Source organism: Bacillus sp. (in: firmicutes), from assembly GCF_031983925.1.
Lineage (GTDB): Bacteria > Bacillota > Bacilli > Bacillales > Bacillaceae_G > Bacillus_A > Bacillus_A pacificus.
This window is the reverse complement of the sequence record NZ_DALYZR010000012.1, coordinates 37,742-119,067: the sequence shown is the minus strand read 5'-3', so window position 1 is coordinate 119,067 and position 81,326 is coordinate 37,742. Positions and strand designations below refer to the sequence as shown.

The window sequence follows — 81,326 nt, the reverse complement described above, 5'->3', positions numbered from 1 at the left end:
TAAAACGCCAGATGGGAAAAACCAAGGTGACCAAGACGGTAAAACGCTAGATGGGGAAAACCAAGGTGACCAAGATAGTAAAAAACCAGAACAACCAAAGCAAGAAAACATTCAAGTTCCAGCAGCACAAGTAAATGACGCAATCTCTAAAACATCTGAAAAGATGTTACAAGATGGAATTGAAAGCGATTGGGTAGCTTTAGGCCTTTCTCGTTCTGGAAAGAATGTTCCAATTGAGGCGAAATTAAATTATGTTAAGGCTGTAACTGAAAAAGTAGAAAAGCGCATTAACCGTTTTTCAGCGACAGATTTAGCTAGAACGATTATTATGATGAATGCAATGAATGCAGACCCAAAAATGGTAGGCGAACATAATTTAGTTCAAAAATTGTACGAATCAGATAAAGTGAATTCTGTTACAGGTTATACATTTGCTTTACTTGCATTTGATACGAAAAAATATGAAATTCCAGTAGATTCAAAATGGAATCGAGTTGCTTTAGTAGATGCACTTTTAAACGCGCAACATACAGATGGCGGCTGGACTTATGATAGCGCAAGCAGTAAAGATAGTGCTAGTAGCGTTGATGTAACAGGTATGGTTTTATCAGCATTAGCTCCTTATCAAGACCGAGCAGATGTGAAACCAGCAGTGCAAAAGGCTGTCGCATACTTATATAATGAACAACTAGAAAATGGCGGTTTCTCTGCTGATGGACAAGAGAATTCTAATAGTGCTGCGCAAGCTATTATTGGATTATCCCTTGTGAAAGAGGTAGATCAAAACCGTCTTCATAAGGCAGTGCAAAATCTATTGTCATACCAACTTCCAAATGGTGAATTTAAATGGTTACCAGGCGACCAAACCGGTAGCGGAATGGCAACAGAGCAAGCATTATTAGCTTTACTTCAGTTTAAAGACCTTGGAAAATCGATTTATGACTGGTCAACGGAATCTGTTATTGAAATCGATAAGAAACCAAATGTAGACTCAGAAAATGTTGTAGTAGAAAAAGAAGTTACTGAACAACCAGAAGAACAAAAACAAGTACAACAAGAAACAAAAGATGACAATGTAAAAGTTGTTGTTGATAACGAACCGGTTAAACATAAAAAATCCGGAAACGGTAGCACACTACCAAAAACAGGAGCATCTTCTCATAGTGCAGCGACAGAAGTAGGTATGGGTGTATTATGTATTGCTTCTGCATATGTATTATGGAGACGTAAAGCAGCTTAACAAAAATTAGGAGCAATCATTTGCTCCTAATTTTATCCCGCATTAACGGGCAGTAAGATCCCCACCTCAAAAGTTAGCGAGTGCAAGGAAGTTAGGTGGAGATTAACTGCCCGTAAAAGCCCGATTGGTTCAACTAATAATAAGTGGGGGGTGGAAAAGCCCCCCACTTATTAAAGTTTCACTTTATTATGAAAGGTGAGAGACAACATGAGTAAGATGAAGTGGTTTATTTCTTTATTGCTTTCACTCGGACTACTTGCCGGATGTGAAGAGGCAGTTGTAAAGCCTGAGAAGAAAGTAGAACTGAAGCAAGAAGAAGTAGCAAAACAAGAAGAGAAAAAAGATGAAGCGAAACCGGAAGAAAAACCGGAGGAAAAACAAGCTGAACAAGAGCAAAATAAGCAAGACGAACAGAAAGAGAAACAAGAACAAAAAGTAGAAGAGAAGCCGAAAGAAGACAAGACGCAGGCACAGCCGGAAGTAAAGAAAGAAGAGAAACAACAAGAACAACCGAAAGAACAACCAGCTGTAAATAAACAACCAGAACAGCAAAAAGCACAAGAAGAGAAACAACAAGAGCAACAACCGAAAGCACCAGAAGTAAAAGAAGAAGCGAAGGTTGTAAATCAGCCGAAAGAAACACCGAAACAGGAGCAAAAAGTTGATCCGAATAAAGAGGAGAAAACGATACCGACTCAGACTGTTCCAAAGCCAGTACCACCAAAAGTAGATATAAAACCAGAACCACCTAAACCACAAGCAAAACAAGTCACCATCTCAGTAAAAGGTAATGAAGGATATTTATTAGGGGCAAAAAAGGTGGATGTACAAGAAGGCGATACTGTGTATAAAGTATTGCAGCGTACAGGTTTAGATGTTGATGCGATGGGCTCTAAAGACGGTATTTATGTAAAAGGGATTAATGATTTATATGAAAAAGATATTACCGCTACTAGTGGATGGAAATATCGTGTGAACGGTTCGTTTCCAAACCATAGTGCAGGTGTAGTTACAGTAAAACCAGGCGATACAATCGAGTGGGTGTTTGTATTAAAATAAGAAAGGCATTCGGTAAAGGACTATGAAAATCAGTTTTTCTTCTTTACATCCTTTTGTGAATTTTTTCTATTATATCGGGGTGATGATACTATGTATGATGTGTCTTCATCCTCTTTTTTTAATTGGAGCAATTCTATTAATCGTTATAATCAATGTGATGCAAGGGAATAGCGACAAGATAAGAAAGATGTTACCGGGCACAATTGTTTTCTTTATTATGGTCATTTTATTTAATTCGTTATTAACGCATAGAGGTCGAACTACATTATTTTGGTTAGGTGATAGCCGTATTAAGCTTGAGGCGATTATGTATGGAGTAGTAATGGGGTTATTATTAGTTGCGATTATGTTTACCTTTGCTTCGTATAATGATATTATTTCAAGTCATAAATTTTTATATTTGTTTTCTCGAATTTCACCGAAAGTAGCATTGTTAACGATGATTACAGTGAGATTTGTTCCTTTGTTTATGAGGCGATTACAGAAAATAACACTCGTCCAAAAAACGAAAGGTGTACAAGTAGATGCAGGTTCTATTGTTGAACGCATGAAAAATGGTATGCAATTATTGCAAGTATTATTAATTTGTTCATTAGAAGATGCATTACAAACGGCAGATTCTATGCAAGCTCGTGGATTTGGTGTAACGAAACGTACGACTTATATTCGGTATAGAATGGAAAGACGCGATTGGTATACGCTCAGTTATTTAAGTATTCTATTTATAGCTGCTATTATATGTAGTACATATGGCGGAGGGAAGTTAATCATTTATCCGAAAGTCGAATCGGTTCTATTTCAGCAATACGATGGGATGATGTTTGTCGTATTCACGATGTTTATTAGTTTACCAATTATAATGGAAGGACGGGAATGGATATGGTGGCGCATGCAGAAATAAACAATTTATCATTTGTATATGCTGATGAAAACGAAAAAGCGTTACAGCATATTTCTCTTTCTGTTCAAAAAGGAGAGTTTATTGCACTTGCTGGAGGATCAGGATCCGGGAAGACGACTTTATTAAAACATTTAAAAAAAGAATTACTTCCAATTGGTAAGCGTACTGGGGATACATATTATGATGGTACTTTATTAGAAAATGTACCGGACTTGTTATCTGCCCAAGAAATTGGCATGGTATTTCAAAATCCAGAAAATCAGCTCGTAATGGATACGGTCATTCAAGAATTAGCATTTTCTTTAGAAAATATCGGATTACCATCTCATATTATTCAAAAACGAATAGCCGAGCTTATTAGCTTCTTAGGATTCCAAGATTTATTGCACCAATCTGTTCATACGTTATCTGGCGGGCAGAAGCAACTTGTCAATTTAGCTGCAGTATTAGTTATGCAGCCGAAGTTACTATTATTAGATGAACCAACTGCGCAGTTAGATCCGATTGCTGCGAAAGAGTTTTTAGGGTTGTTAAAGCGTATTAATGAAGAACTTGGCATTACGATCGTTTTAAGTGAACATCGTTTAGATGAGGTAATACCACTTGCTACGCGCGTTATTTGTATGAATAACGGCCGAATCGTGTATGATGGTAGTCCGAAAAGGGTTATAGCGAACATGTGGGAAGTAGAAGGATTTCGTCCATTTATTCCACAAATTCCAAGATTGTTTTTAGAGTGGAATGCGAAAGATATACCATTTACAGTGCGAGAAGCACAAATGAAAATGAATGATTTTTCAGCGATATCATATGTAAATGAGCCAATAGTACAAAGGGAAAAGCAAGAAGTCATTTTAAGTGCAGAGCATATTTCGTTCCAATATGAAAAGAATAGTCCGCTCATTTTACGAGATTTAACAGTATCGATTGAAAAAGGAAAATGGGTAGCTCTCGTTGGAAAAAATGGTACAGGGAAGTCTACACTGCTAACGATTTTAGCGGGATTACAAAAAGCGAGAAGAGGGAAAGTAAAGTGGAATGGGAAAGTGATACATAAAATTGATTCGAAAGAACGATTTAAAAGTATCGGGTATGTATCGCAGCATCCGTATTATCATTTTACATTTGATACAGTGTGGGACGAGGTGTATGAACGAGCGCGTGAATTATACGGAGAACAAGGAAAAGAAATAGCAGAACAACAGCTTAAAAAGTTTTGGCTATATGCACTTAAAGAACGCCATCCGCATGATTGTAGCGGGGGAGAGCAACAATTACTTGCATTATGTACGACGTTATTGTCAAAGCCGACTTTATTATTACTGGATGAACCGACAAAAGGACTAGATCCGTGGAAGAAAGAAAGAGTAGGAGAGTTATTTAGGAAACTGCAAAAAGAAGGTACAACAATTGTAATGGCAACGCATGATATTGAGTTTGCAGCGAAATACGTGGATCAATGCATGATGTTATTTGATGGAGCAGTCATTATGAATGATGCACCGAAAGAATTTTTTAGTGGCAACTTCTTTTATACAACCTCTATCAATCGATTTATTCGAAAAGAATTGCCATATGCATTAACGTGGGAGGATGTGTACGAAGCGTGTCCAAACGATATGTTGCATTCATAATATGTATTTTTGCAGTGATGATAGGTACATTACTTTTTACTACACTTATCATGGACGGTTATTACATGTTAAGTAGTTTGTTTTTATTAGTTGTTATTATGTTACCTTTTTATATCCGTTTTGAAAGGAAGGCGTTTGTTTCACGTGAAATTGTTCTCGTTGCTGTGTTAGCAGCAATTGCAGCAGTGAGCCGTGTACCATTTTCTGTTTTACCAAGTGTACAACCGACTTCTTTTGTCATTATTGTTTCTGCAATTGTGTTTGGAAGTGAAACTGGTTTTATGATTGGTGCAACAGCGGCTATCGTATCTAACATTTTTTTAGGACAAGGTCCGTGGACGCCGTGGCAAATGTTTTCATGGGGTATGATTGGTTTTATAGCTGGATTATTGCGGAATACATTTTTAATGAAAAAATTATGGGGAAGACTTCTATACGGATTGTTTGTTGGATTTTTATTTGGCTGGATTATGAATTTCTGGGGGCTTCTCGGTTTTATACGAGAGGCAACGTGGGAAACAGTCATTTCGTATTATATCGCAAGTTTTTATTTCGATTTGAGCCATGCAATTTCAAATGTTGTGTTCTTACTACTATTTAGTACGTCTTGGATTACGATTCTTACAAGATTTAAAAAGAAATATGGCATATTGGATAAGCATAACATGGTATAGAAAAGCATACTCATATAAGGTAGGGTCGCGACTTACATATTCGTTTGCCTCTTTCATGCTTCTTACATATTGTAAGGAGCATTTTTCTGTATATTTTTTAATTATAACGGCAATAATTATGAAGTATGCCATTTGAAAAAACTTCCCACCTTATGATGGGAAGTTTTTTCACTCTTGTTCTAAAATGTGAACGGTGTAATCACAGCGTTGAATAGCTTGTTCGATCGCATAAAGAGATTGCTCAATACGAGCGCGATTAAAATCTTTTTCAACAGTCTGTAGTGCTTCTTCTAAACAATGTTTTGCTTCTTGTAACGATTGAAACGAATCTTGTACATATCCGCGAGCATTTTGATGCATTTCATAATCCTCCTTGCATACTCATATATGTATAGTATGAACAGTAAAGAAGAAAATATAATTCGTTATATTTGTTTGACAATTAAAATGAAATTACGTATAGTAAGAATTAAGTGAATATTTTCTTATCCAGAGAGGTGGAGGGACTGGCCCGATGAAACCCAGCAACCGCGATGCAGGTGCTAATTCCAGCAGAACATATTTGTTCTGGGAGATAAGACGAAGATATATACGTAACTTCTTCTTATCGGAGAGGTTTTTTTATTGCAAAAAAACCGATTACGAAAATTTATATTAAGAAGAAAGGGGTTGCGCATTACTGTGACACTCGAAAAATACGTCAAACTGCGTAGTACAGTTTATGAATATATGATAGAGCAAGATAAGCCAATATCATTGTTAGATATTCAAGAACATATCGTTTCGCATCATGAAGGAAAATTCACGAAAAAGATGTTACATCAATTTTATTTATCAAGATTATTAGATGAACTGAAACTGGATGGGAAAATTACATTAGCTGATGAATATCTCTATGCTGAAAAAGGGGTATTTTATAAGGCGAGAAAAGGGAGCTAAGCTCTCTTTTTTTGAAGTATGTAGAGTAAAAGACTGCTTAAGCAGCCTGATACAGGGAATGGTGTTGAGTGTGTAGTGTCAAAAATTGAATGTGCCTGAAAGAGGCAATTCATATCGGCTGCAAATGAAAAGAGACACCTTCGCCGAATAGGTGTCAGTCGTTTTTGTCACATAGACTTGCTATTTGACAGTTATTAGAATAACATGCAGTGGCTCTAGAAGTCAAAAGGGAATTAAAGGAAGAGGTGCTATGATGTACGCTTACTTATTACATGATATAACGAAGTGGATTCCTAAGTACATTATGGATAAAGGTTATGAATATTATGAAGATGGACATGTAGAAGATGTTGAAATACAAGACAAGAAAATATTTGCTTTCGTTACTGGAAATGCAGGAAACTATGAAGTGATTATTGATCTTGAAGATTTTACAGAAAGTAGCTGCGAGTGTCCGTATGAGAATCTTTGCAAGCATATGGCGGCAGTTGTTTATGATATTCAAGATGCTGGTGAGAGTAAGGTGAAAGAGAAACTGAAAGGTTTAGAAAAGGAAGAGTTACTAACGGTACTACATCGCTTGTTACAAAGTTCAAAAAACGTGCAAATTGTAGAGAAGATGTTAAAGAAGGGGAAACTTTAACTTATAGAGGGAGTTGTTTTGTAGTGAATGTACTAATTGTATACGCTCATCCTAGTCCTTCAAGCTTTAACGCGGCGATTTTAGAGCATGTGCAAAAAGGATTGCAAGAAACTAATCATTCGGTTACAGTACTTGATTTATATAAAGAACAATTTGATCCCGTCCTTGTCTTTAATGAAGAGAAGAAAAGACGTGATTTAGTAAATGAAGAAGAAACAGCTCGGTATAGAACGTTGGTGGAAGAAGCGGATACGCTACTCTTTATATATCCAATATGGTGGTGGGGGATGCCTGCTATTTTAAAAGGATTTATTGATCGCATTTTCGTAGCTGGATTTGCTTATAAATATGAAGGGACCCTGCCGAAAGGCTTATTGAAAGGTAAGAAGGCATGGGTAATTAATACGTTAGACTCACCGTTATGGTACGTCGCATTACTATATCGATCAGCAGATTGGATTATAATGAAGAGAGGTGTTTTACGTTTTTGCGGCATTCACGATATAAAACGGTCAGTATTTCAATCTGTAAAAACGAGTAAACGAGAGAAGCGGGAAAAGTGGTTATTACAAATAGAAGAAAAGGCTCGTACACTATGAATGAAATGGAACGTATTATAAAGTGTTGCGGGGATGACACCGAACTTTTGCGAACGTATATTACATGTTTACTTCAATTGAAAAAATGTAGCGAAACGTTTGAACAAATTCAAAAACAATTAAGAAATGATTATTTAATAAGAGGAATTTGTGAAAGAGAAGTTGATGAGGTAGTAATGGGAAGTAAAGAATATGAAACATATTTTCTTCCTAAAGTGTTACAGTGGAATTTTTTGAGGGAACATCCACACCTGATCGGAAAAATTTGCGAAGATTTTTTTGCATTTGAGTCATTACATCTTACGGAGGTAGAGTGGGAAACGATTATAAATTGCGTGGGAAATAAGAGATTTATTATATAAAAAAGCTAGTATAAAACTAGCTTTTCGTTTAAATAAATAAGAAACATAGACTTATGATAAATCCTGCATATAGTAAGTTCACGACGCAAAATCCCATAATATCACGAGCGCCTAAACCAGCTATTGCCAATGCGGGTAATGCCCAGAAAGGTTGAATTAAATTCGTCCAAGCATCGCCCCATGCAATGGCCATTGCTGTTTTTGCAGCAGGTACACCAAGTTCAGCACCAGCTGGAATCATAATGGGTGCTTGCACAGCCCATTGACCGCCACCAGATGGAACGAAAATATTAACGATGCCAGCACTTAAAAAAGTAAAGAGTGGGAAAGTCGTTTCGTTTGAAATGCTAATAAAGAAATTTGAAATAGCTCCTCCAAGTGAAAGTCCTTCACTATTTGCTCCAATCATCATGCCCATAATTCCTGCATAAAATGGAAACTGAAGTAAAATACCAGAAGCACTTTTTGTAGAATCTGAAAAAGCACGAATATATTGAATCGGAGTACGGTGGAAAATAAGTCCAGCAATTAATAACATAAAAATAACGATATCAAGTGTAAGGTTAAAACCTTTCGTATAAAAGTAATTGAAAATATAAATGAGACCTAACAATCCAACGCAAAGTGTAATAATGATGCTATTTTCCATTTTCTCAGCGAACGTATTGTTTCCTACTTCTTGAGCGGCAGCTTCTTCATGGAATACGCTAGGATCTACCGTTATCGTATGTTTTTCATCTGGATGCATCGCTTTATTAATGAGAGGCATCGTAACGAGAAAAATAATAACTGGCACGAGAGCGTATGGTGAGAATAACGTTTCTGTTATTGGAATCGCTTCTTTAATACTTCCAGCTGTCGTTTTCATTAACGTTTCGCCTCCAGTTGCTAACGTGAGAGGGATAGAAGCAGAAAGCCCCGCATGCCAAATGAGAAATCCAGAGTAAGAAGAGGCAATGGCTAACCTATAATCTAATCCTTCAAGTTGCCTTGCTACTTCCTTTGCATATAAAACAGATACAACAATACCAAAGCCCCAGTTTATGTACGCCCCTAGTAAACTTACGATTGAAATGGCAATAATACCTTGTCCATTCGTTTTCGGTAGTCTTGCAGCTTTCGTTAACCATTTTTTAATGAGAGGAGCGTTTGCTAAAGCAGATCCTGTCACGAGTACAAGTGCCATTTGCATAGAAAAGGCGAGAAGTCCCCAAATGCCATTCCCCCAGTGATTAATCATTTCCACAGGTGTTTGATGCGTTGCAAACATGCCGAAGAAAATAACAAATACGGTTAATAAACATGATAAAATAAACGGTTCTGGCAAGAAACGTTGCACTAAGGCGACGCAGCCATTAGTAAAAGAACGAAACAAAATAGATCAACCTCCTTATGTATATGTATTACAATTATTCGAGGTTGTTTCGTTCATAACCTTTTATATTTAGAAAATTCTGATGTTTTATGAAGATTGAAATATTGTCAAGAAGAGTAGTACCATCATCACCCTGGCAGAAAAAGTTGCTTTTCTCAAATATGAAATATTGCATATAAAAATGAATTGATGCAAATGTAAAAGCTTATTATAATGAAAGCATAAATATACAAAACATCTTAATACAGCAAAGAGGAGGAAGTAATATGGAAATCGCAATGGCCGTTTTAAAATTTTTAGGTGGAGTAATACCTTTAGTCCAAGAACTTTTAAAAGCGTTTATGTAAGTTTATTCGTTAGCTATCATGTCTTACTAAAAAAAGAATGGGGTGATTTTTCTGAATATTAAGAAAAATACCAAAAGAAGAAAGTTCCTTGCATGTTTATTCGTTAGTCTATGCACTCTTAATTATTCATCTATTTCTTTCGCAGAAACACAAGCCGGTCGTGCAACTGATATAGCTAAAAATGCTAGTAGCATTGATACTGGTATAGCAAACCTTACATATAATAATCAAGAGGTTTTAGCTGTAAATGGTGATAAAGTAGAGAGTTTTGTTCCGAAAGAAAGTATCAATTCAAATGGTAAATTTGTAGTAGTGGAACGTGAGAAAAAATCACTTACAACGTCACCAGTCGATATTTCGATTATTGATTCTGTAGCAAATCGCACGTATCCAGGAGCTGTACAACTTGCCAATAAAGCTTTTGCAGACAATCAACCGAGTTTATTAGTGGCTAAGAGAAAGCCTTTGAATATTAGTATAGATTTACCTGGTATGAGAAAAGAAAATACAATCACTGTCCAAAATCCGACATATGGTAATGTAGCTGGAGCAGTAGATGATTTAGTATCTACTTGGAATGAAAAGTATTCCGCAACACATACGTTACCTGCAAGAATGCAGTATACAGAATCTATGGTTTATAGTAAATCACAAATCGCAAGTGCTCTTAATGTTAATGCGAAATATCTTGATAACAGTCTGAACATTGATTTTAATGCAGTTGCAAATGGAGAGAAAAAAGTGATGGTGGCGGCATATAAGCAAATATTCTATACCGTAAGTGCTGAACTACCTAACAATCCATCCGATCTATTTGATAATAGTGTTACTTTTGATGAGCTAACTCGTAAAGGAGTAAGTAATTCAGCTCCACCTGTTATGGTCTCAAATGTAGCTTATGGTAGAACGGTTTATGTAAAATTAGAAACAACATCTAAGAGTAAAGATGTACAAGCTGCTTTTAAAGCTTTACTGAAGAATAACAGTGTCGAAACGAGTGGACAGTACAAAGATATTTTTGAAGAAAGTACTTTTACTGCTGTCGTATTAGGCGGAGATGCGAAAGAGCATAACAAGGTTGTTACAAAAGATTTCAATGAAATTCGAAATATTATTAAAGATAATGCTGAATTAAGTTTTAAAAATCCAGCATACCCAATTTCATATACAAGCACTTTCTTAAAAGATAATGCAACTGCTGCTGTTCATAACAATACAGATTATATCGAGACGACAACGACAGAATATTCAAGTGCAAAAATGACACTTGATCATTACGGTGCATATGTTGCTCAATTTGATGTATCTTGGGATGAATTCACATTTGATCAAAATGGAAAAGAAGTATTAACACATAAAACATGGGAAGGTAGTGGCAAAGACAAAACAGCTCATTACTCTACGGTAATCCCTCTTCCACCAAATTCAAAAAATATAAAAATCGTAGCAAGAGAATGTACAGGTCTTGCATGGGAATGGTGGAGAACCATTATTAATGAACAAAATGTTCCATTAACAAATGAAATAAAGGTTTCAATTGGAGGAACAACATTATATCCAACTGCTACTATTAGTCATTAGGTTGGAGAAAAGCGCCCGGTTTATAGGGTGCTTTTTTACTTAGGTGAAAGTAGATCGGGGTTTCTCCCCATCAAGCTAAAAAAGAACATATACCAACATAGCCTTATAGAGCTGCATTTAACTTTATTTAAAGCTTCATGTATGAGTGTTATCCAATTATTCACTGGATTGTTGAATATGCAAGAATGCTCCTCATCTCTCTAACGTTTAACTTATTTTAAGTTAAAAGTTAGAAAATTATAAAAATTAGTTGGATAGATTGTGTTAAATATTGTAAAATGAAATGGTACTAAAAAAACCAAATTGGTACCAAGGGTTCGGGAGGCGGATTATGAAGCAAAGAATAGTAACAGAAACAATTCATCAAATTCAAACGAAGGGGTTTACATTTACAATTAGTGATTTAGCAAAACAATTAGCTGTCAGTAAGAGGACAATCTATGAGCACTTTTCTTCAAAAGATGAAATAGTGGATGAAGTTATTCGTAATGTAATAGAAAGTATTCAAGAAAAGGAAAAAAATATCGCTGAAGATGATACGTTACAAACAGTTGAAAAAATAAGGCTCATTTTAATTTGTATTCCACAACAATTTACATTCATGGATGCACGTTTATTAGTAGAACTAAAAAAACATCATTATTACCAATGGTTAAAATTAGATCAGTTTTTACGTGAAGGGTGGTCTACTGTAATTAGTTTAATAGAAGAGGGAATGAGAGAAGGAAGCATAAGAAAAATTCAAATTCCGTTTTTTATTGAAGTATACTTGGGGGCACTGAATCGCATATATGATCCTATGTTTATTGAAAAGAGTGATTATACATTGGGAAGTATGCTTGAATCGATTATGGATATGTTACTATACGGAATTTCTAATCCGAAATAGAAGGTGGGAGAATAATGCAGTGGATTTATTTATGCTTCGCAATTTTATTTGAGGTAGCAGGTACAACTGCAATGAAACTATCTGATGGATTAACGAAACTTGTACCAAGCATTCTTATTTTTGTATTTTATGTAGTAAGTTTTGCATTTCTGTCATTTGCATTAAAGGGGATGGAAATGTCCGTTGCATATGCGGTATGGTCAGGTATGGGAATTGTAACGATTACAACAATTGGTTTTATTTATTTTGGAGAAAGTATCAATATAATTAAGATACTAGCAATTCTTTTTATTTTAGTTGGAGTCGTAATATTAAATTTTAATAGTACGGCACATGAAGCGAAGAAAAAAGAAATGGTGGAGGAACGTATACATTGAATCGATTAAAGTATTTTTTCCTTATTACTGATCTTGGGTTTGTTGTATATTGGCTCATAACAATTTTTCATATGATTCCGCAAGAATATTTGTTTAAAGATTACCAAGATCCTATTTTAGTAGCATGGAACTGGTCTTTTTTACCCTTGGATTTGTTAATCTCGTTAACGGGATTTCTAAGTTTGTATTTACATTCTAAACAAAAACATATTTGGAGTCACTTTGCGTTCTTATCATTAATTTTAACTTTTTGTTCAGGATTACAAGCGCTAGCATTTTGGACAATCCGTTTAGATTTTGATATGTCTTGGTGGATACCTAATTTATATTTATTAGTTTACCCATGCTTCTTTTTAAAAAGTGTGTGGAGAGAGTGTGGTTCGTATGAGACTAACATGAGAAAAGAATTCATGGAAAGACAGGATCTTTAAGCACATTCGAATTCTAGATGCTACAGCATTTCAGATTCAAAATTAGTTTTTTCGCTAACCATACAGCAGAATTCAAAATAATTTTCGATATGAAGGTTAGTACGTTACTAGAATAAAATAAAAAAGCAATAAGAAAAAGCTTCCATTACTGTGGAAGCTTCTCTAAATGATGTGCAATATCAATATACATATTGGAGTAAACGGAATGGATTTCATTACTTGGCGTAGCATTAGAAGAGAAGTGGACAATTACCATATTCGCTTTCGGATCGATGTAAAGTGTTTGTCCGTAACTACCTAACACTTCGAAAGCACCTTGTTCATTGTGCGGAATCCACCATTGATTATGATAAGAAATGGAAGCGCCAGGGCCAACTGCAAGTTCACCTTCTTGGACATTTTTTATATCTTCAGTAATAGAAGAAGGGAGAATTTGTTTTCCGTTATATTCCCCGTTGTTTAATAGTAATTGCCCAAATCTAGCCATATCTCTAGCAGTTGCATTTAAACCAGCACTAGCTTGTTCAACTTTTGTTTCATCTGTTACGTAATACGCGTTTTCTTCCATACCAATTTGAGACCAAATACGCTCACTAACATTTTCAGCTAATGATTTACCAGTGATCGTTCGAATCACCCAAGCGAGTGTTTCTGCTGATCCGTTATCGTAAGAAAAATCAGAACCAGGCGGTGCAGTTTCTTCTGCTTCTCGTAACATATCATAAATTTTCATCGGGCCGTCGTAATTTTTACCTCGAGGTAAAATATTGCTCGCTAAATATAGTTGTGCATCTTGATTTTCTAATGCTGGATGTTCATATCCGTGAGTAGGATATTCTACAGAAACTTGCATATCCAATAATTGCTGAAGCGAGGCTTTACCAAACGGTGTATTTTTTAATTCTTTTATATATGTGTCAGCTGTTTTTTCTAAGTCAATACGGTTTTCTTCAGCGAGAGATTGTATAATTGCCCCGGTAAATACTTTTGCTAATGACGCCATACCATGAGGTTCGCTCTCGTTATATCCATTGAAATATCGTTCATATACAAGTTGTCCATTATGTACAACGACGAAAGCATCCGTTTTGTTATCATCTAAAAGTTTTTTTAGAGGAGTTGTATTTCCAAATCTACGCTCCACAGCAAAATCGTCTAAGTTTTGCAATGCGGTAGAGAAGTGAAAAACGTGATCCGGGTTATTTTTCACCTCGTTAATTAAAGTGAATTCTTTCATATGTGTATACGACCAACGTAAGTACGGGTCATCTATCCAATTTTTCTTCGTCACGTTATTTTTCGATGGAGTCGTTTTATTATGTTTGAAGTATGTAAAACCGAGCCCTGTAATTACAAATATAAATGTGATTATGAGTAAGAGTAGGGGAGATTTTTTAAGTTTCATATCGGTCCCTCCTTGTTTTTTCTATTATAAGTATACGCTTCAATTGAAAGAAATACAAAATAAGGAAAGTAAACGGGGAAGTTTACTTTCCTTATTTATGTTAAGCGGAAACTTTTCCGTCTGTATGTTGTTTCTTGAACTTTTGTTTTCGTCCGTGTAATCCATAATAAAGAAGTAAAGTGAACGCAACGATAATGGCTGCGATGAAATACATATTATGGTAACTTGATTTCGCTGCGACGATACCTAAAATGAAAGAACCAAAGCCAATACCACTATCAAAGAATGAGAAGTACGTAGCTGTCGCAGAACCACGTCTATGGTTTGGAGCTGCAGAAATCGCAATCGTTTGGAAGCTAGGAATTAATGTTCCGTAACCTAAACCGATTAACATACCTGCGCCAAGGAACCAAAATGAAGTTTGTGCTTGGCTTAAAATGAACATCCCAATTGTGAAAATAATAATAGCTGGATAAACAAGTACATTTTCACCGAAGCGATCAAAAATCTTACCTGTAAATGGACGAGAAATGACAACAACAAGTGCATATAAAATAAAGAAGTAACTTGCAATGTCAGCTAAACCGAGCTCTTTTGCATAAATAGGAATAAAGGATAAAATGCCACTATAAGAAAAGGCTAAAACAAATCCTGTAAGAGCGATTGGAATAGAAGATGGTTCAAGTAAGTCTTTCCATTTCATTTTTTCTCGTTTTTGTTTGCTTACAGGTGCTTCATGCGGAATATTTACAAGTAGTCCTAATAAAAATGCAAGCAATGAAAATATGGAACAAACGATAAATAGTACAGTGAATGAAAAATGAGAAATAATTGTTAAACCTAAAAAAGGACCAATTACCATCGGCAAACTCATAAATACGCCGAAATAGGCAAGTGCTTCGCCGCGTCTATGAGCTGGCGCAACATCTGTGACAATCGTACCAGTTGCTGTTGTTGCCATACCGAACCCAATACCATGTAAGAAGCGAAGGGCAAGTAATAAAAATAAACTTTGCGCACCGAAATACATAACAGTAGCAGCTAAAAATAAAGAAAGTGAAATAAATAATATTTTCTTTCTTCCTAAATCATCGAGCCATTTTCCTGTAAATGGTCGACATAATACAGATGAAATAAGAAATACAGTTGCAACTAAACCAATTTCCTCAGGTTTTCCTTTTAGGCCGTCTATTACATAGACGGGTAAAGTAGTCATAAGCATATAAAATGTTAAGAAGAGAAATAGACTACTAAAACAAGTTCCGAGGAAATCCTTCGTCCAAAGTTTCTCACTTTGCATCGTCATCCCTCCAATTTAATCTAAGTTTTTAATAATTTGTTGTAACACTTGAAATGCTTGATGTAAATCATCTTCGTTAATACCTTCTAGCGTTTTTTCTTCGAAAGTATCAACTTCTTCTTGCCATATTGGAATCATCTTTATCGCTGTTTCTGATAAAGAAATGAGCTTCTCACGGCGATCTTTTCCTTCAGTACGAATAATCCATCCCATCGTTTCCATACGTGTTAACGTACGAGTCATCGTTGGTGATTCAACATTTAAATACTGACATAATTCTGTTTGCGTACAAGAACCAGTTTGATTAATACGGAAAATTACAGCCCATTGCGCACTAAATAACCCAGTGGGAGATACGCGTTCATTAAATTTCTTCGTAAACTTGCGAGAAGTCTGGCTGACAATGTGAAAAAAATGTTGTTTTTCATCCATGTATGTTGATCCTTTCAAATTAGTTACCTAGCTAACTATATACTTTTTTATAATAATTGTCTAGTAATAGACATGTTGATTTATGTAAAAATTTCGTATCGCTTTTTTGTTGAGAACATACATTCTGCATGTTATTCTTTAATTAAGTAAAGAATTTTCTTTCTATTAAAAAGAATGGGGGAACTTGTGATGATTAAGCCTGCAACAATGGAGTTTGTTTCACTATCGAACGGAGAAACGATTGCGTATCAGGAAGTTGGAAGGCAAAATGCAGAAATTCTTGTACTCATTCACGGAAACATGACATCGTCACAACATTGGGATTTAGTCATTGAAAAGCTGCAAGATCAATACCATATTTACGCTCTTGATTTAAGAGGATTTGGTCAATCAACATATAATAAAGCGATAGATTCCATACAAGATTTTGCAGAAGATGTAAAACTATTTATTGATCAATTAAAACTAGAGAAATTTTCATTAATGGGCTGGTCAATGGGCGGTGGTGTTGCGATGCAATTTACAGCGAATCATCCAACGTTTGTCGAAAAGTTAATTTTAGTAGAATCGGTGGGCATGAAGGGATATCCAATTTTTAAAAAAGATATAAACGGGCAGCCAATCGTATCAAGTTTAGTAAAGACGAAGGAAGAGGTTGCACAAGATCCTGTACAAATTGCTCCAGTGCTAGATGCGATAAAAAATATGAATAAATTATATTACCGAACAGTATGGAATCTATTAATATATACACATAATCAACCTGAACCAGATCGTTATGAAAAGTATTTAGACAATATGTTAACGCAACGTAATTTCGTAGATGTGAATTATGCGCTCATTACATTTAATATTTCGGATGAACATAACGGGGTTGTAGAGGGAAATAAGCAAATTCATCGTATTAAAACTCCAACGCTTGTCATACAAGGTGACAGAGATTATGTCGTACCGCAAGTAGTGGGTGAGGAGTTAGCGAAACATTTGCCGAATGCTGAATTGCAATTATTAGAAGATTGCGGTCATTCACCGTTTATTGATTGTTTAGATGTATTTATAAAGCATGTAGAGGATTGGTTAGAACAGAAATAATCCCCGAAATGAAAGGTATTGCATATGCTATAACATTGTATGTAAAAGGGGAGATTATCCATGCATCATCCGCTCTTAATTGCGCATTCACCATATAATCATCATATATATACAAAATTGATGATAGCTCCGCTGTATATGCAGATTTCACCAGCTGTAGTTCCGTTACAAATGCAATATCCGCAACAACCAATCGTTAGCGCACAGCAACACGTATATGGAACTGCATTTTATAAAAATCCGTACTTCAAGCAATTTCATAACAATGTGAAAGCACAAGTTTGGGAAGGATAGGAAGCTAAAAGATTCATTCTTTTAGCTTCTTTTTAATTGCGAATATTCGTACACGCATTTGCAGAAACAGTTTATAATGAAAAGTGGAAAGCGTGAGAAGGAGAAGGAGAGGGAAAGGGATGTCACTGCGTTTTACTTTTTGGATTATGGTTGGGATTGTAGCAATTTCAGGTTTGTCACAAGGTATGCTCTTACCGGCCATTGCAATGATTTTTGAACAAGAAGGGGTTAGTTCAAGTATTAACGGTATTCATGCGACGGCACTATATATTGGGATATTAGTAATCTCGCCGTTTCTTGAAAAACCGATGCAAAAATTTGGAATGAAGCCAATTATTGTGATTGGTGGGTTTCTCGTTATTATTTCATTATTCTTTTTTACACAAACATTTTCGTTTTGGGTATGGTTTATCCTTAGATTTCTAGTTGGAGTCGGAGATCATATGCTTCATGTCGGAACACAAACATGGATTACGACAACATCAGACCCGAGTAAAATTGGGAGACAAGTATCGATATACGGTGTATTCTTCGGAATTGGTTTTGCCGTCGGTCCGTATTTAGCAAGCACTGTACAGTACGGTCTTGCAACGCCATTTATTATATCTACTGTACTTTGTTTAATAGGTTGGCTGTTATTACTGCCAACGAAAAATGCATTCCCGGCGCAAGATGAAAGAGAAGTGAAGAGTGAATCATCCTTTTCTCGTTATAAACAAGTTGTTGGATTAGGATGGATTGCACTGCTGGGACCACTTGCATATGGCGTACTGGAAGCAATGTTAAACAGTAACTTACCAGTATATGCGCTTCGTAAAGGATGGTCTGTTTCAGAAGTATCCTTCTTATTACCAGCATTTGCAGTTGGGGGCATTATTACACAAATTCCGCTCGGTATATTAAGTGACAAATACGGAAGGGACCGTATTTTAACGTGGACGTTCAGCATAAGTACGGGCATTTTCTTGCTAGCAGCCGTATTTGATCAATATTACTGGATCGTCTTTGCCTGCATGTTGTTAGCTGGTATGGTCATTGGATCGTGCTTCTCGTTAGGACTTGGATTTATGACAGATTTATTACCGAGACACTTATTGCCAGCAGGTAATATATTAGCTGGAATCGCCTTTAGTTTAGGGAGTATACTGGGACCTGTATTAGGAGGCGTATTTATAGAAAAAATACAGTATACAAGCTTTTTTATTGCGGTTATGATTATAATAGGAATTCTCGCAATGTTATATATGATCTACATGAAGAATCAATTCGCATCAAGAAAAATAGAAAGTAGGTTAGGGCATGACAAAACAACCTAATAAAAAGAAATTTGAAGTACTCGAAAACGAAACAATTACAGACTGCTTAGCACGTATGGAACAAGAAGGCTATGCACCGTCTCGCCGCATGGAAGAGCCAATCTTTCATGAAGTGAAGAAAGACGGCAAAACAGTAGTGGAACCGTGCGGTAGAAAGATTGTCTTTGAGGGGAAATTGAAGTAATACAAATAGCAAATTCTCTTTATAGTATAGAGCCACCCAATTCATTTGAATTGGGTGGCTTGTTTTGTTACTGAGTAATGAAGGAATAGGTAGATTAGGAATTGAATAGAATGAATGGATATTTTCTAGAGAGGATGAAGTTAGTTGTTCGGGCATGGATTATAGAGCTAAAACTATAATTTTGCAGAGGGAAATAGGTAAATACGCCGAGTGCTGGTTAATCCGTACGCCATCAATTTTGTTATTTGGAAGAAAATAATAATATCATAAAGCATACTATAAATAGTTATATTTTTTGTATAGAAAATGCGTAATTGTAACGTTAAATCTTCCTGGAAGAGCAGTTACACTATCTTTGGATTTTTGTTAATTCAAAATTCAGTGTGCAAACGAGGTGGAGTTCAAAAATGGAAGCAAATCAAAATGAGCGAATTCTCTATGTAGTTTTTGAGAATGAAATGAAATTACCGATTTTGGATATTACGCACCCGTTGTTCAATGCAAGTATTGATGAACAGGCGTATCATTTGAATTGCCTTAAATCAGCACGGAGCATTGAAGCATTAAAAAAGATGCCGGGTTTTATTCAGAACATTTTTGTGAAAATGTCGAATGTTGATGATTCTTATCTTAGTGGTATGCGTACGTTACTGTACAAACTTGGACCTGATTTAAGTAAGGGGATAAAATTAGGCTTCCGGGACAAGTGGGCGGTAAAGCAAACCTCTTTTATGGGACTTCGGATTAGGCTGAGGAATCTTTGCAGACAGCAGTCGGAACTTTTGTTGCCTCAGCTTAGGGCGTTTCCTGAACGTGGCCTTTGTTTTTTTAATATTGCTGGTGGAGCTGCTGCAGACAGTATCAATACTTTGATTTTAATTCAGGAATCGGACCCAGAATTACTTAAGGGACGAAAGATTGGAATTAACATTTTAGATATTGATACGTACGGCCCTAATTTCGCAAAGCGGTGCATCGATGCTTTGAAGCAACCGGGAGAACGCTTTTATGGCCTTGATATAACACTTAACACAATACATTATAACTGGAGCCAATCGGAGTCATTATTAAAAATGAGCTTGGATCATTCAGGTTGGATTCAGCTCTGTTCATCGGAGGGGGGGCTTTTTGAGTATGGTTCGGATTCGGATATTATTGAGAATTTAGACCGTTTCTTTGAAAATTCCCCAGCGGATGCCAGGGTGACGGGTTCGTTAATTTTCGACCGAGCATATGTTAATCCAGGATATCTTGGGTTTACAGAGTTTATTGGCGTGCAAATTAGATATCTTGGATTGGAAGGATTACAGAAGCTTTTAGCTCAAACCTCATGGATTTTAGAAGAATCGCATGAAATTGAAAAAATTTATATTCTGTTTTCGTTGAAGAAAGCGTGAAATAAGACTGTTTATCACGTATGGACACCATCTCGTCGTATGGAAGAGCCAACCTTTTATGAAGTGAAGATAGACGGGGAAATCAAAGTGAAAAAGGTTACATAAAAATGAATCTGCTTTGTTCTTACAAAATAATTCACACATCTAGTCACATAAAAAAACGCTATTGATTCTAACATCAATAGCGTTTTTATTTTTAGTAAATATATAGATCAAAATGAATTTCTGCTTGAATCGAACTAGCGAAATCAAGTATATCTTTTTGTAAATACATTGCGGGTGATTCGTTATTCTCAATTTGAATGACTACCATAAATAGAAATTCTAAATCATATTTTTTCTTAAGCTGTTTTAATGGTTCTGTTTTCTCTTCAAGTGATTTTAGAATAACATGCAACTGATTATTTATATCGTATGATTCTTGATAGCCAGTGCTTAAATTCCAATCCGTCTCTTTTCTATATAGTTTTTTTGTGGATACAAGATTTGGATTATCACGTCTTGCGACAATATCACCTTTTTTATAAGTTCTTGTAGGTTCGATATTTAGGGCGTCGGTAATTGCTTCAACAGGGAATATATCACCCGTTATACTAAAATAAGCCATAACTTTGGTTTTATCCAGAATGGTTCCTCCTCTATTGTTAAGATGTCACTCTTATTACATTATAAAAATTTAAGAATGTATTTACTAGAATGTAAATGTGTTTTTGATTGAAATTTGGTGTTGGGATATAAATGATAATGTTAGATATATACCTTTGTAGTAAGGGGGAATTATACAAAAGTAGGATGATTTCAAATGTATTTATTTGTATGATAAAAACAAAATATTTTCAAAAAATTGGAATGTAGGGGAGAGGAATCATAATGATACAAAGCATATATGAAACGCATTTACATGTAAGAAATTTAGAAAAGGCGATAGATTTCTATCAAAATAAGTTAGGTTTAATATTAGCAAAAAAACTATCGAAAAGGCGGGTTGCTTTCTTATGGGTAGGAGAAAATAAAGAACAAATGCTTGGATTATGGGAAGTACATAGTAATGAAGATTTTGAGATGAAACACTTCGCTTTTCGTGTAGATGTAGCGTTTTTAAAGATTTCTAAATTATGGTTAGAGAATCGTGGAATAGAGGTAGTAGGGAGTCAGGGGAAAGGAAATGAAGAGCCAATTGTCCAAAGATGGATGCCAGCTGCAAGCGTATATTTTCTAGATTGTGATGGAAATAAATTAGAGTTTATTTCTATGTTATATGATGATCCAGATGAATTAGAATATGCAACGTATTTAAGTGAATGGGAAGCGGAGCACCAAGAAAAATAAACTTTAATCAGTGGGGGTTTTATAGCTTTGCTTGTTTTCTCACCCATTTGCGCAAGTCTCCCCAGTTTCATTTAACTTTATTAAATATACTCATTACGATGCATGCATTTACATAATATGGATGAGTCTTTGGTGATATAAATAAAAATGTAATATTCGAATAATGAATATTCAGCGTTATTTAATAATGGTACATACAGTAAAATGTTCTGTTTTCCATTCCACGATAGAAAACAGAACGTATATTTGGTATAATCGAAATATACTATATGAAACGATGTACATGAGTTTGACATGTATGTATTAAGGTACGTACTACATAACAATAACTACGCTTTATACAAATCAATCGTTAGAAAGGAAAAGAAGTAATGAATCAAATTTCATTTGAAGATTTATTTGAAGAAGAAAACGAGAAAGAAAAGGTGGAGGTAGCTGAAATACCAGTACCTTTATCACCATTGCAAAGAGATATATTGGAATTAATGGATTCTGAAGAAATAAGTGCACTTGAGCTGTGTGAACAATTAATACGAGCTGGAAAAATATCAGATGAAAGATTCACAACGAATAAGCCGAAAGCATATGGAGAAGTATGCTTACTATTAGAAGGATTTGTTAAAGAAGGAAAGCTTATTTTTGTCAAAAGTGATGAGAAAAGAGATAGGGTTTATAAATTGAATGAAGAAATGTTTAACGGATAAGGTGTGCAGGGGGAATTCATTCATTTTTCTCATTAAAAAAGGGTGTCAATCTTACTTAGATTGACACCCTTTTAATCATCTAACACCTTACATATTTACGCTTGAAACCAAGTCTTCCTCTATCAAGTTCTTTCTGAATACTCTCTGCAGCATTTAGCAAACTGCTTTTTTTATTATCACGTTTTACTTCAACTATACCAACTTCTTTTGCAATCTCGACTGCCTTTTCGTGTAGTGGCACATATGAAATTGCTACCGTGTTTAGAAAATTATTCATAGCGGATTTAGTTCGTTCTGGCGAATCATGGATTGTCTTTTTCACCATTTCAAGCATATCGGAAATTTTGCTTTCAGAAAACTCATCGTCTTTGCGATTTCCTAAAAGCCAGCAGTAGCAACTCCAGCCTGCTGACATTCGTAGCTCGTCCCCACTTGCAATCCATTTATCAGCAACATCTTGTGCGATATTTGATTCTGATAAAGTGACTGCCACCACATAATCAGACAACATATAAAAATACGCTCCGTCTATCCATCGATTAAAATCAGACTCACTCATAGCTTTCGGGTCCGCAATAATGCCTGCAAAATACATAGCATCGTAGTTGCCTGTGGCATAAAGTTCTTCTGCTAACTCTTGGTTTATTTTTATTTTTTTTGCGATTGGTTTCATAGCACCTGTAGCTACGCCGAAAACTGGCTCGTGCGCACCGTTAGATATGTATATTTTTTTCGTTCGTTCCTTGCCTAGGGCTTCAAGCTCTTGCATAACTGTTTTAAAATCCAAAGCTGTGTACTTCCTTTCTTCATGTAAAAACCATTTTAATTGCGAACAACTAGCCTATATTTTTTATCATGTTTTCCATACTTTCTAATTTTAAATCTTATGTGAGTAGGATGTCTACTTTCTATAATTTGTCGATAGTGCAGATAGTGATTTTGAAAGTCTAGATTTTTAGGATGAAAAACTACTGATTAAAGTTTCACTGTATCTTTGGCTCTTTCTCGGTATTATTATGTTATTATTTGGTAAGAGGATAAATGTAAAGTTAAACATGTGAGGTTGGTTATAAATGATAAAGAAATTTACTAGAGTAGTATTAACTGTAGTTATGCCAATTAGTATGATTGTGGGGTGTGGAAATACTGAAAAAACTGAAGCAAAAGAACCGAAAGCGATACAATCAGAGAAAAAGGACTATACGGATTACTCGTATGGAAGCAAAGGTATAGTAGTAAGCGGAAAAGCGAAAGAACGTCAACAATACGAGGTTGGATATATGGATGATAATAAGTTAATTGGGATTGATGAAAATATTGAGGACTGTATTATTTTAGATAATAAAGATGAAGCAAGTCTCGTTTGGAAACAAATAGAGCGTGGATCGATTATTGAAGTGCAATATGGTAAGGATCGCAACCATATCGTAGGCGTACAATTAGTAGGAGATCGTGAGCCATACGAAATTAGTGATAAGTTTGATCGAAATACGATAAACGAGATTGTCGAAAACGTTAAAGGGAATTTGTAATAGAAGCTAAAATGAAAAAATATTTAAATTTACTATTAATAAAGTTGATTCCTTATGGAGATAAGAAATCGACTTTATTAATTATCTTTTTTGTAAGTTGTCTTTCCACAAATTATAGCTGTTATCAATAACTTCTTTTAATTTGAAATAGTTTTTCCAAGTATCTTTTACGTGGTAGAGAGTTTCTTCGTCTATAAAAACGTCTGAGTAATCACTTATATACTTCCATTCCTCATCATTATTAAAGTAATACATCGCCAATTGGTTGCCTTCGTCATTTAACATGTCGTCTGCCAAAACGCCATCCCAGTTCATATAAATTTCTGTGCCAGTCATTCGCCTGCTGGGGATAAAATGCAGTGTTTATAAAAAGGCGGAATAACCATATTTTTATACATAGTAGATTCATAGTCTTTCACGAATGAGAAAATAAAGGGAGGTTGAGATATTTACACGAACAGTGTAGGTATCGATTGCAGCAATGAATATTAAAAAACGAGTAATCGCACTATCAACAAGTCTAGTAATTTTAGGGAGTGCACCTTTATCAATATCAGCAGAAGAGATAAATAAATCTCATACTGACCAGCTTAGTATTGCACAAGGGGAGCGTGGAACGAACGGATTACGTTATTCTAATTTCAATCTAGAAACTCCAGATCACATGCAAATTAATGAAGCAGAAGTATCAGAGAACGAGGAAATTCTTCTAGAAGAATATAAACATAAACATGATGAAACAGAAGAGTTACATAAAATGAAAGAAGCGAAAAAAGGTCAAGTAGCGGAAGATGAAGCTATTTCAAACATTGAAAAGGCATTTGAACATGTAGACGGTCGAAATGATGGCTCTACTCGTGAAATGAAGCCGGTTGAAAAACGAAGAGCTATTCAGTATAGTGCATCGATGACTACAAAGAAATATGGAACACTTGCAGGTGTCCCGTTTGTAGAGTGGATTGTTCCAGCTGGAAATCCTGATATTCGTCCTGCAAATCCGATGAAAGCACGCTACATTACAATTCATGAGACTGCAAACACAGCTCGTGGTGCAAATGCTGAAAATCATGCGAAATATTTGTATAAACAAGCAACGGAAGGTACGTTCCGAACAGCTTCTTGGCATTTTACTGTAGACGATAAACAAATTTATCAGCACTTACCAACAAATGAAAACGGTTGGCATGCAGGAGATGGCGATGGCTCAGGAAATAGAGAATCTATCGGTATCGAAATTTCAGTTAACCAAGATGGAGATTACAATAAAGCGTTAGAGAATGCAAAGAGACTTGCAGGTTATTTAATGAACAAAGAAGGTATTAGTGCGGACCACATTTATAGGCATCAACAATGGAGCGGGAAAAACTGTCCTGATATTTTAATTTCTCGTGGGAATTGGACTGGATTCGTACAAGGTATTCAATGGTATGCAAATGTTAACGCACAAATTGATTCGCCTTTACAAGAAAGAAATGAGCTATTTGATTCCAATGAATATAATCCAGCTGAACCTAATATGGAGCTTGTAGTGAATGGTGATGGTATAAACGTACGTAGTGGTTGGGGACTTGAACATCATATCGTTCGTAAAGCTTCAAACGGAGATCGTTACAAAGTGTTTGCAGTTAAAAATGGTTGGTATAAAGTAGGTAACGATGAGTGGATTTTCTATAACCCAAGTTGGATTAAAATAAACTATAATGTGCCACATAAAGAAGTACAAAAACCAAAAGATGATATTACAGGTGGATGGTTTGAAGGGAACATTCGTAAGCTGAACAGCCTAGGAATTATGAACGGTGAAGGAAATGGTGTATTTGCGCCTTATCGTAATGTTACGAGAGCTGAGTTTGCAACATTAATCTCAAATGCTCTCAAGCTACCGGAAGGAAATAAGTCATTTGTAGATATTAATAAAGCGCATCCATCCCTTCATAGCGGTATTAAACGTAGTGCAAGTGCGGGAATTATTAACGGTCGTGGCGGCGGGATTTTTGATCCTAACGCATCTATTACACGTGAAGAAGCATCGATCATGATTGACAACGCATTACAGTATAAAGGTGTTACAGGTGAATTAGTTGCATTGCCATTTAGGGATAAACATTTGATCACATATAAACAGCCTGTTCAACGATTATATAGCTTAAAAGTAGTTACTGGTGTTGGAAATAATGAGTTTAATCCGAAAGGGACAGCAACTCGTGGTGAAGCAGCTGCCTTTTTAGTGAAGATGTTAGATGCAAGTCAAAAATAGAAAGAATGATAAAGGAGCTATCCAAAATGAGAATTTGGAACAGCTCCTTTTTATATAAGCCCTTATTAAGCCCCTTCCAAGCCCCTTCCAAGCCCCTTATAAGCACCTACCAAGTAATAAATCACTAAGAAAAAACAAAACAAAAACAACTACAAGAACAAAAAAGCGCGAAAAAATAAAACCGTCGTTGTAGTAGTTAAAAAAATTTGGAATTCAACTGCAAAAACCAAGCCCTCACTCCTATATGTATATTGAAGGATTGAAATCTACCTTTTTATGAATACAAGGGGGAGGTAAACATATGGCGGTGTACCGTAATGTGCAAGTGAACTTTTGGCAAGATGAATTCATATTAGATGTAACGCCAGAGGAGCGTTATTTTTACATATATTTGTTAACTGGTACGAAAACGAAGCAATGTGGAATTTACGTATTACCGAAGCGTGTGGCAGAACTTGAAACAGGCTACAATATGGAGACTGTTGAGAAGTTATTAAATAGGTTTGTTGAATACGGAAAGATTTTATACGATGCGGAAACGAAAGAGTTATACATCATAAATTGGCTACACTATAATCCAATTTTAAATACGAATGTAGAAAAATGTGTGTTACGTGAGTTAAAGACTGTAAAAAATAAAGAATTCATACATATGTTTTTACGTACATGTCTGGAAAAAGAATGGAAGATTCCATTGTTATTGCAGTATTTTGGTATGCCAGAAGAAGAGGATACTAGTAGTTTACAAGAAGTTGTTGAAGAAATAAAAGATGTGGAAGTGGAAGAGGACACTCCACATAGTGAGGTTTATAAGTTTTACGAGCAACATATAAGTAGTCTATCCCCATATATCGTGAAGGAATTGAAAGAGTGGATACAAAAAGTTTCAGGAGAGAGAGTATTAGAGGCACTTAAAATTGCATTTGAACAGAATAAGCGAACGTTTGCTTATGTGAAGGGGATTTTGAGGAATTGGTGTAGCAAATATGGTGGAGAGAAGTGTGTAATGGGTAGTTTAGAGAGAAGGAGAAGTGTTTTGAGTAGTGTGTTTTAATTTACATTAATTTAATGTAGAATATATGTTCGTTTTGGTAGGTTTTATGCTATACTACCATTAAATAAGGATGTTTTTATAATGGATAAAAGATGCGGGGGAACAAAGTTTGACTACAAATACAGCTCAGCTGTTTCAATATATTCATATGACAGAAGAACAGGAACAATTATCACTGCTATATTTACAAACAAAAGAAGAAGAGATTTTGAAAGATATTCAATTAACGACAATTCGAGATCAAAGAAGAGGCGATTTTGCTGAGCGGTTTATAAATGATTTTAGGAAAGTGCATAAGCAAGATCCAGCTTTCTTACGATTATTCTATTATTTGTTAGGGGAGCAGTTGTTAAATGTTCTTATAATAAGGTTTAAATATGTGGATTTTTCTAATATGAAGGTTTATTTAGAAAAAAGTGCACTTCCATTGGATCAACTTGTAGTAATTGCATGTAAATATTTAACTAATATCTCTAGTTATGTGAATGAGGCGTATAGTTTTCTGAAAGAGTTAACAAAAGAGGATCCGAACTATATAGAGAGACAATTACATACTTTACTAAATAAGCAACAACTATCACTACTTCTCGTAATGTTTGAAGTAGATTATGAGAAGTTCCATACGTATAGCTCTTTATTGGAAGAGAGATTAAAAGAACATGCTGAATTTATTTTGAATTTGAATGGGGAAAAGGAAAAGATTGAAGCAACTGAAAGATATATAAAAGGTGAAAGTGATAGGGAATTATTTTTAGGTGGAAATTTACCGGACTATATTTGGCGACTGTTATTTCATGTCCATAAGTATTCAAACGTTGCGAGGCGATATGTGGAAATATTAGCAAAGAAAAACGTGTGGGGGTTTATGAATTATGCTACGCGTTATATGTGTCATGCTCTTGGCCAGCCTCAAAACTACAAAAGAACAGGTAGTGTAAATAAGAAAACGTATGAAGAAATTCAAAGTTTTTGTAAACAGTTTTGGATTGCTGAGGAAAGGTTTTTTGCGCACCGCCTGAGGCAACATAATTTGAATAGTGAAGACTTCTGTAAGACGTATGAATATGAATTCCTTTGCTTCATGTTGGAAGAAAATCCGGAATTTGTTCAACGCACTTTGCAATATGTAAGTAAAATGAATTATCTTATTATCGCGCGAACGTTAGCTGAAAAAGGACATGAGCTAAATAGAGGAAAAATGCGAGAAGAATTTTTTATTGCTGCTTTGCAAATTAAATTGTCTACAATACGTGATACATATTGTGATTATTTACTAGGGAAAGTGTCACTTGAGGATATGAAGCACATACTTAAAAATCCGAAATATAGAAGTATGTATTGGGGTATGCCGGTGTTAGAGGTTGCACTCCTTTGGGATATTGATGATGTAGCAAAAAGGGAAGCTGTACTTACACTACAATTCGGAGATGAATATAGTGTTAATTTATACGAACTTCTTTACGAATGCTCTGTCAGAGGGATAGAACCGAAACAAGTATTAGAAGAACTTCTTTCGTATGGGCTAAGTAAGGAAAAGCTGATTGCCTATGCAGTTGAACAAGCTGCATGCTACAGTGAAGAGAGAAATGAGGCGAAGGAAGCGCTTGTTCATGTCATTGTAAAAGAACAAGCGTATATAATTGAACGGTTTGATGAGTATTCTGCTGTTGCCAAAGCATATATTTTAGAAGAGTTAGCAAAGGATAACATGATTAAAATGCGTCCCATTTTAATTAAAACTTTAGGGGATTCATCTAAAAAAATGCGTGAGTCTGTAGTTAAACTTCTTTCAAGAGATGTAGAAGCTGCAGAGGATGTAGCGCTGGAACTTCATAATAAAAAGAAAATTGTCCGTGAAAATGTGATGAAACTGCTTATAGAGTATAAGATTGAAAAATATACAGAACTTGTACAGGAAGCTTTGCAAGATAAGAAGAATGCCTCTTTTGTTGAGAAGTTTGCTCCGTTACTTGAAACGGAGAGAAACTCAGAAAGTATAGAAGAACTTTGTGGACGTATCGTAACGGAACAAAAAAGAAATTCACTTATGCAATTAATTGGGGATGAACCACAAATCCGTCTTCGTCATTTTAATGAAATTGCCGATGCTACAATTCCATTAGCTTATTTGCAGCAGTACATTTCAGATTCTGTTATCGAGAAGAAAGAGGCAGCTGAAGCGATTGGGAGTACTTTAAATGAACAGGACTTGAAAGAATGTGTGCAAGAAATATATCAAACATGGATTTCTCAAGATGCAGATGTGAAGAAACGCGGTATTCTTTCGTTATATGGAATATATAGTGATGACAAAATGGTCGGCATACTGAAAAAGCAAATCGATGAATGGGTGCTCGATATGCGAGGGAAAATTGCAGCTGATGCTGTTCGGGCTTTAGGCTTGTCCTCATCTAAGCTTGCACTTATGTCTATTCATACAATGGCCTTTAAATATAAACATAAACAAGTGCGTAATGCAGCAAAAGAAGCACTAAGTCTCGCTGCAAAAACGCGTGGTATAACGGAAGAAGAGCTGGAAGATCAACTAGTACCAAATCTTGGTTTCAATATACGTGGTGAGAAGGAAATTGATTTTGGGAATAGATGTTTTACGGCCATATTAACTGCAGAGTCAAAAATTGAATTAGAGACAGAAGAAGGGAAACGTATGAAGTCGCTTCCAAAGCCGAATGCAAAAGATGATATAGAAAAAGCTGAATTAGCTAAGAAAGGGTTATCTACTTTAAAGAAAGAGCTTCGAAGTGCTCTTTCCATGCAGAAACAACGTTTGGAAGCTGCTCTATCAAGAAAGCGCTATTGGTCATATGACTCCTGGAAGTCGGTATTTCTAGAGAATCCAATTATGAAGCAATTTGTAAATTCACTTATTTGGGGTGAATATACAGAAGGGAAGTTACTGAAAATGTTCCGTTATGCGGAGGATGGTACGTTTTATTCAATGATAGGAGAGAATCATGAATTTTCGTCTGGAACCGTGATTGGTTTCATTCATCCGTTAGAATTATCCGAAACGGAAAAGGAAATGTGGAAAGAGCAACTGGAACATTCGAAAATTGTCCAGCCATTTCTACAAATTGAACGTCCTGTGTTTGTAGTAGAGGAAGACGATAAGGTTACTGTTGAGAGATTTGGTGGTATTTTATTAAATGGTCGCTCGTTATTCGGTAAGATGACGAAACTTGGATGGATTCGCGGATCAGTTCAAGATGGCGGTGTGTATTATACGTTTTATAAAGAAGATACTCGCACTGGATTAGGGGCACAACTGTCATTTAGCGGAGCACCAATTGGCTATGAAGACGAAGAAGATATATGTGTGTATGACATTGAATTTTATAAAGCAGGTACAGTGAATCGTGGTTCATATGAATACGATGAAATTGATGATGAAAGACGCATTGTGCCAAAAAAAGTAGATAAGTATTTCTTTAGTGAAATATTATATGATGTACAATTAGCGACCGATTCAAATCTTGGTCATAATGAAAGCTGGCGTAACAAACGATAAAAATTCCCCCTTCATTTGTAGGAAAATGAAGGGGTTTTTCAACTTTTCTAAAAGGTTCTTTCAAAATAGAAGCGAATAGTTTGAGGAAGGAGGGGGTTATATGGAAGTTGTTATAAAAAAGAAACGAACTCGTGGTAAGAGAATTTTTATTTGGTCTAGTAGTATCGTCCTTTTGTTGGTTATATGTACAGCGATTTTTTTGAACATATATACGCTTAAATCTGTGCCAAAGATAGATGGAACGATAAAGCTAGAGGATTTACAACGTGCTGTTACGATAAAGCGAGATAGTAAAGGTGTACCGCATATTAAAGCGGAAAATGCACACGATTTATATTTTTCGCAAGGGTATGTACAAGCGCAAGATAGGTTATTTCAAATGGATTTAAGTAGAAGGCAAGCTTCTGGGATGTTAAGTGAGGTTGTAGGGGAAGCAGCTATTGATCGAGATAAGTTGTTTCGAACGCTCGGTTTACGGCGAGCAGCCGAAGCGTCTGTTAGTCAATATGATGGAGAAGCGAAATATGCTCTGCAGTCATTTGCTGATGGGGTGAATGCCTTTATACGCGAGGCAAAAGAGGAAAAGAAATTGCCAGTTGAGTTTACTATATTAGGCTATGAACCTGCTGAATGGTCCATTGTGGATACGTTAACGATTGGAAAGTATATGGCGTTTGATTTAGGGGGACATTGGCACGGACAGGCATTTCGATATTGGGCGCTGAAAAATTTGCCGAAAGAGCAAGCAAATGAGTTATTTCCTACATATCCGAAAGATGCGCCTAGATTGCTAGCTGAACTAAAAAATACAAATGTAGACGTAGCACAAAGTTTTGCAAAAACAATCATTCCACCAGAGTTTAATGGTAGTAATAACTGGGTTATAGGCGGTAAGAAGAGTGCGTCTGGTAAGCCGATGTTAGCGGATGATCCTCATTTATCTCTTGCGACGCCTTCTATTTGGTATCAATCAACACTTGAAATGAAAGATTTGAATGTGAGTGGCGTTATTTTCGCTGGCGTACCAGGTGTTATATTAGGTCACAATGACAAAATAGCATGGGGCGTTACGAATACCGGTCCTGATGTACAAGATTTATATATTGAAAAGCGAAATCCTAATAATGAAAACGAATTTCTGTATAACGATAAGTGGGAAAAAGCGACTGTTGTTGATGAATCTATTAAAGTAAAAGGCGGAAAGACAATACCGTATAATGTTACGGTTACGAGGCACGGTCCAGTCATTTCAGAGTTTGCGGATAAAGGGAAAGCGAAAACGAAAACAGTATTTGCTTTAAAGTGGACTGCTTTGGAGCCTTCCGCTGAGTTAAAGGCTGTATTAAATATGAATAAGGCGAAAGACTGGAATGAGTTTGAAACGGCTCTTCAAGATTTTCATACACCAACTCAAAACTTTGTATTTGCATCAAACGACGGCACAATTGCTTATAAAGCAAATGGAAATATACCAGTGCGTAAAAAAGGTGATGGTAGTCTGCCAGTGCCAGGATGGACAGATGAATATGAATGGGAAGGGTATATCCCATATGATCAACTTCCAAAAGTAATCAATCCAAAACAAGGGTTTATTTCTACTGCGAATAATAAAATTGTTGATGATCATTATCCGTACCATATTAGTAATACGTGGGCGCAGCCATATAGGCAAATGCGTATTCAAGAGTTTTTACAAGAGAAGGAAAAATATACAGTGAAAGATTTAGAAGAGTTACAGATGGATCAAAAAAATTTATATGGGAAAGAGTTTGCTCCTATATTTTTAAAAGAGTTAAATAAAGCATCTTTAAATGAAGTAGAGAAAGAGGGCGTAAAACAATTAACGAAGTGGAATTTTTACGATAGTAAAGATGAATCGGCACCGTTAATATTCCATCTATTAATGAAAGAGATTTCAAATACGTTATTTTCAAAAGAAATACCGAAAGATGTGATGGAGTTATTTGAAGGAAAGGCACAAGTTGTTGATGAATTAATTCGAAAAGAAGTAGCAGGAGAACATAGCGCTTGGTTTATGAAGTACGGAGGCTTCACAAAAGTTGTGCATACATCGTACGAGAATGTAATGAAGAAATTACAGAAGGAGTATGGACCAGATGTTACGGGGTGGAAGTGGGGCGATTACCATCAACTTGCTTTTACACATCCAATCTCCAAATCATCTAGTATGTTAGCATTACTTGCATTTAATCGCGAAAAACCAGTTCCAATTGGTGGAAGCCAAGTTACCGTTCAAGCAGCGAGCTACGGCGATAACGGTATCGTCAATCACGGAGCTTCTTGGCGATTCGTCATTGATACGAAAGATATGTCAAACGGTTATCATATTGTAGGGCCAGGACAATCAGGACATTTTAGAAGTAATTGGTATCATGATCAAATAGATGATTGGGTAAACGGAACGTATCATACGACTACATTGAATACGGAGGGGATAGAGGGAAAAGTGTTAAATTTAGAGCCGAAGTGATAATATTTCCACTGATAAAAAATGTTAAATTAGAACATAACCCAGTCCTTAAATAATTTTAAAAGCCTACTATCAGTTAAATTGATAGTAGGCTTTTGTATTTTAGAGAATAAGATTAAATAATTTTATTATTCCAAAACAGTAAGTGTTTTAACATTTACTTATACGATAAGGAGCTTTACTTACTCTGTTACAAAACAAACCACACAAAGCATTCTTTTTCGCTCATTTTTATACACCGCAAAACATTTTGTTATTCAATAATTCCAATTTCTAGAGCCTTTTGAACAGCTTCTTCTTTGTTACGGACTCCTAGCTTTGTATAAGCTGTGGAAGCATAATTTCTGACCGTACCACTCGATAAATATAATCTGGATGCTATGGTAGTGTATCGAAGTCCTTTTGCTACTAGTTGCAATATTTCTATCTCCCTAGCTGTTAGCTCATAAGCGGTTGCTTTTGATTGTGATGTCTCTTTTTGCTCATCAAACTTCTCAAATATTTTGTGAGACATTCCCTGATCAATCAGTGTCCCACCTTTGTGAATAAGTCGGATCGTATTAGCTAGCTCCAACGTTTCAATAGATTTGAGTAAAAAACCATCCGCACCGTTGCGAAGTGATTCCAACGCCTGTTCGGTATCCTGAAACGTTGTGAAAATCAATACGCGGATATGTGGCCATTGTTGCTTAATCTTTTTGGTTGCTTCGACTCCATTCATGTGCTGCATATCTAAATCCATAAGTATAACATGGGGTTGAAGGCGCCCACACAAATCGATGGCTTGATTGCCATTCTCGGCCAAACCGACTACATTTAAATCTTCATATCTATCGAGTAGTGTCCTCAAACTTTCTCGAACAAAAGGCTGATCATCTACAATTAACAAACGGATAAGTCCATCTTTTATTTCAGTTTGTCGCGGTATGGTACAAGTAACAAGCATTCCTTCCTCTGGCTTTGTATATACAGACAAATGACCCTGCAAGTTCATTGCCCGTTCCTTCATCGCATTCATACCGAAGCCTTCTTGCCATTCTACATTTCCTTTTCCATTATCTTGAACTTCTAACCTCGTATATTGTTCGTCAAATTGCAATGAAACTATAATTTCAGTCCCTTGACCATGACGTACTGCATTTGTAAGGGACTCTTGTAAGCAACGAATGAATGCGATCTTCGCTTGCCGAGATAGTTGATATTCCTCTCCGAATGTCCTAAAACTTACATTAACCTGAGCGTGCTCTTGAAATTCGGCTCCAAGATTTTGGAGAGATTGAATTAAGGAAGGCGATTGACACGGAGAATCCATATGATGTAGGTAACCTCTCACGTCCTCGATGCTTTTCCGTCCCATTTCAAGCAGAGAATCTAGCCTCTGTATCCCCATTTCAGTAGCAAGTTCGGTACGCAACGTTTCCATCCCCATAATAATAGAAGTATAAGCGTGACCAACTGTATCATGAAGCTCGCTCGACAGCCTGTTCCGTTCCTCTGCCAGTGTAATACGTTCAATCTGAGACATATATTGCTCAAGTACCGCGTTTTGTTTACGAATCGCTTCATTTTGCTTATGATTGACGATTAATAAATGGAAAGCAAAGCCCATTACGTAAGCAAGTCCATAGTAGGTAACCATAATCCAATAGTTATTACTTGGCGCAACTGCATAGAAAATTCCAGTTGTTATAAAAACTGTTATTGGAGCTGTCCAATAATAGGATAAATGTTTACTATTCGCAGCAATTAGAAACACCGATATAAGAAATGTGTTGTAAGCTTCCGGAAATAATGAGGTTAAATATATACATAGTCCACCATATAGCAGTATGTCTGTGAACAAATAATATTTATAATTGAATAGTAAGGCTACCCATGGAACAGAGAAAGCAATAATTTCCCAAAGAATAATAATCCAAAGTGGCAATGTTAAACTATCCTGAAAATCTAATGTGGTTATGGCGATAGAGACACTAACAAGTATACGGACTCCTAACATAATCCAATCGTACCAAAACCAATACTTAACCATATCTAACAAGTTATTTACCCCCTAAGTAGCCTACCTTTTTACTTCCTATATTATAAATTAATCCTTCATCCATTGTTATACTTTTTAATTTTACGCTGCAATCCTCTCACAGAGGACAAACTTCTATCGATTTAGTCGCCGAATCATGCTACGTGTATAGCCTCCAATTCTCTTTGTTAAACAATCTACTATTCTAATACTTATGGCGGTAAATACTATACCCATAAACATTACAAAGAGTGACTTAGCAAAAGTATCTATTTGTATGAATATGATATTCATTTCGATGTATTGATACAGTAGTGGTGCCAACAGCAACATAAGTGGCATTACATAAAAAATGATTGCACTAATGAGACTGAAAATGCCAATCACTAATTTCTGCATTAACCAATAGACAGCAGACCAAGTGTGACGATCTGTAAGCACTAATTTCACTTGAGCCCAGTTCGATGTATCCATTGTTATACTTCTATCGTAAGAGTCTGTTGAAATATCTGTATAAATTTTCGTCTGTATGCGCTCGAATTGGACAAAGGGTGTGGTAGTCTGTAGTACGCGTATAACTAGTGGAATCCCAACTACCGTAAATGAAAGGGTGAAGCTAAATAGCAGAGCTATTAGATAAAAACAAAAATAAAACAATCCTGTAACGAAAGTTAGCAATAAAAAATAACCATTCTGGATGAATCTTGATTTCATAAAGTTCTCGCTCCTATCTATGTAATAACCGAATTGTACTGCTTTTTTTGTCATTCTCACTAGTGTAAAAATGTCATATGACATTTCTAAATGATGCAAAAAAGGGGGGAGTAACCTACTTCTAGTTAAAAAAGGTGCTTATATGAATCCCCATAAAACAATCCCGTTCTTACATCTGCAAGAACGGGATTGTTTTATACTTTTATTTAATATGAGATGGACTTGTTTTTCGAATGTGAAAAATAATATCAAATTGCTCAAGCAATGACTTATTAAAGTATGCCGAGTCGTTCGGTAAGAGTCGTGCCCCTATACTTAGTAATGGTCGTTTTGCTTTAACCCATTTATCTGCTGGTCCTTTAAGGTGACGGTTATCCAATAAAAACATTTTATATGGTACTTTTCCGAGGGTATAATTGAAACTATTTACATCTTGTGGAATCGGATTCGTTATAATCTTATCTCCGGTGTCGTTGTATAAGGTGAAATTTCCCTCCGTAGTTGTACTACCAATCGTGACATAATTATTGTCTAAACGTTCCTTCAAAAATTGCCCCGCAACATAAGGGTATAATTCCTCATCGATAATTCCTTTAGCTATATGAATATTGTGTCCCCATACCATCGTTTTACCACCTAATGTCTCTTGTGCCCACATTACATGATCGGTCAAGTATTGCTCATGCAGCTTTAACATACTTGGATAGTCGTTAGGAATTAGCATTGTGGTAAATTTCTCTATTGCAATTGCCGTTGCTTTTGCCCAGATGTACTCGGATGAAACTATTTCTGTGTTGGCTTGCCCATTCTCATCTTTTAGTAATCGAGTTACTCTCTCAGCGTTTGCTTTGAACTTTTCTTTTATTTCAGGAGCAAGGTCCATATATTCCTTTGTACTTCCATGAAAAGCCGACAATTCTTTATAATTTTCTTCTACTTCTGCCAGCAAATTTGGTCGATGCAGTTTTACATAATCAATTACTTTATTAAAACAACCTTGGTCCAACTCCTTTAAATCGAGCCCGATAAATTGGATCTTTTTTGTATTGGATGGATTAGCATTATAATCTTTCATCCACTCAATCATGGCTAAAATTTCATCAGTAGGATATAACAAGTTTAAAAAATCCCTAGGGTTTCCTTTTCCTGTTTGGATATATTCATTTAGCTTTAAGCCATTTCCCCAATCTTCTTCCATTGTGAAATTTGTAAAACCCATCTCAGTAACCAAATATTTCACAAGGCGAAACTTCATAGTGAAAATTTCAGAGCTTCCATGAGTATTCTCTCCTAATCCTACATATTGTGCGTTCCCAATCATTTTCTTAAGTGGCTTTAAATCCTCAAATGATTTTGATGGCTCTATCGTTTTTAGCGGGTAAGCCTGTGATTGTATTGATTTAACTATATTTTTTTGGATTGATTGACCTGAATTTTCGACTGCTACTGTTTGAGCGTTTCCTACTTCCACACATCCTGTGACTAATAAAGCTGTACTAACCATTGCAATGATTCTTTTCTTATTCATTTTTTCCACCTCAATTGAATTATTTGTAAAAGCAAGATTGATTCATGTACTTGCACGAATCAATTGCCTTAATTCAATTGTTAGCTAGCTCATATCATATTTTCTAGTTACATATTGTCATAAGGTTAATTGACACAAGTCATAGAATAATCATTACACTTTTGTACTACCGGCTATGACAACTTATAAATAATAATTCCATTGATGAGTCGCAAGTAAGACGAGATTATAAGTTTGGGAGGGATTTTAAAGATGAATGATCTGTATACCAAAATATTTTTATTCTAAGTTGTGTCTTTTGAAATGACAAGAAGTACATTCGATAAACAAGTGAATGAAAGGGAAAGGGCGGATTACAATGATATTACACGCAAAATCGTTCCATAATAAAGATAAAATCCAACGTGCTAAAATAGGACTTCAACTCTTTTTGAGTATCTTAATCATTACTTCTATTATTCTAAATGTAGTAGTAATAATTACGAAAAGTATGCCGCTTATTGTGGTATATATGTTTACTCCAGCATTTTCTTCTATTTTGACTCGCATAATACTGAAAGAAGGATTTAAAGATGTATCTTTTAGTCTCGGTAACTTAAAGATATGGAAGGGGATTGGTCTTGCCCTGCTAATACCTATGATTATTTGTGGAATTACTTATTCTATCGCCTGGTTGAGCGGAATTGCAGGGTTTCAGCATCCCGAAGGTGGTATGTTAGAACCGATCTACAATTTACTTGGGCTTCAGTATGTAATGGCACCATTCAGTTTCATTTATCTAGTAGTATTGAGCGGTATTTTCGGAAGTTTGCTTAACTTAATCCCAGTTTTGGGAGAAGAAATGGGTTGGCGAGGTTATATGCTCACAAGGCTCGTTGATGCAGAGTTTTCACGGCCTATCCTTATTAGTGGATTGGTTTGGGCAACGTGGCATGTTCCAATTGTTATGGCTGGTTTATATGTAGAGGGACCATCTGTCGTTTTTTCAGTACTTGGCATCTATTTTTGTATTGTGCCATTCAGTTATATTACAGCTTATTTACGACTTATCACAGGTAGCGTTTGGCCTTCGGTTATCATCCATACTACTTGGAATGCCATTATTCAAGGACCTTTCGCACGTGCAAGTACAGGATATCAAACTGAGATTTGGATTGGAGAATCTGGCTTGATAACCGCTATTATTATCTTGATAACTGCAATAATTATGTCTCGAATAATGAAGTAAATGTAATAGTAATACAAACAAAAAGCGAATATAGATAAAAATTTAATTATACGAAAAAGTAGATTTGGTTAGGGTATCAGAAAAAATTAAATAACTTCAATAGTAAGGTAAATAAAAAAGGGAGCGGAAATATGCTCCTTTTTTATTTACCTTACTATTTTTAGGAAGTTAGTCTGAATAAGATATGGATAAAGGGTGAATAGCATTTTTATTAATAAAAATTTATTGGATTTTTTGTGGAATATATATGAAATGTTGTATAAAATAATCAGGAAAGCCAAAAATTATAGGGGGAAAGTTGTGAAGAAAAATAAGAGTTTAATAAGTTTTTTAGGAGTGTTTATTATGCTATTTTCTTTTTGTTTTCAAGGAAATGTACAGGCAGATGTAAATACTGTTCAATCTGGAAAAATCAAATCAGGAAATGTAACGGTATGGGAAGTTGGAAATGTAGCGAAAGTGTTAGCTGATGTAGAGCGCTTAAATTTAAATACAGTAAATGTACCGATTCAGGTAGATATTCCGAATGTGACTTCTACGAATATGGTAATTAATCAAGCGCAAAAGCAACAGGCTATTATTTTAATTCAAGAATTATTAAAGCGTAATATTCAAGTTATAGTGGAGCCGTTCCCATATATTCAGCAAGGAAATGTTGGGGAAACGGAATGGAATCCAAGTAATATTAATGATTTCTTCTGGAATTGGAAGACGGTTATTCTACAAGATATTTTTAATTCTATTACAAGTAAATACAATGTGTATGGACTAAAGATTGCTTCTAATTTCGTGAATATGGAATATGCAGAAGGATACTGGAGCGATACAATTGATTTTGTTCGTAATCAGTATAAAGGAAATGTTTTGTATCAAATGAACTGGTGGTTAACAGCAAGTTGGGATCCTTCATATGAAGCGAAGTTTGTTGAGAAAATAAATCGTCCGTATTTAAAGAAGGTAGACATTGTTAGTATCGATAGTTGGTTTGAAGTTTCAGGAAAAAGAAATCCATCATATGAAGAAGTGAAGCAAAGTTTATTTGCGACGACAGTATATAACCGTGGACAAAATGTTGTTCAACAACTAGAACAATTACATAAAGCAACAGGAAAACCGGTTTACTTTGGCGGATTTAACGTTCCGGCGCGTGAACTAGGCTTACAAAATCCGTGGAATCCAGATGTTTCTAATGTGTTTTCAAAAGACGTACAATTAAACGGATGGCGCGCTTACCGTGACGTATTAGAACCGAAGCCATATTTTAAAGGCTTTTCAATTTGGTTTATTGGATCTAATAATAGTACGCATGCGTATCAAATACATAGTCAAGAAACGGCAGCAGTTATTAATGGCTGGTACCGAAAATAATTTTTATAAAATAGGCAAGTTTTGAGGTTCACTACATATATTTCTAGTGAAAGGCCTTTCACCATCTTATCACCTAGGGGGCAATCATCATGAAATTTTTGTCTTACCTTACAGTAATTTTGGTGATTCTTGGCGGTTTGAATTGGTTATTTGTGGCGTTAGATTACAATGTAGTTGAGAAATGGTTTGGTTCTATGCCGGCGCTTGTGGACACTATTTATTGGCTCATTGGTCTTTCTGCTATTTATCAAATTTTTGATCGGTTCTTTACGGACAATTAGCAATTATACTTTATTACTAGAGTGTTAAGTACGATTATGTACTTAACACTTTTTTATATGTTTATAAAAAAAGTTTACACATGCAAGCGATTCCATTGCTTCTTGCGCCGTAATACTAGAAAAGAAATTGACCGTGTCTTGTATTGTGGGTTATAATTCAGAAAGTTTAAAAAATATTAAAATGAGAAATAGGGAGGTCATCTGGGTGATGGAAAGAGTGTATAATTTTTCAGCAGGACCATCAATACTCCCTTTGCCAGTTTTAGAGAAAGTGCAAAAGGAGCTTGTAAATTATAACGGGACAGGCATGTCTATTATGGAAATGAGTCATCGATCTTCTTATTTTCAAAGTATTATAGATGAAGCGGGTAGCTTGCTTCGTGAATTAATGAACATTCCTGATGAGTATGAAGTATTGTTTTTACAAGGCGGTGCGTCATTACAATTTTCTATGATACCGCTGAATGTAATGAATACGTATAAAAAAGCAGGATATATATTGACTGGCTCATGGTCTAAAAAGGCGATGCAAGAAGCTGAAAAAGTAGGAGAAGTACAAGTGATTGCTTCTTCTGAAAATGAGAAGTTTACTACAATTCCTAGACTGGATGGTTTACTAGGCGATGAAAAACTAGATTATGTACATATTACAACGAACAATACAATTGAGGGAACGAAGTATGTGGACATTCCACATGTAGATAAAGTACCGCTCGTTGCGGATATGTCCTCAAATATTTTATCAGAACGATATGATGTTTCGAAGTTTGGTCTTATATATGCGGGAGCGCAAAAGAATTTAGGGCCAGCGGGCTTAACGATTGCGATTATAAAAAGAGATTTAATTGGAGGAGCAGATCGCTCTTGTCCTACGATGTTAAACTATGAAACTTACAGTAAAAATAACTCCTTATACAATACACCTCCGTCCTTTAGTATTTACGTAACGAAACTTGTATTAGAGTGGTTAAAAGAGCAAGGCGGGGTATCTGCGATTGAAGAACAAAATAGAATGAAATCTTCACTACTTTACAATTTCTTAGATGAATCAAAATTGTTTACTTCACCGGTTGATCCTACGTATCGATCACTTATGAACATTCCGTTTACAACACCGTCAGAAGAGCTGAACAGTGAGTTTTTACAAAAAGCGAAAGAACGCGGCCTTGTTACGCTAAAAGGACATCGATCAGTCGGTGGTATGCGCGCTAGTATTTACAATGCGATGCCAGCAGAAGGCGTACAGCAATTAGTAAATTATATGAAGGAATTTGAGCTTGAGAATAGATAGGGAGATGGGGATATGTTTCGTGTTCAAACGTTAAATCAAATTGCAGAAAAAGGTTTGCAAGTACTTAGCGGAGAGCGCTATGAAGTAGGGGAGAGAATGGATCACCCAGACGGTATTTTACTTCGCAGTTATTCTTTACATCAAGAAGAATTTTCAAAAGACTTAAAGGCGATTGCGAGAGCTGGTGCAGGGGTAAATAATATTCCTGTCGAGCGATGTACAGAAAAAGGGATTGTAGTATTTAATACGCCAGGAGCGAATGCTAATGCAGTAAAGGAACTCATTATCGCAAGTCTTATTATGTCTTCACGTAACATTATTAACGGAGTAAGCTGGACGAAAAATTTAGAAGGGGAAGAAGTACCGCAGCTTGTTGAATCAGGAAAAAAACAATTCGTTGGATCAGAGATTGCAGGGAAACGTCTAGGAGTTATCGGACTTGGTGCAATCGGTGCTTTAGTTGCGAACGATGCGTTAGCTTTAGGGATGGACGTTGTCGGATACGATCCTTACATTTCAGTTGAAACAGCATGGCGCCTTTCTACACATGTGCAAAGAGCATTTAGTTTAGATGAAATTTTTGCAACATGTGATTATATTACCCTTCATATTCCTCTTACGAATCAAACGAAGGGGATTATTGGTGAACACGCTATAGAGAAAATGAAAAAAGGAATGCGTTTATTCAATTTCTCTAGAGGAGAACTTGTAGATGAAAAGGTTCTTCAAAAAGCGTTAGAAGAAGATGTTATTGCACATTACGTAACGGACTTCCCGAATGAAAATGTAATAAAGATGAAAAATGTAACTGCGACGCCTCACCTTGGTGCATCTACATCTGAATCAGAAGAAAATTGTGCGATCATGGCAGCGCGTCAATTACGTGAATATTTAGAGACAGGAAATATTCGTAATTCAGTCAACTATCCAAACGTAGAATTGCCGTATATCGGAAAGAAACGTATTACAATCATGCATCAAAATGTACCGAACATGGTAGGACAAATTACAGGATGTTTAGCAGAACATCATATTAATATTGCAGATATGATTAATCGTAGTAAACATTCTTGGGCGTACACGATGATTGATATTGATAACGGAATTGATGATATAATAAAAGAGAACATTGTGGAAAATATAAGCAAAATTACAGGTGTTGTAGCCGTTCGAATGATTGTGTAAAGGAGAGAGGAACTTGGCAAAAATCCGACCGTTTCGGGCCATTCGTCCAGTAGAAGAAAAAGCAGCGGAAGTTGCAGCTTTACCGTATGACGTATTAAATAGTGAAGAGGCAAGAGAGGTTGTAAAAGGGAATCCGTATTCTTTCTTGCACGTTGATAAAGCAGAAATTGATTTAGACCCAGCGCTTTCACCGTACGACGATCGCGTATATGAAAAAGCGGGTGAAAGTTTAAATCGATTGATACGAGAAGAAGTGTTCATACAAGACGAAGAGCCAGCACTATACATTTATGAACTGACGATGCAAGGAAGAACGCAGTCAGGCCTTGTCGTTTGTACATCTATTGATGAGTATGAAGACGATACAATTAAAAAACATGAAAGAACGCGTCATGAAAAAGAACTAGATCGTATTCGCCACGTAGATGTGTGTGACGCAAATACAGGTCCTATCTTTTTAACGTATCGTACAAAAGAAGAAGTGAAACGTTTCATCGCAAGCTGGAAAGAAGAACATGCGCCAATCTATACATTTACAGCAGAGGACGGCGTTAGGCATGTTGCTTGGAAAATAGCTGATGAAGAAGTAATTACAAGTTTAGTAAACTTATTTGAAGATATCCCTAACTTGTACATTGCAGACGGACACCACCGCTCCGCGTCAGCCGCAAAAGTAGGACTTATGCGAAGAGAACAATATCCGAATTACACAGGAGAAGAAGAGTTTAATTTCTTCCTATCAGTTTTATTCCCTCATGATGAATTATCCATTTGGGACTATAACCGAGTTGTAAAAGATTTAAATGGATTATCAGAAGAACAGTTTTTAAAGCAAATCACGCAATACTTTTATGTAGAAGAAGCATCTGTTTCTCCGTATAAACCAAATGAGCCAAAAACATTTGGCATGTATGTAAACGAGAAGTGGTATAAGCTCACAGTGAAAGAGGAAACGTTTGATGCGAACGACCTTGTAAAAGGTTTAGATGTATCTATTCTGCAAGATCATTTATTAAGCCAAGTACTTGAAATACATGATCCGCGATCTGATTCACGCATTGATTTTGTCGGAGGAATCCGCGGATTAGAAGAACTAGAACGCCTTGTAAATAACGGCGAATATAAAGCAGCGTTCTCATTATATCCGACATCAATGGAATCTTTATTAGCAATCGCAGACGCTGGAGAAGTTATGCCACCAAAATCAACGTGGTTTGAACCGAAACTGCGTAGTGGGTTGTTTGTACATTCTTTAAAATAAATATAGACTTCATTAGTTTGAAAAACCGAAATGATTTTAGTTTCGGTTTTTCTTATTTTAAAAGAGTTTTTGAGGAGGGGGGGGACTAATGAAATTGCAAGTAGGCGAAAAAATTACCTTTGAACGAACTTTAAGGACATTCCTAGTATTACAAGAAATGTCCTTTCCACTAAAGTATAGGGTATTTCGCTAAAATTCAAACTCTAAAATTAGTTTACTAGTTTGACCTGCAAACTGATAATGATAGGAACCTCTCAGACTTTCTAAGTTACCGGTAGCTTTAATAATTGTTCCTGGGGAATCTAAATTTCCTTTATCAAATATTCCTTGCTCTATAGCTGTAAATGTCCCATGCTGCCCCTTATAAATTCCTTCAAAGTGTAAAAATCCAGAAATTTTAGCAGTAGCTAAGTGACCATCATTTATATTTGAGTCTAAATAATATAATAAGTATTCAACAAAAGCTTTTCCTTTTAATTCACCATCAATATCATATTCGACATGTGCAATATTAATAGGGAAATCTTTTTTAGTATCATCAATTGGTTTTTCATCCCATTTACTTACTGTAAATGTTACTTCCATACACGTAAATCCCCCTTTATCATTAGATAAGTATTAAAAGTACCAATTCACAGTTATATCTCGTAGGAGTGTTTTTATTCATTCCACACCACTCTCCAAAATAGAGAAAGATCCATTTTCACAATCAATTTCTGCCATCGAGCCGTAAGGTAAAATAAACTTCGGTTCAGTATGACCAAAATTCAAATTATAAAGAATTGGCAAATCTTCTAAGTTATGTTCTTTCATAACTTGCAGTATTTCATGTTTATATTCTTCATAATACATTTCGTCTTTCGGTTTACCAAAAATGATGCCCTTGGCTTTTTGGAGAATACCTTGCGCTGCATAATTTCGTAACCAATACTTTATATAACTTGGTTCTGGATGGTCTTCAGAAGTTTCAAAGAAGAGAATGCTATCTTCCCAATGTTTTTTCTCAGGCCAAAGCTCCGTTCCTTTTGCAAATTCCAATACTTCTATACAACCACCAATTAAACGTCCTTGTACAGTGGTAGAGCCTTGGAGTAGCTCATATCCATTGTTTTGCTGCATCGTACGTCTTGTATCTTTATTTATCTCTATCCATTCTAAACGCTCACTTGTCCATTCAGGAGCTGGTTGGATTTCGCCAATCATTTCATTGGAAAAGAGAGTTCGATTTACCATTTCAACCGTATATGGATCCATCTCTACATTTTCAGCAAAGTCGGTCAAAATTGCTGGACCGTAAAAAGAGGAAAGACCTGCTTTATGACAAAATAAATGTGAAATGGTAACGTCAGAGTATCCCATAAAAATTTTCGGATTTTCACGTATTGCATTAAAATCTATATAGGGAAGTAGGCGAATGCTATCTTGACCGCCAATATTCGCAATAATTGCTTTCACGCGCGTATCTTGAAATGCTGTCATTAAATCTTCCGCACGAGCCTGTGGGTTGTTATAAATGAATTCGCTACCTTTTAAACTATTCGGCATTGGAACAACCGTAAGACCGAAAACTTCTTCTAATCTCTTTACTCCTTGCTCATATCGCCATCTTATTTCAGAATCACCTGCGCCTCCCCATGAAGGACTTACTGTTGCTACAATATCACCTGGCTGTAATCTCTTTGGTTTTATTAACATATGAATTCCGCCCCTACATAATGTAATGAAATACGATTATACAAACCGTAGTATTGAAAAATATGATGCATGTCATTAGTTTCTTCATCATCAATCCGTTTACCTGCTGGGATTCAAGAATTCAGTCTTAGTGTTGAATTGCATTTGAAAATTATAGTATGCATCATTGCATAAGAAAGGGGGTTGCTATTTTCTATAACATGTAACTATAATAGTTACAGGTTGGTTGTATCCAATCAAAAATAAAATCATCATGAATGGAGATGTTTCGTAATGGGTATGAAAAAAATAATTTTAGCAGGTGCTTTAGGAATCGCAGCATTATCAGGAACGAATGTACCAGGACTAGAAGTAACAAAAGCGAGTGCAGCTTCTATAGAATCTAATTTCTCAACATTAGAAGGACGAGTAGTAGAAGTAGATAACGGTGTAATTGTTGTTAAATCTAAGCAATACGAAGAACCTGTTAGTGTATATATAGATTCATTTTCAAATGTGAAAGTAGGAGATGAAGTAAAAGCTACTGGATCTATGATGCGTAATTTTACAGAATATATGGTTGCAACTGCAATTGAAAATACAACAAACAAGTTAGGTATGCACATGAAAGAAGATGGCTCACCTGATTATGTAATTGGGGAAGTATCAAAAGTAGGAACAGACGGTGCTACTAAATATGTCGTAGTGGAATATCCATCGCTAAACGGGAAGAAAGTTATTATTGATGTTTTCTTAACAAAGGGGCAAGTGTTTAAAGCGGGGGAGAAAGTAAAAATTGATATGAAGTATGTAGGCTGGGGCGGAAGTTCTATTAATTGGAACACAGTTGATCATATCGAAAAAGTTCATAAGGTAAAGAGCAACGTTGAAAATAATGATGATGTTTGGATTTGGTCTTAATTAGACGCCTGTAAATAATAAATGGATTATGCAGTACCTAGCAAATGGTCATACACATGACTATTTGCTAGGTGCTTTTTTGTTTTGTATTTTTTGAGAATAAGGGATTCCTAACTAGAATATGATGTTTAAATCGGAGCGAATTTAAAAAATACAATAATGAAAGAGGGGTTTACATATGGAGCGAGATGAGAATTATTTACGAGCTAAAAAAAGAGTGGAGAATTTAAAAGCGTTTTACATTCATTTAACGGTCTATATACTAGTGAACTTAATGCTTTTTTTCATAAATATAAGTTCTGATTCAAGTAAATTATGGTTTTTATATCCACTTGCAGGTTGGGGAATCGGAATTGTTATACACGCTTTGACAACTTTTCCAGTTGGCATATTCGGAAAAGAGTGGGAAGAACGAAAGATTAAAGAGTATATGGAGAAAGATAAGTAAATTTATGAATATAAACCTCTGTGAGCACACGCTTGATGCGAAGCCTATCCTATAGCTTCGCCTATTTGTTTTGTATTCGAAGTTTGTGCGATTGAGAGTGTTCCTATTCACTTTTCAGCGTAAATAGCATAAGAAATCAAAACTTTACTTGTAGTACATAATAAATACAGTTGTTACCCTTTTTAAATTACATGTAGATATAGGATAAAGTTGATGTATCATCCTATATGAAAATAAAAATAAACTACTGTTCGATTTGAATATTCCACGATATAATGGTGAGAGTTTATATCTGAAGAAATATTTGCATAAGAAGTGAGGTACTATATGAAAAAAAGAACGACAGACATTATTTTTATTATTATTGGTGCATTCCTTTTTGCTTTAGGTGTTAATTTATTTGTTATTCCGAACGAATTCGGTGAGGGTGGGGTAACAGGTATCACAATTATTACGTACTACTTATTTGAGTGGTCACCAGGTTTAGTCAATTTAATTTTAAATGCGATTTTGTTAATAGTTGGTTATAAATTTTTAAATAAGATTACAACAATTTATACGATTATTGCTGTAGTTACGAACTCGCTATTCCTTCATTTAACAGAAGGATGGACGATTGCTTCAGATGAAATGCTCGTAAATGCCATTTTCGGTGGAATATTTATCGGGTGCGGGATTGGTCTCATCATTCGCGTTGGTGGAACGACAGCAGGTACTACCATCTTAGCGAGGATGACACATAAGTACTTAGGTTGGAGCATTAGCTATGGTCTACTGTTCTTCGATTTAATCGTTGCGTTTTCATCTTATTTCATCATTGGTGCAGAAAAACTGATGCTGACAATTATTATGTTATATGTAGGAACGAAAGTAATGGAATTTGTAATTGAAGGGTTAAATCCAAAAAAGGCCATTACGATTATTTCAGATAAACCGGATGAAATTGCCGGGAAGGTAACTTCTTTAATGGGCAGAGGGGTTACCGTGTATTCAGGTCATGGCTATTACACGAAAACGCCGAAGGACATTCTTTATGTTGTTATTAATAAGCAAGAAGTAGTGAAGCTAAAGCGAATTGTTCAAACTACAGATCCGGCTGCGTTCATTGCTATACATGATGTTCGTGACGTATTTGGAGAAGGATTCGTTGATATTTCGAAGGCTTAAAAATTACTTTTCATTAAAATAATCTTAATACTAAAACGTGAGAATCTATTTTGAATCATCTGTTTTCAAAATAGATTCTTTTTTATTAAACACCATTCACTTTAAGTTCGAACTTTTACATTTTAAAGAAAACTGCCGATAGAACGTTCCAGTCTGTTCTTTAATTTTGAAATGTGAGAGTTGAATAACAATGGATTATATGTGATTTTTTAATCTACTCCCCATGAGTTCCGCCATTTGTTTTGCATCTGGATTTTCTTCATCGTACAATTTCTCAATAATGTTAATATAATCCGTCTCATTTCGATTTTGGCTTAATTTATATGCAGCCTGGATGTCTTCCACCTTAATTTTAAATCCAATTATACCTTTCAGTTCATTTTCTAAGAGAGTGGGGGAAAGTTTATCCCATAATACTGGATTTTCACGATGCTCTTCATATTTTTTCAGCATTGTTGTTAATTCATCTATTAATTCCTCTTTATCTAAAATACTTGCTTTACCATATATATGGACAGCTTGATAATTCCATGTTGGAACTTCTTCATTTTCATACCAAGAAGAAGAGATGTAAGAGTGTGGTCCCTGAAACATTACAAGAACATCCTCACAAGTTTCAAATGTTCTCCACTGGGGGTTCCCATAAGCCATATGTCCAGTAATAAAATAATCATCACCTTGTTTAGTTAACCCAAAAGGTAAATGAGTTGCGATTGGTTTCTCTTTTTTGGTTGTGACGATTGTTCCAAAAGAGTTTTTTTGAACAAACTCCCAAATTTCATCAACATTTGTGACTTTAAAATATTTTGGAATATACATAGTAGCCCACCTCTCAAAAAAGTTATATGAGTGTTTTAATCATTATAAGGTCAACTTGTTCGTCATCTCCCATATAAAAGGAGTGAGAGCCAGCTTGTACAAAACCTAACTTCTTATAAAAAGCAATAGCATTTTCATTTTTCTCCCATACGCCTAGCCAAATATTCTTTTTATTATTTGCTATTGCAATTTCCATAGCGTTATTTAGTAGATATTTGCCAAGACCATGTTTTTGAAAGGAGCTCTTTATATAAATTCTCTCGACTTCAAGTGATTCATCGCCCATTTCTTCAGACTGAGCATCATCAGTATTGATCTTCAGATACCCAGCAATTGCATCGTTGAAGTAGACAAAAAAGAATTGAGAAGAGATATTGGATAATTCTTTTTCTAATTGCTTTAAGTTAAATGCCTTTTCCAAATAATGATGCATATTTTCGGGTGAATTCTGATGTTTAAAAGTCTCATTAAATGTTTCATAACTAATTTCTTGAAGTTTGTGTATATCTTTAAGGGTGCACTTTTCTATATGTGTAGTCATTTGAATAGTTAGCTCCTTTATATAATCAATAATTTCTCTTATTTCCCTTTTTTACAAATTCCCAATCTTTTTCTATATTTTTTCTTACTCTTTGAAGAAGGTTAGAAATAGTTTCCGCTTCTGTTTCCGAAAATCCTTCTAATGCAACAGTATTGGAATAATCATTTTCTCTTTTAATAAAAGGATAGACGTTTTTTCCTTTTTCTGTTGGAAAAAGTTTTTTGATTTTTTTGTTAGATTCATCTTCTTTCTTTTCGATAAATCCATTGATTTCAAGCTTTTTGATGGCACGGGCTGCGGTTGTACGATCTACTTTTATCATCTCAGATAGCTTTTCTTGAATGATTCCTGGGTTTTCACATATTCGCACAAGGTACAAATACTGACCTTTTGTAAGCTCATATTCTTTAAATTCTATATTACTAATAGAATCTAATGCCCTTGCAATCATGCCAATTTCACGAAGAATTTCTTTCATAATGAACTCCTCATCTTTCTTTTTTATTGCAAATGCAACAATTTGAAGTTACATTTAATATAAAATATTTTTATTGTAAATGCAACAAAAATGACGATAAAGAGGCTGATTAAAATGAAGTATGTTTTTTATGTATTAGGAATTTTAATATTAACCCTTGGTATTTCTTTCACAATACAATCAGATCTTGGTACTTCACCTTTTGATGCACTTTTAGTAGGACTTTCTTTAAATGTGGGGCTTACTGTGGGAAGCTGGGAAATAATAATAGCTTTATTATTAATATGTTGTAATTCGATATTAAAAAGACAAAGACCAGAGGTACTAGGGTTGTTAACAGCATTCATAACGGGCATTGGTATTGATGTGTGGCTATTTTTATTACGCAATTTAATTACACCTGAAATATGGTACAGTAAAATGATTTATTTTGGAATCGGATTAGTTATTACAGGATTAGGAACTGCAATATATTTACAAACAAATTTTGCTCCCATTCCAATTGACCGATTAACATTAATCATACAAGAATTAACGAGAACGAATATCTTTATATCACGAACATTTATTTACCTTATATTCTTAATAATGGCAACGATTTTACATGGACCAGTTGGTGTTGGAACTATATTAACTGTTTGTTTAGGTGGGCTAATACTGAATTTATTTATGCCACTTACTAAAAAAGTAATAGATCACTTATTCGTACACCAGAGTACTTCATCAAATTATAAGAAAAATAAAACAGCTGACCACAATGATAAGAAACGTATCTTCTAAGGAATCCTTTTCTTTTTCTTGCAAAAAAACCAATTGTTTCTTAATGTAGTGATGTAGAAGGATGAACGAGAGAGGGTTTAATGAAGATGATACATATTTTATTAGCTGATGATGATAAGCATATTAGAGAGTTATTGCATTACCATTTACAAAAAGAGGGGTTTACAGTTTTTGAAGCGGAAGACGGAAAGGTAGCGCAAGAAGTACTAGAGAAGGAAAATATTCATCTTGCGATCGTGGACATTATGATGCCGTTCGTTGATGGCTATACGTTATGTGAAGAAATTCGGAAGTATCATGATATTCCTGTTATTTTATTAACAGCAAAGGATCAGTTAGTCGATAAAGAGAAAGGATTCATTTCTGGTACGGACGATTATATCGTAAAACCATTTGAACCAGCTGAAGTCATTTTCCGTATGAAAGCTTTATTACGCCGTTATCAAATGCTGAGCGCTGACATAATTACACTCCATGGAACGACAATTGATCGTAAAGGTGTTGAAGTGAAGTGTAACGGCCAGACGATTTTACTTCCGTTAAAGGAATTTGAATTATTATCACAACTAGCTAGTTATCCTGGGAGAACATTTTCAAGAGAAGAGTTAATTGAACTAGTATGGGGAATGGATTTTGAAGGGGATGAACGGACAGTTGATGTTCATGTGAAGCGACTAAGAGATCGTTTCTCAAAACGAACGGATGATTTTCAAATTACGACAGTGCGCGGACTCGGTTATAAGTTGGAGCTGAAATAAGATGAAATCACTATATTCTAGATTTGTATTTATGACAGTCGGTATTATGCTACTTAGTAGTATTATCGGCTTTTTATTAACAAACGTATATTATCAAGTGAAGTTAAAGCCATATAACAGCGAAAAGATTTTAAAGTATGCGGAAGAAGTTAAGTCATTATATGAAAAGCAAAGCGAAGAAAATCAAGAGGCGTACTTACAATCTATTGCGAAGTTAGGGTATGAAATTTATATTGTCGATGATCAAAAGAATGGAAAGCGTATCGGCAATGCGTTTCGTAAGACGTCTATTAGTGATGATACCGTTCATAAAGTATTGCAAGGTGAAACGTTTAATGGTGTTTCTACATATCCGACTCGCCTATTTATTACTGGTTTTTTCGATAATGAATTAATAAATAGTGTTGGTGTCCCGGTAAAACACGGTGATAAACAGTACGCTTTATTTATTCGTCCTGACATTCAGAACCAATTTGGCGAGATGCGAATTTTCTTAGCGGTATTACTTGGGTTTATCGTACTATTAAGTATTATCTTTATAGCGATTGCAGCAGGTTACATCGTTCGTCCGATTCGTAAATTTACGAAGGCTACGCAAAAAATTGCGAGTGGGGAATATGAAATTGAATTAGACGTAAAACGAAAAGATGAAATAGGAACGTTATCTACAAGCTTCCAAAAGATGACGAAAAGTATAAAAGAATTAGATGAAATGAGACAAGAATTTGTTTCGAACGTTTCACATGAATTCCAGTCGCCGCTTTCTTCTATACAAGGTTTTTCGAAAACGTTGCAAACAGAAAAGATGAGCATGGAAGAAAGAAATCATTACTTACAAATTATTGAAGGTGAAAGTAAGCGAATGTCTAGTTTATGTAAACAGTTACTTACGCTCGCTTCATTAGATAAAGAAGAGAAAGTGTTACAAATAAAAGAATTCAATTTGCAGAAGCAAATTAAAGACGTCATTTTTATGCTCGAATGGAAATGGCGTGAAAAAGATATCGCCGTTGAATTTGATGTGCCGGATATCGTCATAAAAGGTGATGAAAACCTTCTTCATCAAGTATGGAGTAACATTTTCACGAATAGCATTAAGTTTTCAAACGATGGTGGGACCATTGAGTTTTTTGTCGAAGAGTTAGAGTCTAGTGTTATTATTTCTATATCCGATAACGGAATCGGTATGGAACAAGAAGAAATGGATCGTATTTTTGATCGCTTTTACAAGGTGGATACAGCAAGGGCAAGAAATGTAGAAGGTAGCGGTTTAGGATTATCGATCGTGCAAAAGATTGTGGAACTGCATAACGGAAACGTTTCAGTTTATAGCACGAAAGGGGAAGGGACGACCGTTCGGGTGGAACTTCCTAAATAGATGGAAGAGGCTGTTTGGAAACGGCCTCTTCTTTTTGTATAAAATCGAAAAATCGCTGATATAATTCGAGTTGCGCCGATATATTGTGAAAATCGCCGATATAATTCGAGTTGCGCTGATATATTTGAAAAATCGCCGATATAAATTTCACGTACTCCCATTCCTATTATAAAGCCGCACCTTTCCCGCGCTCTTCCTTAAACTGCACCCCAAAAGTATCCGCTGTAATCTCATCAGCTTTCGGCAATGCTCGTAATTTCGGATGAAGTAACCATACGAGAGAAATGAAGAAAATCCCGATGCTAGCGAGCGCGAAAATGAGTTGGCTACTCAATACATTTGCGGTGTATCCGCCAATTAAAGAACCGAACGGCATCGCAATTGTGCCCATACTTCGCATGACAGAGTTGATGCGTCCAATATATTGATTTGGAATTACAATTTGACTAATTGTCGCAAATAATATGTTCGTGGCTCCAATCGGAATCCAAGCTAGGCCGAATAAGAAAATAGACAGCCATTGAAACGGTACAATTGTAGAGAGAAACCAAAAGATAGCGCCAGTTGCAAAGCTAATAATGGAGACGCGGCCAACGTTACGTTTGCCAACCCATGAACTGAATAGTGCTCCAATTAAACTGCCGGCGGATATAGCTGCTAAGAAGAAACCATATGATTTCACGCCGCCTAAAGAATCAGCGAAAGAAGGGAGTATTGCCATCGTCATACCGATTGAAAAATTGGCAACAACGGAACCAATTAAGAAAACGCCCATTAATGAACGGAAGACGATTGAAAACCCTTCTTTTAAATCAGAGAAATATTGTTTCGTTGAAAGTGAGGTGCCCGTTTCGGTTTGCTTTGGCATTTTTAATGAAAAGAACAAAAGGGCAGTAATCGCGAATGTGAAAGAGTCGATTACATATAAAGTGATCGCGCCAAATAGTGCTACTAATATGCCAGAAAGCGTCGTGCAAATTAAGTCAATGCCTTGATACGCAAATGAGAAGAGAGAATTTCCTTTTAATAATTGTGTTTTATGCAGTAGAAGTGGTAAAGCTTTCGATTGTGCGGGATAGGCGAATTGTTCGATAAAGGCTACGATGGGCATGATGATGAGTAGTAGTTGGACTGTTAATAGATCGAAGTAGTGTGTAATAGGAATGATTAATATAAGAATGCATTGCAAAACTTGTGTGATGACGAGGGTGTTTTTAATGGACCATCTATCAACGAATGGACCGGTAAGAAATTGAAGTGCAGAAGGTAATAACGTAAGAAAACCAGCTAATCCAGAATAAAAAGGATTACCACTTAATTTGTATACGAGCCACATCGCCGCTACATAATACAAACTATCTCCTATGTTTGTAAAAATTCTTCCTAAAAATAATAAGAGGAAATTCCGGTTTTTCAATATGTCCATTTAATCTACTCCTTTATAAGAAATTTATTCGGTAAAATAAATTTGACCGTTTATCCGACTTTAATGGGCAGTAAGACCCCCACCTCAAAATGTAGCGAAAGCAAAGAAGTTAGGTGGGGTCGGGCTGCCCATTAAAGTCCGATTGGTTCAACTAATAATCAGTGGGGGATAAAGAACCCCCCACTGATTAAAGTTTCACTTTATGTAAAAAAAATCGTATTACGATTTTTCTTCTTTTTTAATAAATTGCTGCATTGTTCTCTCAGCGATTTGAAGTGCAGTAGTAGAAATATAATAAGATTTACTATTTGGATCTTTATCCGCGTCTTTGGCAATTTCATTTAATTCAGCCATCAATTCATGAAATTTTTTCACCCATACTTGAAATTGTTCTGGCGTAGCATCAAATTCCCAGCAAGATGAAACATAATTCCAATCAGCAGGGTCTTCGCTTTCTTTTCGTAATGTAAAAGCTTCTTCTGGTGCAGCGAGAATATGGCTTTTCGTTCTTTCTGACATTTGTAAAAAGATTTGGCGGCCGGATTCGCTTACCATTTCTAAATGAGGTAATAGGTCTGCGGCAGGGGTGAATCCTCTAGCGACAGATTGATAAAACTTTTGAACGATGCCATTCTTTTCTTCTGTATATACAATTTCTATAAAACCATTCTTTTCTAATTCTTTTAAATGATAATGAATTTTAGCCCTTGGAATGCCGAATTTCTCAGATAGTAGTTGCCCTGTATAAGGACGTTCGCATAGACGCATCATCATTTCGACACGTAGTGGATCGCTCATTGCTTTTAGTTGGCTATAAGTAGTAAGTGTGAACATGGGCTTCAAAATGATCAACTCCTTAAATGAAATTACTCGGTCAAGATTATTTGACTGAATTGTATCAAGGATTTTGATTATTTTCAATACTTTCTGAAAATTAAATCTTACTCTCTGTAATCTTCTGTTCATATTCCGTTCATATTTCTTTTTTATGATAAGTGCATAGAAAGAAAGAGGAAGGAGCGAGCGAAATGTTTTTAGCTCTGCGTGAATTAAAACAATCAAAATTAAGATACGGATTAATCGGATTGATTATGGTGTTATTATCATTTTTAGTTCTTGTTATTTCAGGATTAGCAAATGGATTATCATATGATAATGCTTCATCGATTCAAAATATGGAGGCAAATAAGTTCGTTTTAGCAGATGATGCGGAAAATAAATTACTTCGTTCACAAATTAAGAAAGACGATGTAGATAACGTAGTAAATCAAGTAGGCGAGAAAGAGGCTGTTCCGTTTCGTGTGAAAGTTTCAACGTATGAAAAGAAAGGTAGTTCGAAAAAAGTGGATGTTGCGATTTTCTCAAGTGAACGTGATTCATTTTTAGAACCGAACATTGTAAAAGGTGAGAAATTAGGCACAGCAAACAACGAGATGGTTGCTGATGAATCCATTAAAGAAAAAGGAATCGATATTGGAGATACAATTATTGATCCTGTTTCAAAGAAGGAATTTACAATCGTTGGATTTACGAAAGATCAAATGTTTAGCCATACACCAGTCGTTTATGTAAATGAAGACGTATGGGGCGCTATTTCACAACCAAACCAAAAAGATTATAGTGCAATTGCACTTAATACAGATAAAGAGATTAAAAATGCACACGTAATTGACAAAAAAGAAGTGCTGCAAAGTATTCCAGGGTTTAAAGAAGAGCAAGGAACATTAACGATGATCATTGCGTTCTTACTTGTTATCGCTGCGTTATTAATCGGTGTATTCTTCTACGTTATTACACTACAAAAAACACAGCAATTAGGCGTATTAAAAGCAATTGGTACGAAGAACTCGTATTTAGCAAATAGTTTAGTCGTACAGGCGTTATTCTTATCAGTCGTTGCGATGGTAATTAGTATTGTTCTTGTACAGGGATTAGAACAAATTTTACCAGCAGGTATGCCGTTCTTATTAACAACACCGATGATTGCACAATATGCAGCAATCTTTATCGTTATTAGTATTTTAGGAACACTTATTTCGTTATATCAAGTATTAAAAGTTGATGCGCTAGAAGCAATTGGAGGCGGGATGTAATGACTTCATTATTAAAACTAGACAAAGTAAGTAAAGTGTACGGAGAAGGGAATACGGAAGTAACTGCCCTTCATCCGATATCGCTTGATGTAAAAGCTGGAGAATTTATCGGAATCGTCGGTCCTTCTGGATCAGGGAAAAGTACGTTATTATCAATCGCGGGTGCATTATTATCACCGTCAAAAGGGGATATTTACATTCGTGAGCAAAATATTACACAGTTATCCGAAAAGGAAATGACAGACATTCGTTTGAAAAAAATCGGTTTCATTTTCCAGTTCGCAAATCTTGTTCCATATTTAAATGTAAAAGAACAATTACTTTACATTGCGAAGTTAAAAAAAGAAAGTAAACAAGAATCAGAAAAGCGTGCGGATCATTTATTAGCGGCATTTGGATTAGAAGAAAGAAAAAATCATTATCCAAATCAACTATCTGGTGGGGAAAAACAAAGGGTAGCAATCGCTCGTGCATTCATGAACAACCCAGATTTAATATTAGCAGATGAGCCAACGGCAAGCTTAGACTCAAAACGCGCACGTGAAGTTGTTGAAATGATGAAACGTGAAGTGAAAGAGAGCCAAAAAGCAGCCATTATGATTACACATGATGAAAGAATGCTTGATGTATGTGATCGTATATTGACGCTAAGAGATGGAAAATTAATATAAAGAAAAGGGCCAACCGTACATGCGGTTGGCCTTTGTATAATTGTTTCTAATAAGTATAATGGCTTTATTTTGAGAATAACGTTTTAATTTTATTGCGAGTTACTAATAAAACGCCGCCTAATACAGATAACATACCTAAAGCCATATTATTTGATTGCTCACTACCAGCGTTAGGAAGTTCTCTAGCGTTATTGTTTGTGTTCGTAGTACCAGTCTTTGTTTCTGTTTGTTTTGATTGAGATACTTCATTAATTTTGTTATCTACATTTTGCTTCGTAGTATGTACCTCAGCTAATTTGTCCTCAATTTTTTTCTCAGTATGTTTAAAGTCGTTGATTTTAATATCTAAGTCTTGTTTTTTCTTTGTTAAATCGTCTGAAACAGTTTGTTTCGTTTGTTTCATTTCGTTAATTTTATTTAGTAAATCTTCTCTAGCTTTTTGTAATTCAGCTAGTTTATTTTTCACATCTTGTTTAGCTAGTTCTAAGTTAGCGGAAAGGCTATCTAAATTGCCTTTAATTTTCTTAAGTTCCTCTAACGTGTTACCAGTATTCGGCTTGTTTTCTTTTAGCTCAGCAAGTTTGTCCTCAGCAGTTTGTTTCGCTTTCTTTAACTCAGCTAATTTGTCATCTACTTGTTTTTTTACTTCTTTAAGTTCATTAACCTTTTGATCGATGTTCTCTTTATGTTGCTTCATTTCATTCACTTTTTCATCGACAGTTTGTTTATGTTCTTTAATCTCATTAACCTTATTATCGATATTTTGCTTATGCTCTTTCACTTCAGCAACTTTATCTTCTACTTGTTTTTTATGCTCTTTTATTTCAGCGATTTTATCTTCGGCGATTTGCTTGTCTTGCTGAAGTTTTGCATCTAATTCTTGTTTATGTTGTTTAATCTCGTTAATTTTTTCATCGGCAACTTGTTTGCGTTCATGTAGTTCATTAACCTTCGTATCAACATTTTCCTTAACTTTGTTAAGTTCATTTAATGTTTGATCCACGTTTTCTTTGTGTTGCTGCAATTTCGCATCTAACTCTTGTTTATGTTGCTTAATTTCAGCTAATCGATCTCCCGTACTTTGCTGAGGAGTAGCATCAGTTACTTCCGCATGAGCAGAGTTTGCGCCAGCAATCATTGCTAAAGCTAGTGTAGACGCAGCGATTGTTTGTTTTGTTTTCATATTTTTGTACCTCTTTTCTTTCATATGCATGAACTGTTTTGTGTAAAAATGAGCATATAGAAGTAGATTATCTTATCATTATATACTATGTTAGGCGCTTAGAGGAAGGATTTGCATAATAATCTATGATTATGTAATTTTTATAATCTTTTATTTTTGGGTAGGGGACAAATCTTTAGCTAGATGAACAATTTCTTCAATAGTAAAGTTTACATCTTTATTATTGCGGATAACAAACAAATAATCAGCCTCGTTTTCTATAGGATCTACAACATCTTCGTGAAGTGACTCGGCCTGTTGGCGATTCAGAACTTCTTTGAAACTAGAATAACTACCTCTAAAAATATTCGTACTTCGTGTGCTTCGAGCCACTCTTTCGTAAAGTACATCATCTGGAATTTCAAAGTGAACGAGTATGCGTACATATTCATTTTGTGGAAATAATTCGTTTAGTAAATATAACCTTCCATTTTTACTGCGATTGGAATTACTAATAATAAGGTGTAAATTTGTATGTTCTTTCGCATAATCAACAATGAATTTAGAAAGACCGTGCTTAAATGTATTAGCGCCTTCAGCTGGTTGTAATTTTTCATAATGTTTATTAATAAATTCAGCTTGGTTATCTTGATCCATAACGAAAGAGTGGGGTAACTCTTTTTCTAAAGCTTTTGCAAATGTAGTTTTTCCGCTGTGCGTTTTTCCTACTGTAATAATGACGAATCGTTTCATATTGACCTCCATGTGTATTGTTATAATTTGGGTATTCGGTGTAAATTGACAATTTTCCTGCTAGAGAATATACAAAGTGCCAGAGTGATAGTAGGCTGGAAACTTGACAAAAAAACTTATTTATGCTATAATTTACCAATATAAAAATAAAGTGTATAATAGGGTTCTCCTGGCCAGGGGAACCCTATTTTTATTGTCAAAATGAAGGAGTGTATGTGCGTGAAAAAAGGTGAATCAAGTATAACGTCGCTAGTATCAGCTTTCGGAAGAGCATATCATAGTGAATTTGATAGTCCGAAAATATTTGATGATTATGTAGCTAAAGAGTTCATATCGCCAAAAGAACGAAGCGATATTGAAACGAACATGGTTCAAGGAATCCATTTTTTCAATACAGACATTGCAGAGCAGTTTCAAGACAATCCGAAAGAAATATTAAAATGGATTACGCAAGTTCAATTATCACCAACACCTTTAGCGCGTGCGGCATATTGTGAAAGAGTGTTATTACATGAAATTACATTAGGTGCAAAACAATATGTCATACTCGGTGCAGGCTTAGATACGTTCAGTTTTAGACACCGAGAATTAGAAAATAAAATAGAAATATTTGAAGTGGATCATCCTTCTACGCAGCAGTTTAAGAAGGAAAGAATAAAAGAAGCAGAACTTGAAGTTCCAAATAATCTTCATTTTGTTTCGATGGATTTCACGAAAGGATTTTCCTATGAACAGTTACGGAATGAAGGATTTGAACATAAAAAAACGTTCTTTAGTCTGTTAGGTGTTTCGTACTATTTAACGAAAGAGGAACTTGCTAGTTTAATAGAATGTTTATTCGAGATGGTTCCGGAAGGGAGCTCTATCGTTTTTGATTATCCAGATGAAAACTTATTTACGGAAAAAGGGTTGTCTAATCGAGTTGAAAACATGGTGAAAATGGCTGCAGTAGGCGGAGAACCGATGAAATCATGTTATTCTTACGCCGAAATGGAAGCACTGTTAGAGAAGGCGGGCTTACTCATTTATGAGCATTTATCACCAGAAGATATAAATGCATTCTATTTTGAAGGACGAAACGATTATTTAAAAGCTTTCGAGACGGTGCATTATGTGCATGCGGTGAAGAAGTAGGAATTAGTAGGCATGGGGAGGAATCTCTGTGTCTTTTTTTGTGGAAGAACAAGTGGGAAATATTAACTAGGAAGGGAAATTCGATAATGTAAAGAATATGAAGTATGAATGTAACAAATTAAGTAGTGAAGCAAAGGTTATCGAAATTAGCAGATGTATTAGTCAACCATTCTACGAAAGTGCGACCTGGTGATCAAGTGTTGATCCAAAGTGTTACAGAGATAGCCCCCGCAGTCGTTCGTGAAATTATTAAGTCAGTGGAAAAAGCAAGTGGATATGCGCATGTATCAATGCGCGACGTGTCTGTTACGAGGTAATTAATTTTGTCAGGATCTGAAGAACAATTTAAGTTATTAGCAGATTGGGAATGTTACCGATTAAGTAAGATGCAAGTGTATATTAATCTTCGTAGTCCTAGAAATGCATATGAATTAGCGGATGTACCGGCAGAAAAAATGAAGTTATATCAAACGATATTTGGAAAAGCTCATAGTGAAGCAGTGTATAAAACGAGATGGGTGACAACTCGTTTTCCGAATGCGGCTTCTGCACAAGAAGCAAATATGAGCACGGAGGCTTATGCAAATGATACAGAGCGAATGAACCGAATTCTTGATACGGATGAGGGAGCAAGATATATTGGAGAGTTCGCGCTAGCTTTTAACCCCTACATACTACATCCGATGAATAATACGTTATTTGATGAAAAAATAAATGGTAGTTTTCATCTAGCGATTGGAGATTCATTGCAAGGTGCAGACAACGGAAATAATTCAGCGATACATTGGGACTTAGTAAACATTCAAAGACCAGAGTATGGTGGGGTGAAATTTGGTTTGATGATGTATTGATTAGGAAAGATGGGGATTTTGTTTTGCCAGAGTTATTTGGATTAAATGAAGAAAAGTTAAAGAGATAAACTGAAAACCAACAAATCCTCTTAAAAAACACTTAACTTTTAACTCCATCTATCTTTACAATCTCTCCCTATAATGTGAATTGGACAAGCACCTAAGAGAAGGCAGAACATGTCAGTTTGTACATTCTATTATTAGGGGGAGAATTTGTATGAAAAAGACAGTTGCTTCGTTAGCAGTTATGGCGGCATTATTACCGACATTTTCAGCATATGCGGAAGGGAAAGAGCAAGTTCGAAAATCAGCTACAACTTTTAACGTTATTAGTGACATTCAAGGGGATTTAGGAGACTTTGATCACGTGTTAAAAGATATGAACAAAGTGACGCCACTTTCTAGAGCGCTTATTATGAATGGGGATATAACGCCAACTGGACAACAGTCACAATATGATGATGTGAAGCGTGTGTTAAACAAAAATAAGCATCCCGAAAATGTATGGTCAACTGTTGGGAATCATGAGTTTTACGCTGGAAAATGGACAGCTGATGGGAAGTTATCTCAAAGTACATGGCCAAATGGTGTAACTGAGGAAACTTTATTTAACCGCTATCTGAAATTTAGCGGACAAGAAAAGGTATATCATAAAAAAGAATTAGATGGTTATCCGCTTTTATTTTTAGGAACGGAAAAATATATGAAATACCACGATTCAAAAATGTGGGATGAAGTATATATGAGTGATGAACAATTAGGTTGGTTAAAACAAAATTTAGAAGAATATAGTCAAAAAGATAAAAACAAGCCGATTTTCATTTTTTCTCATCACGTTTTACCTGATACTGTGTCTGGATCAAGACAGTCACCATATTTAAATGACTATTTAAACGTGGATAAATTGTACGATATATTAAAAGATTACCCGCAAGTTGTTTTCTTCACGAGCCACACGCACTGGGATTTAAATTTACCGGATTGGGCTGGTAAAAAGAAAATTGCAGGCGGAGATGAAAAAGGATTTACAGTTGTAAATACGGGTGGTATTGAAACGGGTTGGATGTCGGCTGGACCAAATGGAGGAGAGAAGACTGCTCCTGATGGCTCTTCATTCAAACAAGGGTTGCAAGTGAAAGCATATGGCAGCGATGTAATGGTGACAGCTTACGATTACAAACGTGATAAGGAAATAAAGAAATTGTTAATTAGTGATTCGAAAGTTGCACAAATGGCACCCAATGTAACCGCTGATGATAATAAAAACGTAATCGTCGGTGCAACAGAATACATGGAGTACGCTGTAGAAGGAGCGGACGAGTGGCATACTTATAATCCAGGAAACCCACCCAAATTTGACGGGGACAAAATCGTATACGTACGCCATAAAGGCGAAATGAATTTAGAACCAGGATTAACACAGCTACTTCGTTTTTCGGCAAATAAATGATTGGAAGAGGGCCTACTTTTTATCGAGTGGGTCCTTTTATGTTGCCAGTTTTTGTCGATAAGTCGATATATTGAAAAAATCGTTGATATATTTCAAGTTATGAACGATATATTTGAAAAATCGTCGATATAAATTTCATGTACCGTAATATGGTTAAAATCATTATTATAATTTCATGTACCGTATTGAAGATAAAACCTTCAATGCAATTCCATTCGCCAAAACCGAATTCCAACACATTTTTATCCAAGAAAGATGACTTCATCATTTTTACATGCAATAATAGTATCGTTACATACATTGTGAAAGAAGTACAAAGGAGCGTTATTCATGAATTTAGCTAAATTCCCTAGAAAAAAATATACCGAATCATATACACCAATTGAAAAATTAAACAATTTTTCTGAAGCACTTGGTGGGCCGACTATTTATTTTAAACGAGATGATTTACTTGGTTTAACAGCTGGTGGTAATAAGACGAGAAAGTTAGAGTTTCTAGTTGCGGATGCGCAGGTAAAGGGTGCAGATACGTTAATTACAGCTGGCGGCATTCAATCAAATCATTGCCGCCTAACACTTGCAGCTGCGGTAAAAGAAAAAATGAAATGTATTCTTGTATTAGAAGAAGGGCTTGAGCCAGAAGAGAAGCCAGATTTTAACGGAAACTATTTCTTATATCATTTACTAGGTGCTGAAAATGTCATTGTTGTACGAAACGGAGCAGATCTTATGGAAGAGATGCATAAAGTCGCGAAAGAAGTTAGTGAAAAAGGTAGTACACCATATGTAATTCCGGTTGGTGGATCAAATCCTACTGGCGCAATGGGGTACGTTGCTTGTGCGCAAGAAATTATGGCGCAATCATTTGACCAAGGAATTGATTTCAGTTCAGTCGTTTGCGTAAGTGGTAGCGGCGGTATGCACGCTGGTTTAATTACTGGTTTTGCTGGAACACAAAGTAACATTCCAGTAATCGGCATTAACGTAAGTAGAGGAAAAGCAGAGCAAGAAGAGAAAGTAGCAAAACTTGTAGATGAAACGTCAGCTCACGTTGGTATTCCAAACTTTATCCCGCGCGAAGCTGTTACATGCTTTGATGAATATGTAGGACCAGGTTATGCGTTACCAACGCCGGAAATGGTGGAAGCAGTGCAATTACTTGCGAAAACAGAAGGTATTTTACTGGATCCAGTGTATACAGGTAAAGCAGTAGCGGGGCTAATCGACTTAATTAGAAAAGGTACATTTAAAAAAGAAGACAACATTTTATTCGTACATTCAGGTGGTTCACCAGCTTTATATGCGAATACGTCTTTATTTGTGTAAGTGTAAAAAGCATTGGGTATCCAATGCTTTTTTGTTATATAATGGAATTGTTAGAAGGTGAGAGGAGGGCGTATATGAGTTCAAGTTTAAAATGGATTATATACACGGTACTCAGCATTTCTATTTTACTAATTTTATTTGTAGCTTATGGGATTTATTTATACTTCACTTAAGTGAAATGGTAACCAAACCAAAGGAAGAATAAAATAATTGCTGTATTAAATAAAGTAAAACATAACCCGATAATGGCTAAAATTTTTTTCTCAGCTCAGCTACAAAAAGAGATGACCGCTAATAGGATCGCTATGACAGCGGAAGCTAATATGAAGTAGGCGAAAGGCACGATATATTCTACTCCAACTCGGTCTAAAATAGATGTGAAGAGAAAGAGATTAATAGTAACGAATATACTTACAAGAAGGAACGTATAACTTTTCCAAGTGTATGTTTGTAACTGAATGGAACGATACTCCTTGCTCTTTATTATTTATATTTTTAAGTTTAAATTAATTACCTTTATTTTATAAATTAAAATATTTCGTATTGAAAAGAGGTTATTAATATGAAAGTTAGAAATTGGCCTCTAGTTATGATTAGTATCTATATATTCATAATAACCGGCTGTTCAATTGGACTAGAAAATGAAGAGCAAAGAATCGAAGTGCACAAAAATATTGGTGATAATGAATATGAAGATTTTAAGGTAGTGACAGATAATAATGAAGTAATGCAAGTAAAGAAAATATTAAAGGATACTACTTTTGAAAATAAAAAAGTGGAAATGTCTCGTCCAGCTGATTATCATTTTGTTTTTCAATTTAAAAATTCGAAAATAGAGGCGAAAGCTGTGTTGTATCAAATTTGGATAAGCCCTAATAAGGATAAAGTGGAAATCATCTCGGGTGGTAATCGGTACGCTCAATTAGAAGAAAAAAATGCAGCTACTTTGTTTCGGATTGTTACAGGGGAAAAGTTAGCTGAGTAAACTATATTGGGTTATAGGAATTCAGTTTATATTTTTCATTTTGAGAGATAATTAGTTTTCAACAATAATAGCTATCTTTTTATGTTGGAATAAACATTGAGAATCGGATAAAATGGAAATTAGAAATTGGATTCATGCTCCTTAAGGTGTGCTTTAATCTGCCAACGGATAATAAAACTAGGAAATATATTGTTTTTATAAAGATCTGATGTTATGTTTAATTTTCTTAATATAATATTTCCTTTATATAGGAGTGGCTATTTGAAGAAATTAATAGTATTAGTTTTATTGGCTACATGCTGTCTCGCTATTGCAGGATGTTCTAATAATAGGGTTACAACAAAGGATGAGTCTAAAAATTCAGCACCTGTAAAGATTAAACGTATCAATAAAGCGTGGTATAAACATATATAATAGTTTTCAAGAAACTTGAAATTGTTGATGAGAAAGATATCATAAGGTGAAATTAGTTAGGCCGATAGTAGAGGTTGTGAAACCTGGTGACAAGCAGGAAGCATGGTTTGCATTTAAATTAATAAAACATGCGGCATTAAAATATTCACAAAAAAGAGTCTACATGTAGGTCATTTTTTGTGGATATTTTTCATAAATAAGAGATATTCTATGCTGCCTGTCTTTAACTTGGACCTTCTAAAAATTACTTTACTAGGTTAAAATGTTTATAGAGTATCCTCCTTCAAAATGCGATGGGTCCCATAATAACTCAATTGATGTGGTCCTTTTTCGCGTTATTTACCATCTTTATATATCTTTCTATTAAAAAATCTAACTTTAATAGATAAAATCTGGTTAAAACAATGAAATTTCAGGAAAAATAAGGTACACTAATCAATGGTTTTGGTTTAAAATCAATTGACGTTAATGTATACGGGGGAAAGATTGATGAACAACAATACAGTAAATGAATCTGTTGAAGAAGTTGAGAAAAAACGGGTAAGATCAAAAAAACGTTTTACAAATTGGAAGCTTATCGCAGCAGGTGGCGGAGTACTTGCACTTCTCATTGGGGGAATGAGCTATTATCAGGCAACTCACTTCAATTCTAATGTTACGATTAATGATACAAAAGTCGGTGGTTTGAGCGCTGATCAGGCAATACAGAAATTAAAAACATCTGGATTAGCAAACAAAGTTTATATTGATCAACAACAAATTTTAGATGAAAAAGAGACAAAGACGGAACTGACGGAAAAAGATTTGCCGCAAGTTAAGAAACTATTAAAAAGCCAGTGGACATTTTTCCCTTCTTCAAAGGAAAAAGAGTATTCATTGTTATCGAAAGAAGCGGATCAGTATCGGAGTGAAACGATGAAAAAACTTGTAGAAGAAAAGCTTGTTTCCATGAATGAAAAATTAAAAGCACCTCAAGATGCTATGGCGAAGCTTGAACAAGGAAAAGTTGTAATTTCGAAGAGTGTTGATGGAAAACAGTATGACGTTGCGAGTTTACTAAAAGATTACGATAAGCAGAAGCATAAAAGTGAAATTCATCTAAAGTCTGCATACATACAGCCTATTAAAGAAGACGATCCGATTATTAAAAAAGAAGAGAAAGCATTACAAAATCTTCTTACGCAGTCTGTTGATTATAAAGTGCAGGATGAAGTGTATTCATTAAAAGCGAAAGATTTAATTCAAAACGCGTCTATGTCAAAAGATATGAAGGTGACAATCGATGCGAGCGAAATTAAGAATAAGGTTGCTGAAATTAATAAGGCTAAATCTACATTACATAAAGACTTCGCTTTTAAAACGCATTCTGGTTCGGTCATATCAGTAAAAGGTCAAGGATACGGCTGGGCACTAGATGTTGAAAAAGAGACAAAACAAGTTCAACAAGCCTTTGAGAAAGGCGAAAAATCACTTTCTGCTTCTAATATTCACGGAAATGGTTGGGAGAAGGAAGGGATCGGTTATAAAACAACATCGAATAATGGCATCGGAGACACATATGCAGAAGTTTCAATTGCAGATCAACAAATTTGGATTTACAAAGAGGGTAAATTAGTCCTTACAACAAATGTAGTAACGGGTAAACATAGCACAGGTGAAGATACATCACCAGGTGTGTGGTACGTTTTATACAAACGAACACCATATACGCTAAGAGGTAGCGCAGTAGGGAAAGCTGATTATGCAGTGAAAGTAGATTACTGGGTTCCATTCACAAATAGCGGTCAAGGATTCCACGATGCCGGCTGGCGAAAAGACTGGGGAAGTAATGCTTATTTAACAGGAGGATCAGGTGGTTGTGTGAATCTTCTTCCTAACGTTGCAAAAACTGTGTATGATAGCTTGAACACGTATGATCCAGTTATTGTGTACTAGAAAATAGGTACGTATTAAGAACTTAAACGAATAAATAAAGCATCTGATGGTACATGGAAAAAACACCTCTTGCATTTGCATACTAAGTGTGCAAATGCAATGGAGGTGTTTTTATTTGAAGACAAGAGTTCATTGTTTATAAGAAACAAAGTGGGAAGAGATTGAGATGGAAAAATAGATATATATAATCAACAAAATTGACATTGAATATCATTTTCACTTAATATAGAATCGTTGCATTTAATTAGACATGACTTTTTATTAATATAGTAGATTTCTAATAAGGTGTCCCATTTAAGAATTAAAACGTAGGAAAGGGAATATAAAAATGAACTGGAAAAAAGGCGGATTATGGGTTATTATTTTTTTCGTTGTAAAAGGAACGATTTCTACACTTTTAATCGTTACAGGTGCTAAATATTTTGATTTATCATTCATGCAATTGTTCGTATTGATACTAATCTTATTAGTGATTTCTCTAATAAGTCGAAAGTTGCTGTATAGACATAAACAAAACAAAAAGCAAAAAGAGCTAAATATATAAGGAAGCCCCAGAGATCTTTGGATTTCTGGGGCTGTATTGTTAACAGCTTGTTTTACTCAAGCTGTTAACAATACAGAGGTACAACAACTGAAAGTGAAAAATGATACATTGCAAAAAGAAGTTGTTACCTTAGCTCCTTTTTTGCGAAACCAGTCTTAACTGCTCGTACATAATCATTCCAAGCGTGAACAGATATATCAGCATCTGGATGCATCATTTCGAACCCATGATAGGCCCCAGGATATAAATGGAACTCGACATCAACACCAGCTTCTGCAAGTTTGGTTACATAAGTTAGTGTTTCACTACGGAATGGGTCCAATTGACCAACACATGTGTAAGTGCGTGGTAAATTACGATAATCTTCTGCTCGAGCAGCGGCTGCATAGGCAGGAATATGATCTGTTCCATGTAATTTCCCTAAATACATTTTCCAGCCAGCTTCATTTGATTTTTGATTCCAAACAAATCCTTTTTTAATTTCATTTGCAGAAGGTGTATTATTACGATCGTCAATCATTGGATAAAGTGGCATTTGGAAACAAATAGAAGGGTACTGTCGATCGCGAGCTAATAATGTTAATGCAGCTGTTAGTCCGCCCCCAGCGCTCACTCCTGCAACACCAATTCGATTCGAATCAATGTTTAATGTCTCCGCGTTATCAGCAATCCATTTTAATGCTGCATAACAATCTTCAATTGGAGCTGGATAAGGATGTTCAGGAGCTAAACGGTAATCTACAGAAACGACCATACAGTTAGCCTCTTTTGCAATTTTTACAGCAAGATCATCATTATCATTTATAGATCCCAAGATATATCCGCCACCATGTATCCACAACAGGGCAGGTAAGGATTCATTATTTGATTTTGGACGATAAATTTTTAATCGTAATGGATTCGCATCAGGTCCCTCAATGACCTCATTTGTTACAGAAAGAGTTTCATCAATAATGGTAGGTGGGAAGACTTTTGACGCTTCTTCTCTCATTGTTGGCAAACACTCTGGGCGTAAATCTTGATCTGGATACATTTCTAAGCCTGGTAATAATACTGGGTTTACTCGGTTCTTCATTTGAAAAAACTCCTTTTTTAATTTTTTATGAAAGATAAAAGATGAAATATTATTTTAACTAATTTAATTGTGACGAAATTACCACAATTAAATTGAAGCTATAAACTAGCTATGTGTAGCAATTTATCATAAGTATTAATCGAAATCGATAAACAAAAATGTGTATATGTATCAAAATGAGACATATATATCAAAATGGTTCATTTCTTAATAAATTTTTAAATGTGTAAATGATGTGCATTTAAAAATTAGCATTCAGGAAGTATCCACTTTCTTAACTTTTCACATATACTTTGAGCGTTATTTTCTCTTTCCGAAGGGATGAACTATCTTGAAATGGATTGATGAGGGGGTATTATAAAAAAAAGCATGTCTCTTCTTGCAATATAAAGAAGAGACATGCTTTTTCTTTTATTTTGGATACTTTAATACCTAGAAAAAATAAAACAGAATTTAATGTAATGAAGCAAAAGAATGTAGAATGTGATTAAAATTTAGGGTTTTAAAGAGTTTAATGCTAATTTCATATAAGTATCCATCCTCTGTTCTAAAGAGTATGTTCCTTCTAAAATACACCAATCTAATATAAGCCCTCTAGCAAATGTAAAAAGATACGTTGTTATTTCTTCTACACTCATATCATTTGTTAATTCTTTTTCAAGTTGTCCTTTATAAACAAAACCATTTAGAGCTTTGTAAATTAATGAAGGCTCATATATGAATGCTCTTTTGTTTAAATCATTAAGAAGATTTATATGTAACTCCAATTTAGTCGTATATTCAGCTATGCAGTGGAAGAAGTTTAAAATAGTTGTTTGCACTGTTTTATTTTGATCTATATTTTTTAATTCAGCATGTAGGTTTTCATCAATTTGTTGAAATATTTTTTTATAAATATCCTCTTTGGAAGAAAAATAATGATAAAAAGTTCCTACTGAAACATTTGCTTTTTTACAAATATCTTCAATTGTTATATTCTCAATTTTTTTTTCTTTCGTTAAATTTAAAAACACATGAAATATATTGCTCTGTGTTAGTAGTGCTTGTTGTTTTCTTTTGGTCAAATTTTTTTTACACAAAGTTTATTCCTCCTTGATTATATATTAACTGATATCTTAGAAATGAAAAAGTGGTTTGAAAATATAGTTGATTGCTATATAACCTTCATTACACAGAATGTTATTTGGTGAATTGTATTCTGTGTAATGAAGATGGTTTTTTGAGGGGAGATGTTATATATGAAAACCACTTATGAATCAATCGTTATGATTCCTACGAATAAGCGAATAGAAAAAAAGGACTTAGAAAATCCATTTGAACCATTTGTATGGTATAAAGAAATGCGGGAAAAAGAGCCTATCTGTTTTAATCATCAGGCTGATATGTGGAATGTTTTTTTGTATGATGATGTAAAAATAGCTTTAGAGGATAAAGAGCATTTTTCTAATATTATGTCCGAGAAGAAAAAAACTCATTTTCAAAAAGTGTTATTGGGATAAAGCCACCGAAATATAAGCGAGTTCGGTCTATTGTAAATCGGTCTTTTACTCCTAAAGCATTAGAGGTATGGGAGCCGAGAATCCAGAAAATCACAGAAGGTATACTTAATCCATTATCCAATCGTAAAACTTTTGATATTATACAGGAATTATTTTATCCTTTACCAATTATAGTAATTGCTGAAATGTTAGGTGTTTCTATTAATGATATGGACAGATTCAAGGAATGGTCTGACATTATAATAAGTTCACCCAGTCACAATAATCCGGATTATTTAACAGAATTTTTTCAGAGACGTTTACAAGCAGAAAATGAATTAGAGGGACTTTTTGAAGAAATGTTAAAAATCAAGCGAGAAAAGTCAAAAGATAATTCGGATGATATTATCTCTTTATTAGTTCAAAGTGAAGCAGACAATAAAATTTCAGGTGAGGAAATAGTATCATTTTACAAACTACTATTAGTAGCAGGAAATGAAACTACAACTAACTTGCTTGGTAATTTATTATATTGTTTAATAGAATATCCAGATGTTTATAAGCAAATACAACAGGATATATCTCTTATTCCAAAAGTAATTGAGGAAGTATTACGTTATCGTTCACCAGCTCAAAGAATTGTACGGAGAGTAAAAAAAGGAATGCAATTAAATGGCCAAACTTTAAAAGTAGGCCAAACAGTCGCAGCTTGGATTGGATCAGCTAATCGTGACTCTCATTATTTCAATGATGCTGATAGTTTCAACATACATCGTCCACGAAATCCTCATCTTGGGTTTGGTTATGGAATCAACTTTTGCTTAGGTGCTAGACTAGCTAGGTTAGAAGCTACAATTGTATTGACGGAAATAATAAAAAAATATAAATCATTTTCGTTTATTGACCAAAATCTGCCCATTCCTATCTCAAATAGTAGTTCTGTATATGGATTGAAATCTTTCCCAGTGAAAAGTGAAATTATTCATATAAAATAAATGTTTTGGCCCTAGTGCAGGTACACTAGGGCCGATTCTCTATATAAATAAGATTCATCATGCTGAGTTTTTAAAGTAGCGTCTCTTTTTACATGTAATTTGTTTGTTCTTCTCCTTTTCAAAGGGAATGGATCAATGTGGAATTTAAATGTATAAAATGAAGTGGAAATTCGTAGAGCTTGTTGTTTTCTTTGTGGCGGATTTTTTATACAACATGTATCCCCCTTTAATGGGCAGTAAGACCCCCACCTCAAAATTTAGCGAAAGCAAAGAAGTTAGGTGGGGGATCAACTGCCCATAAAAGCCCGATTGGTGAAGGCTGATTATATATGAATTGATATCTTAAAAACAGAAAATTAGTTTGAATATTTTGTTTTTTGGTGTATAATCCTCAATACGTCGAATGTTATTCGGTGAATTTCATTCGGTGTGAAAATATTTTTAGAGGGGAGATTGTTATATATGAAAACACCTTACCAATCAATTGATATGATTCCTACAAGTAAGCTGATAGGAAAAAAGGCATTAGAAGATCCTTATAAACCATTTGCATGGTATAAAGAGATGCGGGAAAAAGAGCCCATTTGTTTTAACCATCAGGCTGATATGTGGAATGTTTTTTTGTACGAAGATGTAAAAACTGTTTTAGAGGATAAAGAGCATTTCTCTAATATTATGCCCGAGAAGAAAAAGTCTCCATTTCCACAAAGTATTCTTGGGATGGATCCGCCAAAACATACGCAAATTCGCTCTATTGTAAATCGGTCTTTCACTCCTAAATCATTAAGAGAATGGGAGCCGAGAATCCAGCAAATTACAAACGATATACTTAATCAATTATCCAATCGTAAAACTTTTGATATTGTAAGGGAGTTATTTTATCCGTTACCAGTTATAGTAATTGCTGAAATGTTAGGGGTTTCTGCTAAGGATATGGAAAGGTTTAAGAAATGGTCTGATATTATCGTAAGTTCACCGAGTCATGATGATCCGGATTATTTGGCAGAATTTTTTCATACACGTTTACAAGCAGAAAATGAATTAGGAGATTTTTTTGAAGAAATCATACAACTCAATCGAGAAAAATCCCAAAAAGATGCAAACGACATTATTTCTTTATTAGTTCAAAGTGAAGCGGAAAAAAGCATTTCAGGTAAAGAATTAGTATCGTTTTGTAAACTACTATTAGTAGCGGGAAATGAAACAACGACCAATTTACTTGGAAACGCATTATATTGTTTTATAGAATATCCAAATGTTTATGAGCAATTACAACAGGATATATCTCTTATTCCAAAAGCAATTGAAGAAGTATTGCGGTATCGTTCACCAGTTCAAAGAATTACACGAAGAGTAAAAAAAGAGATTCAATTAAAGTACCAAACTTTACAAGTAGATCAAATCATCTCAGCTTGGGTAGGATCAGCTAATCGTGACTCGCATCAATTCACAGATGGTGATAGTTTCAACATCTATCGTGGGCGAAACCCTCATCTAACATTTGGGCATGGTATCCATTTTTGCTTAGGCGCGCCTCTAGCTAGATTAGAAGCTAAAATTGTATTGACAGAATTAATAAAAAGATATAAATCATTTTCGTTTATTGACGAGAATCTTCCCACTCCTATCTCGAATAGTAGTACTATATATGGATTAAGTTCTTTCCCTGTGAAAAGTGAACTACTCCATATAAAATAAGCATTTTGGCTCTGGCTTAAGTGCCAGGGCCAATTTTATTCATAAATTAGAGCTATCGAGCTAAAGTTAAAAATTATTTTATAAAAAGTATTATATTTAGGAAAAAGAATTCCATATTATTATGGATTTAGGCATACTAAAAGAAAAAAGACTATGCGGTCTAAACTATTATAATTTTAAGCATTACTTGGGAGCTAAATATAGGAGGATACTTGAATTGAGCAATTTTACACGTTTACGCACGCAAAACATAATAAAAGATGCGTTCATGGAGTTATTAAAAGAAAAAACATTTTCATCCATCACAATTAATCATATTTGTGAAAAAGCAATGATTCATAGAAGCACATTTTACCGGCATTACGAAGATAAATATGAGCTATTTAGTGATGCTTCAAATTCCATCGCAATTAGCCTCTTTGAACAAACAAAGCAAGGTATGGATTTAGAACGTACATTATTTGAAGAAATAATTGAATACATCGATGTTAATCGTACATTGTTTTTTAATATTACCAGTAAAAATAATAGCCTTGAGTTATACGAAAAATTGATCCAGTATGGTTCGAAAGATTTATATGAAACCTCAATGAAATATAATGACCCACTTTCCAAACGAATCCAAAACTCTGAATATCCAATGGTACTATGCGATTTCTACTGTAGTGGTTTTTTTGAGATTATAAAGAAATGGATAGGGAATGAATATCCATTTTCAAAAGAAGAATTAATTAGGATTTCTAAAAATTTCTAAATAAATGAACCAATTCAAAATATATGTCTCACTTTGAGACATATATTATTTTTTGCTCATCGAATTCCTCCAAAACCTATGATAGATTAATGAACATAGCAAAAGAGAGCTGCTTTCATATTAAAAAAAATGAATTACAATCTCATGCTCAATGAAAAAATATACAACAGTTGAATTGTTTAAAGGAGGATTTTTGATGAAAGCTGCAGTGTGGTATGGTGAAAGAGATATTCGTATTGAGGAAAGAGAAACGAAAGAATTACAACCCAATGACGTAAAAGTTAAAGTGGCATGGGCTGGTATTTGTGGTTCTGATTTGCATGCATACTTGCATCCAGGTTCAGTACCAATAAATATGAATACGGTAATGGGACATGAATTTTCTGGTGAAATTGCAGAGGTTGGTTCTCATGTAACAAAATTTAAAAAAGGTGACAGAGTATGTATCTATCCAATGATGCTTAAAGATCCTTCAAATGCTGAAATTGAACGTTTCATCACTTTAGACGCAGTTGGTGCACAAATCGACGGAGGGTTTGCTGAATATGTGATACTTCCACAAAAAACGATTTTTAAAATTCCAGATCATTTACCGCTAGAATTAGCAGCCATGGTTGAACCAGCAGCTGTATCTTTCCAATCCATTAAGGATTCAAATGTAAGAGAAGGGGATACTGTCGTTGTCTATGGAGCGGGTCCTATTGGGCTATTTGCTGTTTTAGGTGCAAAAGCTGCAGGTGCTTCTAATATTATTGTTATCGATCTATTTGATAGTCGACTTGATAAAGCAACTGAAATGGGTGCAACACATGTCTTTAATGCTAAAGAAGTAAATCCTGTTGAAGAAATTCGGAAATTATTCCCAGGTGGAGCAGATGTTGCAATTGAAGCTGCAGGTGTCGAGTCAACATTTAATCAAGCTATTCAATCAACTAAAGTTCGTGGCACAATGATGGTTATCAGCTTCCACACGCAAGATATCCAATTTAATGTTCCTGCTTCACTAATCTTTAGTGGTGCAAAATTAATGGGGTCTGTAGGATACAGCAATGAAACTTACAATGAGGTTATTGAATTATTTGCTAATGGAAGATTACCCGCGCAATCAATTATTACAAGTAAAATTGATATAGATAATATTGCTGAACAAGGCTTTGAAGCGTTAATTCATGATAAATCTCAAGCGAAAATTTTAGTTAAATTAAGTGGCGCACATTAATCTTATTGAAGATAAATGAATTTGCGGAGATGAAAAATTTGTAAAGTGGTTAAGAATATTATAATTGGGGGAATATGGGTATGAATATTGGGATTATTGGCGCTGGTTTTATCGGGTCAACTTTGGCGAAACAGCTTGTCGCTTTGGGTCATCAGGTTAACATCTCAAATTCACGTGGACCAGACACTTTGGCAGAGGTCGCAACTCTTACTGGAGCGAGTCCGGTGACTAATGAAGAAGCGGTGCTTGGAGCCGATCTTATTATTCTGGCGATCCCTTTCGGCAAAATTGCGTCACTTCCTCGTGGATTGTTCGATCTTCGACAAGCAAAAGCCTTTATCATCGATACCAACAATTATACTATACATCGGGATGGCAGAATTGAACAACTCCTTGATGGCAGCATAAAAACGGAAAGCCGTTGGGTAGAGCAGCAAATCGGTGCCCCAGTCGTCAGAGCGTTCAGCAACATCGTAGCTCAGCGTATTATTGATCTGGCGAAACCGGAAGGCGCTGAGGAACGGATTGCATTACCGGTTTTTGCAGATAATCCTGAGGCCAAAGCAATTGTGATGAAGCTTGTCAACTCACTCGGCTTCGACCCTGTCGATGGCGGTTCCATAGACGATTCATGGCGTGTTCAGCTTGGCACGCCTGCGTCTGGAACGCCTGATTTTATCGAGAAGGATTTGAACGCTGTGGCATTGAAGAGGGCACTTTCAGAAGCTACTGTTGAGCAAAATGCAAATTACCGCACCTCGGCTCTTGAACGCCTGCAATCATAACATGGGATTGATATTCCCATGAAAATTCCTCTACCTGCATAGGAGAGCACTGAAAATTCCAATAAAGATGATTAGCGAGTCCATGAACGAATTTCGTTCATGGACTCGCTTTTTTATGTCCGTTCCAGGCTAACGCTTTTTGCGGGTATGGTTTCAATCTATAGCTATTAACTTAAGGAGACTAAAAATATTGTTTTAAAACTATTTTATATAATTCATCCATTTTATACTCTTTCGCGTATAGTAAGTAGTCTTTGTTTTTAACTAATTTATACTAAAAAGACTACGGAAAAAACTTTATTGTTACTTCACAGAAGAAAAGTATCTAAACAAACATGGTAATGGCTTTTTGCATGTTATTTTGGTTTATCTAAAAATTTATTTCATAGTACATGATTTATTTTTATCAATTGTCATGTAAATATGTCCTCTAATGACAAGGTTAAATCCATTCATTTCGTCATCGTAGCTTCGTTATCTTGCGGTTACATTCCAAAATGCGTACAATAGCGTGCCTTCAAGGTTATACTGATGCTGGAGGTGATGCAAAGTGATACGATTGGGAAATGAATTCGAAACAAACTAATTAACAATTAGATTCTTACAAGTGAATTCCATCAGTATACCAATTGGTTTATAAACAAATGCGGAAGTATCTTTCGGAAGATGAGCTTTTCATTAGCTAGAAGATTTTTAAACATCTAGTCTTCATTTTGAAACTAGAATCGATTTTATATTAGGTTTCGAATTTTTATGTGGTACAGATATTAGTTGAAAGATAGGAGTTGCCGGCTCTGACTTATATCGTAAAGTTGATCATTTAAAAAGATGGATTTAACGGGGGGATATTATGAAAGATAGCAAACATTTTAATTTTCACAAGCTTTGGCTAGGACAGTCTATAAGTTTATTAGGTACTCAGTTTACAATAGTAGCTTTGCCGCTTTTTGCATTAGAGGTGTTACAAACAAGTGAAGCAAATGCTGCTATACTTCGTGGGGTTATATTCGTCCCTTATCTAATTTTCGGGTTAGTAGCCGGTGCTTTAATAGACATTTTCCATAGGAAAAATATCTTGCTAATTTGTAGTATATGTCAAGGAATATTGTTTTTATCAGTATTCATACTGACTGTAACAAATATAATAACGTTCCCTTTACTGGTATTTATCATGTTTTTAAATGGAATATTCACCACGTTTTACAACATTGCCATTCCTTCTTTCTTACCGGAAATAGTAACAGATAAAGACAACTTAAAAAAAGCTAATGCTCAACTAGCACTTTCGGAGTCTCTTTCTATAGTAATTGGTCCTATGCTAGCTGGAATCGTCATTACTCTAGTCGGATTAACAGGATCGTTTACTGTTGACGCAGTAACGTATTTTGTTTGTTTTATGTTTGTATTATATATTTCAAAGTTTAAACCGCATACAGAGGGTTCTTTAAAAGACGTAAATATAAAATCCATATACGAAAACATATATGAGGGTTTGATATATTTCAAAAAACACCCTGTATTAGAGCCAATTGTGACATGTGGTGCTGTTTACGGTTTTTTTAAATACATATTAAATAGTATTTTAGTAATATTCCTTTATAAGGTAATGGGTCTATCTGAAATTGAAATAGGGTTTGTTGTAGGTTCAGCAGCGGTCGGATTTTTAATAGGTAATACGGTTCTCATGAAAAAAAGTCAACAAATTAATAATACAAAAATGCTTATTTATAGCGCTACTGTATCAGTTACCGGTTTGGCTTTTATACCAATAATGGGATATACGGGAACAGTTTACGGTATAGTAGCCGCAAGTATCATACATGGTATGGGAGAAGGTGTATTTGGCCCTTACGCTGCAACTATACGACAACTTGCCTCACCAAATCACATGCTGGGCCGAGTAAATGCTGTACAGCGCACGCTTAATTGGGGAGCCTGGGCATTGGGAAGTTTTACTAGTGCATTTTTAATTTCTATATTCGGGCTTCAAACTACGTTATTTATAGGAGGTTTCGGAACAACATTGTGTTTAGTGGCGTTGTTAAGACGAGGCGTATCAAAAGGAACTGACATTGAATATACGAGTTCATTTGAGAGGGGATGATTATGATGTATAAGGTATTAAAAGGAAATGACATAGAAAATAAACCACACATTTTATTTATAGGGGGATGGACAAAACCTATACAAGATGCATTAGATAGTGGATATACTGTTTCGTATATAGGATCTTACGCTAAACACATATATTTTGATGGAGTTATCTTAGAAAAATGTTTCTATAAAAAAGAAATAGACACAACAAACATACCCTTGTCTATATACTATGCTGAAGAATTATTCAAAGAGCGACCTTTTCATGTGGTTGTGTCTTTTAACGAAACAGCATTAGATACGGCTTGCATAATTGCAAAGATTTTTAATGTTAAAGGACCTTCTTACAATGCTAATATGATAACTCGCAATAAAGACATGATGCGTGAAATGCTAGCAGGTAAAGACTTTTCAATAGATTCGATAGTTTGTAATAACACTGAAGACATTAATGAATTTTTGAATAAAAAAGATAGTGTTATAATAAAGCCGCCGATTGGGGCAGGGGGTAAAGGAGTATATAAGCTAGACTCGAGAGATGACGGAGGGGTGTTTATTAAAGAAAATGGTATTCAACTACCTGTTTTAGTGGAAGAGTATATTGAAGGGGATGTAGTTTATACGGTTGAAACCGTTTCTTATAACAAAAAACATTCTATACTTGCTATATCAGCTGAAGTATTTAAAGAAGATACATTTATAATAAACTATACGATTATGCCGGCACCTATAGATGAATCTCAAAAACAATTCATTATGGAGAAAGTAATGTTATTTTTGGATGATATGCAAATGGAAAACGGCATTACTCATACAGAAATAAAGTTAGACAAACAAAATAAGCCAATAATTATAGAGTCTCAAGTTAGAATAGGTGGGGGCAACATCTGGAAGATGGTGGAACTAACAACTGGCATATCTCAATTTGGATACTATTATGATGCGCTAGCTACTGAGACTATAGATGAATTTAGATGTGTACCTTCAAAATGTCAAGCTATGTCTTTAAGCTTGATTCCAAAACCAGGTTGCTTAAAAGAAATCAAGTATAAAGGATTAACTAACATATCCGAGGTCGTATTAATTGATCTAGTAGTAAAAGAGGGCGACACCATACCAACTATTGTAGATAGCACGCAACGCAAAGGGTCTATATTATTTACGGCTAATGATATAAAACATATGTACGAAGTTGCAGAGGAAATATGTAACAACATAACGTTTGTTTATGAGGATTTATCAGAATGGAAACCTTCTTTTAAAAAATATATGTAAAAAGAAATGTGGCAGATGACTGGTCTATATAACAAAGGATAATTTAAATCACATGTGTCTATTAACCAAGAACCGGATAAAAGTGTATTAGCTAGAGCTATGTTTTTTGATGAAAATGACGAATTTATATAACGAATCCTTCAAGGTCAATTACAATGAGCCGGTTTATCCTTAGTGGGACAAAAATCGGCTTTTTTGTATGAAAATGTGCTTAGTGTGGTTTTTGTTCGAAATACTGGAGGAATCCCATTGCTATCATGTAAACAAATATATTCTTCCCTCAAATGAAATTTTAGTTTGATAGTGACGAGCTACTGATTGTGGAAAATCTCCAGGCTTCTATTAGTTGATTAGTTGAAGAATTTGTTCCATAGCTCTTAAGGTATTGTAATATAAATAATCAAATCATCCTTCTGCCATATATTTAAATGGCTCATTCTCTACATCTTATGAATTCCCTGAAAGTACTAAAACTACGCAAAATAAATAACCATCCTATGCAAGAAAGTTGAGGTAGCAAATAGCATATATTTTACTGAAAGGATGTGACTGAATGATGGAACGGCCGAATTGGGGAATTGGAGGATTAGTATTCGTTGGTTGCATGTTTCTTGGCGGAGGAGTGGGATCTATGTTAGGTAATGCCCAAACTGGATGGCTCATAGGAATGGGTGTTGGATTTCTTGGGATGGCTTTAACGAGACTGGTCAGAAAGTAATATAACGGGGATTCTTAATATCGTAAGCACTCTATACATTACAGTTAGAACTTTCTCTTTTGTATTGGCCTTTTCTAAATTTTTTTCATACATAGATAGGATTTTCAAGTCGTAGGATGGCACCTTAGGGTGTATTTTTTATGCTTTCTAAAAATGTCTCACTATATAATAGACTTCGTTAGGTTCTGATAATCTTTTTTGTAATAGAATAGATTCATTACCGTTTCAGACCTTTGTATTCATTCATAACTTAACAGTAAAAGGGGGGATGATGAAAGGTATGGCGTGTAATGATGAATTAATTTGTCAACAGTTTGCAAGAATTATCGGTGGCCAAGAAGGGTTTGCCGGTGGAAAATGTGTAGCAACAATAAATCGGGATGAAATAAGAGCAACAATCTTAGGAAAACGTTTTAGAGTAACAAGTTCCTTCTCATTCGAATCAAGAGATAATAAAACTGGACGGGCATTATGTCTAGGCCGGGTAGCGCTCTTACAAAAAGAAGTCAATGGATTTGTTGCTACTATTATTAAACAAGGAATAATTGTTTCGTCTATACACAATGAGTGGTTATGTGATGATCCAAATTTAATTTACGTTAATATTGAAGACGTTGATGATCCGCTAAGCTTTGCAAGGAAAGTTAGAAGAGCGTTATGTAGTTAACCAATTTTTTTAGTTAAATAAGCAATAGAAAAGGATCTTCAATTGAAAGATCCTTTTCTATTGCTTATAAGTGATAGATTATGTTAATTAAAATATTTGGGATTATTAATGTTTTTTCAATGGTTTTACTAAATAGATGAAGGTTTTCATGAATTAAGTTTACTTGACTAGCAGGCGAGCGTATTTTTTGCACGAATCGATATAATAATCTCCATTTTTATTGTAGTGTCAGTGTCTTAGTAGAAAATAAATATATACGACAAATTTTGACAAAGAAAGGATTGTATTTTTGTTATGCTATGAAAGTTATTAATTTGTAATGTATATATAGAAGGATTTTTAAATGTCAAAGAAATTATTATTATTTGCACTTATGAGTTTATGTGTAATTGCTTTAAGTGCTTGTAAGAGTAATGAAGAAAAATTAAAGGGCGCACCAGATGAGCAAAAAGTGGATGAAGACAAAAAAGTAGTAGAGGAAGAAAAAGGTAAGCAAGAAGAGCAACAAAGAGCAGAAGAAGAGAAACGTAAACAAGAAGAGCAACAAAGAGCAGAAGAAGAAAAACGTAAACAAGAAGAGCAACAAAGAGCAGAAGAAGAAAAACGTAAACAAGAAG

74 protein-coding genes, 5 pseudogenes and 1 riboswitch are annotated in these 81,326 nt (G+C 35.1%); of the genes and pseudogenes, 56 read left to right on the top strand and 23 right to left on the bottom strand.

Annotated elements, in window-relative coordinates; translation table 11 throughout:
• From RTP99_RS23895 to RTP99_RS23875, 5 genes are all read left to right on the top strand, one after another.
• On the top strand, positions 1 to 1,240 hold a 1,240-nt coding region (locus RTP99_RS23895; RefSeq protein WP_312367877.1), incomplete at its 5' end, for a prenyltransferase/squalene oxidase repeat-containing protein.
• 207 nt (positions 1,241 to 1,447) lie between these two features.
• Entirely contained in the window at positions 1,448 to 2,299 is an 852-nt protein-coding gene (locus RTP99_RS23890; RefSeq protein WP_000041437.1) for a DUF4430 domain-containing protein, read from the top strand.
• A 22-nt stretch (positions 2,300 to 2,321) separates the two neighbouring features.
• Complete coding sequence (locus tag RTP99_RS23885) at positions 2,322 to 3,200, top strand: energy-coupling factor transporter transmembrane component T (protein WP_011040515.1); 879 nt, start codon at positions 2,322 to 2,324, stop codon at positions 3,198 to 3,200.
• A complete protein-coding gene (locus tag RTP99_RS23880) occupies positions 3,173 to 4,834 on the top strand; it encodes an ABC transporter ATP-binding protein (protein ID WP_000367697.1) in 1,662 nt (553 codons plus the stop codon). The genes RTP99_RS23885 and RTP99_RS23880 overlap by 28 nt, the downstream gene beginning before the upstream one ends.
• Positions 4,807 to 5,508 carry an ECF transporter S component gene (locus RTP99_RS23875; RefSeq protein WP_000044910.1) on the top strand — a complete coding sequence of 234 codons (702 nt, stop codon included), beginning with the start codon at positions 4,807 to 4,809 and terminating at the stop codon, positions 5,506 to 5,508. The genes RTP99_RS23880 and RTP99_RS23875 overlap by 28 nt, the downstream gene beginning before the upstream one ends.
• A gap of 168 nt (positions 5,509 to 5,676) precedes the next feature.
• Here RTP99_RS23875 and RTP99_RS23870 read toward each other — a convergent pair whose 3' ends face one another.
• The gene (locus RTP99_RS23870; protein ID WP_000554030.1) at positions 5,677 to 5,868 is read right to left on the bottom strand and encodes a hypothetical protein; all 192 of its coding nucleotides are present in this window, start codon (positions 5,866 to 5,868) and stop codon (positions 5,677 to 5,679) included.
• Between the two features lie 122 nt (positions 5,869 to 5,990).
• Positions 5,991 to 6,089: riboswitch (SAM riboswitch) on the top strand.
• 100 nt (positions 6,090 to 6,189) lie between these two features.
• Between RTP99_RS23870 and RTP99_RS23865 the strand changes: the two genes are divergently transcribed.
• The 4 genes from RTP99_RS23865 (at position 6,190) to RTP99_RS23850 (ending at position 8,051) form a co-directional block, all read left to right on the top strand.
• The gene (locus RTP99_RS23865) at positions 6,190 to 6,447 is read left to right on the top strand and encodes a hypothetical protein (protein ID WP_000171475.1); all 258 of its coding nucleotides are present in this window, start codon (positions 6,190 to 6,192) and stop codon (positions 6,445 to 6,447) included.
• A 253-nt stretch (positions 6,448 to 6,700) separates the two neighbouring features.
• Positions 6,701 to 7,090 carry an SWIM zinc finger family protein gene (locus RTP99_RS23860; RefSeq protein WP_041184771.1) on the top strand — a complete coding sequence of 130 codons (390 nt, stop codon included), beginning with the start codon at positions 6,701 to 6,703 and terminating at the stop codon, positions 7,088 to 7,090.
• Positions 7,091 to 7,113: 23 nt separating this feature from the next.
• On the top strand, positions 7,114 to 7,689 hold the full coding sequence (locus RTP99_RS23855) for an NAD(P)H-dependent oxidoreductase (RefSeq protein WP_001101659.1): 576 nt from the start codon (positions 7,114 to 7,116) through the stop codon (positions 7,687 to 7,689).
• Positions 7,686 to 8,051, top strand: coding sequence for a hypothetical protein (locus RTP99_RS23850; protein WP_001004512.1), 366 nt, complete (start codon positions 7,686 to 7,688; stop codon positions 8,049 to 8,051). The genes RTP99_RS23855 and RTP99_RS23850 overlap by 4 nt, the downstream gene beginning before the upstream one ends.
• Positions 8,052 to 8,079: 28 nt before the next feature.
• On the opposite strand, the gene RTP99_RS23845 is transcribed toward RTP99_RS23850, so the two are convergent.
• A complete protein-coding gene (locus tag RTP99_RS23845) occupies positions 8,080 to 9,426 on the bottom strand; it encodes a short-chain fatty acid transporter (RefSeq protein WP_000490037.1) in 1,347 nt (448 codons plus the stop codon).
• A gap of 389 nt (positions 9,427 to 9,815) precedes the next feature.
• Here RTP99_RS23845 and alo point away from each other — a divergent pair, with 389 nt between their 5' ends.
• The 4 genes from alo (at position 9,816) to RTP99_RS23825 (ending at position 13,051) form a co-directional block, all read left to right on the top strand.
• Entirely contained in the window at positions 9,816 to 11,354 is a 1,539-nt protein-coding gene (alo, locus tag RTP99_RS23840; protein ID WP_000576715.1) for an anthrolysin O/cereolysin O family cholesterol-dependent cytolysin Alo, read from the top strand.
• 331 nt (positions 11,355 to 11,685) lie between these two features.
• Positions 11,686 to 12,243 carry a TetR/AcrR family transcriptional regulator gene (locus RTP99_RS23835; protein ID WP_000813657.1) on the top strand — a complete coding sequence of 186 codons (558 nt, stop codon included), beginning with the start codon at positions 11,686 to 11,688 and terminating at the stop codon, positions 12,241 to 12,243.
• A gap of 14 nt (positions 12,244 to 12,257) precedes the next feature.
• A complete protein-coding gene (locus tag RTP99_RS23830; RefSeq protein WP_001198602.1) occupies positions 12,258 to 12,620 on the top strand; it encodes a DMT family transporter in 363 nt (120 codons plus the stop codon).
• Positions 12,617 to 13,051, top strand: a complete 435-nt coding sequence (locus RTP99_RS23825; RefSeq protein WP_001080901.1) for a YvaD family protein — start codon at positions 12,617 to 12,619, stop codon at positions 13,049 to 13,051. The genes RTP99_RS23830 and RTP99_RS23825 overlap by 4 nt, the downstream gene beginning before the upstream one ends.
• 145 nt (positions 13,052 to 13,196) lie before the next feature.
• Here RTP99_RS23825 and RTP99_RS23820 read toward each other — a convergent pair whose 3' ends face one another.
• The 3 genes from RTP99_RS23820 to RTP99_RS23810 all read right to left on the bottom strand — a co-directional run bounded on the left by RTP99_RS23820 (position 13,197) and on the right by RTP99_RS23810 (position 16,188).
• Positions 13,197 to 14,456 (bottom strand): serine hydrolase domain-containing protein, encoded by a 1,260-nt coding sequence (locus tag RTP99_RS23820; protein WP_046647587.1) that lies wholly within the window; start codon positions 14,454 to 14,456, stop codon positions 13,197 to 13,199.
• A gap of 100 nt (positions 14,457 to 14,556) precedes the next feature.
• Complete coding sequence (locus RTP99_RS23815; RefSeq protein ID WP_001190316.1) at positions 14,557 to 15,756, bottom strand: MFS transporter; 1,200 nt, start codon at positions 15,754 to 15,756, stop codon at positions 14,557 to 14,559.
• Between the two features lie 15 nt (positions 15,757 to 15,771).
• Positions 15,772 to 16,188, bottom strand: a complete 417-nt coding sequence (locus tag RTP99_RS23810; RefSeq protein WP_000343675.1) for a MarR family winged helix-turn-helix transcriptional regulator — start codon at positions 16,186 to 16,188, stop codon at positions 15,772 to 15,774.
• A gap of 174 nt (positions 16,189 to 16,362) precedes the next feature.
• Here RTP99_RS23810 and phaZ point away from each other — a divergent pair, with 174 nt between their 5' ends.
• The 5 genes from phaZ (at position 16,363) to RTP99_RS23785 (ending at position 20,471) form a co-directional block, all read left to right on the top strand.
• Complete coding sequence (gene phaZ, locus RTP99_RS23805; protein ID WP_116733361.1) at positions 16,363 to 17,280, top strand: intracellular short-chain-length polyhydroxyalkanoate depolymerase; 918 nt, start codon at positions 16,363 to 16,365, stop codon at positions 17,278 to 17,280.
• Between the two features lie 60 nt (positions 17,281 to 17,340).
• Positions 17,341 to 17,574, top strand: coding sequence for a hypothetical protein (locus RTP99_RS23800; RefSeq protein ID WP_000546488.1), 234 nt, complete (start codon positions 17,341 to 17,343; stop codon positions 17,572 to 17,574).
• A gap of 119 nt (positions 17,575 to 17,693) precedes the next feature.
• Positions 17,694 to 18,890: an MFS transporter gene (locus RTP99_RS23795; RefSeq protein WP_000058542.1), complete on the top strand. Its 1,197-nt coding sequence runs from the start codon at positions 17,694 to 17,696 to the stop codon at positions 18,888 to 18,890.
• Complete coding sequence (locus RTP99_RS23790; RefSeq protein ID WP_000166303.1) at positions 18,874 to 19,074, top strand: NETI motif-containing protein; 201 nt, start codon at positions 18,874 to 18,876, stop codon at positions 19,072 to 19,074. The genes RTP99_RS23795 and RTP99_RS23790 overlap by 17 nt, the downstream gene beginning before the upstream one ends.
• Before the next feature lie 407 nt (positions 19,075 to 19,481).
• Entirely contained in the window at positions 19,482 to 20,471 is a 990-nt protein-coding gene (locus tag RTP99_RS23785) for a hypothetical protein (RefSeq protein ID WP_000387973.1), read from the top strand.
• A gap of 196 nt (positions 20,472 to 20,667) precedes the next feature.
• On the opposite strand, the gene RTP99_RS23780 is transcribed toward RTP99_RS23785, so the two are convergent.
• Positions 20,668 to 21,078 carry a DUF4279 domain-containing protein gene (locus tag RTP99_RS23780; RefSeq protein WP_000323208.1) on the bottom strand — a complete coding sequence of 137 codons (411 nt, stop codon included), beginning with the start codon at positions 21,076 to 21,078 and terminating at the stop codon, positions 20,668 to 20,670.
• A 263-nt stretch (positions 21,079 to 21,341) separates the two neighbouring features.
• Here RTP99_RS23780 and RTP99_RS23775 point away from each other — a divergent pair, with 263 nt between their 5' ends.
• A complete protein-coding gene (locus RTP99_RS23775; protein ID WP_000616179.1) occupies positions 21,342 to 21,800 on the top strand; it encodes a VOC family protein in 459 nt (152 codons plus the stop codon).
• A gap of 371 nt (positions 21,801 to 22,171) precedes the next feature.
• Entirely contained in the window at positions 22,172 to 22,504 is a 333-nt protein-coding gene (locus RTP99_RS23770) for a DUF3895 domain-containing protein (RefSeq protein ID WP_001071915.1), read from the top strand.
• A gap of 79 nt (positions 22,505 to 22,583) precedes the next feature.
• On the opposite strand, the gene RTP99_RS23765 is transcribed toward RTP99_RS23770, so the two are convergent.
• Complete coding sequence (locus tag RTP99_RS23765; protein ID WP_000346310.1) at positions 22,584 to 23,291, bottom strand: DNA alkylation repair protein; 708 nt, start codon at positions 23,289 to 23,291, stop codon at positions 22,584 to 22,586.
• 286 nt (positions 23,292 to 23,577) lie between these two features.
• Between RTP99_RS23765 and RTP99_RS23760 the strand changes: the two genes are divergently transcribed.
• Positions 23,578 to 24,036 carry a hypothetical protein gene (locus RTP99_RS23760; protein ID WP_000591659.1) on the top strand — a complete coding sequence of 153 codons (459 nt, stop codon included), beginning with the start codon at positions 23,578 to 23,580 and terminating at the stop codon, positions 24,034 to 24,036.
• Between the two features lie 81 nt (positions 24,037 to 24,117).
• Here RTP99_RS23760 and RTP99_RS23755 read toward each other — a convergent pair.
• Positions 24,118 to 24,378 (bottom strand): annotated as a pseudogene (locus RTP99_RS23755) (DUF7832 domain-containing protein); the annotation flags it as partial.
• A gap of 139 nt (positions 24,379 to 24,517) precedes the next feature.
• Here RTP99_RS23755 and RTP99_RS23750 point away from each other — a divergent pair.
• From RTP99_RS23750 to RTP99_RS23735, 4 genes are all read left to right on the top strand, one after another.
• Positions 24,518 to 26,293 (top strand): S-layer homology domain-containing protein, encoded by a 1,776-nt coding sequence (locus RTP99_RS23750; protein WP_001022200.1) that lies wholly within the window; start codon positions 24,518 to 24,520, stop codon positions 26,291 to 26,293.
• Positions 26,294 to 26,594: 301 nt separating this feature from the next.
• The gene (locus tag RTP99_RS23745; protein WP_000312128.1) at positions 26,595 to 27,347 is read left to right on the top strand and encodes a DnaD domain-containing protein; all 753 of its coding nucleotides are present in this window, start codon (positions 26,595 to 26,597) and stop codon (positions 27,345 to 27,347) included.
• 109 nt (positions 27,348 to 27,456) lie between these two features.
• Entirely contained in the window at positions 27,457 to 30,876 is a 3,420-nt protein-coding gene (locus RTP99_RS23740) for a DUF4132 domain-containing protein (RefSeq protein WP_000210720.1), read from the top strand.
• 100 nt (positions 30,877 to 30,976) lie between these two features.
• A complete protein-coding gene (locus tag RTP99_RS23735) occupies positions 30,977 to 33,367 on the top strand; it encodes a penicillin acylase family protein (RefSeq protein WP_000454367.1) in 2,391 nt (796 codons plus the stop codon).
• 253 nt (positions 33,368 to 33,620) lie between these two features.
• Here RTP99_RS23735 and RTP99_RS23730 read toward each other — a convergent pair whose 3' ends face one another.
• The 3 genes from RTP99_RS23730 to RTP99_RS23720 all read right to left on the bottom strand — a co-directional run bounded on the left by RTP99_RS23730 (position 33,621) and on the right by RTP99_RS23720 (position 37,629).
• Positions 33,621 to 35,408, bottom strand: a complete 1,788-nt coding sequence (locus RTP99_RS23730; protein WP_000886416.1) for a helix-turn-helix transcriptional regulator — start codon at positions 35,406 to 35,408, stop codon at positions 33,621 to 33,623.
• Positions 35,409 to 35,522: 114 nt separating this feature from the next.
• Positions 35,523 to 36,101, bottom strand: coding sequence for a sensor domain-containing protein (locus tag RTP99_RS23725; protein WP_000842204.1), 579 nt, complete (start codon positions 36,099 to 36,101; stop codon positions 35,523 to 35,525).
• A 202-nt stretch (positions 36,102 to 36,303) separates the two neighbouring features.
• A complete protein-coding gene (locus tag RTP99_RS23720; protein ID WP_001036185.1) occupies positions 36,304 to 37,629 on the bottom strand; it encodes an erythromycin esterase family protein in 1,326 nt (441 codons plus the stop codon).
• Positions 37,630 to 37,987: 358 nt separating this feature from the next.
• Between RTP99_RS23720 and RTP99_RS23715 the strand changes: the two genes are divergently transcribed.
• From RTP99_RS23715 to RTP99_RS23690, 6 genes are all read left to right on the top strand, one after another.
• Positions 37,988 to 38,857: a CPBP family intramembrane glutamic endopeptidase gene (locus RTP99_RS23715; RefSeq protein ID WP_000600464.1), complete on the top strand. Its 870-nt coding sequence runs from the start codon at positions 37,988 to 37,990 to the stop codon at positions 38,855 to 38,857.
• A 300-nt stretch (positions 38,858 to 39,157) separates the two neighbouring features.
• Complete coding sequence (locus tag RTP99_RS23710; RefSeq protein ID WP_000739774.1) at positions 39,158 to 40,225, top strand: glycoside hydrolase family 113; 1,068 nt, start codon at positions 39,158 to 39,160, stop codon at positions 40,223 to 40,225.
• An 89-nt stretch (positions 40,226 to 40,314) separates the two neighbouring features.
• The gene (locus RTP99_RS23705) at positions 40,315 to 40,506 is read left to right on the top strand and encodes a DUF378 domain-containing protein (RefSeq protein ID WP_000670803.1); all 192 of its coding nucleotides are present in this window, start codon (positions 40,315 to 40,317) and stop codon (positions 40,504 to 40,506) included.
• A 208-nt stretch (positions 40,507 to 40,714) separates the two neighbouring features.
• Positions 40,715 to 41,797, top strand: a complete 1,083-nt coding sequence (gene serC, locus RTP99_RS23700; protein WP_011040506.1) for a 3-phosphoserine/phosphohydroxythreonine transaminase — start codon at positions 40,715 to 40,717, stop codon at positions 41,795 to 41,797.
• Positions 41,798 to 41,809: 12 nt separating this feature from the next.
• Positions 41,810 to 42,982, top strand: a complete 1,173-nt coding sequence (locus tag RTP99_RS23695; RefSeq protein WP_000490259.1) for a 3-phosphoglycerate dehydrogenase family protein — start codon at positions 41,810 to 41,812, stop codon at positions 42,980 to 42,982.
• A 13-nt stretch (positions 42,983 to 42,995) separates the two neighbouring features.
• Positions 42,996 to 44,243 (top strand): DUF1015 domain-containing protein, encoded by a 1,248-nt coding sequence (locus RTP99_RS23690; RefSeq protein WP_001063039.1) that lies wholly within the window; start codon positions 42,996 to 42,998, stop codon positions 44,241 to 44,243.
• A gap of 189 nt (positions 44,244 to 44,432) precedes the next feature.
• Here the strand turns inward: RTP99_RS23690 and RTP99_RS23685 are convergent, their stop codons facing one another.
• Entirely contained in the window at positions 44,433 to 44,828 is a 396-nt protein-coding gene (locus RTP99_RS23685; protein WP_000454096.1) for a DUF3224 domain-containing protein, read from the bottom strand.
• Positions 44,829 to 44,906: 78 nt separating this feature from the next.
• Positions 44,907 to 45,938 carry a S66 family peptidase gene (locus RTP99_RS23680; RefSeq protein WP_000905877.1) on the bottom strand — a complete coding sequence of 344 codons (1,032 nt, stop codon included), beginning with the start codon at positions 45,936 to 45,938 and terminating at the stop codon, positions 44,907 to 44,909.
• Between the two features lie 273 nt (positions 45,939 to 46,211).
• On the opposite strand from RTP99_RS23680, the gene RTP99_RS23675 reads away from it, so the two are divergent.
• From RTP99_RS23675 to RTP99_RS23665, 3 genes are all read left to right on the top strand, one after another.
• Positions 46,212 to 46,838, top strand: coding sequence for a F0F1 ATP synthase subunit alpha (locus RTP99_RS23675; protein WP_000525498.1), 627 nt, complete (start codon positions 46,212 to 46,214; stop codon positions 46,836 to 46,838).
• A 178-nt stretch (positions 46,839 to 47,016) separates the two neighbouring features.
• Positions 47,017 to 47,286 carry a 2TM domain-containing protein gene (locus RTP99_RS23670; protein WP_000438993.1) on the top strand — a complete coding sequence of 90 codons (270 nt, stop codon included), beginning with the start codon at positions 47,017 to 47,019 and terminating at the stop codon, positions 47,284 to 47,286.
• 327 nt (positions 47,287 to 47,613) lie between these two features.
• Positions 47,614 to 48,453, top strand: a complete 840-nt coding sequence (locus tag RTP99_RS23665) for a YitT family protein (RefSeq protein ID WP_000747495.1) — start codon at positions 47,614 to 47,616, stop codon at positions 48,451 to 48,453.
• 195 nt (positions 48,454 to 48,648) lie between these two features.
• Here the strand turns inward: RTP99_RS23665 and paiB are convergent, their stop codons facing one another.
• From paiB to RTP99_RS23650, 3 genes are read right to left on the bottom strand one after another with little or no spacing between them, the layout of a single operon-like run.
• On the bottom strand, positions 48,649 to 49,272 hold the full coding sequence (gene paiB / locus RTP99_RS23660; protein WP_000275832.1) for a protease synthase/sporulation negative transcriptional regulator PaiB: 624 nt from the start codon (positions 49,270 to 49,272) through the stop codon (positions 48,649 to 48,651).
• A 22-nt stretch (positions 49,273 to 49,294) separates the two neighbouring features.
• The gene (gene paiA / locus RTP99_RS23655) at positions 49,295 to 49,813 is read right to left on the bottom strand and encodes a spermidine/spermine N(1)-acetyltransferase (protein WP_000207059.1); all 519 of its coding nucleotides are present in this window, start codon (positions 49,811 to 49,813) and stop codon (positions 49,295 to 49,297) included.
• Between the two features lie 25 nt (positions 49,814 to 49,838).
• On the bottom strand, positions 49,839 to 50,291 hold the full coding sequence (locus tag RTP99_RS23650) for a MarR family winged helix-turn-helix transcriptional regulator (protein ID WP_000658986.1): 453 nt from the start codon (positions 50,289 to 50,291) through the stop codon (positions 49,839 to 49,841).
• Positions 50,292 to 50,405: 114 nt separating this feature from the next.
• On the opposite strand from RTP99_RS23650, the gene RTP99_RS23645 reads away from it, so the two are divergent.
• The 3 genes from RTP99_RS23645 (at position 50,406) to RTP99_RS23635 (ending at position 53,207) form a co-directional block, all read left to right on the top strand.
• Positions 50,406 to 51,071: a YczE/YyaS/YitT family protein gene (locus RTP99_RS23645; RefSeq protein ID WP_000878283.1), complete on the top strand. Its 666-nt coding sequence runs from the start codon at positions 50,406 to 50,408 to the stop codon at positions 51,069 to 51,071.
• Positions 51,072 to 51,151: 80 nt separating this feature from the next.
• A complete protein-coding gene (locus RTP99_RS23640; RefSeq protein ID WP_000781974.1) occupies positions 51,152 to 51,829 on the top strand; it encodes a response regulator transcription factor in 678 nt (225 codons plus the stop codon).
• 1 nt (position 51,830) lies between these two features.
• Positions 51,831 to 53,207, top strand: a complete 1,377-nt coding sequence (locus tag RTP99_RS23635) for a sensor histidine kinase (protein ID WP_000839497.1) — start codon at positions 51,831 to 51,833, stop codon at positions 53,205 to 53,207.
• 166 nt (positions 53,208 to 53,373) lie between these two features.
• Here the strand turns inward: RTP99_RS23635 and RTP99_RS23630 are convergent, their stop codons facing one another.
• Positions 53,374 to 54,633 (bottom strand): MFS transporter, encoded by a 1,260-nt coding sequence (locus RTP99_RS23630; protein ID WP_000353367.1) that lies wholly within the window; start codon positions 54,631 to 54,633, stop codon positions 53,374 to 53,376.
• A 219-nt stretch (positions 54,634 to 54,852) separates the two neighbouring features.
• Positions 54,853 to 55,476: an ArsR/SmtB family transcription factor gene (locus RTP99_RS23625; protein ID WP_000803745.1), complete on the bottom strand. Its 624-nt coding sequence runs from the start codon at positions 55,474 to 55,476 to the stop codon at positions 54,853 to 54,855.
• 185 nt (positions 55,477 to 55,661) lie between these two features.
• Here RTP99_RS23625 and RTP99_RS23620 point away from each other — a divergent pair, with 185 nt between their 5' ends.
• Both RTP99_RS23620 and RTP99_RS23615 read left to right on the top strand, forming a co-directional pair.
• Positions 55,662 to 56,726: an ABC transporter permease gene (locus RTP99_RS23620; protein WP_000477768.1), complete on the top strand. Its 1,065-nt coding sequence runs from the start codon at positions 55,662 to 55,664 to the stop codon at positions 56,724 to 56,726.
• Entirely contained in the window at positions 56,726 to 57,397 is a 672-nt protein-coding gene (locus tag RTP99_RS23615) for an ABC transporter ATP-binding protein (RefSeq protein WP_000202591.1), read from the top strand. Before RTP99_RS23620 ends, RTP99_RS23615 begins: the two co-directional genes overlap by 1 nt.
• Before the next feature lie 64 nt (positions 57,398 to 57,461).
• On the opposite strand, the gene RTP99_RS23610 is transcribed toward RTP99_RS23615, so the two are convergent.
• Positions 57,462 to 58,580 (bottom strand): LPXTG cell wall anchor domain-containing protein, encoded by a 1,119-nt coding sequence (locus tag RTP99_RS23610; RefSeq protein ID WP_000851020.1) that lies wholly within the window; start codon positions 58,578 to 58,580, stop codon positions 57,462 to 57,464.
• A gap of 150 nt (positions 58,581 to 58,730) precedes the next feature.
• On the bottom strand, positions 58,731 to 59,324 hold the full coding sequence (locus RTP99_RS23605; RefSeq protein ID WP_116733362.1) for an ATP-binding protein: 594 nt from the start codon (positions 59,322 to 59,324) through the stop codon (positions 58,731 to 58,733).
• 201 nt (positions 59,325 to 59,525) lie between these two features.
• Between RTP99_RS23605 and RTP99_RS23600 the strand changes: the two genes are divergently transcribed.
• The 4 genes and pseudogenes from RTP99_RS23600 (at position 59,526) to cuyA (ending at position 64,073) form a co-directional block, all read left to right on the top strand.
• Entirely contained in the window at positions 59,526 to 60,446 is a 921-nt protein-coding gene (locus tag RTP99_RS23600) for a class I SAM-dependent methyltransferase (protein WP_011040504.1), read from the top strand.
• Positions 60,447 to 60,571: 125 nt separating this feature from the next.
• Positions 60,572 to 61,365: pseudogene (locus tag RTP99_RS23595) on the top strand (aminopeptidase).
• A gap of 149 nt (positions 61,366 to 61,514) precedes the next feature.
• On the top strand, positions 61,515 to 62,747 hold the full coding sequence (locus RTP99_RS23590) for a DUF4073 domain-containing protein (RefSeq protein WP_000754284.1): 1,233 nt from the start codon (positions 61,515 to 61,517) through the stop codon (positions 62,745 to 62,747).
• A 330-nt stretch (positions 62,748 to 63,077) separates the two neighbouring features.
• Complete coding sequence (gene cuyA, locus RTP99_RS23585; protein WP_001046623.1) at positions 63,078 to 64,073, top strand: D-cysteate sulfo-lyase; 996 nt, start codon at positions 63,078 to 63,080, stop codon at positions 64,071 to 64,073.
• Between the two features lie 169 nt (positions 64,074 to 64,242).
• Here the strand turns inward: cuyA and RTP99_RS23580 are convergent.
• Positions 64,243 to 64,533, bottom strand: a pseudogene (locus RTP99_RS23580) (hypothetical protein).
• A gap of 102 nt (positions 64,534 to 64,635) precedes the next feature.
• On the opposite strand from RTP99_RS23580, the gene RTP99_RS23575 reads away from it, so the two are divergent.
• From RTP99_RS23575 to RTP99_RS23565, 3 genes are all read left to right on the top strand, one after another.
• Complete coding sequence (locus tag RTP99_RS23575) at positions 64,636 to 65,058, top strand: YhfM domain-containing protein (RefSeq protein ID WP_000868335.1); 423 nt, start codon at positions 64,636 to 64,638, stop codon at positions 65,056 to 65,058.
• 903 nt (positions 65,059 to 65,961) lie between these two features.
• Positions 65,962 to 67,407 (top strand): L,D-transpeptidase family protein, encoded by a 1,446-nt coding sequence (locus RTP99_RS23570; protein WP_001064100.1) that lies wholly within the window; start codon positions 65,962 to 65,964, stop codon positions 67,405 to 67,407.
• Between the two features lie 328 nt (positions 67,408 to 67,735).
• On the top strand, positions 67,736 to 67,951 hold the full coding sequence (locus RTP99_RS23565) for a hypothetical protein (protein WP_001104101.1): 216 nt from the start codon (positions 67,736 to 67,738) through the stop codon (positions 67,949 to 67,951).
• Positions 67,952 to 68,075: 124 nt separating this feature from the next.
• Here RTP99_RS23565 and RTP99_RS23560 read toward each other — a convergent pair whose 3' ends face one another.
• Both RTP99_RS23560 and RTP99_RS23555 read right to left on the bottom strand, forming a co-directional pair.
• Positions 68,076 to 69,026, bottom strand: coding sequence for an alpha/beta hydrolase (locus RTP99_RS23560; RefSeq protein WP_000797654.1), 951 nt, complete (start codon positions 69,024 to 69,026; stop codon positions 68,076 to 68,078).
• 494 nt (positions 69,027 to 69,520) lie between these two features.
• Entirely contained in the window at positions 69,521 to 70,105 is a 585-nt protein-coding gene (locus tag RTP99_RS23555; RefSeq protein WP_046647541.1) for a TetR/AcrR family transcriptional regulator, read from the bottom strand.
• A gap of 159 nt (positions 70,106 to 70,264) precedes the next feature.
• Here RTP99_RS23555 and RTP99_RS23550 point away from each other — a divergent pair.
• The 10 genes and pseudogenes from RTP99_RS23550 to RTP99_RS23505 form a co-directional block, all read left to right on the top strand.
• A pseudogene (locus RTP99_RS23550) lies at positions 70,265 to 71,499 on the top strand (cytochrome P450).
• A 462-nt stretch (positions 71,500 to 71,961) separates the two neighbouring features.
• The gene (locus tag RTP99_RS23545; RefSeq protein WP_000856901.1) at positions 71,962 to 73,197 is read left to right on the top strand and encodes a cytochrome P450; all 1,236 of its coding nucleotides are present in this window, start codon (positions 71,962 to 71,964) and stop codon (positions 73,195 to 73,197) included.
• Between the two features lie 217 nt (positions 73,198 to 73,414).
• The gene (locus RTP99_RS23540; RefSeq protein ID WP_000064554.1) at positions 73,415 to 73,951 is read left to right on the top strand and encodes a TetR/AcrR family transcriptional regulator; all 537 of its coding nucleotides are present in this window, start codon (positions 73,415 to 73,417) and stop codon (positions 73,949 to 73,951) included.
• Positions 73,952 to 74,147: 196 nt separating this feature from the next.
• A complete protein-coding gene (locus tag RTP99_RS23535) occupies positions 74,148 to 75,170 on the top strand; it encodes a 2,3-butanediol dehydrogenase (protein ID WP_000642457.1) in 1,023 nt (340 codons plus the stop codon).
• A gap of 80 nt (positions 75,171 to 75,250) precedes the next feature.
• Positions 75,251 to 75,955, top strand: a complete 705-nt coding sequence (locus tag RTP99_RS23530; protein WP_001020515.1) for an NADPH-dependent F420 reductase — start codon at positions 75,251 to 75,253, stop codon at positions 75,953 to 75,955.
• Positions 75,956 to 76,805: 850 nt separating this feature from the next.
• Positions 76,806 to 78,059 (top strand): MFS transporter, encoded by a 1,254-nt coding sequence (locus RTP99_RS23525; protein WP_000655274.1) that lies wholly within the window; start codon positions 76,806 to 76,808, stop codon positions 78,057 to 78,059.
• Between the two features lie 5 nt (positions 78,060 to 78,064).
• The gene (locus tag RTP99_RS23520) at positions 78,065 to 79,324 is read left to right on the top strand and encodes an ATP-grasp domain-containing protein (protein WP_000278853.1); all 1,260 of its coding nucleotides are present in this window, start codon (positions 78,065 to 78,067) and stop codon (positions 79,322 to 79,324) included.
• 553 nt (positions 79,325 to 79,877) lie between these two features.
• Positions 79,878 to 80,042 carry a hypothetical protein gene (locus RTP99_RS23515; RefSeq protein ID WP_000970617.1) on the top strand — a complete coding sequence of 55 codons (165 nt, stop codon included), beginning with the start codon at positions 79,878 to 79,880 and terminating at the stop codon, positions 80,040 to 80,042.
• Positions 80,043 to 80,322: 280 nt separating this feature from the next.
• The gene (locus RTP99_RS23510) at positions 80,323 to 80,709 is read left to right on the top strand and encodes a DUF1259 domain-containing protein (protein ID WP_116733364.1); all 387 of its coding nucleotides are present in this window, start codon (positions 80,323 to 80,325) and stop codon (positions 80,707 to 80,709) included.
• 343 nt (positions 80,710 to 81,052) lie between these two features.
• Positions 81,053 to 81,326 (top strand): annotated as a pseudogene (locus RTP99_RS23505) (YwbE family protein); the annotation flags it as partial.

Excerpts from the sequence above, each read along its gene's own strand:
- RTP99_RS23520 (WP_000278853.1), top strand. The coding sequence starts at position 78,065 with ATGTATAAGGTATTAAAAGGAAATGACATAGAAAATAAACCACACATT.
- RTP99_RS23610 (WP_000851020.1), bottom strand. The coding sequence starts at position 58,580 with ATGAAAACAAAACAAACAATCGCTGCGTCTACACTAGCTTTAGCAATG.
- RTP99_RS23790 (WP_000166303.1), top strand. The coding sequence starts at position 18,874 with ATGACAAAACAACCTAATAAAAAGAAATTTGAAGTACTCGAAAACGAA.
- paiB (WP_000275832.1), bottom strand. The coding sequence starts at position 49,272 with ATGTATATTCCAAAATATTTTAAAGTCACAAATGTTGATGAAATTTGG.
- RTP99_RS23530 (WP_001020515.1), top strand. The coding sequence starts at position 75,251 with ATGAATATTGGGATTATTGGCGCTGGTTTTATCGGGTCAACTTTGGCG.
- RTP99_RS23725 (WP_000842204.1), bottom strand. The coding sequence starts at position 36,101 with ATGAAATCAAGATTCATCCAGAATGGTTATTTTTTATTGCTAACTTTC.
- RTP99_RS23835 (WP_000813657.1), top strand. The coding sequence starts at position 11,686 with ATGAAGCAAAGAATAGTAACAGAAACAATTCATCAAATTCAAACGAAG.
- RTP99_RS23705 (WP_000670803.1), top strand. The coding sequence starts at position 40,315 with ATGAAATTTTTGTCTTACCTTACAGTAATTTTGGTGATTCTTGGCGGT.
- RTP99_RS23870 (WP_000554030.1), bottom strand. The coding sequence starts at position 5,868 with ATGCATCAAAATGCTCGCGGATATGTACAAGATTCGTTTCAATCGTTA.
- RTP99_RS23665 (WP_000747495.1), top strand. The coding sequence starts at position 47,614 with ATGAAAAAAAGAACGACAGACATTATTTTTATTATTATTGGTGCATTC.
- RTP99_RS23560 (WP_000797654.1), bottom strand. The coding sequence starts at position 69,026 with ATGAAGAACCGAGTAAACCCAGTATTATTACCAGGCTTAGAAATGTAT.
- RTP99_RS23780 (WP_000323208.1), bottom strand. The coding sequence starts at position 21,078 with ATGGCTTATTTTAGTATAACGGGTGATATATTCCCTGTTGAAGCAATT.
- RTP99_RS23685 (WP_000454096.1), bottom strand. The coding sequence starts at position 44,828 with ATGGAAGTAACATTTACAGTAAGTAAATGGGATGAAAAACCAATTGAT.
- RTP99_RS23720 (WP_001036185.1), bottom strand. The coding sequence starts at position 37,629 with ATGAATAAGAAAAGAATCATTGCAATGGTTAGTACAGCTTTATTAGTC.
- cuyA (WP_001046623.1), top strand. The coding sequence starts at position 63,078 with ATGAATTTAGCTAAATTCCCTAGAAAAAAATATACCGAATCATATACA.
- RTP99_RS23695 (WP_000490259.1), top strand. The coding sequence starts at position 41,810 with ATGTTTCGTGTTCAAACGTTAAATCAAATTGCAGAAAAAGGTTTGCAA.
- RTP99_RS23795 (WP_000058542.1), top strand. The coding sequence starts at position 17,694 with ATGTCACTGCGTTTTACTTTTTGGATTATGGTTGGGATTGTAGCAATT.
- RTP99_RS23670 (WP_000438993.1), top strand. The coding sequence starts at position 47,017 with ATGGAGCGAGATGAGAATTATTTACGAGCTAAAAAAAGAGTGGAGAAT.
- RTP99_RS23515 (WP_000970617.1), top strand. The coding sequence starts at position 79,878 with ATGATGGAACGGCCGAATTGGGGAATTGGAGGATTAGTATTCGTTGGT.
- serC (WP_011040506.1), top strand. The coding sequence starts at position 40,715 with ATGGAAAGAGTGTATAATTTTTCAGCAGGACCATCAATACTCCCTTTG.
- RTP99_RS23600 (WP_011040504.1), top strand. The coding sequence starts at position 59,526 with ATGTGCGTGAAAAAAGGTGAATCAAGTATAACGTCGCTAGTATCAGCT.
- RTP99_RS23565 (WP_001104101.1), top strand. The coding sequence starts at position 67,736 with ATGAACTGGAAAAAAGGCGGATTATGGGTTATTATTTTTTTCGTTGTA.
- RTP99_RS23525 (WP_000655274.1), top strand. The coding sequence starts at position 76,806 with ATGAAAGATAGCAAACATTTTAATTTTCACAAGCTTTGGCTAGGACAG.
- RTP99_RS23760 (WP_000591659.1), top strand. The coding sequence starts at position 23,578 with ATGATAAAGAAATTTACTAGAGTAGTATTAACTGTAGTTATGCCAATT.
- RTP99_RS23770 (WP_001071915.1), top strand. The coding sequence starts at position 22,172 with ATGAATCAAATTTCATTTGAAGATTTATTTGAAGAAGAAAACGAGAAA.
- RTP99_RS23850 (WP_001004512.1), top strand. The coding sequence starts at position 7,686 with ATGAATGAAATGGAACGTATTATAAAGTGTTGCGGGGATGACACCGAA.
- RTP99_RS23535 (WP_000642457.1), top strand. The coding sequence starts at position 74,148 with ATGAAAGCTGCAGTGTGGTATGGTGAAAGAGATATTCGTATTGAGGAA.
- RTP99_RS23815 (WP_001190316.1), bottom strand. The coding sequence starts at position 15,756 with ATGCAAAGTGAGAAACTTTGGACGAAGGATTTCCTCGGAACTTGTTTT.
- RTP99_RS23650 (WP_000658986.1), bottom strand. The coding sequence starts at position 50,291 with ATGAAAGAAATTCTTCGTGAAATTGGCATGATTGCAAGGGCATTAGAT.
- RTP99_RS23615 (WP_000202591.1), top strand. The coding sequence starts at position 56,726 with ATGACTTCATTATTAAAACTAGACAAAGTAAGTAAAGTGTACGGAGAA.
- RTP99_RS23635 (WP_000839497.1), top strand. The coding sequence starts at position 51,831 with ATGAAATCACTATATTCTAGATTTGTATTTATGACAGTCGGTATTATG.
- RTP99_RS23605 (WP_116733362.1), bottom strand. The coding sequence starts at position 59,324 with ATGGAGGTCAATATGAAACGATTCGTCATTATTACAGTAGGAAAAACG.
- RTP99_RS23890 (WP_000041437.1), top strand. The coding sequence starts at position 1,448 with ATGAGTAAGATGAAGTGGTTTATTTCTTTATTGCTTTCACTCGGACTA.
- RTP99_RS23880 (WP_000367697.1), top strand. The coding sequence starts at position 3,173 with ATGGATATGGTGGCGCATGCAGAAATAAACAATTTATCATTTGTATAT.
- RTP99_RS23860 (WP_041184771.1), top strand. The coding sequence starts at position 6,701 with ATGTACGCTTACTTATTACATGATATAACGAAGTGGATTCCTAAGTAC.
- RTP99_RS23570 (WP_001064100.1), top strand. The coding sequence starts at position 65,962 with ATGAACAACAATACAGTAAATGAATCTGTTGAAGAAGTTGAGAAAAAA.
- RTP99_RS23545 (WP_000856901.1), top strand. The coding sequence starts at position 71,962 with ATGAAAACACCTTACCAATCAATTGATATGATTCCTACAAGTAAGCTG.
- RTP99_RS23590 (WP_000754284.1), top strand. The coding sequence starts at position 61,515 with ATGAAAAAGACAGTTGCTTCGTTAGCAGTTATGGCGGCATTATTACCG.
- RTP99_RS23885 (WP_011040515.1), top strand. The coding sequence starts at position 2,322 with ATGAAAATCAGTTTTTCTTCTTTACATCCTTTTGTGAATTTTTTCTAT.
- phaZ (WP_116733361.1), top strand. The coding sequence starts at position 16,363 with ATGGGGGAACTTGTGATGATTAAGCCTGCAACAATGGAGTTTGTTTCA.
- RTP99_RS23745 (WP_000312128.1), top strand. The coding sequence starts at position 26,595 with ATGGCGGTGTACCGTAATGTGCAAGTGAACTTTTGGCAAGATGAATTC.
- RTP99_RS23715 (WP_000600464.1), top strand. The coding sequence starts at position 37,988 with ATGATATTACACGCAAAATCGTTCCATAATAAAGATAAAATCCAACGT.
- RTP99_RS23510 (WP_116733364.1), top strand. The coding sequence starts at position 80,323 with ATGGCGTGTAATGATGAATTAATTTGTCAACAGTTTGCAAGAATTATC.
- RTP99_RS23675 (WP_000525498.1), top strand. The coding sequence starts at position 46,212 with ATGGGTATGAAAAAAATAATTTTAGCAGGTGCTTTAGGAATCGCAGCA.
- RTP99_RS23775 (WP_000616179.1), top strand. The coding sequence starts at position 21,342 with ATGATACAAAGCATATATGAAACGCATTTACATGTAAGAAATTTAGAA.
- RTP99_RS23645 (WP_000878283.1), top strand. The coding sequence starts at position 50,406 with ATGAAGTATGTTTTTTATGTATTAGGAATTTTAATATTAACCCTTGGT.
- paiA (WP_000207059.1), bottom strand. The coding sequence starts at position 49,813 with ATGACTACACATATAGAAAAGTGCACCCTTAAAGATATACACAAACTT.
- RTP99_RS23680 (WP_000905877.1), bottom strand. The coding sequence starts at position 45,938 with ATGTTAATAAAACCAAAGAGATTACAGCCAGGTGATATTGTAGCAACA.
- RTP99_RS23820 (WP_046647587.1), bottom strand. The coding sequence starts at position 14,456 with ATGAAACTTAAAAAATCTCCCCTACTCTTACTCATAATCACATTTATA.
- RTP99_RS23575 (WP_000868335.1), top strand. The coding sequence starts at position 64,636 with ATGAAAGTTAGAAATTGGCCTCTAGTTATGATTAGTATCTATATATTC.
- RTP99_RS23785 (WP_000387973.1), top strand. The coding sequence starts at position 19,482 with ATGGAAGCAAATCAAAATGAGCGAATTCTCTATGTAGTTTTTGAGAAT.
- RTP99_RS23800 (WP_000546488.1), top strand. The coding sequence starts at position 17,341 with ATGCATCATCCGCTCTTAATTGCGCATTCACCATATAATCATCATATA.
- RTP99_RS23620 (WP_000477768.1), top strand. The coding sequence starts at position 55,662 with ATGTTTTTAGCTCTGCGTGAATTAAAACAATCAAAATTAAGATACGGA.
- RTP99_RS23830 (WP_001198602.1), top strand. The coding sequence starts at position 12,258 with ATGCAGTGGATTTATTTATGCTTCGCAATTTTATTTGAGGTAGCAGGT.
- RTP99_RS23630 (WP_000353367.1), bottom strand. The coding sequence starts at position 54,633 with ATGGACATATTGAAAAACCGGAATTTCCTCTTATTATTTTTAGGAAGA.
- RTP99_RS23640 (WP_000781974.1), top strand. The coding sequence starts at position 51,152 with ATGAAGATGATACATATTTTATTAGCTGATGATGATAAGCATATTAGA.
- RTP99_RS23735 (WP_000454367.1), top strand. The coding sequence starts at position 30,977 with ATGGAAGTTGTTATAAAAAAGAAACGAACTCGTGGTAAGAGAATTTTT.
- RTP99_RS23810 (WP_000343675.1), bottom strand. The coding sequence starts at position 16,188 with ATGGATGAAAAACAACATTTTTTTCACATTGTCAGCCAGACTTCTCGC.
- RTP99_RS23750 (WP_001022200.1), top strand. The coding sequence starts at position 24,518 with ATGAATATTAAAAAACGAGTAATCGCACTATCAACAAGTCTAGTAATT.